Genomic DNA, 115,343 nt, shown 5'->3' with positions numbered 1-115,343 from the left:
TGGATTCTGGGAATCCTCGTTTGGGGATTGATTTTCCCGGGTTATAAACTCGCATTAAAAAAATAGAAATATGAAATTAGGCGCTTTTTCAATCAGCTTAAGTGTAAAAGATCTTCAGAAATCCAGAGACTTTTATGAGAAGCTTGGCTTTACAACAATGGCAGGAACTGCAGAACAGAATTACCTGATTATGAAAAACGGATCTACACTGATAGGGCTTTTTCAGGCTATGTTTGACGGAAACATGCTTACTTTCAATCCGGGATGGGATGAAAATGCACAGAATCTTGAATCTTTTGATGACGTGCGCGTAATTCAGAAAAAATTAAAAGAAAACGGAGTGGAAATAGGCAGGGAAGCTGATGAAACAACTTCAGGACCTGAACATATCTATCTGAAAGATCCGGACGGCAATATGATTCTTATAGACCAACACAGATAATAATTATAAAACACATGTATGATGAGAACACTTAAAAGATTTTTTTTATTTTTAACCACACTATTAATCATTTTATTAGTTTTGGCTGCTTTTATTCCAGGGGATTGCAAATACGAGAAATCAGTTTCTATTAATGCTCCGGTAGAGAAGGTATGGCAGAATACCAACACTTTAAAGGCAATGGATCAATGGAGTCCATGGAATGACCTTGATCCGGGTATGAAAAAAGACTGGACGGGAACAACGGGGCAGCCGGGAGAAAAAGTTTGCTGGGACAGTAAAAATAAAAATGCAGGAAAAGGCTGTCAGGAATTGAAAAAGTGGATGAGGCAGGTAAAAGAATAGATACGGAAATTAAATTTCTTACTCCTTATGAAAGTGAAGCAAACGCTTACGTAACAGTAGTTCCGGAAGGAAACGGAAGCAAAGCGACATGGGGATTTACCTCGCAGATCCCTTATCCGTTTACTTTGATAAAACTCTTTATGAATATGGAAAAATCCATAGGGAAAGATTACCAGAAAGGACTTTCAAGATTAAAAGCTTTATCTGAAAAACCTCAATAAAATACAACTAAACCTTAAAAAACAAAACAATTATGGCAACAGTAAACGTTTACCTGACATTCAACGGAAACTGCAGAGAAGCTTTCGATTTCTATAAATCGGTTTTCGGAGGAGAATATCCTTATATCGGAACATTTGGAGAAATGCCTCCAATGGAAGGAAAAGAAACCCCTGAAGAAGATAAAAACAAGATCATGCACGTTTCACTTCCGATCTCTAAAGAAACAATATTGATGGGAAGCGATACAGGAGGAGAATGGTCTTCTGATTTCAAGACTGGAAATAATTTCGCTATTTCCGTGAACGCAGAATCTAAAGAAGAAGCAGACAAATTATTTGCAGGTCTTTCTGCTGGAGGGAAGGTAACAATGCCAATGGCAGATACTTTCTGGGGAGCTTATTTCGGAATGTTTAGTGATCAATTCGGAATCAACTGGATGGTAAACTATGACGATCCTGCTAAAATGCAGCAGCATCCGTAAAACTGATTTTTGTATTCAAAATACTGAAAACCGACAGACACCTGTCGGTTTTTTTTAATATTTAAGCTGCTTGTAAGGCATTGTTTTCAATTCCTTTTAATGACTTTACAGCTTGCTGATTCTGTTGTGATAAGGTAAATTCCGTCCGGCAGTCCGGTAATATCAAACTTATTTTCACCTTCTACGGCTTCTGCAGATTGTACAAGTTTTCCGGACTGGTCATAGATTGAGACTTTGCCGTTTATTTTCAGAGTATCCATAAAGAAAACTCCGGAAGTCGGATTAGGATAAATATTCCCTTTGTCGTTCATCGTAGGTTCTGAAATTCCCAGCGTGGAAGTTTTTGACCAGGTAAATGCGTCGAGACACATATAGACATATCCTCCGGTTGATTGCAGCTGGATCTCATCAATTACAGTATTGCTGTTATTCTGATTATTCAGGGTGGAAAGGTCATCGGAGTAAATCCGTTGTGGACGCCTGTTGTTCCCATTGCGGCATTAAATGTTGTATTAAAACCGGAAGTCTTTGTGGTGGTAAACTTGGTGGCTCCTGCTAATTTCCCTGTGATTATAAGCGTTCCTGATGAGGTTGACTGATTTAAAGCCAAATTACTCAGGAATACCCAAAATGTTGATACCGTGAATGAAGAACTGCTTTTTATACTGAATGATGGAGAATTGATATTGGTGGTTCCTGTATTGTCGATGTAGACATTGTCATTCGCTGTTCCGTTCCAGCCGGTATTGGGATAATTGCCTTGTATTCTAAAAGTTCCGGACAGTGAAACGATATTGAATGTATATCCATTGCTGGTAAAATTGGTGCTGCCGCCAGATGAAGTTTCAAAAGTTACAGTGGTTGTCTGTGCACTTGTAGCTGCACCCTTGCTTAGAAAAACAAAGATTGCAAAAAAGATGATTTTTTTCATGATGCAGGTTTTTAAATATTTTACAGTAGATAACAAAAGGTTATCGTTATTGGCTTTTCCTGTAAAGGATACCACAAAGGAACATGGAAATGCAAAGTGATAACAGCGTATTAAATGCCAAATTGAAAAACGGGTAGAAATACGCAGTTTTGCTATTCGTTATTATTATAATTTTGAAAAAAAGAAATATTATGTTAGTTAATGTGAATTTATTTCACGCTATGGTTAGTTTTTTTTCATAACTTGTAATATACAGTTACAGTAACTTTATTCTAAACCTAATATATAATTTAAAACGAAAAAACGATGGAACTACCTACACATGCAGTCTTATTGGAAGATGCCAAAACATGGATCAGCAACTGGGAAAATACAAAAGGTATTGACGGAATATCTATCCGGGCCCACCTTATCCCGGCCAAAGATGTTCATGATATTTTCATTAACGACAAAGGGTTTGCGAGGTATCGGGGATATAATGCAATTACCAACGAAGGGGAATTTAAGTTTCTGCTGGTAGGGGTAGATGCAGATAATAATGATATTGTAGACTATGATAAAGGGTATTATGTATATGATATGACAACTCCTTGTCCAAGCGTATGCTCTGCCACAAAATGGTGGAACCTGTAACCTGAAAAACCGAAGATCATTGGATCATTGGATTGAAATATTGTCATTAATTGGAAAAGGCATTCTGCTGATTAATCTGGCAGTATACGGTATAGGCTTTTCCCGTTCCGGAAAAGCCTGTGCATTTTTTATCAGCTATCTGGCCTGGATATTACTATGCGAAATCGTTTTCTATGTATTGAACTCTCAGAAAATCAATAACCTGTTTTTCTCCCATTATTATCTGATAGGTCAGTTTGTGTTACTCGGGCTGTTCTTTCATGAGATTCTGACGGAAAAATACCAGAAGAAAACAGCACGTACTCTTTTGGTTACCATTCCCATAGTTCTCGTTATACAGTATATGATAGATCCGGAAAAATATTATGTTTTTAACCTATTTGAAATTTTTGTGACGTCTTATTCCATTATAATTCTGGCATTATTTCATTTATATAATATACTGGATACCGAAAAGAAATACAATTATATAAGTCTGGGACTTCTGCTGTATCTGATAAGCAGTACGGTTATATTTCTTTCCGGAAATCTGTATACGGTGATGAACAGGAAACTGCATAAGGAGATATGGGTATTAAATGTGGTCATGTTTATTGTGTACCAGATCTTTATTCTGACAGAATATCTTTCTTCCCGTAGAAAAAATGTGTAATTACTGTTATGATTTTACAAAATGAATGAGAATACAATTATTTCAACCATCGTTTATACCTTTCTGGCATTTACCCTACTGGCTGTTACGCTGATCATCTTTTATTATTTTTCAAATAAGAAAATAACAAGAAATCTGATTCAGAAAAAAGAGCTGGAGGTCAGATACGAGAAAGATCTTACCCATGCTATTATAAGCGCTCAGGAAAAAGAAAGGCTGCGGATTGCCCAGGATCTGCATGATGACATCAGCTCAAAATTAAGTGTGGTTTCTTTAAATATCCATCTCCTGGATTTTGATAATTTGTCAAGAGAAGAATACAATGATCTGAAAAATAAAATAATACATCTGGTCAATAAAACGGCTGAAAGTGCCAGACAGATCTCTCACGATCTGCTTCCGCCAATTTTGGAAAAATTCGGACTGCACGCTGCAATAGATGCCTTATGCTCGGAAATTAACCTGTCCAAAACCCTGCAGGTTACTTACTCCAGCAGTTTATATTTTGCAAAAGCAGAAGATGAAAAAAATTTACATATCTTTAGAATACTTCAGGAGCTCATTAACAATTCCATAAAACACGGTGAAAGCACTCATATTGATATAGAATTTTTGGGAAAAGACGGAAAAAACACCTGTATTTATAAAGATGACGGTAAAGGATTTAATCTTGATGAAAATACATTGAAAGGAGGATTAGGCTTACGAAATATCAGAAGCAGGGTAGAACTGATCAATGGAACACTGAAAATTGAAAGTAAAAGCAATAAAGGAATCGTTGTAGAATTTACATTTTAAATATTGATAAGATGGAAAAGGATATAATTCGTGTAATAACTGTAGACGATGAAGCACTGTTTCGACAAGGAATTGCATTATTGATACAGAGAGAAAAAGATATTGAACTGGTAAGCGATTTTACTAACGGGAAAGAGCTGCTTGATGAGCTTATAACCCTGGAAGAGCTGCCGGATATTATCCTGATGGATCTTAATATGCCTGAAATCAATGGAGTAGAGGCAACCAAGCAAATCCATATCAAATATCCTCAGATCAGGATTATTGCATTGACAAGCTATAATACAAAAGCGTTTATTGTCAATATGATACAGTCGGGAGCCTGTTCCTTTCTTAAAAAAAACTCAAGCCCCGCCGAATTGCTTACTGCCATCCGGGAAGTATACAGTAAAGGCTTCTTTTATAATAATGAAGTTATGGAAGCACTGCACCAAAATCTTACAGAACCCAAAAAGAAAGTTTCCAGTATTTTTGATGCCAGCCATATTTCCAAAAGAGAAAAAGAGGTATTGGAATTAATCTGTAAACAATACAACACTGCTGAAATTGCAGACCGGCTTTTTATAAGTTCAAGAACCGTTGAAGGACACCGTAACAGCCTTCTGCTGAAAACCGGAGCCAAAAATACTGCAGGATTGGTGGTGTATGCCATAGAAAGTAAAATTGCAGATATGAACTATTTAAAAGACCGCTTCGAATAAATATTCATACAGATGTTTTATTAAAAATTAAATGAAATTTATATTTTCTGATTAAATTAGCTTTTGTTTTGAAAAGCAGAACCCAAGGGTTTGTTTATGAAAAACAATAATTTACAGTAACAAACAGAAAATACAAAAGAATGAAATTTACCATTGAAAACATTAAAGCAGAACATCAGAAAGTAAAAAACGGTGCCGATTTTCCCCAATATATTCAGGCTATAAAAGCATTGGGAGCTTCTCATTACAAAGCATATGTCTCAGATGGAAATACCGAGTACTTTAATAATGAAAACCAATCTGTGCAAACAGGCCGCAAATATGACACTCTCCCCATTTCCAATACTTTAAACCTTGAAAATTTTAAAACAAAGCTAAGACTCCATCAACAAGGCGGAACAGATTACATGACTTTCTGTAAAGACTGTGCCGAAAACGGAATCAATGGCTGGACAATGGATCTGCATGCAATGACCTGTAATTACTTTGACCAAAGTGAAAGTTTTGTTCTGACAGAAAAGGTTCCAGGATAATCTTTTACGAGAAAACGGATGCAGACAATTGCATCCGTATTTCTTTATAGTGACTTATAAAATATTGTTTGCTGTTATTGATTTAAATTATTAATTTTGTTTAAAACGATAGATAATAGTAATTGATAAGCATGAAAAAGGGTTTTACGAAGTTGGCATTCACGGTATTAGGTTTGAGTTCTATTCTGACATTTGCTCAGAAAAATGATCCGGGAGCATGGTATATGTATTTTGGAAATAACAAGATCAGCAAGAAGCTGAACTGGCATAATGAGATCCAGTACCGTAATTTCAATGCGGTTGGAGACCTCGAGCAGTTACTTATCCGTACAGGCATCGGATATGATCTTACAGAAAATAATAACAATGTTTTATTGGGATATGGTTTCATTCTGAGCCAGCCTTATGTAAACGGTGAGAAAAAAGAGAATATTGAGCACAGAATTTTCCAGCAGTATATTACCAGGCAGAAATTCGGACGCTTTTACCTTCAGCACCGTTACCGTTTGGAAGAACGTTTTCTGGAAGATGACTTCAGAATGAGATTTCGTTACATGCTGGGAGTGAATATTCCGATTACTCAAAAGGAAATGCTGCCGAAAACCCTTTATGCATCAGTATACAACGAAATTTTTCTGCACTTCAACAGTCCGGTTTTCGACAGAAACAGAGTGTATGGAGCTTTAGGATATGTCATCAACAAAAATATGAGGATTGAAGCTGGTTATATGAATCAGATCCAGGAGAACAGAAACCGCGGACAGATTCAGATTGGGTTTTATAATAATATCCCATTTACGAAAAACTGATAATGCTGTTGCTGAATGCTCTGAGGAAAACCATTATTTGAAATACATCATAACATACACCATAAATAAATACTTATGCATTCAGGAAAAAGATTCGGAGCCCGGGAGTTCATTATCTGGACAAGAAGGAGCATTTATGCTCTGATTGTATTATCAGCCATCCCTACAGTCCTGTACTTTCTGGGCTGGAAGTTTCTCTCTGTTCCATGGCAGCCGATTGCCATCATGGGAACAGCGGTTGCCTTTATTGTTGGATTTAAAAACAATGCCAGCTACAGCAGACTTTGGGAAGCAAGACAGATCTATGGAGCCATTATCAATGACAGCCGCAGTTTTGGATATATCCTGAGAGATGCACTGTCTTCCAAAGATCAGAGTAAAGTAAAAGAAATGTTCCTGCGCCATTATGCATGGCTTACCGCCTTAAGATTTCAGCTTCGTGAACCGAGGGCATGGGAAAACATGGGGACCCATCAGTTTGATGAATATGCTAAAAAATATGACATTCCGGAAAGACTGTCCAAGCTGGATGAGGAATTGAAAAAATATCTTTCAGAATCTGAGCTTCAGTATATTTTAAGCAAAAAAAACAGAGCTACCCAACTGATGGCAAAACAGAGTAAAGCTTTGTCTGAAGCATATGAAAAAGGAGAACTGAATGATTTTCAGTGGACACAGATCAACCAGCAATTGATAAAATTCACCGATAATCAGGGAAAAGCTGAAAGAATTAAAAACTTTCCGTATCCCAGAAATTTCTCTTCCATCACCACTTATCTTTTACTTTTATTCATTGTTTTTGTACCTTTTGGATTATTAAAAGAATTTGACAAATTAGGGGAAGGAACAATGGTGGAAGGATGGACATTATGGTTTAATATACCGTTTTCTTTACTGGTAACATGGTGTTTCCATACATTAGACAATGTAGGTGAAGCCTCTGTCAACCCATTCGAAGGAAGTGCCAATGATGTTCCGATCACTCAGATCAGCCGCACCATAGAAATTGATATGAGAGATATGCTGGATGAATCTGACCTTCCGCCAGCTATCACTCCGAAGAATAATATTGTGCTTTAAATAAGCCTTTTTGTGATCTTAGATGTTGACCAATGATAGATTTCGAATATATGTAAACCTTATAGGTTTCTAAAACCTATAAGGTTTGGGCAATGATAAATATCTGATATCCCAAAATAAAAAAATAACACTTAAAAAACTGACTTAAAATGATTCACAGCTATGTTATAATATCTATTGCAGTACTGCTGTCTGTGATGATATTGGTAATGATCGGCCAGAAATTAAAAGTTGCCTACCCGATTTTCCTTGTCATTGCAGGATTGCTGATAAGCTTTGTGCCGGGAATGCCGCGTATTGAAATAGAACCTGATCTTGTTTTTCTTATTTTTCTGCCGCCTATTTTGTTTGAGGCAGCCTGGTTTACTTCATGGCAGGATTTTCATAAATGGAGAAAACAGATTTTTTCGATGGCTTTCGGATTGGTATTTTTAACCTCAATAGTGGTGGCCTATCTTTCGTCTTCCATTATTCCGGGGCTTACCGTAGCAATGGGATTTTTGCTTGGAGGGGTAAATTCACCGCCAGATGCAGTTGCAGCTACCTCGGTACTGAAGCATATGAAAATTCCTAAAAAAATTACCAATATTCTGGAAGGTGAGAGTTTGATCAATGATGCATCCAGTTTGATTGTCTTTAAATTTGCCCTGGCAGCTGTTATTTCAGGTCAGTTTATCTGGAGAGATGCCGTTCAGGATTTCTTTACCATGGCAATAGGAGGAATTGCTGTAGGAGTTGCCGTTGGCTTTTTATTTGGGGCATTGCTGAAGATTATTCCAACCAATTCCAATATAGATACCATTATTACCCTTATTGTACCTTACATCATGTATGTGGGGGCAGAGCATTTCCACTTTTCAGGAGTACTGGCAGTAGTTGCCGGAGGTTTGCTGATGTCTTATAATTCACATTGCTATTTAAGCCATACCTCAAGGATTCAGTCAGGGAATGTATGGAGCGTATTGATATTTCTGATGAACACCATCATCTTTATTCTGATTGGTCTTGAACTTCCTATTGTAGTGGAAGGAATGAAGGAATACACCATTTCAGAAGGTATTTTCTACAGTGTGGTAATTGGCGGAGCAATTATCGGGACAAGAATTCTCTACAGTTATGCATTGATGTATTTCCCAAGAGTCTGTTCCAAAGAATTAAGGATAAAAGTTCCCAAACCGGACTGGCGGGAACCCTTCATTATCAGTTTTGCAGCAATGAGAGGAGTGGTTTCACTGGCCGCAGCCTTGTCGATTCCCGCTTTTTTACCCAACGGAGAAGCATTCCCACACCGAAATATTATTTTATTTGTGACCTTTGTTATCATATTGATTACCCTGGTAGGACAAGGTTTATTGTTGAGTCCGATTCTGAAATTGTTGAATATTCAGGATGCCGGAAGTGAATTGCCAGAAGAAAAACAGGAAGTAATCCTTATGCGAAAACTGAAAGAAACAGCATTACACAAACTGGATAATGATTTTTCTGAACTGACCGTAACAAACAGCCTTGTACGCCATCAAAAGCACAAGCTGGAAAATGAAATGATGCTGATGGCAGACAAAGCACAATGTATGGCTTCTACAGGAGATTATGTATCGGCTATTAATGAAAATAAAGATGTCCTTCGACAGATCATTCAGGCACAGAGAAACGAACTGCACAGAATGAAACGTGAAAAGATATTTGATGATCACGTCATGAGAACCATTGAAATGCAGCTGGATTTTGATGAAGCGAAGATCACAGGTTTTTCACATGGGTAAATAAAAAGAAAAACCTTAGGTTTTCAGAACTTAAGTGTACTTCTCATGAGTGCAGACTTAAAGTTTAAACAATTAAGAGATAAAACTTTTGTGCCTTTTGTGGTTAAATATTACAGACAAAATGTTTACATTTAGACATATTAAATCATAATATGAGCACACCCATCACTGTTCAGTACACAATAAATGCGCCGGTTGAAACCATCTGGAAAGCATTGACCGATAAAAATGAAATGAAATCCTGGTATTTTGATATCCAGGATTTTGTATTGGAGACAGGAAAAGAATTTAATTTCTATGAACCCGGAGGCGCTAACAAATATCATCATCAGGGTGAAATTTTAGAAATAATATCCAATCAGAAATTAAAACATACATGGTCTTATCCTGATTTTTCAGATCAGAAAACAATAGTAACCTGGGAATTGCTGCCTGAAGACGGGCGGACATTGGTAAAGCTGACTCATGAAGGTATTGAAAACTTCAAAGGTTTAGGAGAAGGATTTTCAAGAGAAAATTTTACAGAAGGCTGGAACACCATTTTGGGCCAGAGTTTAAAGGAATATGTAGAAAAATAGACGATGATTATATTACAGCCCTTTACAATACATGATGCGCCACAGCTGATTTCAAAGATTGAAGATGAAAGGATGCTTCTTCAGTTTGCCGGTCCTGCATACCGGTTTCCACTTACCGAAGAACAGCTGGAAACCGATTTATATGATAAAAACAGGACCTTGTTTAAAATTAAAGATCAGCCCGGAAATACAATCGGGCACGCTCAGATTTTTTTAAAAGATAAAACATTCCTGCTGGGAAGAATTCTGATCTGGGATGAAAACAACAGGGGAAAAGGCTATGGAAAAAGAGTAATGCAGGAGCTTCTGAAGTATGGCTTCAGCCACTTTGATAAAGAAACAGCAGAACTCAATGTCTACGACTGGAATACCGGAGCTATTGAATGTTACAGGAAAGTGGGCTTTGCTTTTGATCCCGGTGTAAAAAGCGAAGCAAAGATTGATCAGGAAACATGGGTTTCCCTGAATATGAAAATCCACAGAAATACGTTTGAATTACAGGAATTATGACACAGTTTACAGCATTACGTCCTGTTTTATGGACCGGAAATCTTGATGAAACCATAGGTTTCTATATGCGTGTCCTCGGGTTTACCCTGATAGACAGGAATGATGAATGGCAATGGGCTTCCCTTCGTAAAGATGAAATATGTATTATGCTTTCCCAGCCTAATGAACATGAGGCCCAGACTCCAATAGGCTTTTCAGGTTCATTTTACTTCAGTGTAAATAAGGTGGATGACCTTTGGAACGACCTTAAAACAAAAGCCAGAGTCTGCTATGAGATTGAAACCTTTGAATGGGGAATGAGGGAATTTGCCATCTATGATAACAACGGTTATATAGTGCAATTTGGTGAAGCCGTAGATAATATTGGCAATACGGAATAAAATTTGCTATTTTTGGAGAAATATTTAGAAATTCAATGAAAAAAAATATAATAGCGGGTTTTGCAGCGATTTTATTATTGGCGTCTTGTAATAAGGATAAAGAGATTCTTAATACATTAAACACTTATAATACTTCAATGGAGACGAAAGGCTACCACTTTGGAGACAAGCTGGAGCTTCCGAAAGAGGTAACAGAAAATGCAGAAAGCGTAACGATCAGCTTTGGAGATAAAGAAACAGCGGACTTAACAATTGATCCTAAATTTTTTACATTAGGTGATAATGCCGTTACATTCAATATCAAAACAAAAGGAGGCGAAGTCCTGAATCAGGATGCCACCATCAATGTATTTGCAAAAAATCCTGAAAAAAATATTCCTTATCAGATTGTAGCCGAATATCCTCACGATCCTAAAAACTTTGTACAGGGTTTTCAGATTGAAGGAAATACCATCTATGAAAGTGATGGCCAGAACGGTTCTTCACAGATTTTAAAATATACATTGGGAACAACAACTCCGTTGGCTTCTACAAAACAGGCTCAGGAGGATTTCTCTGAGGGAAGTACCATTGTAGGTGACAAAGTATATCAGCTGACGTGGCAGAGTAAAAAAGGATATGTTTATGATAAAAGTTCTTTAAAACTGCTTTCGGAATTTGCCTATCCAAATGTATTGGGTGAAGGCTGGGGACTGACCTATGACGGAAAAAATCTTATTGCTTCTGACGGAAGTAAGCTTTTATATTTCCTTGATGCAAACGATCCTTCAAAACTGGTTAAATATATCGCTGTTGCAGGAAGTTCTCAGGCATATGATCAGCTGAACGAGCTGGAATTCCACAACGGATTTATCTATGCCAATGTATGGCAGAAACCTGTTATTTTAAAAATTAATCCTGCGAATGGAGAAGTCGTGGGAACTTTTGACTTTACGGAAATTGCCAAACAGAATACCAAAGGAAGTGATGACGTACTGAACGGAATTGCTTTTAAAGGTGATAATATGCTGGTAACGGGGAAGAACTGGTCAAAGATTTACGAAGTTCAGATCAAATAACCTGATTCTATTGATAAAAACAAAAATAACGTTCCTCCGGGAGCGTTATTTTCTTTTTAAGGCTGAAATTTTAGTACTTTTGGCAAATGATTAATATCTTCATGAAGCGAAACATCAATATTGGTTTTGCTGCAGTTCTGTTCTTAGTTTCTTGTAGTAACAAGGAAGAAATGCTTAATTCTCTTGCAGATTATAACAATGCAAAGGAAACAAAAGGGTATCATTTCGGAGATAAACTTGATCTTCCCAAAGAAGTGACAGAAAATGCGGAAAGTATAACCATCAGCTTTGGGGATAAAGAAACAAAAGATTTAAGAATTAATCCTCAATTTTTCACATGGGGAGATAATAAAGTAGTCTTTGTAATTAAAACTAATCGTGGTGAAACTTTAAACCAGGATGCCACGATTAATGTATTTACTAAAACTCCTGAGCAGAATATTCCCTATAAAATAGTTGCCGATTACCCTCATGATCCCAAAAACTTTATTGAAGGTTTTGTGGTAGAAGGAAATATGGTGTATGAAAGTGATGGAATGAACAATGCCTCACAATTGATAAAATATACTTTAGGATCATCCATTCCCAAAATTGTTGCCAGGCAGCCCGCTAAGATTTTCTCTGAAGGCTGTGCTATCATGGAAGATAAGGTATATCAACTGACGTATCGGAATAAAATCGGTTTTATTTATGAGAAAAATACGTTGAAAAAATTGTCCGAATTTCCATTGCCCGGTGTAATTGGAGAAGGTTGGGGACTGACGTATGACGGAAAAAACCTGATCGCTACGGATGGCTCAAAGAATCTTTATTTTCTGGATGTTAATAATCCTTCAAAAGTGGTAAGAACTTTAGCCGTTGGCGGGAGTTCTGAAATTTATAATCAGCTCAATGAACTTGAATATCACAATGGATTTATCTATGCTAATGTTTGGCATCAACCTGTCATTCTAAAAATTAATCCTGTAAATGGAGAAGTTATTGGAAAATTTGATTTTACACAATTGACCAAAGAAAATGATAAGGGAGATAGTGAGCATGTTTTAAACGGAATTGCTTTTAAAGGTGATAATATGCTGGTGACAGGTAAGAACTGGGAGAAAATTTATGAAGTCGCTTTTAAATAAGCTCATTATATCTTTTGTAGAGCCCTTTTCAGCAACAAGATGGTCTCGATTTTGATTAACAGTAAAGAAGATTCTATCAGACCTAATCATATTTTGGATAAAGTTATTTTTCAGTAAATTGACCCCCATTAAAAAAACAGAGTGAAGTTTTTAAACATACTATTTTTTTTCCTTTTCTGTACGGCTTCAGCACAGAATATAATTCCTTTAGATACTTTAAAACTTAGGGAGGCTAAAGATATGCTTGCCGATGACTATGGAAGTCTTTATATCTATAAAAACAAAGATTTCAGTTTTACCAAATATGATTCTTTGGGAAAACAGATCGGAAAGATGATGCTTACCGTGCCGTACAAAGTGCAGACGGTACAAAATCCTCTGAATGTACCGTTGTTTTCTGAAAACGCCCAGGAAATGAAATTTGTAGACCAGAATATGAATGAGATCCAAAGGTTGGATTTTAAGCAGAAATTTGGATTTATAAGAATGGCCTATGCCGAAGATTTGCAGCAGCTGTGGCTCCTGGATGACAGCACCAAACGTTTGATACAGTACAATTTCAGAAACGATACCACTATTAATTCTTATCCTTTTGACATCAGTTTTGAAGATCTGATGGATATGCTGGTCTATGAAAATAAGGTCTATATTTTAACAAGAAAGCAAATCATCATCTACAATCTGAAATTTGAAAAACTTTTCGAAGCCCCGTTGGAAAGCGGGAAAAGGTTTCGGAGAGAGAATGATATCATCCTGGTTGTTGCCGGCAACTTCATCTCGCAATATGTTCCTGAAAAAGGAATGATAACTATTTTTGAAGATCAGGAGGCACAAATTGTGGATAAAAACATGCTCTCTTATTTTGCAATCAAAGGGAACAAACTCTATCTTTACAGCTTTGAAAAAGTAAAGAAAGCCCAACAGCAAAAACAGCTCGAAGCTCAGCCGGAATCTCTGCAGCAGACTACAGAAAAACCAGTAGAAACTGAAGAAAAGCCTAATGAGAATACGGTAGAGAAGCCTTCAGACAATACCTTGCAAAAATTGATTGAAGACACTTCCAGCGTTCAGACTGAAGCAATCGAAAACTTATCAGCTAATCAGTAAATACAAGGAAAAAGAATATTATGCATATTGCAGTTACAGGAAACATCGGAGCAGGAAAAACAACTTTGACAACGATGCTTTCCAAGCATTACGGATGGGATGCACAATTTGAAGATGTAGATCATAACCCTTATCTGGAAGATTTTTATTCAGATATGAGCAAATGGAGTTTTGCACTGCAGGTATATTTCCTGGGAAGCAGATTCCGTCAGGTGAAAGAGATCAGAGAAAGTGGCAAAAATATTATTCAGGATCGTACCATTTATGAAGATGCCCATATTTTTGCAGAAAACCTGAATGATATGAATCTTCTTTCAGACAGGGATTTCAATAACTATTCATCAGTTTTTGATCTCATGAAATCTTTTGTGTCGGCCCCGGATCTGCTGATTTATTTAAAGTCAGATGTTCCCAACCTGGTTAAAAAAATCTACAAAAGAGGTCGTGAATATGAAGCATCCATCAGCATTGAATACCTTTCAAAGCTGAACCAGAAATACGAAAAATGGATCTCCAACTATACGGAAGGGAAACTTCTGATCGTAGAAGTGGATGATCTTGATTTTGTTGAGAAACCGGAAGATTTCGGATTTATTCTGGAGAAAATTGAAGCCGAACTTCACGGATTGTTTTAACATATTTTTATCAGAATATTAAGAGAGTCTCAGCATAATTCTTTTTAATTTTATATCAAGTTTAATTTTTGAATAATTGTCATGGTAGTTAAAGTTTTACATAACGGAAACTGTTCAAAGTCAAATGCCGTACTCGAATATCTTGACGAAAACGGCGTGCCTTTTGAGATCATTAATATTGTTGAAGATCCGTTAAGTATTCTTGAGATCAAAACCGTGCTCAAGAAGCTGAATCAGAGTGTTTTCCATATCATCCGTAAAACAGATAAACTCTATGTTGAAAACTATGCCGATAAAAATTATTCGGAAGAAGAATGGATAAAGATTCTTTCTGAAAATCCATCTCTGATACAAAGACCCATTCTGGTGAAAGGCTCAGTAGCAATGCTGGGAAGACCTATTGAAAATGTGAAATTCTTTATTGAAAAATAGATAATTAATAAATAAATATCCGTTCTGGTAAAGAACGGATATTTTATATTATGGAGTTTTGGTTTTCATTTTCCCAGAGCTGTTTACCGCATGATATAAGGCTTCCAGTTCTTTTGGAGGGCGGCCGGAATCAAAGCTTGAAGAAGTATATTCTTTTCCGTTGGAGATAATAATCATAGATGCTTCCATTGCCTGATCCGAATGTCTGCCTGATGTAGGGGCCTTAAGATCTGATATCCTCGATAAGTCAATGGTTTCAGCTAATTGGGAAACAGCTTTCCATTCAGCAGGAGATACTTGAGTATTAGTGATCTCTTCATTGATATTGGATTCTTTTGTGGAAGGGGTGAAAACAATGGTTCTGCTGAATCCTCTCGTCCTTTCTACTAACCGGATCTGTTCAATTTTTTGTTGCTGCACTGCAGAGGAAATATTTGCTGTGTTATTTTCGCTGTTATTTTTGTGAACACAGCTAGTGGCAGAGGTGGCTAAGATAATATTAAATAGGATCAGTTGGATATTCATATTTTGGATTTTATATTTTAAATAATAAAAAACCGCTTCATTGCTATAATGAAACGGCTTTTGTTTTACAATAGAATAACGCCTTCTATTTTTGCTACTTCTTTATAAATATTTACCACCTGATTGGCATCTAAAACAAATGCATTAATGTTGCAGGCTGTGTATTTTCCATTTTTGCTTTCGCGGTTTCCCAGTGTAAATTTAATACCATCAAAAACCCTGTAAATTTCAGTAAGTTTTGCCTGGTCTGTTGGGATAATAAATTTAAATAAATAATCCTCCGGAAAATCATGATGATCCTCCAGTTTCTCCCTCAAAGATTGATAAAAATCTTCAGGGCTTGCGTGTTGATTTCCTTGTAATATATCCATCTGCAATTCTTAATATAATATAAATATAACGAAATTTTTCCTATTTTCCAAATGGTCCCAGCAGAGACTTGGAGTTTTGATGCTCATAATCTTCGATGATATTGAATAATCCATTCACGAGCTGCTCAGAAGCAAGCTTGCTCAGTCCTCCTGAATTAACGGTGCTGTTGTTTCCGCCTAAAAGGCTGCCCAGAAAATTGCTTCCTGATAACGCTGTATTGATGGTTTTTACGATTCCATATTCATTCAGCTTTTCATCTACTTTAGGAGCGATAGCAGCAATAAGCTGCTGGGACGTTTTTTCCTTAAGGATCTGTGTAGCGGTAGTTCCCTGCATGATTCTTGTGACATCCTGGGCGTTCAGACTGTTTACAGCATCCTGTAAAATAGGTTTTGAAGTGTTAACAGTATAAGCCGCTGCCTGTGCAATATAATCTCTTTCTTTGGCTACCAGAGAAGGAGCAATCTTTTCCAGCGTGGAATTGATATCCCTTAACTCTTTTGGAAGGGCTTTATCTACCATATTGTTCTGCAGGAATGCTTCTTTGTTTCCGTAGATGCCCATTCCTTTATCAATACCATTGAGCAGAATTCTTTTTATAATGGAAAGCCCCATGTCGGATGTAGCCAATGATGTGCAGGATTGCACACCGGTGGTAATGACAGCCCCGGTCCCGATCATAAGAGCGGCTGCAATGATATATTTTTTCATTGATCTTTTATTATTTACTTTATAAGATGCTTTCTCAAAAACTGCACCAAAGGTAATTACTATTCTCAATTTAACAAAATATTAAATTGAGTACCTGATTTGGTGAATTTTTGTAATAATAATGGTAATCTGTTATTGGTAAAATGAAAAAATGTTGATGTTTATTTTAAATATATAATTATGAAATTGAAATATTGTTGGTTTTTATTTAATGAAATGTTATAATTTTTAAATGTTTAAGATAGTTTAACATTGTTCGATATTTTTTATATTTTTGGTTAATGTCTTTTTTTGAGATTTTAAATAACTCCACTATTTAGAGACAGATGAAATTTGAATTTATTTGAATAAAATTGAAACTATATGAAACAAAGTAATTTAAAGTATTCATGTCTCATTGCTGCTTTATACTTCGGTATGAACGTCAATGCTCAGACTGCTCCAAAAGATACTGCTGCCAAAGAGCAGAAGATCGAGGAAGTAGTTTTGATCGGATATGGATCTCAGAAAAAAGAAAACGTTACGGGAAGTATCGGAATGGTTTCTGCAAAGGATCTTGCTGATAAACCAAATGCTAACCCGGTAAGCTCTATACAGGGTAAACTTGCAGGGGTAAACATTACAAACACAGGTACACCCGGAGGTTCTCCACGTGTAGATATCAGAGGTGTTGGTTCATTAACCGGGAATACTGTTTTTATTGTAGATGGTATGATCACAACTGATATTTCTTTCCTTAATCCTCAGGATATTGAATCTATGAGTGTATTGAAAGATCCATCAAGTTTAGCTATTTTTGGAGCTCAGGCTGCCAATGGTGCCGTGATCATTAAGACTAAGACCGGAAAAGGGAAGCCTGTTTTTAACGTAAATTCATATTTAGGGATTAAAAAGGTGACCAATATTCCTAAAATGGTTAATTCGGATCAATACATTGAGCTATATAATGATAAGCTGATGAATGATAACGGGAATCTTACCGGGGCAATTTCCAGAGCTAATTTCCCAGCAGATACTAACTGGTATAATGAGATTTTCCGTACCAGTATCATCAATTCTAATGATTTTTCTGCAACCGGAAGCATAGGAAAGCTTAATTATTATGGTAGCGTAGGATATCTTCAGGATGAAGGTAACCTTGCAGCAGGCCAGGGGATCAATTCCGGAAGCGGTTTTAACAGATTTAATACAAAATTAAACCTTAGCTATAAAATTACAGATAATATTACCATTGGGGATAACTTCAGTTTTTCCAAAATGCGTACTGATGTAGCACAGAATCCGCTGCTAAATGCATATAATGCTCCTCCAATATTTTCTGTAATGAATCCTGCTACAGGAGATTATCAGTTTTTCAATGGATATTCTATACCTAATCCAAGAGCGAAACTGGATTTATACCGTTCTCAGGTTAGACAGGAAAGATTACTTAATAACATCTGGGGAGAACTAAAATTCCTGAAAGATTTTACTTTCAGAATCAGCTATTCTAGTGATAATTATAGCCCTAGCCAATATGAATATACGCCTACCCTTAATTATGTTCCTGTTTCCAGTCAGGTAGCATCCTCATTGGTTACAAGAAATTTTAGAAACAGAAATTACGTTTGGGATAATACAATTAACTGGAAGAAGAGTTTTGGTAATCATCATTTTGATATCCTTGCAGGTTTTTCCAGAACAAGAACTTCTTTGTCACAAGATTATTGGTCTGCAAAGAATGTTAACTACGACGGGACAAACGGTTCTTTAAATATTGCCAACGGTACAGACATTGTTCATGTGGAAGGTGTAGACAGGGATGATAATGTTATTTCCGGTGTTTTCCAGGATCAGCAGAGAATTGAATCTTTCTTTGGAAGAATTAATTATGATTATAAAGGAAAATATTTGGTAAATGCATCCATACGTAGAGATGCCAGTTCACAGATTAATGTTGACAGATCTAAAACCTTTCCGGCAATCAGCGCAGGTTGGGTAATCTCTAAAGAAGACTTTATGAGTGAGCAGAATGTTTTCAATTTATTAAAACTGAGAGCAAGTTACGGTGAATTAGGAAACCCTAATGTAGGAAGAGGATATACTGCCAACACAACTATTATAGGTGGTGGAGCATATTATGGAAATACAGGGTATCCTGCGCAGACTATTGATAAATTTATTGATCCAAATATTGGCTGGGAAACAACAACTGGTAAAGATGTAGGATTAGAAATGGCTTTATTCAGTAATAAGCTTAAAATTGATGCGGCTTACTATGATAAAGATTCTAAAAATGTAGTGTATGGTGTAAACCAGGGAACGGTATCCGGAGCAAGTAACTGGAACAATTTTGTAACGAATGCTTACTCTTTTAAAAATAAAGGTTTCGAAGTTTCTGTTAATTATAATACTAAACTCAGTGAAAATGTTACTTTTGGAATATATGGTAATTTCACGTCACTTAAAAACGAAATCACATCCGTATATGGTGGATCTTATTTAGAAACAGGAGCCAGTTTATTCGGGAATTCTATCGTTAGATTACAGAATGGTCAGCCAGTAGGTTCTTACTATGGATATCAGGTAGCAGGTGTTTTCCAGACCGATGCAGAAGCTGCTGGTTCAGGACAGCCGGGAGCAAAAGCAGGATGGTTCAAATTTGCAGATCAGGATGGTAACGGTATCATCGACTCCAGAGACAAAACCTTCTTAGGAAGCCCAATTCCTAAAGGAACTTACGGTTTTGGAGTTAATTTTAATGTCTATGATTTTGATATCGCAGTTGATTTCCAAGGGGTATTTGGGAACAAAATATACAACTACAACCGTGAACAGCGTTTTGGAAACGAAACATGGGATTTAGATATGTATAATAACAGATGGCATGGAGCAGGTACTTCTAATACCAATGCAATGATTACTTCTAACCAGTCTATTATTTTACCAAACAGCTTTTATGTAGAAGATGGCAGTTATATCAGATTAAGAAATGTTCAGATTGGGTATAACTTACCAAAAACATTTGCAAAAGCTCTTTCAATCACAAAATTAAGATTGTATGTAAGCGCACAGAACCCATGGACAAGCTTTAAATATCATGGTTTCTCTCCAGAGATTACAAATACCGATAGAGTACAGATGGGAATTGATAATAATATCTACCCAATCTCTGCCATTTATTCATTCGGTATGAACTTAACATTTTAATTAAAAAATCATGAAAAAAATCTTTTTAACAATCTCTTTGGTTTCACTAATGGTAAGTTGTAATAACGATTTTGTGGACATTAAAGATGAAGGGCAGACTAATGTAGCAGATTTCTTTACAACGCAGGATGATGCAATGCAGGCAACAAATGCTATTTACAGCTTTTTAAGAAGTTGGGAGAACTCAGGTTTCCCTGCTCAATATGTATTTGGAGTAACAGGTGATGATGTAGAAAAAGGGTCTAACCCTGGGGATGCTTCTTTTATTAATGCATATGATAACTTTACTTTTACCATAAGTGATGAAGGTGTAAGAGGATATTGGATCGGACAGTGGCAGGCAGTAAATAGAGCTAACCAGGTTATTACCAATGTTCCGAAAATAAATATGGATACCACACTTAGAAATAGATTGGTAGCTGAAGCCAGAATGCTGAGAGCTTATTTCTATTTTAATTTGGTAAGAATTTACGGAGGGGTTCCAATATATGACGGATTACCTGCAGACGGAAACTATTTGAAGGCCAGAAATTCTTCTGCGGAAGTTTACAGTTTTATTGTATCGGATCTCCTTGCTGCTTCTGAAGTATTACCGCAGACTTACGCTGCTGCTGATCGTGGAAGAGTAACAAAAGGTGCCGCTTTAGGATTACTTTCAAAAGTATATCTTTATATGAAAGATTACCAGAAAGCTTATGATACTTCTAACCAGGTTATTGGTATGGGGTATTCATTAGATCCGGATTTCAACCATTTGTTCAGACCCGCCGGAGAGTTTGGGTCAGAATCTGTTTTTGAAGTGAACTGCGATTGCGCTCCAGGATTTGGAGGCAGCCAGTATGCAGAGGTACAGGGTGTAAGAAACCAGTTTGGATGGGGCTTCTTTACACCTACTCAGGAACTGGAAAACGCATTTGAACCGGGAGATATCAGAAAAGAATTAAGTATTCTAAGAGAAGGAGAAACCACCCTTGAAGGAGATTTGATTAAGAAAGGAGACCCTCAGGCAGGTAATATGTGGAACCAAAAAGTGTATGTGCCATCATCTTTAAATAATAATGCATGCGGATACGGTTCTATTCAGAATATAAGAATTTTAAGATTTGCAGATATTCTATTAATTAATGCAGAAGCAGCCAATGAATTAGGAAATACGGCTGCTGCCATTGCTGGAATTAATAAAGTAAGAAACAGAGCTCAGCTTGGAAATACTACAGCTTCCAGTCAAGGGGCTCTTAGAACTGCAATCTGGCAGGAGAGAAGAGTGGAGCTGGCTATGGAAATGGATAGATTCCCGGATTTAGTGAGAACAGGGCAGGCTGCTACCTATTTAGGACCTAAAGGATTTAAAACAGGGAAAAATGAACTTTTCCCAATCCCTCTGGATGCCATGAATCAGAGTAACGGACTTTTCGTTCAAAACCCTGGCTATTAAAAATAAACCATAAACTTTAGAGGAGAATGAAAGTTCTCCTCTTCTTTTAGTTAGAAACCTATAAAAGAGATCTCATGAAAAGGAACGTATTATCAATGGCTATCACCGCTTTATTCTTTGTGTACTCCTGTAAAAATGCGCCCGTTGCCAGACAGGAAGCCGGGAAAACTGAAACCGTAAAAAGCAATATCACGGATGAACAACTGATGGATAGAGTACAGAAAGATGCCTTAAAGTATTTCTGGGACTATGCAGAACCCAACTCAATGTTAGGAAGAGAGCGCTACCATGAAGACGATATCTATCCGGATAATGATAAGCACGTGATTACTACAGGAGGCTCCGGATTCGGGCTGGCAACTATTCTGGTAGGGGTGGAAAGAGGATTTGTTCCAAGAAAAGAAGCCGTGAAAAGGCTTACCCATATCATGGATTTTCTTGCAAAGGCAGACCGGCACAAAGGTGCCTGGTCACATTGGATCAATGGAGAAACCGGAAAAACAGTTCCTTTTGGGAAAAAAGATAATGGTGGTGATCTTGTAGAAACCGCATTCCTTACTTCAGGAATACTGATGGTCCGTGAATACTTTAAAAACGGAAATACAGAGGAGAAAGCATTAGCCGCAAAATGTGATGAGCTATGGAAAGGAATCCAGTGGAACTGGTATACAAAAGGAGGGCAGAAAGTTCTTTACTGGCACTGGTCACCGGAATACCAATGGGAAATGAATTTTCCTCTTGAAGGCTATAATGAATGTCTGATCACGTATATTTTAGCCGCATCTTCGCCCACTTATTCCATTGATGCTGAGACCTATTATAAAGGCTGGACCAGAAATGGAACTTACCTTACAGACAAAACAAAATACGGGTTGCCCCTGTATGTAAAACACAACTATGCTGAAGAATATGGCGGCCCCCTTTTTTGGGCGCAATATTCATATATCGGGCTTGATCCGACCGGATTATCCGATAAACTTGTAAAAAACTACTTTGAAGTCAATAAAAATCAAACCCTTATTGACTATAAATACTGTGTTGAAAATCCTAAACAATGGAAAGGCTACGGACCCAACTATTGGGGGCTGACAGCCGGCTATACAAGAAATGAGGACGGAAGTACAGGGTACACCGCTCATATGCCAACAAATGATAACGGAGTAATCACTCCTACAGCTGCATTGAGCAGCTTTCCATACACCCCGAAAGAATCAATGGCCTTCCTGAGATTCATGTATACCCAGAAACCTGAATTCATAGGATCTGCAGGCCCTTATGATGCCACTTCTGTTCATTATAACAATTGGTTTACCCCAAGATATCTCGCAATAGATCAGGGAACGATAGCTCCAATGATTGAAAACTACAGATCAGGTTTCCTGTGGAAACTGTTTATGAATGCCCCGGAAATTCAGCAGGGACTGAAAAAGCTAAGTTTCCAATCAACCAAATATGGAATAAAATAATTCAATAGGAACGGATTATTATCCTGAGCATAGTCGAAGGGAGTCCGTTTAAATAAAAAAATCAAATCTGCTGGCTTTAGTCAAAACCTAAATAACGATATGAAATTAAAAATGAAATATATCCCTCTTTTATTGCTGCCGCTTTCATTACAGCTGAATGCGCAGGAGATAAAAGCGGAACTCAATAAAGAAATTAAAAGACAGGAAAAAATATCCTACATTCTGGATTATCCTCAAAATTCAAAAGGAAATGTGCCTTTGATTGTTTTTTTACACGGCTCAGGAGAACGGGGAACCAATCTTGACCTGGTAAAAGCACACAGTCCGTTTACCTACAAAAATCTGATCAAAGAACCGGTGGCTATTCTGGCACCCCAATGTCCGGAAGGAACATGGTGGGATACCATTACAGTGTATAATCTGATCAAAGAAATTCAGAAAAAATATAAGATTGATGCTTCACGCATTTATCTTACGGGACTTTCTATGGGAGGCTGGGGAACTTTGAAGCTAGCTATGGAACATCCGGAAATGTTTGCTGCTGTAGTTTCAGTCTGTGCTCCCACAGATCAGGTAATGACTGCCAATATTCATCAATTTAAAGATCTGAATATGAAAATATTTCACGGCGGAATGGATGATATTGTATTACCGGCCAATGCTTTTAATTTTTATCAGAAGCTGCATCCTGTAAACCCAACGGCAGAACTGGTAATTTTCCCGAATGACAATCATAATTCATGGGATTCTGCCTATTCAAACCCTGCTTTGTATGAATGGATGCTGTCTAAAAAGAAAGAAAAATAACCCCAAAATACACAATGATTGAAAAATAAACCCATCAAATTAAAGCAAAAAATATAAACAATAATTTAAGAAGATAGATTTATGAAAAAGTTAATTGTAATTGCCACTTTAGCGCTGGCCCCCGTATTTTCCGCTCAGGAAATGGTAACGAAGCCCGTTCAGTCTTATCAGACGGCTCAGTATCAGGCTAAAAAGAAAGCTTTTGTAGACAATCTTTTATCTAAAATGACATTGGATGAAAAGATCGGCCAGATGAACCTGCCGACTTCCGGAGATTTCACTACAGGACAGGCACAAAGTTCTGATATCGGAAAGAAAGTAGAGCAGGGCCTGGTAGGAGGACTATTCAATATAAAAGGAGCAGACAAGATTAAAGCTGTTCAGAAAGTGGCTGTAGAAAAAAGCCGTCTGAAAATTCCTATGATTTTCGGGATGGATGTTATCCATGGGTATGAAACTACTTTCCCGATTCCTCTAGGATTAGCCGCTTCATGGGATATGAATCTTATCCAGCAGTCTGCAAGAGTAGCCGCCAGGGAAGCCGCTTCTGACGGAATCAACTGGACTTTCTCTCCAATGGTGGATATTTCCCGTGAACCAAGATGGGGCAGGGTGTCGGAAGGTTCCGGTGAAGACCCTTATCTGGGAAGTGAAATTTCCAAAAATATGGTATATGGCTATCAGGGGAAAGACCTTGCTAATGGTACCAATATTTTAGCATGTGTAAAACATTTTGCGCTATATGGAGCGGGAGAATCCGGAAGAGATTACAATACCGTTGATATGAGCCACATAAGAATGTTCAACGAATATTTTCCTCCTTACAAAGCCGCTGTTGATGCAGGTGTAGCTTCTGTAATGGCTTCTTTCAATGAAGTGGATGGAGTACCTGCAACAGGAAACAGATGGCTTCAGACCGAAGTATTGAGAAACCAATGGAAGTTTAATGGATTTGTCGTAACAGACTATACCGGAATCAATGAAATGGTAGACCACGGTATGGGAGATCTTCAGCAGGTTTCGGCTTTGGCTTTAAAGGCCGGCGTTGATATGGATATGGTTGGAGAAGGCTTTTTAACAACATTAAAAAAATCTCTGGCAGAAGGAAAAGTGACCCAGGCTGAAATTGATATGGCCGCAAGAAGAATTCTTGAAGCAAAATACGACCTTGGCTTATTTGACAATCCATACAAGCACGGAGATGCAAAACTGGCAGCAAAAGAAGTATATAATATGGAAAACCGTAATATAGCAAGAAACACAGCTGCTCAATCCATGGTGTTATTGAAAAATGACAATCAGGTATTGCCATTAAAAAAATCAGGAACAGTGGCTGTCATTGGACCATTGGTGAATAACTCAATGAATATGGCCGGAACATGGAGTGTTGCTACCAAACATGCCTCTTCAGTTTCTTTGATGCAGGGACTACAGTCAAACTACGGAAAAGAAGTTAAGTTTTTATCTGCAAAAGGGGCCAATATCGATTATGATGCTAAGCTGGAAGAAATCTATGCTGCTCATGGTAAAAAAACAGACAGAGACAACCGCTCCAAGGAAGAATTGCTGAAAGAAGCTGTAGATATTGCCAACAAAGCTGATGTTATAGTTCTGGCTATCGGGGAATCTGCAGAAATGAGCGGAGAATCTTCTTCCAGAACAGAAATTACCATTCCTCAGTCTCAGGTTGACTTATTAAATGAATTGAAGAAAACCGGAAAGCCCATTGCAATGGTTCTTTTCACAGGCCGCCCATTAGCTTTAACCAATGTAAAAGACACTCCGGATTCTATTTTGAATGCATGGTTTGCAGGATCTGAAGCAGGAAATGCAATTGCAGATGTTCTTTTTGGAAAAGTAAACCCATCCGGAAAACTTCCAATGACTTTCCCAAGAAGCCTTGGACAGGTTCCGATCTATTATAATGCTAAAAATACAGGCCGTCCGCTGAGCCAGGATAAAGTAGATAAATGTACTTATGAAAGATTCCGTTCCAATTATATGGATGAATGTAATACGCCATTATATGCTTTCGGATACGGATTAAGCTATACAAAATTTAATTACTCTGATATGGCAGTTTCCAGTATTAACCCGAAAGGAAATCAGACTGTGCAGGCATCTGTTACAGTAACCAATACCGGGAATTATGACGGGGCTGAAGTTGTTCAGTTGTACATCAGAGATATGGTAGGAAGTATTACAAGACCTGTAAAAGAATTGAAAGGCTTCCAGAAAATATTTTTGAAAAAAGGAGAATCCAGAAAGGTAACTTTTAATATCACGCCGGAAGATCTTAAGTTCTACAATGGAGATTTGAAATACGACTGGGAATCAGGGGAATTTGACATCATGATCGGAACCAGCTCTGACAATGTTCAGCATTCAAAGATTAACTGGACGAAGTAATATAAGAAAGTGATTCCCGGAATTGCGTATTATCTCTTTTTTGGCACGATTTTTAATCATAGTTCGGTAATTATTATATACAAATCGATATGAAAAAAACAATTTTATTAAGCACAATGTTCCTGGGTTCTTTAGTATTTGCACAAAAAGGAATAATAAAAGGTGGAGACAGAGATGCACACGGATGTATTGGTTCAGCAGGATATACTTATTCTCAAATTAAGAAAGACTGTATAAGAACTTTTGAGCAGAAGATTAAACTGAAAGAAGTTGCTACTAATGGAGACTATATGGCAGCCGTTATTTTCAGCAAAAATATGAAAAAAGCTGAAGTTTTTGTGAAAGATGCCGAAGGAGGAAGTGTAATTCTTACAAGGTCCGGAAGAGCTAAAGCCTGGAAAAATGGCGGTTATGTATTGATTCCTTACAAAAAAAACGGATACCAGCTTAAAAAAGATAATATTGTGATCTATCAGTAAGATCAGATTTTAAAAATGAAGCCACTCGCAAGAGTGGTTTTTTTTGTACCTTAGAGATAAATTAATGTAATATCCTATTTTTGGGGTATTGTTAACCAATCAGAAAACAAATTTTACTATGAAAAAGACAATTTTATTCATTGCCATGTTCCTTGGCTCCTTATTTTTTGCACAAAAAAGTACTCCTGTTTTAGGAGGAGACAGAGATGTTCACGGTTGTATAGGCTCTGCAGGATATACCTATTCACAATTAAAAAATGATTGTATAAAAACATTCAATCAGAAAATAAAATTAAAAGAGGTGAATTCAGATAAAAGCTATACTTCCATGACAGCAGTTATCTTCAGTAAAAACATGAAAAAAGCTGAAATTTTTATTCCGGATGGAAATGCTAAAAGTATTATTCTGGACAAAGGAGAAAAAGAGAAAATCTGGAAAAGCGGATCTCACATTAAAGACAGTTATGTATTAACTCCCTACAAAAAGAGCTACCAGATCAAAAAAAATGATGTCGTAATTTATCAGTAAACCAAATTAAAAAATAGAAAGTCACTCGGAAGAGTGGCTTTTTTTTATGGATATAAACGGTATTAAATTATAAAAAAATTAATACGACATGTTTTGACGTTGTATGTAGATATTTTTGCATCAGAATAATACAGATTTTAATATAAATAAAGAGAATTAAACAATAAATAGTATGATTTACATTAGATCTCACGAAAGTGATTTTCGTGTCTTAAAAAATGTTAAATTCGCGAAGTTTTTTATAACTAATTACTAACTCAAAAACAACAATACGGGAATGAAAAAACTTTATCTCGGAGCGCTCACCTTAGGCGCTGTTCTGGGCACATCTGCCCAGGAAGTGGTATGGCAGAAAGACATCCAATCCTCTACCCAGGATTTCCTCAGCCAGGTCACCACAACCATCGATCAGCAGTATCTGATCACTGGAAGTTCTATACAGTCAGCAAGCGGGAAGCCGGGGGCTGGAAGTAAGCAAAACAACGGTTACGATTTTCACCTGGTCAAATTAAACCAGCAGGGAGAAGAAGTCTGGGAAAAATATTTCTCAGGGCAGAACCATGATTATTTATCAGCAACCGTTACCACCCAGGATGGCGGATTTCTTTTAGCCGGGACTTCTTATTCTGGAAAAGGATTGGATAAAAAAGAGGATTCCAAAGGAGGCTCAGACCTTTGGTTGATCAGGATCAATGAATTTGGGGATGAATTATGGCAGAAAACATTAGGCAGCTCTTCCGATGAAGAAGCCAGAGCTGTCATTCAAACTACCGATTTAGGATTCTTCGTTGTCGGTAATGTTCAAAACGCTGCAAAAGGATACGGCTCCAAAGATGTCCTCATTACCCGATTGGACAAAGACGGAAAAGAACTCTTCCAATTAATTTTAGGTGGAAAAGGGTTGGATGAAGTGGAAAAGATGATTCCAACGAAAGATGGCGGAGCGTTACTGGGAATGTATTCCAGGAGTTCTGAAGTAAAGGCAGGAAGCGGGAAGCTGGAGGCTGGAAGTAGTGTGAAGAACGACTCTTATTCCAAAGCCAGCAGTAACTTCGGTGAAGGCGATTATTGGATTGTGAAGCTGGATAAAAACGGAAAAGTAGAATGGGAAAAGAATTTTGGAGGTAAGGGTGATGATCATATCAGAACCCTGGCGTTAACTTCAAATGGCTTCATCATTGGTGGAGAATCCAGATCAGAAAGATCAGGCAATAAAACGGTTGGAATTGAAGAAGGAACAGACCTCTGGCTGATTTCTTTAAATGAAAAAGGTGATGAACAGTGGCAGAAATCTTACAACTTCAAGAACCGCGATATCCTGATGGGGATGAGTGTGATTCATTCAGCAGATGATAAATCTTCCAAAGGAATTCTATTAGGAGGTTATACTCAAGCCGAAGGAAGAATAGAAACCGATGATGAAACTTTCTGGATGCTATACCTTGATCCAAATGGCAACGAGCAGTGGAGAAAACACGTGAAAGGAGAATCCAGCAAGAAAGAAGAAAGACTTTCCGATTTAAAGCTGAACAGAGACGGTTCTATTATTCTGGCTGGAACCAGTGCAGAGGAGCTAGGTAAAGAAAACTGGAAGATTGTAAAGCTTGGAGATAAGCAGGTTGATCAGCTCATTGAAAAATACGATATCAAGATATATCCAAACCCTGTCTCTGATTATGCTTACGTAGAAATCGGTTTCGATTTTAAGGATGCAGATATTCTGTTGTATGATATGAGTGGAAGACAGCTTCAGAGCACAAAAACCAAAAACAGAGTCACTAAGATCAATACCCAGGCTTTGGTGCAGGGAGCTTATCTGGTGACTGTAAAAACGGATAACAATAAAACGGCGAATGCTAAATTGATTAAGAAGTAAACTTATGAAAAAGATTTTTATAATAGTAATTTTATTGTTTATATATAATATTGGATTTTCACAGATTTTCAAAAATCCTAATAATATATTTCCATATACTCCTGAAACGAGTAGTCTTTTAAAATATCATGAAACACCTGTTTCAAATTATACAGGCGTTCCTAATATTTCAATACCAATTTATACTGTAAAATCAGGAAGTATAGAGGTCCCAATTAATCTATCTTATCATGCGGGGGGAATACTAGTTTCCGAAATGGCAAGTACTGTAGGTTTAGGTTGGTCTATCAGTACTGTAGATCCAATCACGCGGAAAATTAATGGATTAGTTGATGAAAATGGTATAATGGAAAACAATTCGGATAATATAGAAGGATTTTTAAATAATAATATAGACTATCAACAAAATTTATTAAATCTAATTAGATATCCACAAAATAATCAACCACTTTCAGATCTTATGCCCGATGAATTTAATTTATCTTTAGATGGTTTTTCAGGAAGCTTTTTTTATAATCCAAAGAATAAGAAAATAGTTACATTTCCGATATCAGATTTAAAGGTTGATTATAATAAAAGCGGTTCACAAATAAAAAAAATTGATACAATTAACATTACTGCAACTAATGGTATTAAATATACATTTGGAGGTGATGGAACAGAGACTTTTTATAATACTGCTACACCGTCTAGTAATTTTTATGGTGCCAATGCATGGAAGATAAAGAGAATAAAAGGAATTGATAATAATGTTATTAATTTTTCTTACTTACCTCACAACATCATCAAAAGAACTATTGCACCACAGGCAAGGCTTTTCCCATATACACTTCATTTATCAGCACTTGCGTGTAGTCCTTCTTCAAATACAGGAATTAATCCTGTTGAAACTGATACTCAGTTTTCATCAATGGAATCACTTTTAGAAAGAATAGAAACTTCTGATGCTACAGTTAATTTTGTTTATTCTAATAGGTTAGATTTTAATGATTTAAAAAAACGTGATAAAATTATTGTTAAAAATAAAACAGGTCAAATAATTTCAGAAAAAAGATTTAATTATGGATATTTTGAAACTATTCCACAGGCTGCTGGGGTTTCAGATCCTACCGAGGATGTTACGAAAAGATTGAAGTTGTTATCTTATCAAGAGTGTGATAGGGATGGAAAATGTATAACAACTTCTTTTGAGTATTATGAAGAAAACAAAATGACACAGAGGAATTCTTATTCTTCCGACCACTGGGGGTACTATAATGGCAAATTAAATAATTATGGTTATCCTAACGTGCCAATTAAATATTATAAAATTATGGGTAATTCTGTTGTAACTGTTGACGGATTTACTAAAGATCTTCAATCTGATTTAATCAGGATAGCTAATAAGGATGTTGATCCTTTATATACTCAAACTTTTTCTTTAAAATCAATTACTTATCCCGAGGGAGGAAAGAATGAATATATTTACGAACCTAATACAGCCAGTTCATTATTATATCAACCAAGTGATGAACATTATTTTTTAAAAACAAAAAAAGTACTTAACAAGGGTGAATTATTTGTAATAAGTGGTAGCGTAGAAGGAGATAATATCAACTATTCTCAACCACCAACAACAATTGAAAACAATTATACTAAAACATTTGTAAGAGAAATTGATCTTTCAAATTACGATAAGCATCTCAATTTGAAAATTACAAGAACATCAACTTTTAAAGCATCAACTTTTTCAAATTCACTAGATAGCAGCTATTTATATGCATTATTTAGTATTTATTATTTTGAAAATGGAATTAAAAAATATTGGATATCAGATGTTCCACTAGATAGTGAAGTTACATTGGACTTTCACGAATATAATAGTCAAAATGTTCCGACCCAAAAGGTGTATGCGGAAATAAAACATATATATTGGGGAGGATTAAATTCCACTGGTAATATATCCAATTATATATATTTTTATTCTCAGGTAGGTTTTAGCTGGGAGGAGCCTGACCCCAATGCAATTGACACTCCCATCATTTTGGGTGGTGGAATACGCATCAAAGAAATCAAACAATATGATAATGATCAATACAAATATTCTACAAAATACTCCTATACAAAGAATGGAAATCCTCAGCTTTCAAGCGGAGTATTGTTTTATATTCCAATGTACACTAAAAATAACAGAGTAGGACGAATTACCTCTGGGAGTTGTAGTGGAACAGCAGGTGGTTATGTTGGAGTGGGAAAGTCTGTAGAAGATGCTATTGAACTTTCTGTAAATCCTGTTATTACTGGCATGAGAACACAAGGCAAAACAATTGGCTATACAAATGTTGAAGTAGTAAAAACAGATGCTAATAATAATCCAAAAGGAAGAGAAATATTCCAATATTATACAGAGCCACCATTACAGACAGGAGATAATTTTCTGGCTACCAATGAAAGTACTTCAGCAAAGTATGAATTTATGGAAAGTAGAGATTGGAGAAATGGACAACTGATAAAATATATAGCTTTTAAAAATGCAAGTGACACAATTAGAACAATTGAAAGAAATTTTTATATTTCAGGAGCTCCTGCTGCAATGGCAAACTATCTGTTGGATAGAAATGTGAAGATGATTTTATATAATTTAATTTCACCTATAGATTATGTTCCAGGAGGAATTACATTCAGAGATTACGGACCACCAATATCATTTGCTACTGATTTATATATTAATGGTGTTTATCCTTCATATATTGGTATGAATTCAAATACTAGTCCTGCTCCTTTCCCAATTTTCGTAAGACACAACGATGCATTTTTATTGAAAAAAGAGACAATAACCGATTATTTCGCTAATGGCCGTAAGAAATCAAAAACATCAGAATATCTTTATGAAGATGCATTATATCCAACAAAATTAACTTCCAAAAAAGATAGTTTTTCAGGAGAGGATGTTACCATTAATACCAGCTATAAATATTCTCCTGAAAAAGGAAATCAAAAATTAATTGCAGCCAATATAATTGGTATTCCTCTAGAAACCAAAACAACTCAAACTATCGGAGCTGCCACCAAAACAATTTCAAAGGTTGAAACCAAATATGATAATCCCTTGAACTTACTTCCCAGCTCTGTTGTGTCTACAGATTTACAAAACGTTGTTTCTACTGAAGTGACTTATGATCAATATGACAACAAGGGTAATTTGCAGCAGTACACTACCAAGGACGGCCTTTCCACAGTAATCATCTGGGGTTACAACCAGACCCAGCCCATTGCCAAAATAGAAGGAGCTAAATTATCAGATATCCAGCAGTCTTTAATTGATTCCATTGTTACAGCTTCCAATACAGATGCATCTGCTTCAGCTAATAATGATGAGGCTTCACTTTTATCTGTACTAAATACATTCAGAAATAGTTTGCCAAACCATCAGATCACAACATATACTTATGATCCATTAATTGGCGTTCGAAGTATTACGCCTCCATCGGGAATCAGGGAAGTATATATTTATGATTCAGCTAACAGGCTTAAGGAAATCAGAGAAAATAGCCAGACAGGCAACTTATTAAAAGAATTCAAATATAACTATAAACAATAAAAGCTTAAATTATGAAAAAAATACTATTCATTACAGGAATTTTAGCCGCTCAATTGTCTTTTGGACAGTTATATACATCTGCAGGTGTTGTTAACCAGACATCTACTCCTACATCTTCTAATGTAGGAATAGGAGTTGGCGATCCTCATTCTAATCTGGAAGTGGGTAACCAAAACGGAGGTAAGATAACAATTTCAACAGCAGGATGGAGTGGTACTTCTGCCAGTCCTAAATATCCCACATTAGAATTTGCCGGGTACTCTAATTCTCCTAAAGCAAGAATCACTGCTACTGAAGAAAGTGGAAATACGGGTGGATCAAAATTTTCTATTTTAGTTCATGATGCAACAAATATGATTGAAAGACTATCAATTCTCCAGAATGGATATGTTGGAATTGGGATAAGTACCCCCAAAGCAACATTAGATATTCAAAATAGGTTTTTAATATCAGAAAATGCACCTGTATCTGGTGCTGCCATTAGATCTTATGATACATACTGGTCCAGAGGATATGGATTTGTTGATACATCTGTTTCAAATAACATGGGACAATTTGGTGCGGTAGGACCTAAAGACAATATAGATTATTTTTATATAGGAAAAGATTATAATAATAATATTGTTAGTTTTTATCCTGCGGATAAAAAAACTGTTTTTTATGGTAATATGGCTTTATATGGTAAATTAGAATCCAAGGAGATCAAAGTAACGCTGACTCCAACTGCTGACTTCGTATTTGAAGAAAATTACAACCTTCCCAATCTGGAAGAGGTAGCCAAACATATTAAAGAGAAAAAGCACCTTCCTGAAATTGCTTCCGCAAAGGTGATGGAAAGAGAAGGCGTGAATGTAGGTGAATTTCAGATCAAATTATTACAGAAAATTGAAGAGCTAACCCTCTATGCTATTAAGCAGGAGAGACAGCTAAAAGACCAGCAGGAAAAAATACAGAAATTAGAAGGAGAAAATGTAGATCTTAAAAACGCTGTTTCTGAAATTAAGCAATTAAAAGAGCAGTTTCTTATAATGAAAGCTAGTGCAACCCATTAATTAAAGTAAATGTATAAAAAAATATTGATAAGCATTGGGTTGCTGTGGAGTCTTCATCATTTCGGACAGATGGTTTTAACCGCTCCTCCTGCTCCCAATACTGAAGTGGCAGACCCTCAGAGTATACGGATGCTCCCGGGATTCAGTTTCAGTTCTGTCAACGGAACTTTTCGCGCTTACATCGGAGGATCCTCATCAGGCAATGGAGAAACTTATACTCCTATCACTGTAAATTATTCGTCCAGTCTTCCAACGACGGAAAATTATATCTATACCAGACAATATCTGGTACCCACTTCGGTTTCTGACGGATCCCTTCAGCAGGTACAAAGCGTACAGTTTTTTGATGGCTTAGGAAGACCGAAACAGTCTGTAAGTATTAAATCCACTCCTGCAGGAAAAGATCTGGTAACCCATATTCCTTATGATGGATTTGGAAGACAGGTTGATAGCTGGCTACCGGTTCCTATGGCTTCATTAAGCGGTAATATTCAGGCCGGAGTAGAAGGAAGTGCTAACAGCTACTATCAGTCTAACGGCATTAATGATTCCTATCCCTTTACTCATAAAACGCTGGAAAATTCTCCCCTTGACAGAATTTTAAATCAGAAAAATCCGGGAACTGACTGGCAGAACAAACCTGTTGTTTTTGGATATGAAGCCAATGTGGCGGGTGAAGTTAAAAAATTCACCACCGTTACCGCATGGGTGGATGGAGCTACTTCCTCTCAGCTTGTATTATCCGGGACCTATGGTGACGCGCAGCTGTATAAAAATACAGTAACCGATGAGGATAATAATAAAACTGTAGAATTTAAAAATGGCAGAGGTCAGACACTTTTGGTAAGAAAGATTGTCAGTGCTTCAGAAAATGCAGATACGTATTATGTGTATAATGAATATGACCAGCTGGCATTTGTTATACCACCTTTAGCTTCCGCGGCAACAGCAGTTTCAGCTTCTGCACTGGAGCATCTTTGCTACCAGTATAAATACGATGGTAAAAATAGGCTTGTGGAAAAGAAACTTCCGGGAAAAGGCCTGGAACAAATGGTCTATAACAAAAAAGATCAGGTTATCCTTTATCGCGATACTGCTCTCAAAAATGGAATAGCGAATTTTTCAGCGGATCAGTCATGGATGTTCACAAAATATGACCGTTTCGGAAGGGTAGTGTATACAGGAATTACCAGAGATGCCAATCCAAGAAATACCATACAGAATACCATTGATAATCAACTTGCAGATACTTTTGAAACCCGTGGGGGAAGCTTTACGCTGAATGGAACCAGTATCGAATATGGAAGCGTGTCTTATCCTACAGCAGTTGATAAGCTTTTGACTGTCAATTATTATGATACCTATCCTCAGGGATCTCCTGCAATAACTACAGTCTTAGGACAGGAAGTATTACCTCAGACCACACAGAACTCAGAAGTGAGTACGAAAAGTCTTCCAACGGCTTCTTATACTAAGAATGTTGAAAATGATGGCTGGACAAAAGTTTATACCTATTATGATAAGAAAGGAAGGTCAATCGCAACGCATTCTTTGAACCATCTCGGAGGATACACGAAGACAGAGAATTTCCTGAAATTTTCAGGAGTACCGGAGTATAGCCTTATTGAACACAAAAGATCTGCAAATGATACCAAAGTAAATATCAAGGAAACTTTTGAATATGATCATCAGGAAAGATTAGTAAGACATTGGAACCAGGTAAACGGAGGCGCTCAGGAACTTCTTGCGGAAAACCTGTACAATGATCTGGGACAATTACAAACTAAAAATGTTGGAAATACTACAGGCAGTCCATTGCAGCGTGTAAAATATGCCTACAACATTAGAGGCTGGATGACAAAAGTGAATGATCCGGCCAATCTGCAGAATAAACTTTTTGCCTACGAATTGCGTTACAGCAACCCTAACAGCCAGTTTTCAGGTTCTGCAAGATATAATGGAAATATTTCCCAGATGTCATGGATTACCCAAAATGATGCGGTGCTGAGAAATTACTCCTATGAATATGATGCCCTTAACCGACTTAAAGAAGGACGTTTCTGGGATGCCATGAATTTGGAAAGAGGAGAATATCATGAGCAGTTGACTTATGACCTCAACGGAAACATAAAAACGCTTTTAAGAAGAGGAAGACAGCTTCCGGGATATACAGCACCAGAAGTAATGGACAATCTGGAATACCATTATGAAAACGGGGAACAAAGTAATAAGTTATCTTACCTTAAAGAAATCGGAACAGGAAATGCCATCAGTGGATATCCGTTAGCATCAGGAAGTACAGGAAGCACCATTACTTATGACGTCAATGGAAATATGACCACTCAATTGGATAAAGGAATTTCCTCCATCCAATATAATTATTTAAATTTACCGGGTAAGATTACCCAAAACTCAAAAATAACTGATTATACGTATAGAGCCGATGGGGTAAAGATTAGAAAGGTTTTTGGAACAGAAACAACCGATTATCTGGATGGCTTCCAGTATGTAAATTCTGCATTGAAATTTTTCCCAACAGCAGAAGGATATTTTAATGTTGAAACTGGAAAGTATGTATATAATTATACTGACCACCTTGGAAATGTTAGGTTAAGCTACACTAAAAATGGAGCAGGAACAGAGATCATTGAAGAGAGTAATTATTATCCGTTTGGATTGAAACATGAGGGGTATAATATATTAACAGGAAATCCAAGTTATAAGTACAAGTACAATGGAAAGGAACTTCAGGAAAGTGGAATGTATGATTATGGAGCAAGATTCTATATACCTGAGCTGGGAAGATGGGGAGTGACTGATCCTTTGAGCGAGTTACAATTTGCTTACAGTCCATATTCATATGTTTATGGAAACCCTATAAGGTTTAACGACCCCACTGGAATGATTGGAGAGGAAGATCCACCAAAGAAGGGTTCTACTCCTGATAATCCTATTGATATTGGCGAAATTAAGCTGACAAAAAATGTAAGTGATTCTAAGTTATCATTTATGGGAATCCAAAGTTTAAGTGCTTATCATGGTTCTCAGGATAGATTAGCTTTTGGTATCAGAAATAGTAAAGCTGCTCTTGCTACTGAGAAGTTTGAAAGAAACCTTGCATTTACAATGGGGACTTTCCTAATGGGTGGAAGTAATCTTGTGGCTTCTGCAGGGTGGGCTACTCTTGATGCAGTGGTTGATTATCAAGACCCTGAAGATCAGGAGGCTATTCAAGTTGTTCAATTAGCAGCAATTGGCTTGCAGTTAAAGCATGGAAATGTTAAAGCGTTGCAGAATTTCGCAAGTGAAGCCGAAGAAGTTGCAAAAAAATTGCCTGCTTTGGATGCGACAGGAAAAGTACATGGTGATTTACCAAAAGTTAAGGATCTTGTAAATTATTCGAAAGAAGATTTAAAGATATTACTCAAAGAACTAAAGCAAGGTGTTCAAAAGAGAATAGAGGTAACCTCCCAACTTGGTAGAGATAGACCTCATGGTCAAAGACAAGGAGCAGAACAAGATTTAATAAAATCAATAGAAAAATATTTAGGAAAATAAGGAATGAAATCATTAGCAGAATTACAAGATTTGTTGTTAGATGAAATTCAAAATAATTTGAATAAAGAAGTGGTTTTTGAAAATCACGATTACTATAATGAGTACACAGGATATATTTCAGTTTTATTGGCTTCAATTCTTGAAAATAGATTATTAAAAGATACTGATTGGAATTCTAATAGATGGATAGATGATTCTTTATTAACAAAACTAAAATTGTCTGATGGGAAATTATCTGTTTGGGGGATAATGATTTGGGGAATTAACAACTCAAATAAACAATGGACAGACCCATTCTATTTTGAAATTAAATTCAAAAAAGAAAATGAAAAATTTAATAATTATACTTTTCTTTTTGGTGATTTAGATAATCATGAAATTTCTTATGAAGATTTTGCAAATAATCGTAATTATTGGGATGTGGATTATTATGAAACAGACGATTGGAATCCTTCTGATAGAAATTGGAAATATATAATTGCAGAGTAATATAACCCCCTCGTGCCGCCCGATTGAATCCCTCGCTTCCGCACGATTGTATCGTGTGGCAGATAAAAGAATAAACGGGAGTGTCCTAAAAATCAGTAACACCTTCTAAGATTCGGATATTTATATACTCCTCCTGTATAGGGGTACGAATAAAATCAGCAAAAATTGAGGCTGTCCAAACTTTTCGGACAGCCTTTTTTATATGTATAAACTGGTTAATAATTATATTCCTCCATCCAATATAATTATCTAAATTTACAAGGAAAGATTACCCAAAACTCCAAGATAACAGATTATATTTACAGAGCAGACGGAGTGAAGGTAAGAAAGGTTTTCGGAACAGAAACAACCGATTATCTGGATGGTTTTCAGTATACCAATTCGATATTAAAGTTTTTCCCAACCGCAGAAGGGTATTTTAATGTTGAAACCGGAAAGTATGTATACAATTATACTGACCACCTTGGAAATGTTAGGTTAAGCTACACTAAAAATGGAGCAGGAACAGAGATCATTGAAGGGAGCAATTATTATCCGTTTGGATTGAAGCATGAGGGGTATAATGTATTGACGGGAAATCCGGCGTATAAATATAAGTACAATGGTAAGGAGCTTCAAGAAACAGGGATGTATGATTATGGAGCAAGGTTTTACATGCCCGATTTGGGTAGATGGGGAGTTGTAGATCCGTTGGCTGAGAAGATGACAAGATATAGTCCTTACAATTATGGATTTAATAATCCTATAAGGTTTATTGGTCCTGATGGAAGGCAAGGGACAGACTGGTTTTGGGACAGTAATAAAAAAACATTTACCTATGATGCTTCAATTACTTCTGCCGAACAATTTAATACTCTCAAAGATCAAGGTTTAGTCCAAGGAGAATATTTAGGAAAAGAGGGGGCAGTTTAATGTAACCTATGGAGACGAAACAATAGGCAAAGTTGCACTTTACAGCGATGGAGATTGGTTGAATATGTCTTCAGGAGATGCAAATAGTTTTGAATATCACGCTTCTGATGGACCTGAAAGTATGAAGGGACAATTTTTTACCAGTATAGAGTCTAGTAGAAACTGGGGCGTACAAATTTTAGACAAGCCTTTTACTGTAGGCGTAGGTGGAGAACTTACAGTGGGTGCAGGAGCAGGATTTGAACTTGGATACTTTAGTGGTAATTATGATAGTGGAGTTTATTTAAATCTCTATAAATCTGCGGGATTGAATGTAGGTGTTGGTGGAGCTTATAATGAATATACAACACAGAATGGATATGCTCCATTAACAACTGCTAATTTAAGTGGTAATTATTGGAATGTTTCTGGAGGAGTTGGTCCAATTTCTGGAAATTTATGGAGAGACAGCAAAAGATAGCGATGGACGAAATGTATCAATGGGTGGAGCGAGCGTTTCTTCTGGAATTTGGAACTTTTTGAAAAGACCTAAATTGTCCGCAGGAATCAGTGCACAAGCCGGAACAACGTATATTAACCCGAGTAAAAGAATTAGAGAAAGTGGTAAGTAAAGATTTAGGATTTAAAATACCAGGAATAATAGCCTTTTGTTTGTTTGTTATCGGTTACTTTTTTTACAAAGAATATCAGAAGAAACAACCAGAAATAATTCACCAAAATATTTTAAACAAAAGTTTTTCAGGTGTTGTGGATAGTACATTTACCGTTCACATGAATCATGGATTAACAACGATAATTTTCAAAAATAAAAAATCAATAAGTGGATTGCAACAGCATTATTATTATATGATAAAAAAAAATGATAGTATAGTAAAGCGTAAAGGCGAAGACAGTATTTATATTTATAGAAATGGAGAAGTAAAAACTTATAAATATTAGATATAGCAGAAGGATATTTTAATATTGAGATTAGAAGTTGTATTGATAATTATACTGCCCCAGCTATGCAAAGTCTCCAGACTTACATAAGATTAAAGAACTTATATTGTATATGGATACCCGTTATTTAATAGTAATAAACGATTTATTTTAGTGTAAAATATATAAAATGAATAAGTTATGTTTTTTTTATCCGAAAAATATGTATATTGGATCTACCAAATTAAAGCGTAATCCGAAAAGCATATAGAGTAGGAAAAAAATCAAAAAAATGTTACTATGAAAAACTTAAGAAAACTTTCAAAAAGAGAATTGAAAACTGTTCAGGGAGGTATCCCGATGTGCCTGCCAGGATATTTCTGGTGCTCATTTGTTAAAAAATGCATTCCTGTAGGAACAGAATGTGGACTTATTGATTAATTTAATTTAGGAAAAGAACGTGAATAAAAGGCTGTCTCAGAAATGGACAGCCTATTTTATGTCCTGCTTACCAATCGACTTAGGAATCAGGAGCGTTAAGAAATTTGAATGGAATCCGTTAAAAAATTTCCATTGTCTGAGCATGGGACTTGTTCAGAACCGAAGCAGAATCGGATGATCCATGCGGGTTTGGAAATTTTAGGAGTACATTCAAATTTTTAGCGGAGGATTCCCGTCTTGAACTTTTGCATACTTTTTGTTTCAAGACAAAAGTATAGATCAAAATCATATTAAATATTTCACAGATTATTTGTTTTAGTTCTTTAATCTGTTATTTTATTTATTGATGGTATTAGCCAGCAGCCATTTAAAAAGTAGTATGTTAGTCATTAATGCCCGACTTAGGAATCAGGAGCGTCAAGAAAATTTGAATGTAATCCGTTAAAAAATTTCCATTGTCTGAGCATGGGACTTGTTCAGAACCGAAGCAGAATCGGATGATCCATGCGAGTTTGGAAATTTTAGGAGTACCTTCAAATTTTTAGCGGATGATTCCCGTCTTGAACTTTTGTATACTTTTATTTCAAGACAAAAGTATAAATGAAAAATCATAATCTATTAAAAAATTCCACTGTCTGAGCATGGGACTTGTTCAGAACCGAAGCAGAACCGAATGATCCATGCGAGTTGGAAATTTTAGGAGTACATTCAAATTTTTAGCGGATGATTCCCGTCTTGAACTTTTGCATACTTTTGTTTCAAGACAAAAGTATAGATCAAAATCATATTAAATATTTCACAGATTATTTGTTTTAGTTCTTTTTAATCTGTTATTTTATTTATGGTATTAGCCAACAGCCATTTAAAAAGTAGTATGTTAGTCATTAATGCCCGACTTAGGAATCAGGAGCGTTAAGAAAATTTGAATGTAATCCGTTAAAAAATTTCCATTGTCTGAGCATGGGACTTGTTCAGAACCGAAGCAGAATCGGATGATCCATGCGAGTTTGGAAATTTTAGGAGTACCTTCAAATTTTTAGCGGATGATTCCCGTCTTGAACTTTTGTATACTTTTGTTTCAAGACAAAAGTATAAATGAAAAATCATAATCTATTAAAAAATTTCCACTGTCTGAGCATGGGACTTGTTCAGAACCGAAGCAGAATCGGATGATCCATGCGAGTTTGGAAATTTTAGGATTACCTTCAAATTTTTAGCGGAGGATTCCCGTCTTGAACTTTTGTATCCTTTTGTTTGACTACGTCGAATCTTCGATTTCAAGGCAAAAGGATAAATGAAAATCTTTTATTTGAATCAGAATATGGTTGAAAAATCATAAAAACAGGATTTTCATCTCTCACCGAAAAACCGTATTTTTGTACATCTAAAAAGTAAAAGAACGAATGAATTCCTACAAAAATCCATTGGAAGAGCGCTACTCCAGTGAAGAAATGTTATTTAACTTCTCACATAATAACAAATTCCAGAATTGGAGAAAGCTTTGGATAGCTCTTGCTGAAATCGAAAAAGACCTTGGACTTGAAATTACAGACGAGCAAATCGCTGAGTTAAAAGCTAATGCTGAAAATATCGATTATGAAAAAGCAGCAGAGTACGAAAAAAAATTCCGTCATGATGTAATGGCTCACGTTCACGCATATGGTGATGTGGCGCCTTCAGCAAAAGGAATTATCCACTTGGGAGCAACTTCAGCTTTTGTAGGAGACAATACAGACTTAATTCAGATCCGTGACGGACTTTTAATCTTAAAGAAAAAGTTGGTTAACGTAATGAAGAACCTGGCAGACTTTGCGATTCAGTACAAAGACCTTCCGACTTTAGGATTCACCCACTTCCAGCCTGCTCAGTTGACCACTGTTGGGAAAAGAGCAACACTTTGGTTACAGAGTCTGGTTCTTGACATTGAAGAACTGGATTTCTTCCTTGAAACACTTCGTTTCAGAGGAGTAAAAGGAACTACAGGAACTGCTGCAAGTTTCCTTGAACTTTTCAACGGTGATTATTCCAAAGTTAAACACTTAGATAAAGAACTTTCAAAAAGATTTGGCTTCGATAAAGTTTTCGGAGTTTCCGGACAGACTTACGACCGAAAAATAGATGCGAAAGTAGTGGCTTTATTAGGTAATATTGCACAATCTGCACATAAATTTACAAACGATTTACGTTTACTTCAGAACCTTAAGGAAATTGAAGAACCATTCGAGAAAAACCAGATCGGTTCATCTGCAATGGCATACAAACGTAACCCAATGAGAAGCGAAAGAATCGGGGCATTGGCAAAATATGTAATGTCTCTGACAACAAGTTCTGCAATGGTAGCTTCTACACAATGGTTTGAAAGAACATTGGATGACTCTGCCAACAAGAGATTAACAATTCCTCAGGCATTTTTAGCAGTGGATGCTATTCTATTGATCTGGAACAACATCCTGAACGGAATTGTAGTATATCCGAACAGAATCAACAAACATATAATGGAAGAACTTCCTTTCATGGCGACAGAATACATCATCATGGAAGAAGTAAAAGCTGGTGGTGACCGCCAGGAAATCCACGAAGTGATCAGAGTTCACTCTATGGAAGCTTCCAAGAAAGTGAAAGAAGAAGGAAAAGAAAACGACCTTATCGAAAGAATCCTGAATGATAACTCTTTAAAACTAGACAAATCAAAACTGAAAGAAGTTTTAGATCCTAAAAACTTTATTGGTTTCGCGCCTATCCAGACGGAGGAATTCATCAAAAATGAAGTGCAGCCGATTATAGACCAAAACAAAGACTTAATAGGATTGGAAGCTGATCTTAAAGTATAAAACAATATGCAGTCTTTTGGGCTGCATATTTTATTTCCCACTCCAATTATATGAAAAAACTGCTACTAGCCATTATATTAACACCAATCATTTCCTTTTCTCAGGAGACAAAAGATTTATATTATTTTAAATCCAAAGATTCTCTGGTGGGAGTAAAAGATAAAGCAGGAAAAATAATTGTTCCGGCGCAGTTCAAAATCTTTTCATTTCTAAAAGATGGAGATCCTGTACAAGGAGAAACCATTCTTTTTGATGGGGATAAAGAAGGTGAAAAACCGGAAAAAAATGCATGGGGATATGTGTATGACAAAAATGGAAAATTTCTGTACCAGCCTTTCCTTTATGATAATGGAGCAGATTATTTCTCCGAAGGCTTAAGAAGATTGGTTAAGAAGGGTAAAGTAGGATTTGCAGACCGTAACGGCAAAATTATTATTGAAGCTGAGCATGATTTTGCATCACCTTTTAATTATGGTTACGCAGCATTTTGTGACGGCTGTGATTGGGAAAAAACCAATGATGAGCACAGATCCATTGTCGGAGGAAAATGGGGTGTGATGAATACCCAAGGACAAACCGTTCAGCCGGTTGCAAAACAATCAGGTAATGAAGTTGAAATAGATGGAAAATACTATCCGAATCCGTTTCAATATAATGAAAAGGAGAAGAATATTCTTCAGTTCTTTGAAAAGCAGGAGAAAAAGCTTTCAGATCTTTATTATGTGAATTTTTACGATAAACTGTCTGAAAATGAAAAAAAACTGTTTTTTGAAATTGTAGAAAGACCAAAACAAAACTTTCCGTATTATCAGGTAAATACCTATAATTACAGAAAGAAGGACTTAGATATGCTGTACCGTTTCAAGTTCCTGGTTTCAGAAGATGGAAAAACAGTGTATACGATGGATGATTTTGATGAAAAAAAGATTCCTTTTGAAAACTGGCTGAAAGCAGAAATAAAAAGCGCAGAAGATTTTCAGAAAGAACATAAAGATAATCCGAATAAATTTATCAATAAATAAAATAAAATTGGAAATTCTACAGTTCGAATTTAAAGAAGGTATGACTTATTCCTTTAAATTTGTACAGAATAGTAATTGGAGAAAATATCTTTCAAAAATTTCCAATACAAAAGGATTTAAAGTATGAAATTTTAAATTCAGTAAAAGAAAAATAAATCTAATAGTAAAAAATCTGACATCTAATTTTTAATAATGTTACAGAATCAAAATCATCAACAATTAATGACCGATCTGAAGGAGCTGGTAGACAAGACGAAAAGTCAGGTTGCAGCTCAAGTAAACTCGGCAATGGTGGTTTTGTACTGGGAAATTGGCAAAAGAATAAATGCAGATGTTTTAAATAATAAAAGAGCAGAGTATGGCAAAGAAGTTATTGTACAGATCTCTCAACAACTTACGTTAGAATTTGGAAATTCATTTTCTGAAAAAAATATCCGAAAAATGATGCAGTTTGCATCTGTTTTTGATGACTTTGAAATTGTCGCATCAGCCATGCGACAATTATCATGGACCCATTTTTTACTTCTTATTCCTATTTCTCAAGATACTAAAAGAAACTTTTATCTTGAAGTTTGTAAAATTGAAAATTGGAGTGTTAGGGTATTAAGAGAAAAAATCAATTCTCTGCTTTTTGAACGAACAGCAATAAGTAAAAAGCCTGAAGAAATAATAGATAAAGAGCTGAAAAACTGGTCTGAAAATAATATTCTAAATCCTGATTTGGTTTTTAAGGATCCCTATTTTCTTGATTTTTTAGAATTGAAAGATACCTTTTCTGAAAAAGATTTAGAAGAAGCCATTATTGTGGAACTCCAAAAGTTCATTTCTGAGCTGGGAAGTGATTTTGCATTTCTTTCAAGACAAAAAAGAATCACAATAGAAAGTAGAAGGGGAGAACCCTCCCATTGGTTTAATCCTTTGTTCCGGGAAAAATTCCGAACATATAGAACTCATGAATCTGGAAGGAGATAATATAAAAGTAGCAGAATATTTACTTATCTTACCTTCAGAAAAAGTTTTGCTTGAAAAATTGCATCGTTCAATAGAGATAGCAAGAAATAAATTTGAAAATTAAAAATAAATCTAATATTAAAAATCTGACATCTAATGTCTAATAACAAAAGAATTTTCGTAGAAAAAAGAGGAATTTTCGATGTTGAAAGTCCAAAAATTTTTGATGAAGTAAAAGCGGTTGTTCCGGCCGTTCAAAGCGTAAAGGTATACAATGTGTACGATATTTTCAACTTGAATGACGGAGAATTCGAAAAAGTAGTAAACAATACATTTGTAGACCCTGTTACTGATATTTTACATACAGAAAACCCAGCAAAAACAATTCATTTCGGAATGGAATTTTTGCCTGGCCAGTATGATCAGAGAGCAGATTCTGCGCAGCAGTGTATCGCTTTACTGACAGAAAATGAAAAATCAAAAGTAAGAAGTGGAAAATTAATCGAATTTGAAGGAGTTTCTGAAGCGGATTTGGTTAAAATCAAAGACCTTCTGATCAACAAAGTAGAATCTCAGGAAAAAGACTTATCTATTCTGGATATTCCAGCTGATGAAACACCGTCAAAAGTAATCATCCACGAAAATTTTATCAATTTCAATGATGCGGAACTGGAGAATTTCTATAACAACCACGGTTTTGCATTAGGATTAGACGACTTGAAATTCATTCAGGAATACTTCAAAACTGAAGAGAGAAATCCTACGGAAACAGAATTAAAAGTATTAGACACGTATTGGAGCGACCATTGCCGTCACACCACTTTCGAAACACAGTTGTCAGACATTCAGTTTGAAGGTCAGTTCAAACACACATTGGAAACTATTTTCAATGATTATATCGAAAAAAGAAAATTCTTAGGCCGTGAGCTGAAGCCAATTTCCTTGATGGATCTTGCAACAGTATGCGGTAAATATTTCCATAAAACAGGAAGCCTGGATAATCTTGTCATTTCAGACGAGATTAATGCATGTACCATCCAGATCGAAGCAGAATACGACGGCAAAAAAGAACCCTGGTATTTATTATTCAAAAACGAAACACATAATCACCCAACAGAAATTGAACCTTTCGGAGGAGCATCCACTTGTTTGGGAGGGGCTATCAGAGACCCATTATCCGGAAGGTCTTTTGTATTCCAGGCCATGAGATTAACGGGTGCAGCAGACGTTTTAGAATCTGTTGACAAAACATTACCAGGAAAATTACCTCAGAAAACCATTACAAAGCAAGCTGCCAACGGATATTCATCTTATGGTAACCAGATCGGTCTTGCCACTACAATGGTTTCCGAAATCTATGACGAAGGCTACAAGGCCAAGAGAATGGAAGTAGGTTTCGTTACCGGAGCTGTTCCTGTAGACTGGGTAAGACGTGAGAAGCCTGAAAACGGTGATTCAATCATCATTTTAGGAGGAGCAACAGGCCGTGACGGAGTAGGAGGAGCAAGCGGAAGCTCAAAAGAGCAGGACGAAACTTCTATCCATACCATGAGTTCCGAAGTTCAGAAAGGAAATGCTGTAGAAGAGCGTAAAATCCAGAGATTATTCAGAAATCCTGAAATAACGAAGCTGATCAAAAAATCAAACGACTTCGGAGCAGGAGGAGTTTCTGTGGCAATTGGTGAAATTGCAGACTCTTTAGAAGTAAACCTTGATGTACTCCCGTTAAAATATGAAGGATTAAACGGAACCGAGCTGGCTATTTCTGAATCTCAGGAAAGAATGGCTGTGGTAGTAGATCCTCAGGATAAAGAAAAATTCATCAGATTCTGTGAAGCTGAAAACATTGTTGCCGTAGAAGTAGCAAAAGTAACAGATTCAGGAAGAATGCAGATGTTCTGGAAAGGAGACAAAATTGTAGACCTTTCAAGAGCGTTCTTAGATACCAACGGATGTTCAAAATCTCAGGAAGTGAAAATTACTCACCTTGAAGAAGTAAAAGAAGAAATAAAAGCTTTCACAGCAGAAAACTTCATAAACATCTTAAAAGATAAAAACGTGGCTTCTCAAAAAGGACTGCTTGAAATGTTCGACTCTTCAATTGGAGCCACTACAGTAGCAATGCCTTTAGGTGGAAAATACCAGCAGACCCTGATGGAAGGAAGTGTACAGACATTGCCAATTTTAGGAGCAAAAAATATTAAAACCGTTTCTCTGGCAAGCTGGGGATTCGATGCTGAAATCTCAAAACAAAACTCACTGTTAGGATCATCTTATGCTGTAGTAGAGAGTGTTGCGAAGATTGTAGCGATGGGAGGTGATTATAAAAATATCAGACTAAGCTTCCAGGAATATTTCGAGAAACTAGGACAAAATCCAGAAAAATGGGGTAAACCTTTGGCTTCACTTCTTGGAGCTTACGATGCACAGATCAATTTAGGTCTTGCTGCCATCGGAGGAAAAGATTCCATGAGTGGAACGTACCAGGATCTGAACGTACCGCCAACCCTGATTTCTTTTGCATGTGCCAACGGAGACAAAGAAAATATCATCTCTCCTGAATTGAAAAATGCAGGAAACAAACTGTATTTCTTCAATCATATCGCTCAGGAAAGCGGACTTCCGAACTATAATGCTTTAAAAGAAGTTTTTGAATTCATTTTTGAAAACATCAAAGCAGGAAAAATTGTTTCTGTGAAAACAGTGAAAGAAGGAGGTCTTGCAGTAGCTTTAGCAAAAATGAGCTTCGGAAACAGATTAGGAGCTGAGATCAATGCTGATGAAGCAGTTTTATTGGCTAAAAATATCGGTAGCTTAATCATTGAAGCAAAAGAAGAGTTAAGTTCGGCTGCTCTTCAGCTGATTGGAGAAGTAAAAGATTCAGGTATGGTAAAAATCAATGGTCTTGAATCAAACATTACAGACCTTGTAGCAGCCAATACCAATACATTCGAGAAGCTTTTCCCAACGGTAGAAAAAGAAAAGATTACGGTTGAAATTGATGCAAAACACAACTCTGTCAACCCAAGAAATATCATCATCAAAAAACACGGAATTGCACAGCCTAAAGTTTTCGCTCCGGTATTCCCGGGAACTAACTGTGAGTATGACACGCTGAATGCATTCCGGAAAGAAGGAGCTGTAGTAAGCAGCTTGCCTTTGATCAATATCAATCACCAGTTACTGGATGAAAGTATTGATGCATGGGTAGAAGAGATCAGAACATCTCAGATTCTGGCATTCTCAGGAGGTTTCTCTGCAGGTGATGAGCCGGATGGTTCTGCAAAATTCATTGTTAACGTTCTGAAAAACGAGAAAATGAAAAATGCAGTTCACGAATTATTAGACAGAGACGGGATGATCATCGGGATCTGTAACGGATTCCAGGCGCTTGTGAAATCAGGACTGCTGCCTTACGGAAGAATCAAAGATCTGGATGAAAACTCTCCAACGCTAGCGCACAACGCCATCAGAAGACACATCTCTCAGATGGTAACAGTACAGGTAGTGAATGACGAAAGCCCTTGGTTAAAAGGAATGAAAGGTCAAACTTTCACTATTCCGATTTCCCATGGAGAAGGACGTTTCATGGCTTCGGAAGAAGAAATCAAGAAATTGTATGAAAACGGACAGGTCGCTACCCAATACATTGATCTTGATGGAAACATTGCTCACGGAATGCCATTCAACCCAAATAACTCATTATTCGGAATCGAAGGCGTTACCAGTCTATGTGGAAAGATCTATGGAAGAATGGGACACCCGGAACGATTTGCTGAAGGTCTCATGAAAAATATACCAACCGCGAATTATCACAACATATTCAAAAACGGTGTTGAATACTTCAAATAACAATACAAGAAAAATGATCGTCATCCATGGCGGTCATTTTTCGTCTTTAGGTGGTTTCTACGAAGAAGCTTCCAGTGTCCTGATGAAAGATACAGACTGGAAAGTAGGAACATTGGATGGCTTTGATGATATTCTCTACGGAGGTTTCGGAGTGATTGAAGGCAAAGAAGAAATTGAAATGATCTGGAAAGAATCAGAAAAGTCAAAAGAAGACTTAGGCTATCAAGCCACCCGAGAATTTTATGAAAATAAAATCAGACAAGGGAAACCTTTCAACATAGAATTAATTCAACAGAAACTGGATAATTTGACAGAAGGAAAAGGACAGACGCTTTTTGATATTCTGGTAGAAATTATAGAATCACATGCCAATATTACACTAAGGTTAGAATGATAAGTAATGAGTAATGAGTAATGAGTGGAAATGTTGACATTTTCCAGCTAGCTTCATCAAATCAACCTGTTGATTCATTCTTTGCTTCCTGGAATAAATATGTTAACAATAAAATCTTTGCGTCAAAAAAACAAAATATACTATTTAACCATTAAGAATAATAAAGTTTTTAAGGAAAGCTAAGATTCATCAACGATGAATAAAGCAGCCTGCTTATTAATAGCTGTGCCATTATCTAAATAATTCTTCATTCCTTCAAAAATCTTAATGGTTCAAATAAGTTTATTCAACTAGGACACAAATTGGTCTATTGCTGAGTGAAACGCCTTTGCGAACGAAAATATAAAATTAATATAAACCCTTAGCGTCTTTTGCGTTAAAAACTAAGCGAATTGAAAGATACTAATAGTTTTTCTTACTATTTTTACTTCAACAAAACAGGAAACAATAAAGTTGAATGAAGAAAATTATTTACGGGCTGTTCTTCGGTGACAGCATTACCTACGGGGAATATGACGGCGTTTTTGGAGGCTGGGTGGATATTTTAAAAAGATATGCCTTGCAGCAATTTCACGAAGGAAATGGAGATGAGCTGATCTTATTCAATTTAGGAATCGGAGGAGAAACTACAGAAGGATTACTGAAAAGAATTCCTCACGAATTAAATGCAAGAAATTCCGCTGATGGAAATATCGTTTTTTTAAGTTACGGAGCCAATGATCTTGCGGTAAAAGATGGGGTACACATTGTAAACCCTGAAAAGTTTAAAAGCAATATTATAGAAGCTGTTGAGCATGCCAGACAATTTTCCAATGAGATTTATCTTGTAAGCATTCTCCCTCTCTCTCAAAAAATAGATGGAGTAGTGGTAAGCTCCGGGAAGTTAAGAACCAATGAAGAAGTTATTGTTTACAACCAGATTTTGAAAGAGCTGGCAGCCGAAAATTCGTTGAAATATATTGATTTTTATGCTGCGTTTTTAGAAGATAAAGAGATCCTGCTTTCTGCAGACGGTGTACATCCCAATGAAAAAGGCTACGGAATGATGGCCGAAATCGCAATCCCAATTATTGAAAAATATTTATAATGCCCAATTTATTTTCTTACGGAACCTTACAGAAAGAACAGGTTCAAATGGAAACCTTCGGAAGACTTTTACAAGGTGAAAAAGACGTCTTATCAGGCTACAAATTACATATGCTTGAAATTACTGACCCAGAAGTACTGCGGAAAAGTGGTCAGAAATACCATCCCGTACTTGAATTTTCTGGGAATGATGAAGATCAGGTAGAAGGTGTACTTTTTGATGTTACAGAAGCAGAAATTCTCCATGCAGATGAATACGAGGTAGATGATTATAAAAGAATTGAAACTGTTTTTAAGTCCGGAAAGAAAGGGTTTATTTATGTTGGGAAATAGTCATTGCGAGCAAAGCGAAGCAATCTCCAAAACTCTTTTTTAATTCAAAAGAAACGGCTATAATCCTGAGCTTAGTCGAAGGGAGTCCGTTTATTTAAAAATATCAACCTTCAAAATGGCCAAAACTTTAAAACTTCCTGACACACTGTTGTCGCAACCTGCTCTTATCTTTGTCATCAATAAAAAAATCAATCAATGAAGAACGTGAGAGTAGAACCTTTTAAGGTAATCGGTATTTCGGTAAGAACAACGAATGAAAATGGACAGGCAGCAAAAGATATCCCGTTATTATGGGAAAAAATGATCAATGAAGATATGCTTAATTCAATACCGGGTAAAATAGACAATACTATCTATTCCATCTACACGGACTACGAAAAAGACCATACAAAACCTTATACAACGGTTCTTGGATGTCAGGTAAACAATCTTGATAATATTCCGGAAGGGATGGTTGGTTATTCTTTTGATGGTGGGAATTATATAAAATTTACCACAAAAGGAGACATTTCAAAAGATTTGGTGATCAATGAATGGATAAAAATCTGGGAAATGGATTTGAACAGAACATTTACCGCCGATTTTGAAGTGTATGGAGAAAAAGCGCAAAATCCATTAGATGCAGAAATTGATATTTTCATCGCTGTGAAATAAGAAAAAAGTAAAAAATTCTTGACTTCACAACCTTTGAATTGAAGGGGTAAACATTCCCCTCCTCCGGAGGGGTGGCGAAAATTCAAAGAATTTTTGACGGGGTGGTCTAAACTTCCAGCTCCCAGCTTCTCTCTTCCAGCTCAGCTGAAAATATATTTCCAATACACCAGAATTCCCACAATCACCGAAGCAATGACTGTCAGTACTACAGCACCGGCAGCAATATCTTTGATAAAGCCAATTCTTTTGTCAAAATCGGGCTGGATGATATCACAGATCTTTTCAATAGCAGTATTGAAAATTTCGGCACTTAAGACCGCAAACGAAGCAATAAAAACCAATGCTGCATCCGTATAATTTAATTTGAAATAAAAAACAAGAAAGAGATTGACAAAGAATGCCAAAAGCTCAATCTGGAAATTTCTTTCCGTTTTTATCATCATAAAAACACCCCGGAAAGCATTGAGAAAACTTTTATGGATAGGAGGTTTTTGCATGATTTTCAAACTTTTTTCGCAAATATAGGTTTTGTATTTGATAAAAAAATGAATATCCGCAGAAATCAAAGCATAATATCAAGGTTCAAAACAGATTAAGGATCTTTGTTAAAAACTCCTCCATATTATTCTTTTCTTTGTTGTATCTATTTATTATATTTGTAGAAACTTATTTTATAAATCTATGAAATTTATTATTTCAAGTGGTGAACTGCAGAAGGCTTTGCAAACTGTAAGTGGCGTAATATCAAGCTCTCAATCGAGACCGATTTTAGAAAACTATCTTTTTGAATTAGACGGAAATAATGTTACCATTACAGCATCTGACGGCGAGACAACTCTTGTTACTTCCCTGGAAGTAAAGTCTGATGATACAGGTAAATTTGCTGTTCCTGCTAAAATTTTTCAGGATTTTATCAAGACCTATGGTGAACAGCCTCTGACATTTGTTGTAAAAGACAATGCCGAAGGTACGGGAAGCCAGCTTGAGATTTTAGATGAAAAAGATAATTTCGCAGTAGCATTAGACAATGCTGATGACTATCCTGAATTGCCGGAATTCGACGCTTCACAGAGTGTAACGATGCCTGCAGGAGTTTTGTCTGAAGCTTTGACAAACACACTATTTGCTACAAGTAACGATTCCCTCCGTCCGGTAATGACAGGAGTTCTTTTCCAGTTTGGAGAAAATGAAACCAATTTCGTTTCTACAGACTCCCACAGATTGGTGGTGTACAAAAGAGCAGACCTGATGAATGCCGAGCCGATGGAGTTTATCATGCCTAAAAAGCCTCTTAACATTTTCAAAAATATCCTGGCAAGTTCCAATGAAGACGTTACGATCGACTTCAATGAGAATATGGCTAAATTTACTTTTGGTAAGCATATCTGGATCTGTAGACTGATTGATGGTAAATATCCAAACTATACAGCGGTAATTCCAAAAGAAAATCCAAATGTATTGACCATCAACAGAAACCTGTTGCTGGGAGCAATCAAAAGAGCATCTATCATGTCCAACAAATCTACCAACCAGGTAAGATTCAAGCTTTCCGGAAATATTCTTCACCTTCATGCAGAAGATACTGAATATGCAAATAAAGCTGACATGCAGATTCCTTGTGATTACAATGGAGAAGATATCAATATCGGATTCAGTTCAAAATTCTTAACGGAAATGCTGACAATTTTAGGATCTGACGATATCACCATGAAAATGTCTCAGCCTAACAGACCAGGAATCATTGAACCTCTTGATGGTCTTGAAGAAAATGAAAATATCTTAATGTTGTCAATGCCGGTAATCGGGTTGTAATAGTAGCATAACAAATAATAGAAAGCCGGAATTTTCCGGCTTTTGTTTTTTAGTTGCAATGTAAATTATTACGAAAAAATAGGAAAAGCTTTTATCTTAGTACTTCGGAATGTAAAATTGCAGAAAAATATTTTTGATATAATGAAACACAAATTGCACAAATTTTTTCACGAATATCACAAGTAAGAAGTTATAAATAGTGTTATTTGTGAATCATTAGAGTCATTCGTGTTTAAATTAACTCATCATGAAGATAAAAAACGGGTTGCAGAATACACTTTGTATAAAAATCCTGAAGGAAAAGTGGTTCAGAAAAATATTGACTGGCATCAGGAAAACGGAACATATGCCTTTTCCTACGGCTTGGGTACTGTGATTGTTGCTATTGGAATTATGGTGCTATTGGGAATTTGGTTTCCTAAAATCGGAGCCGTTGGAGGAACTTTAACATTTTTAATGTCACTCGTTACCCTGTCATTTCTCATCACCACTCCGGAGGTTTATGTGCCTAATCTGGGTGGAGATTACTCTACACCTCAGTTTGGGTTTCCCTATCTGTCAGGAGCAGGACGTTTGGTCCTGAAAGACATTATCATGATGGCTGCAGGGCTGGTATTATTTTCCGATAGCCTGAAGAAAGCAGCGGGACCATCTGATGAATAGATTCCAAAATCAGAAAGCAGAAGGATTAACGAAATTTATTATCTTAAAATGGCTTCTAAATTTCGCTATTTCTCAAAAAAACACGACATTTGTAGCTCGAAAAATTACACCTGATTACAGTGTGGAATTTCAAATAACGTTTCAAAATAGAGCAGATGAATCCTTATAACTCATCTGACGAATTAAATAAGTAGATAGATTAACAAATGAAAATATCAAACAACTGGCTGAAGGACTTTGTAAAAACGGAATCAAAAACTGAAAGAATCGGTGAATTCCTTACAGATATAGGTCTTGAAGTTGAAGGGATAGATAAATTTGAAAGTGTAAGAGGCAGTCTGGAAGGTATTGTTGTAGGTAAAGTATTAACCTGCGAAAAACATCCTAATGCTGATAAGCTGAAGAAGACAACTGTAGACGTAGGAAACGGGAAAGTATTGAACATTGTTTGCGGAGCTCCCAATGTAGAAGCAGGGCAGACTGTTCCTGTGGCTGTTGTCGGAACTAAAATCTATGACAAAACCGGAAACTTTTTTGAAATTAAAGAAGCAAAAATCAGAGGTGAGGTTTCTCAGGGCATGATCTGTGCTGAGGATGAATTGGGTCTTAGCGAAGATCATGGAGGAATCATGGTGCTTGATGAAACCCAATATGAAGTTGGGAAAAACTTTGCTGACTATTTTGAACTTACCAATGACGAAGTGTTTGAAATCGGGTTAACGCCGAACAGAACAGATGCCATGTCTCACTATGGTGTTGCCAGAGATTTACACGCCTATCTTTCTACAAATCAGTTGAAGTCACAATTTAATAAAGTAGCTTCCGAAACGTTGAATAATGAAGGAACTCATGATTTCAAACTGGAAATTGAAGATGCAGAATTATGTCCGAGATATATAGGAGCCGTGATTGAAAACGTAAAAGTAGCAGAATCACCTTCCTGGTTAAAAGACAGATTAAAAGCAATCGGATTAAGCCCGATAAACAACGTTGTAGATATTACCAACTATATCCTTCACGGGTACGGACAGCCGCTTCACGCATTTGATGCAGATAAAATTGCTGATAAGAAAGTAAAAGTAGGCGTAGTAAAACCGGGAACAAAATTTACTACTTTAGATGGTGTGGAAAGAACATTGAATGGTTCTGAAATCATGATCAAAGACGGTAAAGACAACCCAATGTGTATTGCCGGCGTATTTGGTGGCGAAAACTCAGGCGTATCTGAAACAACGAAAACAATATTCCTTGAAAGTGCTTACTTCAACCCGATTGCGGTAAGAAAAGGAGCTAAAGCGCACAGCCTGAATACGGATGCTTCTTTCAGATTTGAAAGAGGGGTAGATCCGAACCTTACAAGAACTGCGATTACTCATGCTATTAAAATGATTCAGGAAATTGCTGAAGGTAAATTAGCAGGAGATTTACTGGAAGAATATCCTAAGAAAATAGAGGACAACTATGTGATCCTGAGATTCTCTAAAATAGAGCAGATTTTAGGAACAAAAATCCACAGAGAAAAAGTAAAGGAAATCTTAAAAGCCCTGGAAATTCAGGTTTTAAATGAAATACCTAACGGTTTTGAAATCTCTGTTCCTGCTTACAGAGCAGATGTAACAAGAGAAATTGATGTGATTGAGGAGATTTTAAGAATCTACGGATATAATAAGATTGATGCTCCACAGAAAATTTCATTTACTCCTGTTAAGCTGAGTGCTAATGATCAGGACGAACTGGAAAACAGCTGGGCAAGAACTTTACAAGGTCTTGGTTTCAATGAAGTAATGAACAATTCACTGACTTCTGTAAAAGATGAAACTGACGCGGTAAAACTGTTAAACCCTTTAAGCGGTGATCTGGCATTCATGAGAAAGTCTTTATTGGAAGGGCTTCTTCAGAATACAGTATACAATATCAACAGAAAGAATCAGGATATCAAATTCTTTGAATTAGGAAAAATTTATCACAAAAAAGATAAATACGAAGAAAGAAAACAATTGGCACTATTGGTTTCAGGAAGAGATGTTGCCGAAAACTGGCTTCAGTCAAAATCTGCCGTAAGTTTCTATAACCTTAAAGCATATGTAAAAGTTTTATTGGAAAGACTTGCTGTAGATTACAAAGAAGTTGCCTTGTCTGACGAAAGATTCTCTGATGCACTGGCATACGAGGCAGAAGGTAAAACTTTGGCTAGAATTGGAAAAGTAGCTCCTGCGTTGTTAAAAGACTTTGATATTGATCAGGAATGTTTCTATGCAGAAATTGAACTGGAATATGCTCAGGAATTACGTTCTAAAAATGAATTGAAATTCAAAGACATTCCGAAATTCAACAAAATCAGAAGAGACTTAGCTTTATTAATTGATAAAACGGTAAACTATCAGGATTTATATCAGACTGCTAATAAGAACAAATCTCCATTCATTAAGAACATCAATCTGTTCGACGTGTATGAAGGTAAAAATCTTCCTGAAGGTAAGAAGTCTTACGCAATGAGCTTTGAGCTGTTGAACGAAGAAAAAACCCTGGAAGAAAAAGAGATTACAGAAGTAATGGATTCTCTGATTAAAGCTTTCCAGAAAGAATTCAACGCTGAGTTGAGATCTTAATACTTGAAAATATATATATCACGATAACAAAAAGCGGACTTTAAAAAGCCCGTTTTTTGTTTTAGATAATGTCGCTTTTATTGTTATGTTTCGGTTATAAAGCCAAATGAATTTTTGTTGAGACAAAAACAGGCTTCCTTCGACTAAGCTCAGGATTATAGCCCGTTCCTATTGAATTTCCATTTGTGATATTTGTGAAAGTATTTGTGCTATTTGTATTTAAATGAAAATAGTGTTTCCCAACCTTATTAAAACTAAAAAAGGTATTTATTACGGAAATTAATCCCCGAAAAATATTCAAAATATCAAGTGTTAAAGAATAATAAAATTCGCTGCAGCCCGTTTAGATAATATAAATTCCGTAAATTTGGGTGAATTCAAAAAGAAAAAAATGAAAAATCTTTTTTTAAGTATATGTACAGCTGCAGTGTTGGCTTCATGTGGATCCATGACAAGCCCGTCTGCTTCTAAAGTGGGAAAAGCTCAGCCTGCTCTTGCCAATACAAAATGGACATTAGCTGAAAATGTAAAAGGTAAAATTCCGACATTGAATATTGAAGGAGAGAAAATCACCGGAAATGCCGGATGCAACAACTATTTCGGGACAGCAACCATAGATCCGTCTACAGGTGGTTTTACAGCGGGACAAATGGGTTCTACTAAAATGATGTGCAACAACATCGGAGTGGAGCAGAACTTTATGGATATGATGGGAAAAGCAAACAAATATGTGATTTCCGGAAATACTTTAGAATTGTATAAGGACAATCTTTTGTTACTGAAATTCACTAAATCAGAATAAAAAACAAAAGGAACTCAATTGAGTTCCTTTTTTATGTTTAGAGTGTTATTAATCTTCCTCTTCTTCGTCGTACTTAGCCAACTCTTCGTCGCACCATTTGAATGCTGCTTCAACTACCTTAGTAGCCTCGTCTGCCATCGTTTCTTCATCATCACCTTCAAGATCATCTAACCACTCAACTTCTTCTTCCTCAACGTTTAGGATAAATCTTGGGTATTCTGTATGAACTACGAATAGATCCTCTGGAAACTCCGAATTATCTGCTAATAAAAACTTTGGTAATTTCATTTTTTTAATGTTTTAACTTTCTCAAAGATAAATAAAATTATTGATTTAAGGTTACTTCAAAAACATTTTTGAAACTTTTTCAGCTTTTTTGCTTTCTGAATAATCGTAGAAGCCTTCACCTGATTTTACACCCAGTTTTCCTGCGGTTACCATATTTACCAATAGCGGATTCGGGGCATACTTTGGATTTTTGAATCCGTCATACATTACGTTCAGGATAGCAAGGCATACATCAAGACCAATAAAGTCTGCCAGCTGAAGCGGACCCATCGGATGGGCCATTCCCAATTTCATTACCGTATCAATTTCTTCTACACCTGCCACTCCGTTATAAAGCGTTTCGATAGATTCATTGATCATTGGCATTAAAATTCTGTTCGCTACGAAACCAGGATAGTCATTCACCTCTACAGGCACTTTCCCCAATGTTTTGCTCATTTCATAAACCGCATCAAAAGTCTCTTTTGAAGTAGAATATCCTTTAATGATTTCTACCAGTTTCATAATAGGAACCGGGTTCATGAAGTGCATACCGATTACCTTATCAGCCCTTTTCGTAGCTGCAGCAATTTTGGTGATAGAAATAGATGAAGTATTGGTTGCAAGGATACAATTTTCAGGAGCCAGCTCATCCATCTGACCGAAGATTTTCAGTTTAAGATCCAGGTTCTCTGTAGCTGCTTCAACAATAAGATCTGCAGCGCCTGCTGCATCATTCAATGCTGTAAAAGTAGTGATGTTTCCCAGCGTTTCAGCTTTTTGTTCCTCTGTAAGATTTCCTTTTGCAATGATTCTGTCAAGATTGGTAGTAATGGTTTTTACACCTCTGTCCAGAGCTTCCTGAGATACATCTACAAGATTTACTTTAAAACCGCTTTGTGCGAAAGTATGTGCAATACCATTCCCCATGGTTCCCGCTCCGATAACTACAATGTTTTTGATCATTTTTCCTTATTTTTTATAGATAGTTAAATTTTTCACCTCTTTAAGATCCGATTGTGAAACAACAGTAGCTGAATCAAAGGAAACAGTTCCGGTACTTTGATTTTTCTTATTGTTGTTCTGATTGGAAACAGTAGCCGTTAATCCTCTCACAAGACGCTTTTTTTGATTCTTTGTAAGAAAATCTGTGCCCACATATAAAGTATATTCGCCCTCTCTTCCCATCCCTTTTTGTATCAGGATTTCCAGGCTTCTTATCTGGCTTTTATTCTTAAATTCTTTCAGAAAGCTGATGACGGGTTTATCAGATGGCGGACCACAGCATACACTTCCATAGCTTATCTGTAAATAATTCTGATTCTTCTGTGAGTAAAAGAATGTGAATGCAAACAGAGCCGTTATTACTATTAATTTTTTCATGTTAAAAATCGCTTTAAAAATAAGCTTAAAATTTTATTTATTAAAATATTCCCAGACTTCCCTGGAAATATCTGAAATCATCCTGCAGTTGACGGCATCCGTTTCCATTGAATTACTGATAAATACAGCTAATGCATAGTGTTTTCCGTTCGGTAATGTAACGATCCCTATTTCATTTTCAGCACCCGTTAAACCGGCATTGTTCTTTCCGGAAGATCCCGTTTTTCTGGCCACAGGAGTGTTTTCTGGCAGCTGCTCTACCATTTTATTCAAGCCTGTAGAAGTAGACCACATCACTTTCAGCAGATAATCTGTAGATTTTTTGGAAAGTAATTTACTATCATAGAATCTTTTAAGGACATCAACCGCTGATTTTGTGGTGCTGTAATTTTCATACTGAGCATTCCAGTCTTTATGCATAGCTTCTTCATTGTATTTGATCTGAAAACCTTTTACACCCCTGGAATCCATGAATTTCTGGACAGCCTGAGTTCCTCCCAATAGCTTAAGGAGAATATCACAGCCGTTGTTATCACTTTTGGCAACTGTATATTCTATCACTTCACTTAGCGGAATTTCAATATTTCCTTCGGAATATTTATCGCGGAGCGGCGACCATGTATTCTCAAGCAGGTTTGATTTGTCCAGTTTAATTTTCTGATCCAGAGAAAGTTTTCCCTGATCTAGGGCATTAAGAACTGCTGCAGCAATGTGAAATTTAAAAACACTTTGCATGGGCAGTTTTTTGTCTGCATTTTTATCATATTTAAAACCATTTTCAAAACCTAAGACAGAAACTCCGGCTGTGGCTTTTTTGTTCTTTAGAATTGAGTTTATTTTTTGTTCTAATAAAGAGGTCTGCCCCAATGTAAATGCTGAAATCAGAAGAAAAAAGAATGCTGTTTTTTTCATAGTATGATCATTAAAAAAGCCCTCTTCCGAAGACCGGAAGAGAGCTGCAATTTAAGACAATTATTACTATTTTAATTCAAAATAATTCAGATTCGCACCATCACTTTCAAAGAAGATTCTGATCCTGTTTTCTCCTTTCTGAAGACTGATGTTTTTTGCTGAAACCGTTTTCCAGTTCTCCTTTCCCCCGCTGGATGGCAACGAAACATTTGCCAGAACTTTTCCGTTAGCTGTTTCAATTCTTATTCTAGAATCATTAGCCGCCGCATATCTGATGTCAAACGTATAGCTTTTATCTCCTTTTGACTGAACCGTATACTGAAGCCATTCCCCGGATTCTGTTTTCCCTACATAATACTGATTCGTGATCTTATCATTACATTTATAAATGTCCACTCCGTCATTTCTCATCTGCTGTCCGGAGTTCCATTCCGATCTCTTAGCGGGATCACTTACCCACAAATTAATAAAATCTTTATCCAGATAGGCAGCACCCATTCTTCCCAAATCATACTCTGAAGCAAATACCCTTCCCGGCACCTGATGATTTTTAAATGGCTTTGTTGAAGCATCCTTTGTCTGCCTGAACATCGCATCTATGACATCTTTTTTTACTTCCGTATTGCTCAGTTTATAATGGTCTGCAATCTGCATTAAAGCTTTCATCGCATACTCTTTCGAAGGTTTTTCACCCCCGTTTTTCCAATAATCCAATAGCTTTTCATACTCAGGAGTGGTCTTTACATTGGCAATCCCGGCGATGTTATCTATTTTTTTCATAGGCCAGAATGCATATCCGATATTATGTTTATCCAGAAGCTGAATAAGCTCAGTAAACCACACATTTGAATTTTCCCCAGTTTCGCCAAGCCAGATCGGGATATTGTGTTTTTCTCTGAGTTCCAGTGCAAATTTCAGGGTCTGATCATCATTGTAATTCCAGTACTTATGAAAGCTGAAAGCCATATTGCTGTCCCACAGAGCGGGAAGTCCGTTATAGTTATTTCCCCATCCGTTACCTTCAATGAAGATCATATGTTTTTTGTCGACCTCTCTGATGGCTGCTGTAATTTCTTTTTGAAGCTTCCAGAGCGGAGCATTGGACATTTCATCTGTACCATTCGGGTTTTTACCTGTGAAATTGATATTGGGTTCATTAATCAGGTCATAACCGCCAATCCATGGATTGTCTTTATATCTTTCAGCCAGTCTTTTCCACAGGGCCACCGTTTTCCTCTGATTCTCCTCATTTTCCCAAAGGGAAGGTTTAGATTTATCATTATCAGATATATTGGCATCATTTCCCTGTCCTCCCGGAGCTGCATGGAGGTCCAGAATCAGGTATATTTTGTTATCGGTACACCATTGAAGAAGTTCATCTGTCATTGTAAAGCCTTCTTCCAGCCATGTATCTTTTCCTTTTGAAGGCTCTTTTTCAATTGGCAGCGTATAAAGGTTATAATGCATTGGAAGCCTTATAGAATTGAATCCTGCTTTGGCTAAAAAGTCAATATCCTGTTTGGTGATTCCATTTTTAAGGTAAGCTTTGTAGAACTCATTCATTCCGTCTTCACCAATTAATTCTGCAATCTTTTCCTTAATCTTATACTGAGGCCCGGCAAAGTCAGCCGTTTTCAGCATATAACCTTCCTGAAGCATCCAGCCGCCAAGGCCAAGGCCTCTCAGCTGAATGTTTTCACCTTTCTCATTAACGATTTTTTGTCCTGAAGTCTTTAATAATTGTGATGTCCCAAATTGAGACAATAAAAATGCGGACAATAGAATAGCTCTTTTCATAGTAGTTTCAATGGTTTTAAATAATAGGAAAATGTCAGAAATGATAATGAATAACGGCAATACAAGATGAGTTTCCGTTCAACTCATTTATTGTGCCAGATATCCATAATAGATGTAAAATGAAATTTTTCAATATTATATTGAATTATTCTTCAAATATATTGTTTTTTTATTTTGAAAAGAGTTTTTTCTTGTTAAATCAGTAATTATTGATAAAAAGTTTTTATCTCATTATGTAAATTGTTAAAAAGCAAAGCGTGAATTGATTGGATAATTCTACAGCTTCATCAAATCGATTTTTAATCGATTAAACCTTTACTCACTCAATATAATTCGTAGCTGAAAATGAAACTTTGCGTTTATAATAAAAAATGCTATCTCATAATCCATTTATTCTAATTATAAGATAGCATTGTATGTATTGCTGCTTAAATAAGACTGCGTATTTTTAACTGATCAGTTTCATAATCTCTAAAGCCACTTTCAACGCTTCAGTTCCGTCTTCGAGAGAAACTTCTACATTTTTGTCGCCTGTAATGGCGTCTGCAAAAGAATTCAATTCGTCTAAAATAGCATTGTTAGGCTGAATATTTGGGTATTCAAACAAGATCTGGTTTTTTTCTCCCTCTGCATTTTCAATAATCATATCAAATGGGGTAGGGTTTTCAGGAGCATCCTGCATTCTAATCACTTCAGCTTTTTTCTCAAGGAAATCAACGGAAATGTAAGCGTCTTTCTGGAAGAACCTGCTTTTTCTCATCGCCTTCATAGAAATTCTGGAAGTCGTAAGATTGGCTACACATCCGTTTTCAAATTCTATTCTTGCATTGGCAATATCCGGAGTTTTGCTTACCACACAAACACCGCTTGCATGAATATTTTTCACTTTAGATTTGGCCATGCTCAACAGAATATCCAGGTCATGAATCATCAGGTCCAATACCACAGAAACATCTGTTCCCCGTGGATTAAATTCAGCCAATCTGTGAATTTCAATAAACATCGGATTGCTGATGTATTCCTTAGTGGCAATAAAAGCAGGGTTGTATCTTTCAACGTGTCCTACCTGTGCCTTGATTCCTTTTTCCTGGCACAAACGAAGGATTTCTTCTGCCTGCTCAAGAGTTTGGGTTACCGGCTTTTCAATAAAGAAATGAAGACCTTTTTCAATCGCTTTTAAAGCATAATCGTAGTGATAAATCGTTGGCGTAACAATATCCAGCATATCGATCTGTGCCAGCAAGTCATCAAAATTTTCAAAATATGTATATCCGAATTCGGCTTCTAATTTCTTTCCGTTTTCAACATCTTTATCATGAAAGCCTACAAATTCATATCGATCTGACTGATTAAGAAGTTTTAAATGTATTTTTCCCAAGTGTCCGGCACCTACCAAACCTGCTTTTAACATAGCTGTATTAAATTTTTGTAAAGATAAGAAAGAAGTTACATTGTAGAAGCAGTTTTTGCGGATAATTCTTTCCTCCAATTTATGAAATCTAATTTCTAATTTCTTACTTTTGTCAAATGCAGGATTCGTTTGTACATAAAGGAAAAAGAAAGATTTTAGTCGAATATCTTCGAAACAGAATTGGAATTTCAGATGAGAATGTACTTTCGGCTATGAGTGAAGTTCCAAGACACCTTTTTATCGAAAGTATTTTTGAAGATTTTGCCTATGAAGACCGGGCATTCCCTATTCTGGCTCAGCAGACCATTTCCCATCCCTCCACGGTAGCGGAACAGTCTGAACTGCTGAAGGTAAAACCTGGTGAAAAAATATTGGAAATAGGGACTGGCTGCGGATACCAGACCGCTGTTTTAATGGCAATGAAAGCTCATGTTTATACTATAGAAAGACAGAAAGACCTTTTTGATTTTTCCAAAAAGAAACTCAGAGAACTTCATTTGTTTCCTAAATTCCAGAGTTTCGGAGATGGTTTTGCCGGACTTCCTACTTTTGCTCCTTTTGATAAGATCATTGTTACCTGCGGAGCTTCCTCTTTACCGACAGAGCTTTTAAAACAGCTGAACATCGGAGGTATAATGGTGATTCCGTTAGGGCCTACTGACGAACAGGTTTTATACAGATTTACCAAAGTAGGGCCTACAGAATTTGAGAAAGAAGAATTCGGGGCTTATAAATTTGTTCCGATGCTTGGCAGTACCAATCAGTAATGTATCGGAAAATAATATACTTGGCAAGTACTGGCCTCAAACCAGCTCTTAGAAGCTTGTTTTTATCAATCATAAAGAGTTCTTCTCTTTAATCTGCTTTATCATACGGTTCTGAATTAAGAAAGAAAACCTTAATAAGATTTAATTTTTTTTAATACATTTTAAATCTTTTTCGGAATGAAAATTGGATTCATAAGAGAACCAATCACTAAAATCTTACTATTATGGACACGAACAGATTCAAGGCGTCACATGATTTTAGTAATCTTCAGAAAAACCTGCATAATAATCCAGGGTATAGTGTAGAAAGCTATTCCCAACAGGTAAAAGATTACATCAATGACATGAAAAGCAGGAATCAGGAAGCTACCAAACAGGGATTTATGTCGCAGGCTCAGAAATCGGCAAAAGAAGTTTGGACGGAAATTCAGGAAATGGCTTCTGAAGCCTGGGAAAAATACAAGGACGATTCAGATAATAAGAAATCATTTTAATATTAAAGTTCACGAACCTTACTTTTTGCGAGTGAGGTTTTTTATTTACAAGCATTAATCCATCACAATGAAAGTCTTTATTAATAAAAGAATTCCCGAAACAGGAATTAAAATGCTGGAAGAAGCCGGTCTGGAGATTATTTTACCGGAAAAAGAAAACCTTTCTTATGAAGAATGGCTGCATTACTGTAAAAATACCGATGTGGTCTTAAATATTGGTTCAGAATTTAAATATGACAAAAACTTTTTTGAAGCCTGCCCGAATGTTAAAGCCATTGCTTTGTATTCTGTAGGATTTGATCATGTAGACATTAAAGAAGCCAGCCGAAGACACATTCCGGTAGGGAATACTCCTGATGTATTGAGCAGAGCCACTTCAGATGTCGCTTTTTTACTGATGCAGTCTGTGGCGAGAAGAGCAAGCTATAATTTCCGGAAGGTGAAGGATGGAAATTGGGGTTCATTTGATCCTTTACATGCCCTGGGACAGGAGCTTTATGGAAAAACCCTCGGAATTTTTGGTTTAGGACGTATCGGGTTTGAAATGGCCGAGAAATCGAAGAAAGCTTTTGGAATGAATATTATTTATCACAACCGCCATCATAATGAAGAAGCAGAGCAGGAGCTGGGAGCCGCCTATGTTTCTTTTGAAGAGTTAATCAAAAACTCAGATGTTTTGAGTGTTCACGCTGCCTTTACTCCGGAACATACAGAACTGTTTAACTATCCACTGTTTGAGCAGATGAAACCGGATGCAATTTTCATCAACACGGCCAGAGGAGGTTTTCACAATCAAAAAGATCTCTATCAGGCATTGGTTGATGTCACCAATCCGGAACCCATGTCTCCTGACGATCCTATTTTGGAGCTTTCAAGTGTCTGCATTCTCCCGCATATCGGTTCTGCCACTGTTGAAGCCCGAAACGGAATGGCCAGACTGGCTGCGGGAAATATCATTGCTTTTTCAAAAAATGAAAAAATGCCGCATTGTGCCAATTCTGAAGTTTATTCTAACCATTCATCATAACTTGGAATTATTTTTGTTCTCAATCTATAAACCAAAAAATCTTACCTATTATGACACCAGAAGACAATATAAATGAACAAAACAGAAAGCTGGAACAGATGGATTATAATCCTAACGAAGATATATTCAAAAAAGAGAAACATATCCCGCTTGATGGAGATGGAATTCCTATCTTGGATGAAGACCCTGATGAAGATAAAATTGATAAAGGATTGGATATTCCCGGAACTGAGGATGATGATGACATGGAAGAGATAGGATCAGAGGACGAAGAAAATAACTACTGGAGCATCAGCGATAATGAAGATGACCATGAAGAGGAAAATGATGATGTTTTAACCTGATATTTTGCGATATACACCCAGCCTTACTGATTTTCAGTGAGGTTTTTTTATGTTGAAAAACGACTTCTTTTAGTAAAGGCAATTCCCCTCCTTTGGAGGGGTGGATTCAAAAAATTAAATAGTTTTTGAAGACGGGGTGGTTCCATAATGCAGCACAATAAAACCCTCCAACTCCTTCATCACCAAACTCAGATTATTCCTCACATCAAAATCACTAATCCTGAAAACCAACAGCCCTAATGATTCAAGATATTCCTCTCTTATCCCATCATAAACCTGCTTTTCATCATGGCTGGAACCATCTATTTCTATAATGAGTCCTAAAGTTTTCACATAAAAATCAACAATATAATTGCCAATAACCCTTTGTCTGTCAAAATCAATAGTATAAAATTTTTTTGCCCGAACTTTTTTCCAGAATAGTACTTCACCCAAGATCCGGGCTTTACGCTTTTCTTTTAATAATATTTTTAAATAGGGATTGTAGGGTAAGTTCTCAACGAAATTCCTGCGGATGGAAATTCCGTTGATGACGGTAAGGATTTCTTTCATGATTGTGTTTATTTTTAACCACCCCGTCTTCCAAAGTTATTAACTTTGAAATCCACCCCTCCAAAGGAGGGGAATTGAGGTGCGTCTTTTCAAATATAGTATTTAATATCTAATAGCAGCTGATTTACAGATTTCATAATTTTGCTTAAACCTTAAACCTTAAACCTTAAACCTTAAACCTTAAACCTTAAACCCTATAAGCCATTTTCATCCTTTCACTTGTCTATATTTCCTATTTTGAATATCTTTAAAACTTCAAACATTGTTTAAAACATAGACCTTTAAATAGCAATATGACATTTCAAGAACAGATACAGCAGGGGATTCCTGATCAGCTGCCACAACCAAAACCATACGAAACGAATATCAACCATGCTCCGAAGCGTAAAGAAATTTTAGGGGAAGAAGAGAAAAAACTGGCATTGAAGAATGCTTTACGTTATTTTGATCCTAAATTTCATGCAGACCTTATTCCTGAATTTAAGCAGGAACTGGAAGATTATGGAAGGATTTATATGTATCGTTTCCGTCCGGATTATGAGATGAAGGCGAGGCCTATCACAGACTATCCCGGAAAATCTGAGCAGGCGAAAGCCATTATGCTGATGATCCAGAATAACCTGGATTATGCCGTGGCACAGCACCCTCACGAATTGATTACTTACGGGGGTAACGGAGCGGTATTCTCCAACTGGGCGCAGTATCTGCTGACGATGAAATATCTGTCGGAAATGAGTGATGAGCAGACATTGGTGATGTATTCAGGACATCCGATGGGATTGTTCCCATCTCATAAAGATGCACCGAGAGTTGTCGTAACAAACGGTATGATGATCCCGAACTATTCCAAACCGGATGATTGGGAGAAATTCAATGCACTGGGCGTTACCCAGTACGGGCAGATGACGGCGGGAAGCTATATGTATATTGGCCCGCAGGGAATTGTTCACGGAACAACCATTACTGCGTTAAATGCTTTCAGAAAAATTAAAAAAGAACCGAAAGGAGGGCTTTTTGTAACTTCAGGATTAGGAGGTATGAGTGGTGCTCAGCCAAAAGCAGGAAATATTGCAGGCTGTGTAACCGTATGTGCAGAAGTGAATCCGAAAATCACTAAAATTCGTCACGATCAGAAGTGGGTGAATGAGATCCATGAAGATCTTGATGCATTGGTAAAAAGAGTAAGAGAAGCGCAGGCGAATAAAGAAACGGTATCTCTGGCTTATCTTGGAAATATTGTTGATGTCTGGGAGAAATTCGATCAGGAAGATGTAAGAATTGACATCGGGTCAGATCAGACTTCACTTCACAATCCTTGGGCGGGTGGCTACTATCCGGTAGGACAAAGTTTTGAAGAATCGAATACTATGATGGCTGAAAACCCTGAACTATTCAAAGAAAAAGTTCAGGAAACCTTGAGAAGACATGCAGCAGCCATCAACAAACATACAGCAAAAGGAACGTATTTCTTCGATTACGGAAATGCCTTCTTACTGGAAGCTTCCAGAGCAGGAGCGGATGTAATGGCAGAAAATCCTACATTAGGAAGAGAATTCAGATATCCGAGTTATGTACAGGATATTATGGGGCCTATGTGTTTTGATTATGGTTTCGGGCCGTTCCGATGGGTATGTACAAGCGGAAATCCGGAAGACCTTCAGAAAACGGATGATATTGCATGTGCAGTATTGGAAGAAATGATTAAAAACTCTCCTGAAGAGATCCAGCAGCAGATGAAAGACAACATCCAGTGGATCAAAGGAGCACAGGAAAATAAGCTGGTGGTAGGCTCGCAGGCGAGAATCCTTTATGCAGATGCGGAAGGAAGAATGAAAATTGCAGAAGCTTTCAACAAAGCCATTAAAAATGGAGAAATCGGACCCGTGGTATTGGGTAGAGACCATCATGATGTTTCAGGAACAGATTCTCCTTACAGAGAAACTTCCAACATCTATGACGGTTCAAGATTTACGGCAGACATGGCGATTCACAATGTGATTGGTGACAGTTTCCGCGGGGCTACCTGGGTTTCCATTCACAATGGTGGTGGAGTAGGCTGGGGAGAGGTAATCAACGGAGGTTTCGGAATGCTCCTTGATGGAAGCGATGATGCCGACAGAAGACTGAAGTCTATGCTTTTCTGGGATGTCAACAACGGAATCTCAAGAAGAAGCTGGGCAAGAAATGAAGGCGCTGTTTTCGCGATTAAAAGAGCCATGGAAGCAGAACCTAACCTGAAAGTAACACTTCCGAACCTTGTAGACGAAAATTTATTGTAATCCATGAAATTCAGCATTGGCAGCTATCAACAAAAAACTGTTTCACACCTGAACGTAGAGGATAGTGATCCTGTATGGGAGAAGTTTGCTGAGGTTGAATTTTCAAAAAAAATATTTACTGACAACAAAGCCTATCTTGTAGAAGATGGGCTTTGTTGTAAATACATCAATAGAACCTCAGATATTGATGCCAAATCTTTGCAGAATTTTATTTCCCCAATGATATTTTCCGTTAAAAAAGGGGCTCTGATGTCATTTAACAAGGGAAATTGTCATTTTGAATATAGATTAAAGATCTGCGAACCTAGTCATAAATATAGTAAAGAATCTCATGTATTACTCATAAGATTCTTTCTCCGTCGGAATTCAGAGAATTGATGCAATTGTTTTCCCACAGATGGCACGGATTTCCGCAGATTTTTTTATTGGAATGACCTTTAAAAATAAGCAGCGTTCAATTTTATCGGAGATAAAATCCTGGCGCCTTAAGACAGTTTATTTTAATAACAATTTGCGCCTCTGCGTTTTTTCCAACAAAACAACTACAATATAATAAAACTCAGTACGGGACTGAGTTTTATTTTTTTGAACCATTAAGGATATTGAAGTTTTGAAGGTAAGTGAAGGAAACATCAGGATATTTTTAAGCTATGCGCTCATCTTAATATTCTTAACTATTTAATTTTCCTTAAAGGTTTAATGTAATTTACTATTTCACAGCCGCAATAGCCGCTTCATAATTCGGTTCCTGCGAAATATCAGCTACCTGCTCTTCATAGATGATCTTTCCTGAAGGATCTATTATCACAACCGCTCTGCTCAGAAGACCTTTCATGGCAGAATCCACCAGTTCCACCCCATAGTTCCATCCAAAATCTGTACGGAAATCTGAAAGCATTACGACATTTTTAATTCCTTCTGCACCACAGAATCTTTTCTGGGCAAATGGTAAATCTTTAGAAATACAAAGTACAACTGTGTTTGGAAGGTTACCAGCCTCTTCATTGAAATGGTGTACCGATGCGGAGCATACTCCGGTGTCTACACTTGGAAAGATATTCAGAATAACATATTTCCCTTTATAGGAATCCAATGTTTGGTCATTCATATTCACATCGGTAAGGGTAAATTTAGGAGCCGGCTTATTCAGAGCCGGTAATTGGGCATACGTATGAACTTCCTTTCCTCCCATTAAAACAGTATTGATAGATTTAGATTTTTGAGCAAAGCCCGCTGCTGAAAAGAATAGCAGTGTGCCGAAAACTAATTTTGAAAACATGAAATTTTATTTTTCAGCTAAATTATTCTTTTTTCAGGAGCTAAGATTAATTTTAATTCAAATAGATCAAATCTATTATCAGATTATTTTTTCAAAACATTTTACCTCTACCTTTATATTATTGAAAAAAATGTTTCAGAATTGTCATCCTGAACGAAATGGAATATAGTGAAGAATCTCAATAGCGGATTATCATTAAGGTCCTTCCTTCGTCAGAAATCGAAGATTCGAGATAGTCAATGACAAAAGCCAAATTACCTGACTTTTGAGATAGTTTTAATTTTATTACAAAAAAATAGAAAAATTTATGAGTTCAGAAAATACAGCATCATTTCATCACATTTTTAAGAGTGAAAACGAAATTCCTGAAGAATATAAAGTGCCGGTGATTCATCAGCGAAATTATCTTTTGAATGGCGAACTGGTAGAATGGAACGGTGATGTCACCGAAATTTATTCCCCGGTATGCATTCCCACAGAAAACGGACTGGAAAGGAAGCTTCTGGGAAGCATTCCGAATATTGGCCCGAATGAAGCAATGGAAGTCCTTGAAGCTTGTGTAAAAGCCTATGATAATGGTCTTGGAGAATGGCCTACCATGTCTGTGGAAGGGCGTATCAAATGTATGCAGAAATTCGTGTACCTGATGATCCAGCAAAGAGACCTGATTATTAAGTTACTGATGTGGGAAATTGGAAAAACACTTGCTGATTCTACTAAAGAGTTTGACCGTACTGTAGATTATATCAACCAGACTATTGATGCCCTTAAAGATCTTGACAGAGAATCTTCCCGTTTCCAGCAGGCAGAAGGCACAATTGCACAGATCAGGAGAGCTCCGCTGGGCGTAGTTTTAAGTATGGGACCGTTCAATTATCCGCTGAATGAAATTTTTACCACATTGATTCCCGCTCTGATCATGGGAAATACCATTCTTTTTAAACTTCCAAAACACGGTGTGCTGGCCCATTATCCTTTATTAGAGGCCTTTAAAGAGGCTTTCCCTAAAGGAACAGTGAATACTTTATACGGAAAAGGATCAGAAATCATCACTCCGATCATGGAAAGCGGAAAAGTAAATGTCCTTGCTTTTATCGGGTCAAGTAAAGTAGCGAACGGACTGAAAAAACTCCATCCGAAAGTGAACCGTTTAAGAGCTATTCTCAGCCTTGATGCCAAAAATGCTGCAATCGTTACCAAAAACGCCAATCTGGATGTAGCGGTGAGCGAATGTATTTTAGGGGCGCTTTCTTTCAACGGACAGCGTTGTACGGCACTGAAGCTGATATTTGTTCAGAAAGAAGTAGCACTGGAATTCACAGAAAAACTAAGTGCAGCCGTTTCTGCCTTGAAGCCGGGGCTTCCATGGGAAAAAGATGTGAAAGTAACCCCGCTTCCGGAAGTTAATAAACCCCATTATTTAAAAGAATGTATTGATGATGCGCTGCAGAAAGGAGCCGTAGTTCTGAATAAGGATGGAGGCTATACGGATGAATCTTTTGTTTTTCCGGCAGTAGTGTATCCCGTAAATAGTGATATGAAACTGTACCATGAAGAGCAGTTTGGTCCTGTGATTCCTGTTGTTCCGTTTGAAGATATAGAAGAACCGATAGAGTACCAGGTGAATGCTTCCCACGGAATGCAGGTAAGTATTTTCAGTGAAGATCCGCATGAGGTAGCCAGACTGATTGATCCTTTCGTGAATCTTGTAAGCCGCGTCAATATCAACTGCCAGGCGCAGCGCGGACCGGATGTTTTTCCTTTTACAGGAAGAAAAGACAGTGCGGAAGGTACACTTTCTGTTTTTGATGCACTCCGTTCCTTCTCCATCAGGTCCCTGGTAGCCGCAAAACTGACGGATTCCAACAAAGAGTTACTGAATACCATTGTCAGAGAACATGATTCCAACTTTTTAAGTACAGATTATATCTTCTGATTCTGATATTATTTAACATTGAAAAGCTCAATACATGCGCTATTTTATCATTCATTTCTGACATATGTTCTTTTGATTATGATAAGAGCAGACGGAAATGGACTTCCCTGATAACGGATCATTTACAGAAGGCTTTACATAAACTGGATTTAGAAACCATTTGTCTTCTGTAAATTTTCTATCTTTAAAAAATTGAGCTGTTAAAAAAATATTAGATGGATGAGATTAAAAATCAAGTGTATTCAATAGAAGAATTTCTGGCACTGGTAAAGAATAAACAAGACCGGAAGGAATCTTATGATCCGGAATATAATTATGCGGTTTATTCCTCGATAGATGAATTTAAACCTGAAATGAAAGTTTTTATCGGAGACCCTTTGGATATTGGTGAGAATGACAATGAAATCTTACCTGATTTTGTTTTTCATAATAAACTGAATTATTTGTGTTCTGATGAAAATATTCAGGATGTGGTAGATCTTGCTTTCAGGCAGTGTGCGGATGTTACTTCCTCTCAGCTTATTAAAGCACTGAATCACTATCTTAAAAAAGATGATTTCCTGGATTTTAAATAATAATAATAATAATAAAATTTCATATTTAAATAAATAACCTGATAGGAAGATGTATCAGGTTATTCTATTTATATGATTTTCAATTAAATTGAAGATCTTTTGGATGAATTAAAAGATAAAAGTTTTCGGCGGGCTGAAAGCCCGCCGAAAACTTAAAAATTATTGTTCTTTATTTTCCTTTTCTTTTGCTATTTCCTTTTTTATCCAGTCCAGCTGGGGATCTTTTTTATCAATGATATCCTGCATGCTTTCAGTAATCGTCACATCAGGAACCACGCCTTTCCGGGAATCTGAAAAATTAATATTAGGCTGTACTAAAAGCAGTCCGATAGGGAATCTTATTTCAGAATTAGGAAGTTTCTGATACGAATAAAAGCCGGCAACGGTTCCGTCGTTGGCACCTCCTGTTTCTTCTCCCACCAATGTTGCTCTTTTATCATTCTTAAGTTTAGCGGTTAGAATGGAAGATGCTGAGAAGCTGCCCCCGTTGATCAGTACAAAAACTTTTCCTTGAAAGGCTTCCTTCTTGGGTTTTGTAGGCTTGTCAGCCTTCATTTTGTAGAACACTTTCCCGTCTTTTTTATAAGTACTGAAAGTCTGTGCAAAAAAGTAACTCGGATAGACAATACTTTTGAGAGCATATTCTAAAGGACTGCTTTTTCTGAAATAATTTGTGCGCAGAGGAGCATTCCGTGACGTTAATTGGGAAGGTTTGATAAGGGTAAACGGCGCTTCTGCTAAATAGGAATACAGGTTGTTGATTTCGTATAGGGAACCTCCGTAGTTATTTCGGACATCTATGATGAGGTATGAAGACTTTGCATCGTTGATCTTGGCAAACGTCTTTTTATAAAATTCATCTGAATAATCTCTTGAGAAGCTTTTTACCTGTATATAAGCAATGGCGCTGTCTTTATCAAGGAATTTGAAGCTCCTGTTATAAGAATTGCTGGAAGCTACATAATCATTCAGTTTTTTTTCCTGAGTCTTTTTCTGCATTTCCTTGTCCTTTTCAAGATCAGAGTCTGATTTTGTTTCTCTGGTTAAGGTATAAGTACGTTTTTCTCCCTGGTATAGGGTTTCAAGAGTGGCTTTGCTTTCAAAACCATTTTCTGCAGTATAAAAATTAAAAAACAGATCTTTCAAAAAATAGGGGTGGAAAGTGGTATTATCACCATCACTGCTGATCAGGTTTCTGTATTTTTTTATATAATCGGACACAGGAACATTGTTGATGGATAAAATTTCAGTTCCGGGCTGTATATGTTCAATAGAATCCCTGTTTTGAATAATATACATCTTATCTCCTGAGATATAATAATCAAAACGGCTGAACATTCCTTTCTGATGTTCCAGTCTTTTAATTTCCTTCTTGGTAAATTTCTTTCTTGGAATTCTCAGTGAAAGATGCCCTTCACGGATTCCGGCAATGACAGGCTGAAGTTTAAAATAAAACTGAAGAGGACTGAGGGGTTCGGTGATCGTCTGCTTAAGGCTGTCAAATTTACGGTCCAATTCCTTCTTGGGAATATACCAGTATAATTGAGGGTGCATCTGCTGTAATTTTGAATAGGCAAAATCTACATCCTCCTTAAGCTGCTCCGGTGGAATACATGCAGCCCGCTGTTCGTTGTGCTTTTTTATGGAAGCACATGACGAAACAATAACGAGAAGAAATATTACCGAATAATTTTTCAATGTATCTGAGTTTTTTAGGGTGCTAAAATAGAAAGTTTAAAATTAATCCTGACTTAAATGCATGATAAATTTTCTAAAATACATGATAAATTTAGTTAAAAAATAGAGTAAAGAGGAATATATTTTCATTTAAAAACAAAAGTCGATACATTTGATACTTATTTTGTACAGATGATTTATTGGATTATTACGACTGTGGCTGTTTTGACGGTTACCTTTTTTATAGTGATCAATATGAAGGCTTTTGGTGGCATACCCAAAGGGAAGAGGCTGAAGCGGATCAGGCAGTCAAAACTCTATAGGAAAAGACAGTTTCAGAATATCAGCCATACACCATCAATTACAGAAGGCTACAACATGTCAAAGGTGACCTATGATTTCTTTTTAGGAAAGAAACATCCGCTGTTGAAACCTGTGCACGCAATTCCCTCTCTTCATACTGATTTAAAAAATAGAGATAAAAGTCAGGATGTTTTTATCTGGCTGGGACATTCGTCTTACTATTTGCAGACCGATGGAGTTTCATTCCTGATTGATCCTGTATTGAGTTTATATGGATCTCCTTTTAAATATTTTAATAAAGCTTTCAGAGGAGCAGATATTTTTAAACCTGAAGATATTCCCAATATTGATTATCTGGTCATCACCCATGATCATTTTGACCATCTGGATTACCCTACGGTACAATCTATTAGAGATAGGACAGGAATGGCTATTATACCTCTGGGAGTAGGCGCGCATCTGGAAAGATGGGGCTATGCTGAGAATAAGCTTATTGAAGAAGAATGGGGAACAGAAGTTGGTCTGAAGAATGATATAAAAATTGGTTTTACTCCGGCCCGGCACTTTTCCGGCAGAAGGGTAAAACAGAATGATACGCTTTGGAGTTCTTATGTTCTGATTACACCTACAAAGAGAATCTTCCTTGGAGGAGACAGTGGCTATGACAGTCATTTCAAAACAATAGGTGAGCAATATGGTCCTTTTGACTATGCCATTCTTGAGAACGGGCAATATGGAGAGGCGTGGCGATACATCCATACATTACCCGAGGATGTTATTCAGGCTGCTGTGGATCTTAAAGCGGATCGTATTATTCCTGTACATGCTGCCAAATTTGCACTGGCACTTCATCCGTGGAACGAACCTTTACAAAAGATAACTGCTCTTGGGAAAGAAAAAGGACTGAACATCCTCACCCCGATGATCGGAGAGGTCGTAGATCTGAATCAGTCAGAACACCAATTTACAGCCTGGTGGGAAAGCTGATCAGGCATGCCAGATTTCTTTATATCTTGCTGGGTGATTCTCAAACTGCTGTCTTACAAAATCACATTCCGGGTCTACAAGCAAATCTTTTTCTTCTGCGTAACGCACCAGCTCATCCAGTAATAGTTTGGCGTATCCTTTTCCCTCACGCTCTTCGTCAAGTTTCGTATAATATACGATAAGCAGCCTTCCGTCAACCTCTATGGACATATAGCCTGCTTTTTGTCCGTCAATAAGTAGCTGCAATTCATCCTGATATGGAGATACCTGAAACTTTATATTTTCCATAATAATAAGATTTGGTTGATTTAAACAATTGGAGAAGCTTCCCGAAAAACATTCTCCCCAATAAAATTACGAAATTAAATCATATGAAATAATTGTTTTCGGAATCTTAACGAATTTTATAAAATAAATAAGATAAAAGATAAAGATAAAAGATAAAAGATAAAGATAAAAGATAAAAGATAAAAGATAAAAGATAAAAGATAAAAGATAAAAGATAAAAGATAAAAGATAAAAGATAAAAGATAAAAGATAAAAGATAAAAGATAAAAGATATTGCTGTTAAATATCTGAATTCAATAGAGGTGGGTTTTAGCCCGCCACACAATAAATAGCTTGTTCTGGGCTTTAGCCAAAACTTAAGAAAATATGCTCACAGACTTGTATTTTTAATTCATTGATGTTTAAAGGCTAATTTAATTTTGTCTAAGGAATTCATTGTTTCCGATGATGGGTTTACAATAAATTAACATTCAATAATTTTATCAAAACAAAGAAAATATTGCAAATATAATCAGATGTTTATGGTTTTTTTTAACAAATATTAGTATTTGTATTTAATAATTGGCACTTTAATTGAGCATATCATGATGTTTAATTTAAAGAGGAATGAAATGAAAAAGTTAATACTAACCGTATTTTTGATGGGCACATTTAGTTTGAGCTATGCGCAGTCAGATTATTACAATGATTACAGAAGGAGTATTTCGGATGTTAACTGGCAAAGAGTTGTTGCTGATCTGCTGCTTTCTACAACACAAGCCAATCAGATCTATGTACTGAATGACAGATATAGGGATTACGATACCTGGAACAGGGTGTATGTAGTAGAGCCGGGAAGATGGAGAAACGACCGTTACTCGGAGCTGGAAAGGATCATGGGCAGAGAAAAGTATATGATCTTTAAAAAGAAATATTATAAAGGTCAGAATCCTGTAATTGTTTATGGCAGAAACAAGAACGATTATAAAAAATACCGTAAACAGCAGGAAAAATATTATAAAAACCAGGAGAAATACTATAAAAAGCAGAATAAACATCATGGTCATGGTCATGATGATGATTGGGACTAAACTCAATATCAACTATATCACTTTTAAATGGCTGGCATCTTTTGTCAGCCATTTTATTTTTCAATCAGGGATTATTAATTTGTTTGAATTTTATAACTTTGATTTATGGAATCACATGAATCACTCAAAGGTTTTTATGAAAGGAACGCTCCCAATCTGGCATCACAATGTATCGGGGTCAGTACAATGGGACATTTCAATGTATTTTCAAGGGAATATTGTTCGCCACTGACTCCTTACAGCAGGAGAGATTATTATAAAATTTCACTGATCATAGGAAAGGGAAAAATTCATTACGCTGATAAATGGATCAAAGTAGACCGTCCTGCATTATTGTTTTCCAATCCTATTATTCCATATTCCTGGGAGGCTGATGATGAAGATCAGAAAGGTTGGTTTTGTCTGTTTACCGACCAGTTTCTGCATAATGGAAGCCGTATGGGGAACCTTCAGGATTCTCCCCTTTTCAGGATTGGCGGTACTCCGGTTTTCTTTGTAGATGAAGAACAGCAGAAAATACTTTCCGATATTTATATGAAGATGATGACGGAAATTCAGTCGGATTATATTCACAAATATGATATGCTGAGGGCCTACTTACATCTGATGATTCATGAAACGATGAGGATGCAGCCGGCAGAAAGCTTCGAGCCTTATCAGAATGCCTCACAGCGCGTGGCTTCCTTATTTATGGAACTTCTTGAAAGGCAATTCCCGATAGACAGTCCAGAAGCTTTTTTAAAGTTAAAAACACCGAATGACTATGCGCAGAGCCTTTCCATTCATGTGAATTCTTTAAACCGTTCCGTAAAAGAAATTACAGGGAAAACAACCAGCCAGCAGATTACGGGGAGAATTATTCAGGAAGCGAATGCCTTACTGAAACATACCGATTGGAATATTGCTGAAATTGCTTATGGATTAGGCTTTGAAGAACCCGCTTATTTTACCAATTACTTTAAAAAACAAACTGGAATTACTCCCAATGCCTTAAGAATGGATGTTGTTTGAATTTTATAATTCTTAGTTTGAATTCTATATCAAGGTTGGTTCCCGGATGTTCTAATTTTGTCTTGTTAAATTAAATCATACCTATCATGAAATTTAAAAAATTAGGAAACACAGAAGAACAGTTATCAGCAATCGGTCTTGGATGCATGGGAATGAGCTTTGCTTATGGTCCAGCAGATGAGCAGGAGAGTATCAATACCTTACACAGGGCATTAGACTTAGGTGTTAATTTCTGGGATACAGCAGATATGTATGCCAATGGGGAAAACGAAAAACTGATCTCTAAGGTTTTGGTGCCGAACAGGGATAAGATTTTTATTGCCACCAAATTCGGATTCAGGTTTAAAGATGGTAAAGCAAGCCACAGTGGGGCTCCCGGAACTTATTTTGACGGTTCTCCGGAATGGATCAGGCAAGCGGTAGATTTGAGCCTTCAAAGATTAAAAATAGATACAATTGACCTTTACTACGCTCATAGAGTAGATCCTAATGTTCCGGTAGAAGAAACCGTAGGAGCTATGGCAGAGCTGGTAAAAGCAGGAAAAGTGAAATATATCGGCTTGTCGGAAGCTTCAGCAGAATCAATCAGGAAAGCCCATAAAATTCATCCGATTACAGCCTTACAGTCAGAATATTCTATTTTGACCAGGGATATTGAAAAAGAAATTCTGCCAACCGTCAGAGGGCTGGGGATTTCTCTGGTACCTTATTCGCCGCTGGCAAGAGGCCTTTTTACCAATATTTATGATGCACAGAATCTTGGTGATGACGACTTCAGGAAATCATTGCCCCGTTATCAGCAGGAATATCTTGAAAATAATACCAAACTGGCCAACGAAATCAATGAGTTTGCAGCTTCCAAAGGAGTAAAAGGAACTCAGCTCGCATTAGCCTGGGTATTGAATCAGGGAGATGACATCATCCCGATTCCGGGTACCAAAAGAATCAAATATCTGGAAGAAAATATTGCAGCAGTTGATATTGAGCTCTCCCAATCTGATCTGGATACCATTGATGCCATTCTGAAAAAATACCCGAATGTAGGAGAAAGATATACTGAAGGTTCAATGAAACTGGTGAACAACTAAAAAATAGATATTTAAAAACTGAGTCCCTGAATAATAGCAGGAGCTCAGTTTTTTGTGTTTAGAAAGTAAGGAAGCTTTTCATAAAAGAAGAGAACCTTCATGAATATCAATACAATAACAACATCACAAATTAAAATATGAAGAGAAGAGAACTTTTAAAGGGCGGTTTGCTGGCGGGAACATTGAGCCTGATCCCTTTTTCCAATGCCTTTGCGGAAATTAAAACAAACGGTGAAAAACCGGGAGATGACTTATCCGGCTTTAAAAAGATAAAATTGGGAGATCTGGAATTGTTTATCCTTACGGATGGCTATATTCATGAAACCGATCTCAACTCATTCGCTCCAAGAGGCAATGGGTCTCAATTGAAAGCAATTCTTAAAGATAACTTCCGGCCGGATGATTATATTGATATGGCAATAAATATCATGTTGGTGAAAACCAAGAATAAGCTGATTTTATTAGACTCCGGAATGGGGATTTTTGCTGACGAAAGGACTGGGTTTTTGTTAAAAAACCTTCAAAAAGCCGGGTTTCAGGCAAAAGACATTACCGATATTTTTATCTCTCATGCCCATCCTGATCATATCGGAGGAGTTGTAGATAAACAAAATCAGCTTATTTTCCCCAATGCGAATATTTTTATCTCTAAGATAGAACATGATTTCTGGATGAAAGCCACAATCAAAGATTTCAGCAACAGTGCTTTGAAAAAACAGCCTGAATTTCTTAATCAGTTTATCCCTGCAGTCCAGAATATTCTGAAAACCATTCAGTCCAAATTGGAGTTTTATGATCTGGACAATACGTTGTATGATCATTTCAGTTTTCAGCTGGCCCCGGGACACACTCCTGGTTTAACGGTAACCACAATTTCTGCAGGAAATGAAAAGCTGGTATATATCGGAGATCTGATTCATTCTGATGTCATTCTTTTCCCGCATCCTGACTGGGGATTTTCAGGCGATACAGATCTGGATATCGCTGCTGCTTCAAGAAAAAAACTCCTTCAGCAATTAGCAGATACTAAAGCCAGGGCATTTGCTTCACATTTACCATGGCCGGGATTAGGCTTTACTAAGAAAAAAGCGGCCGCATTTGAATGGATTCCGGAAGTTTTTATGAATTAGGTGACAGAGGCAGATGTTAGATAACAGGTAGCAAGTGATAGCTGTAGCGATTAAGGACTTTGGATCGTTGTACCTAATCAATGAATAGATGCCCGGCATTCCCCTCCTCTGGAGGGGTGGCAAAAATTCAAAGAATTTTTGACGGGGTGGTTAACTAAACAGGATAATCGTCCTATACATAAAACCATCCATAGAAGCGGGCTTTAGTCCGCTTTCACAATCAACGTTTATCATTCGGTTTTAACCAAAACTTATTGAGCATATATATAACTAACAGATCTTCCCAGAAAATAGGAAGATCTGTTTTATAACAAGAATGTGAGTTTATTAATATTACGCTTCTCCAAATGCCATTTCAGGAGAATAAAGCTTTCTGAACGTGACATAAGTTATCGTAAGTACAGAAAAAGCGACTATGGCATCAATTGTAGATGGGAAGCCAAGTACTGCAATTTTTGAAAAGAAAGCAAAGAGGATATCAAAGAACATTCCTGCAAACACCCATTCTTTCAGTCTTAGTAACCTGTTGGGAAGGAGGAGAACCAGAACGCCTGAAATTTTGAAGACACCTAAGATATAAATAAAATGAGAGGGATAGCCAAGTTGCTGTGTGATGTCCCACACAACCGGATTTTTTGTCAGTTCAAAGAAACCGCTGGCTCCAAACCATAATGACATAAAAATAGCGCCGGTCCAATAGATGATTGTTGTTGTTTTTGTTTTCATTGTTGTCTTATTTTAGTTATTTATTATGTAAAAGTTATTTGAAATTTGTTTTTGCCGATCCTGAGATTTCGCCGGTTTTTGAATTCTGAATAAAGGCTATAACTTCCCAGTTTTCAACAGAAAATCCTTCAGGAAGTTTGAATGTTGTGGTTCCTTCCTGTTGTTTATTCGGTGAGATTTGGTTTTGCTTGTGAACAATCTGCCAGTGATGCAGATGACGCCCTTCATTTTCACCTTTTCCTACCTGAGTGGAGGAATGTTTTTCAACGAGATTAATAAGAAGTGTGTTCTTAGGATCAGATGATGAGGTTTTATATTGAACATCAATTTTATCCTGAGAGACGTTTGCCGATAATTCTATATTGCTTTTTTTAGAAACAAGCAAGGCTTCCTGAATGGCATTTTTAATGGTATTTTCATCAGAACCTACAAATTCCGTTTTCCCGTTGATTACCAATTGTGGGGTATAAACCTGCGAATTCAATATACGGCTGTACTGCTGCTGCCGCTGTGAATTCTCAGCAGTGCTGAATCTGTCTTTCCATCCAAGGCGGTTCCAGTAATCAACGTGGTAGGAGAGAAGATAAACCGGCTCATCTTTGTATTCCTTTTCAATTTTTCCCATCAGTTCATCTGCGGGAGGACAGCTTGAGCAGCCTTCTGAAGTAAAAAGTTCCAAAACTGCAAAGCCATTGTTTTCAACAGCAGGATGCCTTGCTGTCTTTTGATCTTTATTTTGATGAATAAATGCTGAAGTAGCAAATAACAACGCAGTGAAAGCGCTTACTGTGATTAAGTTTTTTAGTATCATTTCTTTTAATTTGATTCAAAAGTAGATACTCCGGAGAGGCAAAAGAATGTAAAAAAGGGTTAAGCGGACAAATTAAGAGGTGAACCCGGAAATTGTGTGGGGAAGTATATTTTGATAGAAGTAAGGAGGTTGGAAGCTGGAAGTTTTTGGCGTGTGAAAAGAAATGGAACTTATATTTTTAATATTGAAATATCAGCAGGGAAGTTTAAGGGATTAAAAAAAGATCAAATAACAACAAGAAAAACCCTGATCATATCGATCAGGGCTATAATTTATTTAAATAAGACTTTTATAGATTATAATGCCTTCAAGTACTTCCAGCACCCAGCCTCCAGCTTCCTTTCTCCTCTACCTATCCTCAAGCCATGTGAAAAAACTATGGGTTTTCTCTTTATTGATAAGAAGCTTTTCAGGAGTTTCAATCGTGAGTTTTACCAGTATCTTGCGTTGAAAATAATGTTCCATTTCCTTAATAGCTTTGAAGTTGACCAGATATTGTCTGTTGACTCTGAAGAATTGTTTGTCAGAAACCTGTTCTGCCACCTGTCCCAGAGGTTGGGTAAGAGGAAACTGCTCCCTGGCAAACGTTACCAGATGGGTGATTTCATTATGGATGTAAAAATAGGCAATGTCTTCAGTAAGGATCGTTGTATACTTTTGATTTTTAAAAACCAGGAAACTGCTTTTCCCAGTTGGCTGATTGATTTTCTGTATAATAGATTCCAGATCCGGCAGCTCATTTTTCTGAAAGAATTTTTTCAGTTCATCCACCTTTCTCAGAGCTTCAGCAATATCTTCCCTGGAAAATGGTTTTAAAACATAATCCACACCCTTGGTCTTAAAAGCATCCAGCATATACTGATCAAAGGCAGTACAGAAAACCACCGGACAAGTGATCTCCACCGATTTGAAAATCTCAAAGGAAAGCCCATCCGAAAGATGGATATCCATAAAGATAAGATCAGGTTTGTTCCCCTTTAAACCTTCAATGCTTGTTTCAATACTGTCATAAACACCCAGGATCCTGGAGTCCGGTTTTAAGTCTGATAGTAAATTCTGCAGGGATTTTGCCGCCCTGAATTCATCCTCAATAATGATTATATTCATGGATTAATGGTAGTTTTATCTGAAAAATTTTTTCGTCTGAGTTAATATTGATATCCTTTTCCAGCAAGTGCTTGTAGCGCATTTTAATATTGTCAAGCCCTACTCCCAATGAGTCTTCAGTGTTCATTTTCCGCTGTATAGGATTTTCAATCACAATCTGATCGTTGGAATTATAGATTTTAATGTGTAAAGGTTTACTTTGTGAAACAATATTATGTTTAATGCAGTTCTCTACCAGAAGCTGAAGTGTGAAGGGCGGAATAAGTGTTGCACCAATTTCCTTTTCAAGCTGATTCGTAAACATGATTCCTTCACCAAAACGCGCTTTCTGAAGGAAAAGATAAGCATCTACTATTTTCATTTCTTCCCGGACACTGATAAGGTCCAGCTTTCTGCTTTCCAGCGTAAACCTGTAAAAATCTGAAAGCTTTACAATAAAATCAACCGTTTCCTCATCATGCGTTTCTGCCATTAATTTTAGCGTATTCAAACTGTTGAAAAGAAAATGTGGATTGATCTGCTGCTTCAACAATTCATACTGTGCTCCCAGATTGTCGCTTTTTACCTTTTCAAGCTCAAGCTGTATCTGCTGGCCCGTATAATTGTTCTGAAGCAGGGTAAGAAACATATAGCATACCAGGTTGATTAGAATTCCCCTTACTTCTACCATCAGCATCACGGGGCCAAAATTGATATGGGAAAGAATCAGCTGCTGAATCCATGCCAGCCCAAACATGATCACCATCCCGAAAGCCAGTACCACCATCAGTCTTGAGTAAGAGATATGCTGTCTGCGCTTTCCTGTACGGTTCAGCATATAAATATTGATATACCACATAATCACAGAAAATGCAGCTGTAATGGCTGAGTTTACCACCGCTTCTCTCCAGTTGAATTGGTGGGAAGCCAGCTGAGGGACAGAGGATAAAACGCCCAGGAAAACAGAGCTTATCCAGATAATGGCTGGTGAGATTTTTATTTTTTGCTGTTGCATGAAATCTGCTGATTTGAAAAGGTTAAATTAATGCTTTTTATTGAAAATAGTATGATAAATAGTGAATGGTAACTTTTGTCAATTCATAGTTTACATTTATTATTACATTGTCAATTTACAATTCATCAAAAGCCGAAATTACTTTTTTATTATGGTCTGTTTACAGGGCGGTAGGTCATGAAATACTGTATTCTTTCTTCTTTATCAGACGGACTGTTTTTCGGCAGGCCATTTTTAAGATCATAAGATACATTTCCGAAATGATCGGCTTGAACGGTTTCGATACTTACCAATTCTCCGGTAATTGTTCCGCCGGTATACTGAGGATTGTCATGATATCGCCAGGTCACCAGTTTCATCACAGCACCAGCTTCAGGAGTCTTACTTTCCCCGGATAAAGATTCCAGAGCCTTTTCATTTCCGTATAAAGCAGACATAGTCTCTTTCTTAGGATTTAAAGAATTGGAAATAAATGTAAGATTTCCCGGGTCAAAAACAACCCTTAAAAGCCCATTATTTGTATCATTATTTTCTTTGCTGCAGGCGGTAAGAGAAACCAGGCTTACCCATAAGATCAGGATTGTATTTTTCATTTTTTCTGTAAATTTTGAATTAATCTTTGAGTATTTACTTTCATCGGAACATCAAACAGATAGCCTGTTTTTTCTGCTAATTGTCTGTGGCAGGCAATACAGGATTCTTTGGCGAAGGATGCGGTCTTTCCGGTTGCGTGTAGATCATCTCCGGAGAATTTTGCAAATCCCCAGCCTTCAGTATCTTTATATTGCCTGGAATCTTTTACCATGAACTGTGCATTGATAAATTTTCCGGGTCTGATTTCTCCGTTAGGCAATTCCTGTTGTTTCCATACGGATTTTACCACCACGCTTCCGTCCGGCCACGGGTGAAAGTTTTCTGTTTCCACAGCTTTTACCGCAATATCATTTCCATAGATGACACGGATGGATTTATCAAACAGCGTACTCATACTGATTACTTTCCAGTTTTTGAAATCATCAGTATATTGAACTCCATTAGGAGAAACCGGGAATTTTGTTGGTGCCGGATTGGATATGATAGATGTAGATGGGGTTGTTTCAGCCTTTTTTTGTGCCGGTGAACTTACTGAGGATAATGAAAGTGTATATTTTTTTATCGTTTCAATGTCTTTTTCTGTAACCTTAGCCGAAGGATGCAGCAGAGTGTATTCATGAAGAGGCATTTTTCCGCTTTGCATCATATTCAGAATAGCGTACATTTTTCCCTGATGTTCTGCTGGAGATAATTTTTCCCATTCTGAGAAGTTCAGGACTTCTCTCGCTCTTTTGATGTCTTTATTCACAGCCCAGGAAACCGGAGCAATTTTATCATACCAGCTTAGATGCTGCTGATTGGAATGGCAGTTGAAACATGAGTTTTCAAGAATACTGATCACTTCCTTTGGTGCTTCAATTTTTCCTGTTACCGGTTTCCCTTCCAAAGGTTTGCTGAATAGCTGCAGCCCTCCGAAGATTCCTAATATAGCCAGAAATAGTATGGCGATGGGATTTCTTATTTTCTTTACGGTATCCATAATGAGTATTGTTTTTATTTTCTGGATCAAAAGTAGCCGGCAAGCAGATACTTTGAAACGGAAAACTGGCTGATCCGGACAAATCAAAAGGTGAATCCGGAATTTTTTACCCTGAAAATACACAAGAAAAATCCCGGTAATTTTTTACCGGGACTTGATGAAAACTAATTTTATAAGGTAATTCCGCCATCTATTACAATTTCAGTACCGGTGATAAATCCTGAAAGCTGATCATCAGACAAATAGGTAACCAGTTTCGCGACTTCTTCAGCAGTTCCCATTTTCTTCAATGGAATCTGATCTACAAGCTGGCTGTTGATATTCTTCAATGTCTCTTCATCCAGCCCGGCCTTACTCATGATTTCAGTATTTATAGGACCGGGACTTATCATATTCACTCTGATTTTTCTTGGCGCTAATTCTGCTGCCGCTGTTTTTGCAATGGAGTTTAACGCGGCTTTGCTTGCCTGATAAGCTGAACTGTTAGGCTTATAGGTAGAAGCCACAATAGATGATAAAAATATGACGGAAGCGCCATCATTCAGCAAAGGAATGAATTTGCTTAATGTGAAATAAGCTCCTCTGAAATTGATGTTCATCACCTGATCAAAATTTTCGATATCCATACTCTCAATAGGTGTAAGGCTTCCGGTAATGCCTGCATTGATAAACAGGATATCTGCTTTGCCAAATTGTTTCTCTACTTCTTTCTTCAGCAGATCAATATCATCAATATTAGCCTGATCTGCAATAAATGGAATGGCACCAAGTTCCTGAGCCGCTTTTTCCACGGCATCTTTTCGTCTTCCGGTGATAATGACGGTTGCCCCTTCTGAAATAAGTTCTTTTGCTGCAGCGAATCCGATTCCGCTGTTTCCTCCCGTTACGACGGCAAGTTTGTTACTGAATTTTTTCATTGTAAATTTTTTGACAAAGTTATTTCAAAATGGTATACTTTTGTAACCAGTATCACAGAGTATACCAGTATCATTCATGATATCACTTAACTTTGCAATTATGGAAAGAGATCAGAACGAAGAGCTAAGAGCTTTACAGGATACCCTTTATTTTATCGGCGGAAAATGGAGAATTCCTGTGATTAATTCAATTTGTAACGGAAACAGACGCTTCAGGGAAATTGAACGGAGTATTCCTGGAATTACTACCAGAATGCTTTCCAAAGAACTGAAAGATATGGAACTGAACAAACTGGTAAAACGTACCGTTTACCCGGAAACTCCTGTTTTAATAGAATACGAGCCTACAGAATACTGCCGAACCTTTGGAAATATTATCCAGGAAATGATCAACTGGGGTAGGGAGCATAGAAGAGTGATTGTGGTAGATAGAAAATAATACCAATAAAAAACCCCTCACGAAGGAGAGGTTTATAATTATTTGTCAAAAATTTCGATCATTATATTGTCAGGAATTATTCCCGAATAATCATAAGACTGAACGTTGAGTTGAGTAACTGAACTTACACAGACTACCTTATTATTGTAGCTAAACACTTTATAAGGATATCTCTTTGTATTGATTGTCTTGGTTTTTGTGTAAGAATTGATGTTATAAAGCTCAATGGTCTTACTTGTAGTTCCTGCAATAATACTGTTACTATCAAAATCAAAACTTGAAAGCTTGGAATTTCCGGAAGGTAGATCATTCTGATAAATCATTTGCGAATTATAGACAGAACCTGAACTTGCCGTAATGATTCTTCCATCAGGAAATGCTTCAAATATCCTGTAATTAAGAGGGTGGTCTCCATGATAAGTATCGTCCTGATGACTCATGTAATTACCATTAAGATCAAAATTATAAAGATCCATATCTACAGGTGAAATATTCTGTGTTATGGTATATAATTGTACCGAAGTCCCTACAGCTTTTCTCATCCTTCCACTATTATAATAAAGCTGAGGCGATTGAGAAATTATAGCTTTTGTAGCCCTACTTGCTGATTTAATCACACTGTAACTACTATTATTATTTGAAGAACCGTAAAGTATACCATTATGATAAACTGTACTGATGAGTGGCATTCCGAAACTCACCTGAGCTTTCAATGTCAGGTCATTTCCATCATAAATATCTACCCAACCATCATTTCTGGGAACATATAATTCTACACTTCCATTATAGGTTCCAATATCAGAGTAGCCTAAAGTTGCATTTGTGCTGATCTGATGGGTAACAGAGTTTGTATTCACATCATAAATAGCAATTTTCCCATCCGTATCTAACAGGTATAGCTTTCCGGAGTTTTTATCAAATTGGGCATCAAAAGTTTTAAGATCAATCAATTTAATCTCAGGTCTTTCAATTTTTATAATGTTACTTTTAACCTCTTCACCATTAGCCTTAATACCAATAACCTGATATTCTACATAAGGGTTAAATGGTACGGCTGAAGTAAATGTAAACTGATTCGGATAGCTATTACCAATTTCGGATTGTATCCCATTTTGAGAATCACTTCTTACAATTTTATAATGATTATAAGTGGCATCTCCGCTGAGTGTCCATTTTAAGCTTACCGTTTCAGTGGTATCACTGTAAGTTGAAGTTAAATTGATCTTATTTTCAATAACAGGAGGTGTTACTGTGACCACCTCCGTAATATCATCGTTTGAACTGCTACATGAAAATAATGATAAATAAGCAAATAATAGGGTTATAGTTTTTTTCATAAATTTTAGATTCCGTCAATAATTTCATTTAAAACAGTGCTTGGTCTCATGGCTGCATATGTTTTATATGTATCAGTTTTGTAATACCCTTCAATGTTCTGAGGCTTACCCTGAGCACCAATTAATTCAGCATTGATTACTTCTTCGTTTTCCTGCATTGCCTGTGCCACCGGAGCAAACTGAGCAGCCAATTCACCATCAGCAGTCTGGTTAGCTAACGCTTCAGCCCAGTACATTGCCAAATAGAAGTGAGAACCTCTGTTGTCGATCTGACCTACTTTTCTTGCAGGAGATTTATCTGTAGCTAAGAATTTAGCATTAGCTTCATCCAATGCATCAGCTAAAACCTGAGATTTTGTATTTCCCTGAGTTTGTGCAAGGTGTTCTAAAGAAGCCTGAAGTGCCAGGAATTCACCCAGAGAATCCCATCTTAAATATCCTTCTTCCAGGAACTGCTCAACGTGTTTTGGAGCAGAACCGCCGGCACCTGTTTCAAATAAGCCACCACCGTTCATCAATGGAACGATAGAAAGCATTTTTGCAGAAGTACCAAGCTCAAGGATCGGGAAAAGGTCTGTTAGATAATCCCTCAATACGTTTCCAGAAACGGAGATTGTATCTTTACCTTCTCTTGCTCTCTTAAGCGTTTCAGTCATGGCATCTTTTACATCAAGGATTCTGATGTCAAGACCTGTTGTATCGTGATCCGCAAGATATTTTTCTACTTTTTTGATGATTTCTCTGTCGTGAGCTCTTCCTTTATCCAGCCAGAAAATTGCTGGTGTATCAGATAATCTTGATCTGTTTACCGCTAATTTTACCCAGTCCTGGATAGGAGCATCTTTGGTCTGACACATTCTGAAGATATCATCTTTTTCTACTTTCTGAGAAAGAAGAACATTTCCGGCCTCATCCTGAACTTCTACAGTTCCGTCAGCCGTTAACTGGAATGTTTTATCGTGAGAACCATATTCTTCAGCTTTTTGAGCCATTAAACCTACGTTCGGAACAGAGCCCATTGTTGTAGGGTCTAATTTTCCGTGCGCTTTCATATCGTCAATTACAGACTGATAGAAACCTGCGTAAGAACGGTCCGGAATGATACAAACGGTATCTTCTTCGTTTCCGTCTTTGTTCCACATTTTACCGCCGCCTCTTACAAGAGCCGCCATAGATGCGTCAACAATGATGTCAGAAGGCACGTGGAAGTTGGTAATTCCTTTGTCAGAATTTACCATGGCCACTCTAGGTCCGTTTGCCAAAGCCGTTTCAATATCAGCTTTGATTTCAGCTTCCTGAGCATTTCCTTTGATTTTATCGAAAAGATCAGCAAGACCGTTATTTGGATTGATATCTAAAGACTTGAATGTCTCAGCATATTTGGTAAATACTTCTTTGAAGAAAGTCTCAACAATAGCTCCGAAAATAATCGGGTCAGAGATTTTCATCATGGTTGCCTTAAGGTGGGCAGAAAGAAGTACATTTTTTTTCTTAGCTTCCTCAATAGCCTCCTGAACGAACACTTTTAAAGCGTTTAAGTTCATTACAGAAGAATCGATTACTTCACCAGCCTGAAGACCTGCAAAGTCTTTTAATACAGACTCAGAACCATCATTTCCTTTGAATACGATTCTGTATTTTGTAGCATTTTCTAATGTTGTAGAAGTTTCTGTACCGTAGAAATCACCATTGTTCATGTGAGCTACGTCAGTTTTGCTGTCAGATACCCAGTCACCCATTCTGTGAGGGTTTGCTTTTGCATAGTTTTTAACAGCTTTTGGAGCACGTCTGTCAGAGTTTCCTTCTCTTAATACAGGGTTTACAGCACTTCCTAATACTTTGGCATATTTAGCTTTGATTGCTTTTTCTTCGTCATTTTTAGGCTCTGCAGGATAATTTGGAACTGCAAAACCTTTCCCTTGAAGTTCAGCAATAGCGGCATCCAGTTGAGGTACAGAAGCAGAAATGTTTGGTAACTTGATGATATTAGCGTCAGGCTGTGTTGCCAATTCCCCCAATTCGGCCAAAGCGTCACCGATTTTCTGATCGTCTTTTAAAAACTCAGGAAAGTTGGCTAAAATTCTTCCTGCCAAAGAAATATCCGGAACAGCGATTTCGATACCTGCTGATTTGGTAAATGCTTTTACAATAGGTAAAAACGAATGAGTAGCCAGCATTGGAGCTTCATCAGTAAGTGTGTAATAGATTTTTGATTTTTCTGACATTATACTGTTATTTTTTATTTGAAATTTTAAGTCCCACAAATTTAGTAAATATCATTGTTTTATTTAAGATATTTCCATAAAAAAAAAGAAGCTTTTGACTCTTTGTATTTCTATCGGTGTAATTTATGTTCCCGTTACACTTCCATTTATTTTAAAAACAATTCTATAATTTTCAGGTATTGATTTTTTTGCTCTGGAAAACTTGTTTTTTTCAGACAGCCTATATAGAAAAATATTTATATGAAAAACTGATTATCAGAGGTAAGACTTTTATTTTCACTTTAAGATTAATTTAACCATAATAAGACAGGAAAAATTTTCTTTTTTGATTAAATTTGAAAAACTAAAAAAATAAAATTATGTCAACGACAATCACTTTAAAAGGAAACGAAGTACACACAATAGGAACATTACCGGCGGTAGGAACGACTGTAAAAGATTTTGCCCTGGTAGATACTGGATTAAATGTGAAAACACTTGAAACTTTTGCCGGAAAGAAAAAAGTATTCAATATTTTCCCAAGCATTGATACCCCTACCTGTGCTGCATCTTCCAGAAAATTCAATGAAGAAGCTTCAAAGCTTGACAATACGGTTATCATCAATGTTTCAAAAGACCTTCCATTCGCATTGGGAAGATTCTGTGCGGCAGAAGGATTGAATAATGTAGAAACACTTTCAGATTTCAGAAGCAGCTTCGGAGATGACTATGAAGTGACTATCACAGATTCACCAATGAAAGGATTATTGAGCCGCGCAGTAATTGTTACAGATGAAAACAACAAAGTAGTATATACGGAGCAGGTTCCGGAAATTGCTAACGAACCTAATTATGATGCTGCTCTTGCCGCATTGAAATAATAAAATAATTTTTGTAGAAAAAGCCTTGTGAATAATTTTGCAAGGCTTTTAATGAAAAATAATTTCAAAATGGTTAAAAGAATTGTAGCTAACATCAAAACAGATGATCTGTCTAAGGCAGATCTTTTTTATCACGATATTCTTGAAATGGATGTTCTGATGGATCATGGCTGGATTAAAACCTTGGGTAATGAGGAAGAAGCCAAAGTTCAGATCAGTTTTGCCACACAAGGAGGGAATGATACTGAAGTCCCGGATCTTTCTATTGAAGTGGATAATGTAGATGAAGTATATGATAAAATGAAGAATGCAGGTTTCGAAATCACATATAAGCTCACTGATGAAAACTGGGGAGTCCGGAGGTTTTTTGTTAAAGATCCATTTCAAAAGCTGATCAATATACTGTCTCATCTGTAAAATTACAATGAAAGTATGATCCGGATCATCAAGAATTAAGCTGAATAAACCTACCTTTACATTTTTAAAATAGAATGAAACGTTCAGGAACAGCAGATTTACCCCTTCACTATGGCAAAGTACCGCCATGGCTGTATGAACGTATGTCTGTTCTGGGACTCTCCATTATTGAAGTCATTCTCATGGATTATGGTAAAGATGAAGTATTGCGGCGATTGGCAGATCCGTTCTGGTTTCAGAGTTTCGGTGCGGTAATGGGAATGGACTGGCATTCTTCAGGAATTACCACTTCTGTTATGGGAGCACTGAAACGTTCCATTAATCCCAATTCACAGTCTCTGGGACTTTATATATGTGGGGGGAAAGGGAAGCTTTCCCGCGAAACTCCATCAGAACTGATCAGAATTGCAGATAAGACAGGCCTCAACGGAACAAATCTGGTGAGAGCCAGCAAACTTTCTGCAAAAGTAGATAATACGGCCATTCAGGATGGTTATCAGTTATATCTGCACAATTTTATTCTTTCAGATAATGGAAACTGGAGTGTCATTCAGCAGGGTATGCATGAGTCTGACGGAACAGCAAGACGCTATCACTGGCATTCCGAAAATATCACCTCATTTGTAGAAAAACCTCACACAGGAATCAATGGCGTTTCAAGAGGAAGAATTCTTAACCTTACTGATACTGAGGCTTCAGAAAACAGGAAAGGAATTTTAGATATTTCCCATACCGATTCAGCAGAAGTGATGAAGGATTTTGCCAGGCTGATTCTTCCTGCCCATCATGATGTTCAGGCTTCTGACGTAGATCTGAAACGTCTGGGAGCACTTCTTTATGTTACCCGCGAGCAGCAGCCTCAGAATTTTGAAGATTTGCTCATGCTCGAAGGAGTAGGGCCAAGAACCATGCAGTCGCTGGCTTTGGTAAGTGAAGTGATTCACGGGGCACCGTCAAGATTTGCAGATCCGGCAAGGTTTTCCTTTGCTCATGGAGGTAAAGACGGACATCCTTTTCCTGTTCCTACCCATACTTATGATGAAAGTATCAGCATTATCAGGAAAGGAATTGAAAAATCCAGACTGGGTAATTCTGATAAATTGAATTCTTTAAATAAACTTCATCAGATCGTTGCAAAGGCCGAAAAAGATTTTACACCGGATTTTGATATTCAGCAGGTGATTGAAGAAGAAAGACAAAATTCCTGGCGTTTTGGCGGGAAAACTGTTTTTGGTGATGCCCAGAAACCCAGTCCTCCAAAACCCATACAGCTTTCCTTATTTTAAAATTGTATTTCTTTTAAAAGTTTACGGTTACTATCATCGGCAAATAGTCATTCCCATCCTTTGGAGGGGTGGCGAAAATTCAAAAGAATTTTTGACGGGGTGGTCAGAGACAGCATGTTTTAAATGACTGTTTAATAATTATTGTTATTTAAATACATTTTATTTCAACGGAGTATGTGTCTTTTTTATAAAGATATTATATTCTTTGTTTAATATTTTTTGCTTTTAATTCAATTAAAAATTTTATTTTTAAAGACTTAAAAAAATGACACCAATGACCAATAAATCCTTAGAAATCTGCTATGATTTTCCATTCTTTCTCCATGAGGAACTTGACGAAATATGTAAGGCTCATGAGAAAACATCTTTCCAGAAAGGTGATTTTATTCTTGAAGAAGGAAAAACAGCAAATGAATATTATATTCTCGATAGCGGGCTGGCACGTTCCTATGTGAATGACTTCAACGGGAACGAAGTAACAACCCATTTTTTCACAGAGAATGAAGTGATTATTGAGGTGTTGTCAATGTTTCAAAGAATACCGTCTCAGGAAAATATTGTTTGTATCACAGACTGTGAATGCTGGAAACTGGACTATGATACTTTCCAGGAATTGTTCCATAAAATCCCAAATCTCAGGGAATGGGGAAGATCATGGATGTCCCAGGAGCTTTTTGCCTACAAACAAAGGTCTGTAGAAATGTTCACCCTTTCTGCCACCAAAAGATATCTTAATCTGCTGGAGCAGAAATCTAAGGTCATACAATTGGCACCCCTGAAGCAGATCGCCTCCTATCTGGGAGTTACAGACACTTCTTTGAGCCGTATCCGTAAAGAAATCGTTTCCCATCCCAGGAAAATTTAAATCTTGCCCTATGACAAGTTGATTTTCATTGTAGCTTGGTAATTTTGAATTACAGTTTAACACTAAATTACAAAAAATGAAAGTCAATCAAATTTATGTAAACCTTCCGGTGAAAGATGTACAGAAAACAAAAGAATTCTGGACTAAGTTAGGTTTCCCGGTTAATGAAAAGTTCTCTGATGAAAAAGCAGCCTGTGTTGTTTTGAATGATACCATCTATGTGATGTTTCTGCAGGAAGATTATTTTATGACCTTCACCAATAAACCCGTTGCCAAAGAGAATACCAGTCAGGTTCTTGTTGCGGTGGGCTTAAACAGCCGTGAAGAAGTAGATACAATAGTCAACACTGCTGTAGAAAACGGAGCATGGCAGCATGAAGAACCTCAGGATTACGGATGGATGTATCAGAACTCTTTCTGGGATCCGGACGGACATGGCTGGAATATCACCTTTGCTGATCTGTCTCAGATGCCGGCAGAATAATGTAAATCCAGGTTAAATCTTGTCCTATGGCAAGCACATTCTTACCATATCCTGGTAATTTTGAATAACAATCGCCACTAAAATTTACAAAATGAACATTACCGATATTTACGTCAATTTACCCGTAAAAAACGTTCAAAAAACCAGAGAATTCTGGACGAAGCTAGGCTTTTCTATCAATGAGCAGTTTTCAGATGATAAAGCAATATGTGTGGTTATGAAAGAAAACCATATCTATGCGATGTTTCTCAGAGAAGATTTTTTTCAAACCTTTACCAACAGGCCTTTTGCCAAAGGTGACACTACGCAGGTTCTGCTGGCCATCGGGGTAAACAGCCGGGATGAAGTAGATCAGATGGTAAAAACAGCCATTGAAAACGGAGGTTCAAAATATAGTGAACCCGTAGATTACGGATGGATGTACCAAAGCAGTTTTGCAGATATCAATGGCCATCAGTGGGAAGTCATGCACGGCGATGCTTCTCAGATTCCGGCAGAATAATTCTTTAAACATCACAAAATATACATCAAATGGAAACACAATCAAACGATATAGAAATCATAAAAACTCAGGTAGTCAGCAGCTATCAGGTGATTTCTTTGAATATCAACGGTATTACCCACGAAGAATCTATGATTTTCCCTAATGGCGAAGCCAACTGTATGAACTGGATTCTGGGACATTTAATCTACATCAGAAACTTTTTTCTAAATGTTTTAGGAGAAGAATCCGTCTGGGACATCGAAAAATTTTCCTTCTACAACAGAGGAGAAATTGCTTTGGATCACAAAGATGAATTGATCAGCTTTGAAGATTTACAATCATATCTGAAACAATCTCAGGACAAGCTGGAAGCAAAGCTCAACACTCTCGACAGCTTTAAACCTGAAATGATTAAAGATATCTCAACCCTGAGCCTTCATGAAATTTACCACAGCGGACAGCTGGGCTATCTCCGCAGAATTTTAGGAAAACCAGGCGCCATAAAATAATGACGGTTTTTAACACAATTTTGCAGATCATATAATATAATCAGGCGCAAAATCTAAGAGAATTATCTCTAATAAAAGTTTAGATTCCGTGCTTTGCTCGGAATGACAAACTAGCTGATGAAATCTTCCATATTATTTTTAAAAGAGTACAATTTTATCGAAGATAAAATCCTCGCGCCTTAAAAACGTATAGTTTAAAAATACTTAGCGCCCCTTTGTGTTTCTCTAACATTCTAATTTCTAACTTCTAATCTCTAATTAAAAATGGACACACCAAAATCAAAAAAAATGGAAGTCATTATTCCGGCTTACAGAATGCATTCCCAAAGCTTTATGAATGTTTTGGAAGGCATTTCGGAAGAAGATGCTTTGAAAAGAATTGAAAATAAAACCAACCATATTGTATGGATGGCAGGAAACTTTGTTAACATGCGTTATGGTTTAGGCTTTGTGCTTGGAATACAAGAGGAAGATCCCTACAACGATGTGTTTTTCCAGGGAAAAGCACTGGATGAAAGCTTTAAATATCCAAATTTAGCTGAATTAAAGGAAAACTTTCATAAAATTTCCCCTAAAGTATTCCAAAGACTTCATGAAGTAACTGATGAAGAGCTGGATGAGATATTTGAAATAGGAATGAACATCCCTTTCATTAAAGAAACGAAGCTCAATTTTGTGGGAATGTGTATCGGCCGTGAAGATTATCTCTGCGGACAGATTGGCCTGATGCGCAGAATTCTGAATTATCCGGGAATGAAATATGATGTGGACGAAAATCTTAAGTACTGATAATGAATCCAGTAGAAAAAGGCTATAAAAAAGTCAACGGAATACAATTGTATTATGAAATCTATGGATCAGGAAAGCCTTTGGTTCTGATTCATGGGGGTGGCTCTTCTATTCTCTATGATTTTAAAGAAGTCATTGCAAGACTGGAGAACAAATTCCAGCTGATAGGAATAGATCTGCAAAACCATGGACGCAGTGAACACCGCGACATTCCTGAAACATTTGAACAGGATGCTGATGATGTAGCTGCACTTTTAGCAGAGCTTAACATCGGGAAAGCTTCATTCTGGGGATTCAGTAACGGTGGAAGTACAGTGATGCAGATTGCCCATTGTCATCCCGGAATTGTTGAAAAATTAATTGTAGCCTCAGCATTTTATAAAAGAAGCGGAATGATAGACGGCTTTTTTGAGGGAATGCAGGAAGCAGCTTTTGAGTCAATGCCGGAACCCTTTAAAATTAATTTCTTACAGCTCAATCCGGATTTTTCAAAACTGGAAAACCTTTTTGACAAAGACTGCAAAAGAATGCAGACGTTTGAAGACTGGGATGATGAGGTGCTGGCTTCCATACAGGCGCCCACATTATTCATCAGTGGAGATCAGGATGTAATGAAGCCGGAGCATACTGCCGCAATGTGGCGTCTGGTGAAAGACTCGCGGCTGATAATACTTCCGGCAACTCACGGTATTTATATGATGCCTGATTTTGACGGAAGTATTGATGCAAACTTAATTGACTTTACCGTCAGAGAAGTAGAAAAATTTTTACACCATTAAGAATTTCAATAGTAAGCTGGTAGTTTTAGACTGAAACAGTACCTGCTATTCATATTAACTTAATTAATTCTTAATGGATCAACAGCAGAACTTATATCTTAATAACAATAATTTTAAAATTAAAAATCATGGCTAAATTAAATCCGTATCTAAATTTTGATGGGACCGCTGAAGAAGCATTCAACTTTTATAAAAAAGTGTTCGGCGGGGAATTCGTTGGAGAAATTCACAAAATGGGAAATGCTCCCGGTACTGAAAACCTTTCAGAAGAAGAAAAAAACAGAGTAATGCACATCGCGCTGCCTATTGGCAATGACCTTTTAATGGCATCTGATATTGTACCGGGGTTTGGGCAGACTCTTACCGTAGGAAATAATAATTACGTTTCTATTTTCCCGGATTCGAGAAGTGAGGCAGACCGTATTTTTAAAGAACTTTCCGATGGCGGAAATGTGGAAATGCCGATTGAAGATCAGTTCTGGGGAGATTATTTCGGATGCTTCCAGGATAAATACGGTGTTCATTGGATGGTGAACTATAATGATGAATATGCAAAATAATCTTATATTTAACTGATGATAAAAAAGAGGTGCCCATTTTTTGGGCAGCTCTTTATCTAAATTTAAAAAAATAGAACTATGGATCCAATTAAAATAGACATTACAATTTTAGCACCGGTTGAAAAGGTTTGGAATTATTTCAATGAGCCAAAGCATATCACGAAATGGAATTTCGCCCACGAAAGCTGGCACTGTCCTAGTTCTGAAAATAATCTGAAGGTAGGAGGCAGATTCAAAAACAGAATGGAAGCTAAAGACAAAAGCTTCGGATTCGATTTTGAAGGGGTATATGACGAAATAGTTCCTTATGAGGTGATCAAATATCACCTGGAGGACGGGCGTAAAGTAGAAGTTATTTTCGATAAAATAGATGAAAATACAACGAAAGTGATTGAAATTTTCGATCCGGAAAAACAAAATTCTGTGGAAATGCAACGGGATGGCTGGTATGCTATTCTGAACAATTTCCACAAATATGTTGAGAATCATTAACAATATTTTTTGTAGCCATGATCAATTTAGTTATCATGTCAAAGAGTTTAAATTCCATGTATGCTTTTAATTATGACTCTAAAGAAGAGTTTCTTCATGGAGTTATTGCAATACCTGCAAGAAGAGCATTAGAAAAAGAAAAAATAAATTCTTTGGAAAAACTTTCAGATTATTCCGAAAAAGAAATCATGCAGCTTCATGGTTTTGGGAAAAATGCTATGTTGAAACTGAAGAATTATATGAAAGAAAACCAGGTCTGCTTTAAAGAAGCATAGTATGTATCTGCTCTTATGAGAAGCCTGAAAGGAATGGATGAAAAGTAGGACTTTCCATTCTTATAGAGCAAAATTACAAGAATTGCCGCGTAAGCTTGATCTGTAAAAAAATAATCATTTCTCTTTTAAATTTAAATTATGAATAACGATATTTTCCCATGTCTCTGGTATGACGGAGACGCCAAACAGTCTGCCGAATTTTACTGTAAGGTATTTGGAGGCGAAATCACAGCAGATACTCCTGTGGTAATGAATATTGATTTGTTTGGGCAAAGACTGATGCTTCTGAATGGAGGTCCGCAGTTCAAAAAAAATGCTTCCATATCTTTCATGGTGATCTGTGAAACAGAAGATGAAGTTCAGAAATACTGGGACCAGTTGCTGGATGGAGGTATAGCCCTGATGGAGCTGGGCTCTTACTCATGGAGTCCGAAGTACGGATGGGTACGGGATAAATATGGAGTGACATGGCAGCTGTTTTTAGGAGAAAAAGCAGGCGATCAGAAAATCATTCCGACTTTAATGTTTATCCATGAGAATAATGGGAAAGCGAAAGAAGCAATGGAGCTGTATACGAAGACTTTCCCCAATTCAAACATAGGAAATATATTGTCCTATGGAGCAGGAAGCGAAGGTCACGATAGTCCTGAGCCTGCAGAAAATGTTCAGCATGCCCATTTTGTAATTGATAATTACACCTTGTTCTGTATGGATAATTCTTACGATCATCAGTTTGATTTTAATGAAGGGATTTCATTGGTGGTGATGACTGATGACCAGCAGCAGACCGATAAATACTGGAACGCCCTGACTGCAGACGGAGGAAGAGAAAGTATGTGTGGCTGGCTGAAAGATAAATATGGACTGAGCTGGCAGATTGTCCCTAAAAGACTCATCCAGTTAATGAATGATTCCGATCAGGAAAAAGCCTATAAAGTGGTTCAGGCAATGATGAAAATGCAGAAAATTATCATCCGGGATTTGGAGGATGCTTATAATTCTTAAATATTTTCGGCGTATTGTTTGATGTGATTTAGAAAAAAGATTTGCATATGAAAACACAGAACAAATCAGCATCTAAGTCAAAAGTCCCTAAAGAAGGACTGTTTCCGGAAATTATACGGAACGATTATCAGGGAAGCCGGAAGCTGCAGGGTAAAAAAGCGGTTATTTCCGGGGGTGACAGCGGTATAGGACAGGCTGTAGCCGTTCATTTCGCCAGAGAAGGGGCAGATGTCGCCATTATCTATAAAGAAAGTGACGATGATGCCAGAGAAACCAAAAATCTGGTTGAAAAAGAAGGGCAGAAGTGTCTTCTGATCAAGGGCGACCTTACCCGGAAGGCTTTCAGAACCCAATGTGCGGAAAAGATTAAAACAGAGTGGAAGAATCTTGATATTCTTGTTAATAATGCAGGAATTCATACCTCAGAAAACAGTCTGGAAAAAATTTCTGATGAACAGATTCAGGAAACATTTGATACCAATATCATTTCTATGATTTCTTTCACCAGAAATTTTCTTCCGCTGATGGGAAAAGGAGGACGAATCATCTGCACAACCTCTGTTACCGCTTACCGTGGAAGTGATCATTTGATAGATTATGCCGCTACAAAAGGGGCTGTTCTGTCTTTTATCCGTTCACTGGCTGATAACCTTGCTGAAAAAGGAATTCTGGTTAACGGAATTGCACCCGGACCTATATGGACTCCGCTTGTGAAGGAAGCTTTTGATGATCTTTCCAAATTTGGAAAAGATACTCCGCTGAAGCGGGCAGGGCAGCCTTCTGAAGTGGCACCAGCCTATGTTTTTCTCGCTTCAGAAGATGCAAGTTATATCACAGGAGAAATAATCCACATTAACGGAGGCGATTTTGTCGGAGGATAGAATGAGAAGTTAGAAGCTAGAAGTTAGAAGTTAGAAGTTAGAAGTTAGAAGCGGCCACAGAATAACGCTCTTACTCTCCAACTCTCCAACTCTCCAACTTTCAAACTCTCAAACTTTCTCCCCTCCAACCCATTACCCACCACCTAATACCTAAAATATATGGAAAAATTATCATATGAAATAGAAATCAATGCCGAACCTGAAAAAGTATGGAGTGTACTTTGGGGTGACATTACCTACAGGCAATGGACAACGGCATTTACAGACGGCTCTTTTTATGAGGGAACGCTCGAAGAGAATAATATCATTAAATTTCTTGATCCTAAGAACAACGGGATGTACAGCAGAGTAGAAAAGATGATTCCTAACGAAGAAATAAAATTTCTGCACCTGGGAGAAATTTACGAAGGTATTGAAGTTCCTCAGGACTGGGGAGAAGCAACAGAAGCTTATTTTCTTGAGGAAAATGAAGAAGGAACACGGCTGAAAACTGAAATTCAGACTCCGGCAGAATTTAAAGAATTTTTTGAAGAGAAATTTCCAAAGGCAATGTCAATTGTCAAACATCTTTCAGAAAATCAGCTTTAAACAATTAAGTTTGAAATTTACCTGAAGGTAATTAATCACCAAATCAACTGTAAAAAAAATTAAAATGGAAACCTTATCATACGAAACCGTAATTGATGCACCATTGCAGAAAGTCTGGGACATTCTCTGGAGTCCTGAAACGTATAGTGAATGGACAAAGTATTTCGGTGCAGGATCTGTCATGAAATCCGACTGGAAAGTGGGTGGAAAAACCTATTTTCTTAATGCAAAAGGAGAAGGAATGGTTTCAACCATAGATAGCATGGATGAGCCTAATCAGATTGTTTTCAAACACCTGGGAATGGTAGATGAAAATGGCAATGAAGATACCCAAAGTAAGGAAGTAATGGAATGGAACGGCAGTTTCGAGAAATATTTTCTGATAGATTTTGGGGGAAAAACAAAACTTCACGCAGAAGTTCAGGTCGAAAAGCAATGGCAGGATCACATGAACACAGGCTTTACAAAAGGACTCATGGTTGTAAAAAGCCTTGCCGAAGGGGTAAGCCTTGGCGCAGTGTAAAGAAATTTTAAAGTTCAAGGTTTAAAGTTTAACGTTTAGAATTGCTGCCTCAATCCTAATCCCTAAAACCTGCTGCCTAATATCTACCACCTATAAATGAAATTACTCATCATACTTTTTGCAACATTTATTCTGGCTTTGCTGGGGACTTTTTGGGTTCAGGGGAAGCCGGATTTTATATTTTCAGGAAACCTGGGAATGGCTGTCTTTATCATATTTACAGGTTTTTCCCATTTTAAATTTCAGAAAGGAATGGCTATGATGATCCCGGAGTTTATTCCTGCCAGAATGTTTTGGGTATATTGTACAGGAGTTCTGGAAATTGCAGCGGGAATCGGGCTTATGATTCCGGCTGCCCGTGAACTCACCGCAATTTTGCTCATTATTTTTTATGTCTTGGTTTTTATAGCCAATATCAACTCAGCCAGGAAAAAGATCAATATTTTTAAAGCCGATTACACCGGTCCGGGAATGAAATACCTTTACACCCAAAGGATTCCCATGCAGGTTATTCTGATCGTTTGGACGTGGTATTTCGGTATTTATTTACACTAAATAAAAGACAGTCGGTAAGGCTGTCTTTTATTAATCATATTTTTTTGCATTAATTGATTAAATACTGTAACGTTTATGGGTATAATGTGTCTTATTATATAAATGCATTTATTTTTTATTGTCTAAAACGTAAATGCTTATATAACTTTAACCTTAAAACAAAAGTTATGAACATAAATCACAAAATTTTCGGTACAACCATTATTGTACTATCTACTATGATGACCAACGCACAAAGCTCTGCTGCCAAACTGCCGGGAGATCCTACCTTGCCATCCTCCAGGGCCAATCTTGAAAAGCTTATTTCTTATGATAAAGGAAACTTTACATATAAAGTTGAAGATTACTTTGCAAGACCAAAAGCTTCAGTATTTAAAATTTCTCCTGATGGGAAATACCTTTCCTATAAAGAAAAAGATCAGGACAAAAAGAATTATGTTTACGTAAAAGATCTGGCTACAGGAAAAATTACCAAAGCCATTGTGGAAAAAGATGATCTGATCAAAGCCTATGGCTGGCTGAATAAAAAACGCCTTTTCTATACGCAGGACAGAGGCGGAAATGAAAATATTCATTTGTATGCTACAGATACAGATGGTGGAAACCAGAAAGATTTAACACCATTTGACGGAGTAAAAGTACAGGCAATTATTCCTGTAAAAGACACTGACTTCGTTGTGGTTACCATGAATAAAAACAACAAACAGATCTTTGAACCTTTCAAGATCAATTTTGTTACCGGGGAAATGACCCAGCTGTATGAAAATAAAGATGTAAACAGTCCTATTGATGACTATCTTTTTGACAAGGATGGAAACCTGAGAGGGTATAGCGTTCTTGAGAACGGATTGACGACAAAAACCTATTATAAAGACCTTCAGACCGGAAAATTTAACTTGATTAAATCTGCAGACTGGTCTGATACTTTCAGTATCATTGAATTTAATGAAAATTCTAAAAATAAAGATGAAGCGTATGTCGTAACAAATCTGGATAGCGATAAAGCGAGGATTGTACTCTATGATCTGAAGAAAAATGCCGTGATCAAAGAAATTTATTCTAATCCCGTGTATGATGTAAGCTCAATAAGCACTGCCGGAAAAAACAGAAATTATGAGCTTGATTTTATCAGCTATGAAGGCGTGAAAGGAGAAACCGTTCCGGTAAGTAAATTCTATAAAGGAATAGAGGATAAGCTAAAATCTCAGTTTGGAAGTAAACAATTTGGAATTGTTTCTTCCGATGATAATAATGATAAACTGCTGGTGGTGGTAGGAAGTGATAAGCTGTATGGAACCTATTATGAATACGATACCAAAACCAAACAGACCAAGCTACTTTACAACCTGATGCCTCAGCTGAAGGAGGAAGATATGGCCGAAATGAGACCTATCGAATTTAAAAGCAGAGACGGATTAACAGTACATGGCTATATTACCCTGCCTAAAGCCGCGCTGGAAGGCAAAAAAGTCCCTTTGATTGTCAATCCTCACGGAGGTCCTCAGGGAATAAGAGACAGCTGGGGATTCAATCCGGAAACACAGTTGTTTGCCAGCAGAGGATATGCAACGCTTCAGGTGAATTTCAGAATTTCCGGAGGCTATGGAAAATCCTTCCAGAAAGCAGGCTACAAACAGATCGGAAGAAAAGCGATGGATGATGTGGAAGACGGAGTGAAATATGCTGTTGAACAGGGATGGGCAGATAAAGATAAAGTAGCTATTTACGGAGGAAGCCATGGCGGATATGCTACTCTGATGGGACTTATCAAAACTCCGGACCTGTATACCTGCGGGGTAGATTATGTAGGCGTCTCCAACATCTTTACTTTCTTTGATTCTTTCCCGGAATACTGGAAACCTTATAAAGAAATGGTAAAGCAGATCTGGTATGACCTTGATAACCCTGAAGAAGCTAAAATTGCTAAAGAAGTTTCTCCGGTTTATCAGATTGATAAGATTAAGAAACCGTTATTTGTTATCCAGGGAGCAAATGATCCCAGGGTTAACATCAATGAGTCTGATCAGATTGTAAAAGCGATGCGTGCCAAAGGATTTGAAGTTCCTTATCTGGTAAAATATGATGAAGGACACGGATTTGGAAAAGAACCGAACAGAATTGAGCTTTACAAATCAATGTTAGGATTCTTTGCAGAAAATTTTAATAAATAAACTATTAATTAAATAATATTTGAACGGAGGACTTAGGTCTTCCGTTTTTTTATGACAAAGTCATTGCGAACAGAGCGAAGCAATCTCAATATAATGTATAAGTCTAATAAATGGAGTTGGAAAAGCGCAAAGTCGCTAAGATTTTACAAGCGGTGGCTTTAAGGCGCAAAGATTTATCTCCGATAACATTGTATAGTTCTAAAGATTTTATGGATATTTCAACAGCAAGTTTGTCATTCCGGACAAAGCGAGGAATCCAGGCTTGTTGAAAATAGCTCTTCCTGTTAATTATACAGGTATTGATAAAAAATGTTTAATAACCCTTGATTTACACTGATCTACAAGAAAATAAAAAGAATCTCACTTGCTGAAAATCTTTGATTTTCTTGCGCCTTACAATTATACATAATAATGATAAAAACTTGCGCCCCTGCGTTTTCCAACAAAAATATTGTTTTACAATTTTATCATTTATCATTTATCAATTATCAATTATCATTTATCACTCATCAACTTAGCCCCGATAGGAGCGGTTACCCCGGAGCATGAGTGGGAGGTTGGAGGGGTTGGGCTTGTGGGATGGTTTGGCGTGAGGAGTATGAGCGGATAGCGGGAAAAAGCTTCAAAAAAAATGCATAAGTTGCTGAAAATTCATGGAATAAAAACGTTGATGGATAAAAGAAAAACCGGATTGTAAGAAAAATATTTTAAATTTATTAAAGTAAAACCAAAAGGCCAGCCGTCATAGCAATATGGAGGTTGTCGAAAAAATAACAATGCCACAGAAAGAGAAAGAAAGCATCATCTCACAGACCGTTTCCAACTACGGAGGAAAGCTGATGTCCTATATTCGTCCGAAAGTGAAAAATACGGAGGATGCGGAAGATATTCTGCAGGAAGTGTGGTATCAGTTCAGTAGCCTTACGAATCTTTCTGAGATCGTAAACGTTGGAGGCTGGCTGTACAGGGTGACGGCGAATAAAATCACTGACCGTTACCGCAAAAAGAAAACAGAAAATCTTGAAGATTTCGTATATGAAGATGAAGACGGCAGTTTTTCTATCAAGGATATTCTTTTGCTGGATGAAAGCGCCGGCCCTGAAGTGAAGATGTTTCAGGATGAGATCTGGAAAAAACTGTTTGAAGCACTTGATGAACTTCCCGAAAAACAAAGGCTGGTCTATGTAGAAAATGAACTGAACGACAAAACCCTCCAGGAGATCGCCGATGAACAGGGAGAGAACATTAAAACCATCATCAGCAGAAAAAACTATGCTGTGAAGCACCTGAGAAACAGATTGAGAAAATTATACGAAGATTTAAAAAGTTAGAAAAAGAAATTATGAATTATAAACACAAAAAGGGTTGGATGTTTTTATTGTTATGCCCGCCATTAATTTTAGCAGCCGTTACATGGATTGTAATGATGCTTTGGAACTGCCTTCTGCCGGAGATTTTAGGAGCGAAAACCATTACTTTCTGGCAGGCAATGGGAATACTGATCTTAAGTAAAATTCTTTTCGGAGGTTTCCATTTTGGTAAAGGAATGAGAGATTTCAAAGAAAGAAAAATGAGAGAGAAAATGGAAAGCCTGTCCCCGGAAGAGAGAGAAAAATTCAAAGAAGTATGGAGAAACAAATGCTCGGGAGGGTTCTTCAACAGAAAAAACGAATAATTTTAAATTATAAAGAAGTAGTAAAGTAAAATTAAAATTCATTCGTCTCTATAAAAAACAAGAAGTAGTAAAATTTAAAATTTTGAAAAAATGAAAAATTCAGCATTAAAAGGAGCTCTGGGAGCATTAGCCGTTGTGGGTGTAGCCTTAATTGCTAAAAAAGCAATACAAAGAAAGAGATTTATCAAAGGTATTTTTGATGAATACGGAATTAAAGAAAAGTCACCTTTCGGACTGGCAGATAAGATCAGGGAAATGAATGACGAAGACTATCAGGAACTAAAAGGAAAATTCAAAAAAGAATTTAGTTCGAGATGCTGCAAAAAGGATAATACCTGCGAAGCATAATCCGTAAAGACTAAATTGAAATTGTTTAATTCCGGCGCGGGAAGCAGAGCTTCCCGCGCCGGAATTTTTATTTAAAAACAGATATAATCTGAAAAGACTTATATTTTTTTCAGACTGAGATTCCTTGCTTCACCTGGAATGACAAAAGGACTGTTGAACTCATTCAATTCGTAGCATTTGTTGAGAAGTACAATTTTATCGGAGATAAAATCCTTGCGCCTTAAAAATATACAGTTTGCTGTGAAAAAACTTAGCGTTTTTGCGTTTTTCAACCAATGATTACGGTTATATTGAGATTGCTTCATCTTCGATTCGCAATACTTTTAAATTCTTTTTTCTATCAAAATTTTACCGTAAACATCAGACGCAAAGAAAAATAAATCCTTATTTTTGTATTTCTCAATGAAAGATTACTACTATTTTCTCGGTATATCGCAGGATGCTTCAGAAGAAGACGTCAAAAAAGCCTATCGAAAACTGTCTTTAAAATACCATCCCGATAAAAATGGCAACGACGATTTTTTTGCTGACCGCTTCCGTGAGATTCAGGAGGCTTATGAGACATTAAGTGATCCGGCGAGAAGACGTACATATGATCAGAATCTGGAAAGTCATCAGCGAAGTTTCAGGTATAATATTCCGCCAGCAATCAAAACTTTTACGGCGAATAAAATTCATGCGAAAAAAGGAGAGGAGATTATCATCAACTGGCAGACAAGTAATGCCGATGTGGTAAAGGTATTGCCTTTCGGATTGGAAAAACCGTATGGAGAGAGAATCTTTAAGATCACAGAATTTAAAGACGGGAAATTCCAGCTTTTGCTTCATGCAACAAATTCTCTTTTGCACAAAACGGTAGTTCAGGGAATTACCATTACAGAAGTTTTTGAGAACGATGCTGAAAAGTTCAAAAACTCGGTGGAAGAAATGTTTAAGCCGCAGCCCAGAACACGAATTAACAAATCCGGTCAGCCTAAGATAATGATGCTGATCTGGGGAATTGTTATTTTAGCGATTGCAGTATATATGCTGATCAAAAACTTTAGCTAGTTTATGCCATTTTCTTTCTTCCCGGGCATTTTTTACATCTTTTTCCCTTCTTGAATTTTTTACAACACGATTTCTTTTCACAGAACATCTCTTCGTTATTGAACGAGTAAGGTGCCAAAGGCGGTACTTTAAACGGAACTATCATATTCATGCTGCAAATATATTAATTTAGAATAAATATAATTAATAAAATTTTATAAAATTCTTAAAACCTGATGTATAGCAGCAGGAGTTTGCTTTTGCACGAATTAACAGGCTTACATTCATACCGGCCAACTCTTCCCTTCACCATATATCATAGGATAAATATACATTATGAATAAAATTCACTTTTATAGATTTTTTTAAGATGAGTTTTGATAATAAAAAGGAAATGTGATTGAATTGTTACATTGTGTTAATGAATTTTACAATGTTTAATTATATAGGAATTAATGGGTTTTACTATATATTATGTATGGAATAATGGTTATTGTTGCAGGAATTAAAGTAAACGTTGTTATAGGCTTGTAAAAAATCAAATTGTAAGAAAAGTCACAAATACTGGTGTGAATTATCACCTGAATCCTCCTCTTGTACAATCGTCCAAAAAATTGTAATTTTACCCATCTTTTTACAAACAAAATCTAATAAATAAAAATGAATACAGAACAGTTTGTGAGCCGCCACATTTCTCTTAATGAAGCCGATAAACAGGCGATGTTGGAAAAACTTGGCGTTTCTAGTATTGAAGAGTTAATTTCTCAGACTATCCCTTCTTCTATCCGTTTAGAGAAAGATCTTGAGATCTCGGAACCGCTTTCTGAATATGAAATGCTGAACCACTCAAAAGAATTGGCGTCAAAAAATACAGATTATACAAGTTATATCGGATTTGGATACCACAATACACTTTTACCTTCAGCAATCCAGAGAAATATTTTTGAAAACCCTAGCTGGTATACGGCGTATACTCCATATCAGGCAGAAATTGCACAGGGAAGACTTGAAGCTCTTCTTAATTTCCAGACTGTAGTATGTGATCTTACAGGTTTTGCGTTAGCCAATGCATCTTTATTGGACGAATCCACTGCTGCAGCTGAAGCGATGCACATGTTCTTTAACAACAGAACGAAAGACCAGAAAAAAGCAGGAGCCAATAAGTTCTTTATCTCAGATCTTGTACTTCCTCAAACAGTTTCTGTATTAAAAACAAAAGCTGAAGGACTAGAAATAGAAATCGTATTGGGAGATCATAAGACACATCAGTTTGATGGTTCTTATTACGGAGTTTTATTACAATATCCTGGTAAAAACGGAATCGTTCTGGATTATACAGAAGATATCGTTGAATATAAAAAGCTTGATCTTCAGGTAGCTGTTGCTTGTGATCCTATGGCTTTGGTGAAACTAAAATCTCCTGCAGAAATGGGGGCTGACTGTGCGGTAGGAACAACACAGAGATTTGGTATTCCATTAGGGTACGGAGGTCCTCACGCAGCTTTCTTTGCTTGTAGAGAGGATTATAAAAGAGATATCCCGGGAAGAATTATCGGGGTTTCCCAGGATATGTACGGAAGACGTGCACTAAGAATGGCGTTACAGACAAGAGAGCAGCACATCAAAAGAGAGAGAGCTACTTCAAACATCTGTACAGCTCAGGTTCTTTTGGCAGTAATGGCAGGAATGTATGCTGTTTATCACGGTCCGAAAGGATTAAATTATATCGCTGATCAGATCCACTTTAAAGCAAACGCTTTGAAAAACGGCCTTAAAGCATTAGGATATCAGGTGGTAGAAGAGCCAATCTTCGATACTGTAAAAATCACGATGCCTGAAGAGGAGAAAGCAAGATTAGTAAGATTAATGCTTGATCACAGGCTAAACCTTAACTATTTCACAGAAGGTGTAGTAAGCATTGCGATCAACGAAAGTACAACATTAGAGAAATTAAACGATCTGATGGCTTCTTTCGCTCAGTTTAAAGACAAGCAGACTTTCAAATTAGAAATAAAAGAAGGATACAGCATTCCTGAAGAAAATCTTAGAAAAGACGAAATTCTTACAGAAGCAGTATTCAACAAATACCATACGGAAACAGAACTGATGCGTTACATCAAGCGTCTTGAGAGAAAAGACTTATCATTGACTCACTCAATGATTTCTTTAGGATCTTGTACAATGAAACTGAACGCAGCAACGCAGATGTTACCGCTTTCATGGGAAAACTGGGGAGCTGTTCACCCGTTTGTACCTGTTAATCAGGCTGAAGGATATCAGGAAATGATCCGTGAATTAGAGAAAGACTTAGCAGAAATTACAGGTTTTGCAGGAACTTCTCTTCAGCCAAACTCTGGTGCTCAGGGAGAATACGCAGGGTTGATGGTGATCAGAGAATACCATATCTCAAGAGGAGACCACCACAGAAATGTAGTATTGATTCCTCAGTCTGCACACGGAACAAACCCGGCTTCTGCTGCAATGGCAGGAATGAAAATCGTAGTCGTGAAAAACCTTGAGAACGGGGAAATCGACTTCGAAGATCTTAAAGCTAAAACAGAACTTCATTCAGCAAACTTATCTGCTGTAATGATTACTTATCCTTCAACGTACGGATTCTTTGATGCCAATATTAAAGAAATTACCAACCTTATCCACGAGCACGGAGGACAAGTATATATGGATGGTGCGAACATGAACGCTCAGGTAGGATTTACAAGTCCCGGAAACATCGGAGCTGATGTTTGCCACCTTAACCTTCACAAAACTTTCGCCATTCCTCACGGAGGTGGAGGCCCTGGAGTAGGTCCGATCTGTGTTGCTAAACACTTAGTGCCTTTCCTTCCTTCTAACGCGAATATCAGAATTGGCTCTAAAGATGCTATCGAAGGTATTTCTGCAGCACCATACGGTTCAGGACTGATCCTTAATATTTCTTATTCTTATATTAAAATGTTAGGAACTGAAGGTCTTAAAAAGGCTACAGGACATGCGATCATGAATGCTAATTACCTGAAAGAAATTTTAGCAGAGCATTTCCCGATTTTATATTCCAACGAAAACGGAAGAGTAGCGCACGAATGTATCGTAGACTTCCGTCAGTTCAAATCTTTAGGAATTGAAGTGGCTGATGTGGCGAAGAGATTGATGGATTATGGTTTCCATGCTCCTACCGTTTCTTTCCCGGTTGCAGGGACATTGATGATTGAGCCTACAGAATCTGAAAGCAAGTCTGAAATTGACCGTTTTGCAGAAGCATTGATCTCTATCAAAAAAGAAATTGATGAAATTGCCAACGGAGAAGCAGATGCAACCAACAACGTATTGAAAAACGCTCCTCACACAGAACAATTGGTAATCTCTGATTCATGGGATAAACCATACAGCAGAGAAAAGGCAGCGTATCCGTTAGAGTGGGTAAGAGACCACAAATTTTTCGCTTCTGTATCAAGAGTAGACGAAGCATACGGAGACAGAAACTTGGTATGTACCTGTGAGCCGATTGAAGCTTATATGTAATCTTAGTTTTTAAATATAACAAACCCTCTCAGTGATGAGAGGGATTTTTGTTTTGTCATTGCGAGCAAAGCGAAGCAATCTCAAAGCTCGAATATCTTATTTTTCATTAATCATTTCTTCTAATCCGGACATCATAGTATCCTTTTATAAGGAGCAATTTTTTCTTCGTGAATTTTAAGAATATTTTCTACAGGATTAAGACAGTTGTCTAAAGAAAATGAGTTGACTATTTTTGTATGAAATTCTTTTTTAATACAACAAAGAATCACCTCCCAAAAATTGAGAGGTGCTTAATGTTTATATCCTGATTTTATTATCTTCTTTTAAAACTGTACGCAATCAGAATGGCGACACCCATAGTAAGTACGGTGATCATTGAAATAGCTTCAAGTGAAATTCCACTTTTCATCTGTGTGTTTTCTTTTTCACATGAGAAAAAGAATAATACTGTCATGAATAGACAGACCGATAGTAATTTTTTATCCATAAAAATGCATTTGTTTGATTATTAAATATTTACAGCAAAAATTATACCGGATTTGTAGAGTTTAAAAACGTAGTGTTTTAGGGATTCTTGATTACTTTCGTTACCAACAAATAAATGGGAGAGTGGGATTATGAAAGGTAATTCAGCTTATGGGCAATTTCTTCAATTAAACCCTGGCTTCCAAAATAAGAGAATAAATGATTGATTACAAGTCCGAAAACAGGAAGTAATTTCCCAAAGAAACCTTCAAAATAAATCATCGTAATGATAAAAAATACAAGGGCGAATAGATGTAATTTCCATAACCTTACTTTATAAGTCAGTATCTTAGTGTTTTCATTATAAATAAATACTCCATCATCAATTAAAGATAAGTAATCACTATTGCTTCTCGCTCTGGGAAAACCTTCATCGAAAGAAACAAATCCAGGTCCGTAAAGAATGTTTTGAACCTTTTTCTCTCTTAACAGATCACGGACTGTGTATATGACCTCGTCAGAGGTTTTATCTTTAACGATTTCTCTCTCAAAAGTATAAGTAAACGGGAACATATTATTATGCTTTATTGTTCGTTTTTCCTTCATCCCAATAATAGCTGTCCGGATAGATTCTCGCTCCAAAAACGGCGGTTCCCACCCGTACAATCGTAGCGCCTTCTTCAATAGCGGTTTCCAGGTCCCCGCTCATACCCATAGAAAGCTCTTTCATTTCTACGGTGGGAATATTTTCACGGATGATCTCCTGCTGAAGATTTTTCAGGATTTTAAAGCACGTTCTTACTTTCTCCGTTTCTGCACTGAACAGCCCGATAGTCATCAACCCTTTTATTTTTAATGTAGAGTAGTTGGAAATCTTTCGGATAAGCTCAATAGCTTCATCGGGATCAGCTCCAAATTTGCTTTCTTCATTGGAAGTATTTACCTGAATCAAAACTTCTATTGTTTTGTCTTCGGCTAAAAGCCTTTGGTGAAGTTTTTCAGCCAGTTCAAGACGATCCAGAGACTGAACGCAGGTGACATCATATTTCAGGATATCTTTGATTTTGTTGGTCTGAAGATGTCCTATAAAATGGTTTTCATGAGGAATATCTTTTAAATCATCATACTTCTCCTTCAGTTCCTGCACTTTATTTTCTGCAATTAAGGTCTGCCCATGCTCCAGCGCGATTTTAATTCGGTCTGCAGAAACTGTTTTGGTGGCCAGTAATAATTTAACCTCATCACTATTTCTGCCGGATTGTTCACAGGCCGTTTTTATCCGGTTATTGATGATGGTGAGATTGTGGAGAATATCTTCTTTCATGATGAGATGGTTTCTTTAGCTTCCAGTTTTTTGATTAAAGCAGCTTTTACGGCCGTTAAGGCATAATCTTTAGCCTCAGCAAAGGAAATAGAGTACTTTCTCTCTACGGTTCTCATATCTTCTGGAAACTGAGCCAGCAGCTGATCATAGAATGTATCCAGGATGTTGGCAGCAGGCATTTCATAATTGATCTTCAGCTGGAAACGTCTTAGCAGGGCTGTATCAATAATTTCAGGATGATTGGTGGCACAGATTAAAAGCGCATTCTCAGGATAATAATCAATCAATTGAATCAAGGTATTCACCAGTCTTCTCATTTCCCCCACATCTTTGTCGTCACTTCCTCTGGCTTTCCCGATCTGATCCAGCTCATCCAGAAAAAGTACAGATCTTTCCCTCGCAGCTTTATCAAAGACCATTTTAATATTCTGGGAGGTTTCCCCGATGCGCGACGAAACAATATTGCTGAGATTTAAAATAATGATGTTCTTTCCCAGCGTATTGGCAATTGCCTTGGCAGTCATTGTTTTTCCACATCCTGAGCTGCCCTGAAGTAAAATTTTATGATTCACCGGAAGACCATACTCCTGCAGTTCTTTTACATAAGTATGCTCCTTGATAAGCTGTACAAGCTGCTCCCTGTTGTTTATATTGAGAAATACCTCGTTAAGGGTTACCTGTTCTTTATCTTGAATAATAAGGTTGTACAGATTCATGATGATTAAATGATGATTGACTAAGCAAAGATAAAGCTTTATTGAATGTCAAAAGAATCCTGAATAATAATAAACATCTGGTCCAGCGTAAATGAATAATAAATGATGGCCGAGAATCTGCGCTACAAACAATGTATAACAACAAGAAAAAATATCCCAAACAATCTGTGAAAATTGTAAAACCTATGAACAATGAACCCTTTGATAAAAAAGAAAAGCCGGACTTGCGGCTGGCTTTTCTCATTTGGATATTAAAATTTGTTATGAAACTAAGATCTTTCTGTTTATGTTTTTGGGCCCTTTTACCCGATGGTAAAAGAGCAATCCGATCTCTCAGACTAAAAACATAAAACAATATAATTAGTATAGATATTCTATAGGCTTGCTTTATTTTGAAATTAGTTTCTTTCTCTTCTTACTGTCATGAAATATGAAGTGATTACGACTAAACCTGTTACGATACCGATATAAGTTACCATTTTGTATTATTTTTAATTATTTGTATTATTTTTATCAATCTTTCAATTGCAATATTACTACTTTCAAATCATGTGCCAAAGTAAAATATTATGATGTTTATCAGTGTATTACGAGGTTTTATGTTCGTTGATTCGTGAAATTTGTTTACGTTAAATTAATATATTATTGAGAATTTATTAACGGTTTTATTGTTCTATATGTAAAATTTTGTGAAAACGTTAATCGTTTATCGGCTTCTATATCGGAGTTGATAAAACAAATAAAAAATAATGCTTGGCATAATATTGTTTTAAAGTGTATTTTTTGCTGCAGATTTTTTCACCTGAGATAAAGCCTTATGTTAATGAAATTTATTTTTGGCTGCGATTTTTATGATGGAATTTTTGTCAGTTGTCTCATTCCATGGCATAGAAAAATAGGTATTTGGTGTCACAACTGAAAAATAAAACCTGATGACGCATTTTTCAGATCCATGAAACATTATGAAGAAAAGAGAGGGTTAACAATAACGAGGCTGTCTCAGAAATGTCATTCTAAGTAAAATGCAGTGCAGTTAAGAATCTCGTATAATTGCTCGGTAATAAGGAGCTTTTTCTGTGCTTCTTCATTAGGCGCTAAAATACAAGAAACCAGAAATTGTCTTTTATAATAGAACTTCGTTTTTTGAATTACCCCAACGCTTTTGCTATTTTTGTACAAAGAATAAATTTATGGGACGCAGTTATATTTTTCTTGCTTTGGCAATTATCTTTGAAATTATTGCTACTACTTTTTTAAAAAAATCCGAGGAGTTCTCCAAATTATGGCCATCTGTAGTAACCGTTATCGGATATGCCTGCGCTTTTTATTTTCTGAGCCTCACCCTGCGTCAGATTCCTGTAGGAATTACCTATGCCATATGGTCCGGAGTAGGTATTGTTTTTATAACCATGATCGGAATTATTGCATTCAAGCAGGTTCCGGATCTGCCTGCCATTATTGGAATGGCTCTGATTGTAACAGGAGTGATTATTATCAATGTATTTTCAAAAATGGGAACCCACTAAGAATATATTCATGGCTACAATATTAACAGGATAATGGAGTAGCTCAGGAATTCAATAGCGATGGGCCGTTTAAATAAATAAAAATCCTTCAACGGCTTTAGCCAAAATTTAAAATCCTCATTATTAATAAAGTTTCTGATCCTTTTCACAAAAGAAGCTCCTTCTTTTTCCAACACCGGTTTGTTTCTTTATCAGCTTCTGGCCACATACCGGACATACAGATTTGGTATGAACCAACCAATGTTTTTTCAAAACAAATTCTCTTTTCCATTTCAGAAAATCAAAACTGTAGTTTCTGGCTTCAGCAATAAGCTCTTTTCTTTTTTTAGCAGGAAGATTACCTAACAAACTTTCAGGCTGCACTCCGATTCTGAAAAGAACTTCATTTTTAATAATATTCCCGACTCCCGAAAAAATATCCTGGTTCATCAATGCGTCACAGACCATCATTTCCGGATTGGATTTTAATTTCTCTTCGGCTTTCTTAGAATTCCACTGATCACTCATTATATCAGCTTCCCAATCAATGGCAGCAAGAAATTCAAGAGGTACGGATTTTACGGAGCAAGTGTAGAAATAAATGCTTCCGGTAGAAAAAAATAATACTAAACGTAAACTTTTATCCGGCTTCGTTTGCTCATTAATACTATAAGAGCCAAACATTAATAAATGAATCCGGATGGCTGCCTTTTCAAAAACAAGGTAAGTCTGCTTTCCAAAAGTACGGATTTCGAGAAGGGTCTGCCCAATAAAAGAATCTTTCTCAAACTTGGCATTTCCTGCAATTTCTGTGACCTGCTGCCCCGCAAATGGCTGCAGGTTTTCTTTCATTAATATAATGGATGGACCTTCAGGCATAACGTTGATTTTGAGATAAAGATTCAAATAGTATTCCATAACCGGATACACCTGGAGCTTTATCTCAAAACAAATCAGTAAATAAGCTGTACAAACGGTCAGGTCAGTTTCTGTCCCACAAAGCGGATTACAGAACCTGTTCCATTGTGGAATACTCCTTCTTTAAGTTCGATTTCTGTCTCTGCTAGTTCAATACTGTGATAGTCCGGAAAATCAGCCCTGATTTCTTCAACAGAGAATAAAGATTCAAGATCCTTTGGTCCGCCTACCTTTTCATTCCTTGCAATATATTCAAGGTGATTTTTACTGAACGCTTCAAAAATAATAAACCCTCCCTTACGAAGATATTGATTCAGCATCTGATGGATTGAAGACTTTATGGCTGCCGGAAAATGAGCGTATACAAGAGCGATGGCGTCAAACTGTTCTTCTTTATAATTCAAAGCAGATAGTTCTCCCACCTGATAATCAATCGTCATTCCTTGCTGCTCAGCCAGCTGCAATGCTTTGTTTCTGCCATTTGCACTGATATCGAATGCCGAAACCTGCCAGCCTTGTGTTGCTGCGAAAACGGCATTGCGGCCTTCGCCTTCTGCAGGAAACAGGATTTTTCCGGGTGTCAGCCGGGTTAGCTGTTCTCTCAGGTAATTATTGGGCGCTGTTCCATACGCAAACTCTTC

The 115,343-nt window shown here is 36.9% G+C and carries 115 protein-coding genes and 2 pseudogenes (2 of these 117 running past the window's edge); 87 read left to right on the top strand and 30 right to left on the bottom strand.

The genetic code is table 11. The features are described from left to right. The 5 genes in view from ACP3T3_RS06470 to ACP3T3_RS06450 are tightly spaced (at most 32 nt apart) and all read left to right on the top strand, a layout consistent with a single transcriptional unit that may run on beyond the window. Positions 1–66 carry the final stretch of a hypothetical protein gene (locus ACP3T3_RS06470; RefSeq protein WP_426479090.1) on the top strand. 330 nt of this gene lie to the left of the window's left edge, so the window shows 66 of its 396 coding nt (coding positions 331–396); the start codon falls outside the window, past its left edge; the stop codon is at positions 64–66. A gap of 4 nt (positions 67–70) precedes the next feature. Further along, entirely contained in the window at positions 71–442 is a 372-nt protein-coding gene (locus ACP3T3_RS06465; RefSeq protein ID WP_426479089.1) for a VOC family protein, read from the top strand. An 18-nt stretch (positions 443–460) separates the two neighbouring features. Then, the gene (locus tag ACP3T3_RS06460) at positions 461–787 is read left to right on the top strand and encodes a hypothetical protein (protein ID WP_426479088.1); all 327 of its coding nucleotides are present in this window, start codon (positions 461–463) and stop codon (positions 785–787) included. Continuing rightward, positions 763–1,008, top strand: a complete 246-nt coding sequence (locus ACP3T3_RS06455; RefSeq protein ID WP_426479087.1) for a hypothetical protein — start codon at positions 763–765, stop codon at positions 1,006–1,008. The genes ACP3T3_RS06460 and ACP3T3_RS06455 overlap by 25 nt, the downstream gene beginning before the upstream one ends. A gap of 32 nt (positions 1,009–1,040) precedes the next feature. Then, the gene (locus tag ACP3T3_RS06450) at positions 1,041–1,490 is read left to right on the top strand and encodes a VOC family protein (RefSeq protein WP_426479086.1); all 450 of its coding nucleotides are present in this window, start codon (positions 1,041–1,043) and stop codon (positions 1,488–1,490) included. Between the two features lie 86 nt (positions 1,491–1,576). Here the strand turns inward: ACP3T3_RS06450 and ACP3T3_RS06445 are convergent, their stop codons facing one another. Next, positions 1,577–1,861, bottom strand: a complete 285-nt coding sequence (locus ACP3T3_RS06445) for a T9SS type A sorting domain-containing protein (protein ID WP_426479085.1) — start codon at positions 1,859–1,861, stop codon at positions 1,577–1,579. A gap of 68 nt (positions 1,862–1,929) precedes the next feature. Continuing rightward, positions 1,930–2,421, bottom strand: coding sequence for a hypothetical protein (locus ACP3T3_RS06440; RefSeq protein ID WP_426479084.1), 492 nt, complete (start codon positions 2,419–2,421; stop codon positions 1,930–1,932). A 306-nt stretch (positions 2,422–2,727) separates the two neighbouring features. Between ACP3T3_RS06440 and ACP3T3_RS06435 the strand changes: the two genes are divergently transcribed. The 16 genes from ACP3T3_RS06435 (at position 2,728) to ACP3T3_RS06360 (ending at position 15,217) form a co-directional block, all read left to right on the top strand. Beyond that, positions 2,728–3,054 (top strand): hypothetical protein, encoded by a 327-nt coding sequence (locus ACP3T3_RS06435; RefSeq protein WP_426479083.1) that lies wholly within the window; start codon positions 2,728–2,730, stop codon positions 3,052–3,054. 19 nt (positions 3,055–3,073) lie between these two features. Next, positions 3,074–3,706, top strand: coding sequence for a hypothetical protein (locus ACP3T3_RS06430; RefSeq protein ID WP_426479082.1), 633 nt, complete (start codon positions 3,074–3,076; stop codon positions 3,704–3,706). A gap of 21 nt (positions 3,707–3,727) precedes the next feature. Then, entirely contained in the window at positions 3,728–4,504 is a 777-nt protein-coding gene (locus ACP3T3_RS06425; RefSeq protein ID WP_426479081.1) for a sensor histidine kinase, read from the top strand. A gap of 11 nt (positions 4,505–4,515) precedes the next feature. After that, on the top strand, positions 4,516–5,205 hold the full coding sequence (locus ACP3T3_RS06420; RefSeq protein ID WP_426479080.1) for a response regulator: 690 nt from the start codon (positions 4,516–4,518) through the stop codon (positions 5,203–5,205). Between the two features lie 140 nt (positions 5,206–5,345). Further along, the gene (locus ACP3T3_RS06415) at positions 5,346–5,738 is read left to right on the top strand and encodes a DUF1398 domain-containing protein (protein WP_426479079.1); all 393 of its coding nucleotides are present in this window, start codon (positions 5,346–5,348) and stop codon (positions 5,736–5,738) included. Between the two features lie 131 nt (positions 5,739–5,869). Next, complete coding sequence (locus ACP3T3_RS06410) at positions 5,870–6,547, top strand: DUF2490 domain-containing protein (protein WP_426479078.1); 678 nt, start codon at positions 5,870–5,872, stop codon at positions 6,545–6,547. Positions 6,548–6,622: 75 nt separating this feature from the next. Further along, entirely contained in the window at positions 6,623–7,627 is a 1,005-nt protein-coding gene (locus tag ACP3T3_RS06405; protein ID WP_426479077.1) for a bestrophin family protein, read from the top strand. 149 nt (positions 7,628–7,776) lie between these two features. Then, the gene (locus ACP3T3_RS06400; RefSeq protein ID WP_426479076.1) at positions 7,777–9,390 is read left to right on the top strand and encodes a Na+/H+ antiporter; all 1,614 of its coding nucleotides are present in this window, start codon (positions 7,777–7,779) and stop codon (positions 9,388–9,390) included. Positions 9,391–9,542: 152 nt separating this feature from the next. Further along, the gene (locus tag ACP3T3_RS06395) at positions 9,543–9,968 is read left to right on the top strand and encodes an SRPBCC family protein (RefSeq protein WP_426479075.1); all 426 of its coding nucleotides are present in this window, start codon (positions 9,543–9,545) and stop codon (positions 9,966–9,968) included. A 3-nt stretch (positions 9,969–9,971) separates the two neighbouring features. Continuing rightward, complete coding sequence (locus ACP3T3_RS06390) at positions 9,972–10,478, top strand: GNAT family N-acetyltransferase (protein ID WP_426479074.1); 507 nt, start codon at positions 9,972–9,974, stop codon at positions 10,476–10,478. After that, on the top strand, positions 10,475–10,858 hold the full coding sequence (locus tag ACP3T3_RS06385) for a VOC family protein (protein WP_426479073.1): 384 nt from the start codon (positions 10,475–10,477) through the stop codon (positions 10,856–10,858). Before ACP3T3_RS06390 ends, ACP3T3_RS06385 begins: the two co-directional genes overlap by 4 nt. 35 nt (positions 10,859–10,893) lie before the next feature. Continuing rightward, entirely contained in the window at positions 10,894–11,916 is a 1,023-nt protein-coding gene (locus ACP3T3_RS06380; RefSeq protein ID WP_426479072.1) for a glutaminyl-peptide cyclotransferase, read from the top strand. 101 nt (positions 11,917–12,017) lie between these two features. Then, the gene (locus ACP3T3_RS06375; protein ID WP_426479071.1) at positions 12,018–13,043 is read left to right on the top strand and encodes a glutaminyl-peptide cyclotransferase; all 1,026 of its coding nucleotides are present in this window, start codon (positions 12,018–12,020) and stop codon (positions 13,041–13,043) included. 141 nt (positions 13,044–13,184) lie between these two features. Further along, on the top strand, positions 13,185–14,150 hold the full coding sequence (locus ACP3T3_RS06370; RefSeq protein WP_426479070.1) for a hypothetical protein: 966 nt from the start codon (positions 13,185–13,187) through the stop codon (positions 14,148–14,150). A gap of 20 nt (positions 14,151–14,170) precedes the next feature. Next, positions 14,171–14,785 carry a deoxynucleoside kinase gene (locus tag ACP3T3_RS06365; RefSeq protein ID WP_002977952.1) on the top strand — a complete coding sequence of 205 codons (615 nt, stop codon included), beginning with the start codon at positions 14,171–14,173 and terminating at the stop codon, positions 14,783–14,785. An 81-nt stretch (positions 14,786–14,866) separates the two neighbouring features. Next, a complete protein-coding gene (locus ACP3T3_RS06360) occupies positions 14,867–15,217 on the top strand; it encodes an ArsC/Spx/MgsR family protein (RefSeq protein WP_426479069.1) in 351 nt (116 codons plus the stop codon). A 48-nt stretch (positions 15,218–15,265) separates the two neighbouring features. On the opposite strand, the gene ACP3T3_RS06355 is transcribed toward ACP3T3_RS06360, so the two are convergent. The 3 genes from ACP3T3_RS06355 to ACP3T3_RS06345 all read right to left on the bottom strand — a co-directional run bounded on the left by ACP3T3_RS06355 (position 15,266) and on the right by ACP3T3_RS06345 (position 16,825). Next, positions 15,266–15,742 carry a hypothetical protein gene (locus ACP3T3_RS06355; RefSeq protein WP_426479068.1) on the bottom strand — a complete coding sequence of 159 codons (477 nt, stop codon included), beginning with the start codon at positions 15,740–15,742 and terminating at the stop codon, positions 15,266–15,268. Between the two features lie 65 nt (positions 15,743–15,807). Further along, positions 15,808–16,113, bottom strand: a complete 306-nt coding sequence (locus ACP3T3_RS06350) for a DUF493 family protein (protein ID WP_047433612.1) — start codon at positions 16,111–16,113, stop codon at positions 15,808–15,810. A 40-nt stretch (positions 16,114–16,153) separates the two neighbouring features. Then, on the bottom strand, positions 16,154–16,825 hold the full coding sequence (locus tag ACP3T3_RS06345) for a DUF4197 family protein (RefSeq protein WP_426479067.1): 672 nt from the start codon (positions 16,823–16,825) through the stop codon (positions 16,154–16,156). A gap of 363 nt (positions 16,826–17,188) precedes the next feature. Between ACP3T3_RS06345 and ACP3T3_RS06340 the strand changes: the two genes are divergently transcribed. From ACP3T3_RS06340 to ACP3T3_RS06225, 24 genes and pseudogenes are all read left to right on the top strand, one after another. Further along, a complete protein-coding gene (locus ACP3T3_RS06340; protein ID WP_426479066.1) occupies positions 17,189–20,014 on the top strand; it encodes a SusC/RagA family TonB-linked outer membrane protein in 2,826 nt (941 codons plus the stop codon). A 10-nt stretch (positions 20,015–20,024) separates the two neighbouring features. Beyond that, the gene (locus tag ACP3T3_RS06335) at positions 20,025–21,449 is read left to right on the top strand and encodes a RagB/SusD family nutrient uptake outer membrane protein (protein WP_426479065.1); all 1,425 of its coding nucleotides are present in this window, start codon (positions 20,025–20,027) and stop codon (positions 21,447–21,449) included. Positions 21,450–21,523: 74 nt separating this feature from the next. Further along, a complete protein-coding gene (locus ACP3T3_RS06330; RefSeq protein ID WP_426479064.1) occupies positions 21,524–22,915 on the top strand; it encodes a glucoamylase family protein in 1,392 nt (463 codons plus the stop codon). A gap of 111 nt (positions 22,916–23,026) precedes the next feature. Next, positions 23,027–23,722 carry a prolyl oligopeptidase family serine peptidase gene (locus ACP3T3_RS06325; protein ID WP_426479063.1) on the top strand — a complete coding sequence of 232 codons (696 nt, stop codon included), beginning with the start codon at positions 23,027–23,029 and terminating at the stop codon, positions 23,720–23,722. A gap of 81 nt (positions 23,723–23,803) precedes the next feature. Next, the gene (gene bglX / locus ACP3T3_RS06320) at positions 23,804–26,131 is read left to right on the top strand and encodes a beta-glucosidase BglX (RefSeq protein ID WP_426479062.1); all 2,328 of its coding nucleotides are present in this window, start codon (positions 23,804–23,806) and stop codon (positions 26,129–26,131) included. 89 nt (positions 26,132–26,220) lie between these two features. Beyond that, positions 26,221–26,610, top strand: a complete 390-nt coding sequence (locus ACP3T3_RS06315; protein ID WP_426479061.1) for a hypothetical protein — start codon at positions 26,221–26,223, stop codon at positions 26,608–26,610. Positions 26,611–26,728: 118 nt separating this feature from the next. After that, positions 26,729–27,139, top strand: coding sequence for a hypothetical protein (locus ACP3T3_RS06310; protein WP_426479060.1), 411 nt, complete (start codon positions 26,729–26,731; stop codon positions 27,137–27,139). Positions 27,140–27,416: 277 nt separating this feature from the next. Then, positions 27,417–29,015, top strand: coding sequence for a T9SS type A sorting domain-containing protein (locus tag ACP3T3_RS06305; RefSeq protein WP_426479059.1), 1,599 nt, complete (start codon positions 27,417–27,419; stop codon positions 29,013–29,015). Positions 29,016–29,019: 4 nt separating this feature from the next. Beyond that, positions 29,020–32,595, top strand: coding sequence for a hypothetical protein (locus tag ACP3T3_RS06300; protein WP_426479058.1), 3,576 nt, complete (start codon positions 29,020–29,022; stop codon positions 32,593–32,595). Between the two features lie 11 nt (positions 32,596–32,606). Further along, positions 32,607–33,647 (top strand): hypothetical protein, encoded by a 1,041-nt coding sequence (locus tag ACP3T3_RS06295; protein WP_426479057.1) that lies wholly within the window; start codon positions 32,607–32,609, stop codon positions 33,645–33,647. A gap of 9 nt (positions 33,648–33,656) precedes the next feature. Then, positions 33,657–37,205, top strand: a complete 3,549-nt coding sequence (locus ACP3T3_RS06290; protein ID WP_426479056.1) for a DUF6443 domain-containing protein — start codon at positions 33,657–33,659, stop codon at positions 37,203–37,205. A gap of 3 nt (positions 37,206–37,208) precedes the next feature. After that, entirely contained in the window at positions 37,209–37,694 is a 486-nt protein-coding gene (locus ACP3T3_RS06285; RefSeq protein ID WP_426479055.1) for a hypothetical protein, read from the top strand. A 228-nt stretch (positions 37,695–37,922) separates the two neighbouring features. Next, a pseudogene (locus ACP3T3_RS06280) lies at positions 37,923–38,483 on the top strand (RHS repeat-associated core domain-containing protein); the annotation flags it as partial. A gap of 187 nt (positions 38,484–38,670) precedes the next feature. Continuing rightward, on the top strand, positions 38,671–39,066 hold the full coding sequence (locus tag ACP3T3_RS06275) for a hypothetical protein (protein ID WP_426479054.1): 396 nt from the start codon (positions 38,671–38,673) through the stop codon (positions 39,064–39,066). Between the two features lie 89 nt (positions 39,067–39,155). Next, a complete protein-coding gene (locus ACP3T3_RS06270) occupies positions 39,156–39,545 on the top strand; it encodes a hypothetical protein (RefSeq protein WP_426479053.1) in 390 nt (129 codons plus the stop codon). 279 nt (positions 39,546–39,824) lie between these two features. Beyond that, a complete protein-coding gene (locus ACP3T3_RS06265; RefSeq protein ID WP_426479052.1) occupies positions 39,825–39,965 on the top strand; it encodes a bacteriocin-like protein in 141 nt (46 codons plus the stop codon). A 1,403-nt stretch (positions 39,966–41,368) separates the two neighbouring features. Further along, a complete protein-coding gene (purB, locus tag ACP3T3_RS06260) occupies positions 41,369–42,796 on the top strand; it encodes an adenylosuccinate lyase (RefSeq protein WP_002977968.1) in 1,428 nt (475 codons plus the stop codon). Between the two features lie 50 nt (positions 42,797–42,846). Continuing rightward, positions 42,847–43,818, top strand: a complete 972-nt coding sequence (locus tag ACP3T3_RS06255) for a WG repeat-containing protein (protein WP_426479051.1) — start codon at positions 42,847–42,849, stop codon at positions 43,816–43,818. A 192-nt stretch (positions 43,819–44,010) separates the two neighbouring features. After that, on the top strand, positions 44,011–44,790 hold the full coding sequence (locus ACP3T3_RS06250) for a PDDEXK nuclease domain-containing protein (RefSeq protein WP_426479050.1): 780 nt from the start codon (positions 44,011–44,013) through the stop codon (positions 44,788–44,790). A gap of 135 nt (positions 44,791–44,925) precedes the next feature. Next, positions 44,926–48,621 (top strand): phosphoribosylformylglycinamidine synthase, encoded by a 3,696-nt coding sequence (locus ACP3T3_RS06245; protein WP_426479049.1) that lies wholly within the window; start codon positions 44,926–44,928, stop codon positions 48,619–48,621. Continuing rightward, positions 48,602–49,015: a ribonuclease inhibitor gene (locus ACP3T3_RS06240; protein ID WP_426479048.1), complete on the top strand. Its 414-nt coding sequence runs from the start codon at positions 48,602–48,604 to the stop codon at positions 49,013–49,015. The genes ACP3T3_RS06245 and ACP3T3_RS06240 overlap by 20 nt, the downstream gene beginning before the upstream one ends. 457 nt (positions 49,016–49,472) lie before the next feature. Next, positions 49,473–50,102, top strand: a complete 630-nt coding sequence (locus tag ACP3T3_RS06235; RefSeq protein ID WP_426479047.1) for an SGNH/GDSL hydrolase family protein — start codon at positions 49,473–49,475, stop codon at positions 50,100–50,102. Then, positions 50,102–50,434, top strand: a complete 333-nt coding sequence (locus ACP3T3_RS06230; RefSeq protein WP_426479046.1) for a gamma-glutamylcyclotransferase family protein — start codon at positions 50,102–50,104, stop codon at positions 50,432–50,434. The genes ACP3T3_RS06235 and ACP3T3_RS06230 overlap by 1 nt, the downstream gene beginning before the upstream one ends. Before the next feature lie 195 nt (positions 50,435–50,629). After that, positions 50,630–51,088: a GyrI-like domain-containing protein gene (locus tag ACP3T3_RS06225; protein WP_426479045.1), complete on the top strand. Its 459-nt coding sequence runs from the start codon at positions 50,630–50,632 to the stop codon at positions 51,086–51,088. Between the two features lie 140 nt (positions 51,089–51,228). On the opposite strand, the gene ACP3T3_RS06220 is transcribed toward ACP3T3_RS06225, so the two are convergent. Further along, positions 51,229–51,585 (bottom strand): diacylglycerol kinase family protein, encoded by a 357-nt coding sequence (locus tag ACP3T3_RS06220; protein WP_426479044.1) that lies wholly within the window; start codon positions 51,583–51,585, stop codon positions 51,229–51,231. 184 nt (positions 51,586–51,769) lie between these two features. Between ACP3T3_RS06220 and dnaN the strand changes: the two genes are divergently transcribed. From dnaN to ACP3T3_RS06200, 4 genes and pseudogenes are all read left to right on the top strand, one after another. Next, positions 51,770–52,900 carry a DNA polymerase III subunit beta gene (gene dnaN / locus ACP3T3_RS06215; protein ID WP_034699704.1) on the top strand — a complete coding sequence of 377 codons (1,131 nt, stop codon included), beginning with the start codon at positions 51,770–51,772 and terminating at the stop codon, positions 52,898–52,900. Between the two features lie 249 nt (positions 52,901–53,149). Then, positions 53,150–53,563, top strand: a pseudogene (locus ACP3T3_RS06210) (YkgB family protein); the annotation flags it as partial. A 206-nt stretch (positions 53,564–53,769) separates the two neighbouring features. Further along, positions 53,770–56,172 (top strand): phenylalanine--tRNA ligase subunit beta, encoded by a 2,403-nt coding sequence (pheT, locus tag ACP3T3_RS06205; RefSeq protein WP_426479043.1) that lies wholly within the window; start codon positions 53,770–53,772, stop codon positions 56,170–56,172. Positions 56,173–56,563: 391 nt separating this feature from the next. Next, a complete protein-coding gene (locus ACP3T3_RS06200; RefSeq protein WP_426479042.1) occupies positions 56,564–56,974 on the top strand; it encodes an META domain-containing protein in 411 nt (136 codons plus the stop codon). 48 nt (positions 56,975–57,022) lie between these two features. On the opposite strand, the gene ACP3T3_RS06195 is transcribed toward ACP3T3_RS06200, so the two are convergent. The 6 genes from ACP3T3_RS06195 to ACP3T3_RS06170 form a co-directional block, all read right to left on the bottom strand. Beyond that, a complete protein-coding gene (locus tag ACP3T3_RS06195) occupies positions 57,023–57,262 on the bottom strand; it encodes a hypothetical protein (protein WP_002977986.1) in 240 nt (79 codons plus the stop codon). A 51-nt stretch (positions 57,263–57,313) separates the two neighbouring features. Then, positions 57,314–58,204 (bottom strand): 3-hydroxybutyryl-CoA dehydrogenase, encoded by an 891-nt coding sequence (locus tag ACP3T3_RS06190; protein ID WP_426479948.1) that lies wholly within the window; start codon positions 58,202–58,204, stop codon positions 57,314–57,316. A gap of 9 nt (positions 58,205–58,213) precedes the next feature. Continuing rightward, positions 58,214–58,624: a hypothetical protein gene (locus tag ACP3T3_RS06185; RefSeq protein ID WP_426479041.1), complete on the bottom strand. Its 411-nt coding sequence runs from the start codon at positions 58,622–58,624 to the stop codon at positions 58,214–58,216. Between the two features lie 33 nt (positions 58,625–58,657). Then, positions 58,658–59,536, bottom strand: a complete 879-nt coding sequence (bla-A, locus tag ACP3T3_RS06180; RefSeq protein ID WP_426479040.1) for a CGA/CIA family class A beta-lactamase — start codon at positions 59,534–59,536, stop codon at positions 58,658–58,660. 66 nt (positions 59,537–59,602) lie between these two features. Then, positions 59,603–61,333, bottom strand: a complete 1,731-nt coding sequence (locus tag ACP3T3_RS06175; protein WP_426479039.1) for a cellulase family glycosylhydrolase — start codon at positions 61,331–61,333, stop codon at positions 59,603–59,605. Positions 61,334–61,781: 448 nt separating this feature from the next. Beyond that, positions 61,782–62,744, bottom strand: coding sequence for a Gfo/Idh/MocA family protein (locus ACP3T3_RS06170; protein WP_426479038.1), 963 nt, complete (start codon positions 62,742–62,744; stop codon positions 61,782–61,784). A gap of 116 nt (positions 62,745–62,860) precedes the next feature. Here ACP3T3_RS06170 and ACP3T3_RS06165 point away from each other — a divergent pair, with 116 nt between their 5' ends. The 4 genes from ACP3T3_RS06165 (at position 62,861) to ACP3T3_RS06150 (ending at position 65,376) form a co-directional block, all read left to right on the top strand. After that, positions 62,861–63,511, top strand: coding sequence for a protein-L-isoaspartate(D-aspartate) O-methyltransferase (locus tag ACP3T3_RS06165; protein WP_426479037.1), 651 nt, complete (start codon positions 62,861–62,863; stop codon positions 63,509–63,511). A 224-nt stretch (positions 63,512–63,735) separates the two neighbouring features. Beyond that, entirely contained in the window at positions 63,736–64,005 is a 270-nt protein-coding gene (locus ACP3T3_RS06160; RefSeq protein WP_426479036.1) for a prevent-host-death protein, read from the top strand. Between the two features lie 67 nt (positions 64,006–64,072). Next, positions 64,073–65,032 carry a 2-hydroxyacid dehydrogenase gene (locus ACP3T3_RS06155; RefSeq protein ID WP_426479035.1) on the top strand — a complete coding sequence of 320 codons (960 nt, stop codon included), beginning with the start codon at positions 64,073–64,075 and terminating at the stop codon, positions 65,030–65,032. Positions 65,033–65,082: 50 nt separating this feature from the next. Then, a complete protein-coding gene (locus ACP3T3_RS06150) occupies positions 65,083–65,376 on the top strand; it encodes a hypothetical protein (protein WP_426479034.1) in 294 nt (97 codons plus the stop codon). 114 nt (positions 65,377–65,490) lie between these two features. On the opposite strand, the gene ACP3T3_RS06145 is transcribed toward ACP3T3_RS06150, so the two are convergent. Then, complete coding sequence (locus ACP3T3_RS06145; protein ID WP_426479033.1) at positions 65,491–65,928, bottom strand: endonuclease domain-containing protein; 438 nt, start codon at positions 65,926–65,928, stop codon at positions 65,491–65,493. Positions 65,929–66,221: 293 nt separating this feature from the next. On the opposite strand from ACP3T3_RS06145, the gene ACP3T3_RS06140 reads away from it, so the two are divergent. Then, positions 66,222–68,207, top strand: a complete 1,986-nt coding sequence (locus tag ACP3T3_RS06140; RefSeq protein WP_426479032.1) for a urocanate hydratase — start codon at positions 66,222–66,224, stop codon at positions 68,205–68,207. A 3-nt stretch (positions 68,208–68,210) separates the two neighbouring features. After that, on the top strand, positions 68,211–68,585 hold the full coding sequence (locus ACP3T3_RS06135; protein ID WP_426479031.1) for a hypothetical protein: 375 nt from the start codon (positions 68,211–68,213) through the stop codon (positions 68,583–68,585). A 331-nt stretch (positions 68,586–68,916) separates the two neighbouring features. Here the strand turns inward: ACP3T3_RS06135 and tpx (ACP3T3_RS06130) are convergent, their stop codons facing one another. After that, on the bottom strand, positions 68,917–69,486 hold the full coding sequence (tpx, locus tag ACP3T3_RS06130; RefSeq protein ID WP_426479030.1) for a thiol peroxidase: 570 nt from the start codon (positions 69,484–69,486) through the stop codon (positions 68,917–68,919). A 307-nt stretch (positions 69,487–69,793) separates the two neighbouring features. Here tpx (ACP3T3_RS06130) and ACP3T3_RS06125 point away from each other — a divergent pair, with 307 nt between their 5' ends. Next, positions 69,794–71,422 (top strand): NADP-dependent glyceraldehyde-3-phosphate dehydrogenase, encoded by a 1,629-nt coding sequence (locus ACP3T3_RS06125; protein WP_426479029.1) that lies wholly within the window; start codon positions 69,794–69,796, stop codon positions 71,420–71,422. 215 nt (positions 71,423–71,637) lie between these two features. Beyond that, entirely contained in the window at positions 71,638–71,997 is a 360-nt protein-coding gene (locus tag ACP3T3_RS06120) for a DUF7716 domain-containing protein (protein ID WP_426479028.1), read from the top strand. Positions 71,998–72,156: 159 nt separating this feature from the next. Here the strand turns inward: ACP3T3_RS06120 and ACP3T3_RS06115 are convergent, their stop codons facing one another. Next, positions 72,157–73,695, bottom strand: a complete 1,539-nt coding sequence (locus ACP3T3_RS06115; RefSeq protein WP_426479027.1) for a S41 family peptidase — start codon at positions 73,693–73,695, stop codon at positions 72,157–72,159. 171 nt (positions 73,696–73,866) lie between these two features. Between ACP3T3_RS06115 and ACP3T3_RS06110 the strand changes: the two genes are divergently transcribed. Continuing rightward, positions 73,867–74,964: an MBL fold metallo-hydrolase gene (locus ACP3T3_RS06110; protein ID WP_426479026.1), complete on the top strand. Its 1,098-nt coding sequence runs from the start codon at positions 73,867–73,869 to the stop codon at positions 74,962–74,964. On the opposite strand, the gene ACP3T3_RS06105 is transcribed toward ACP3T3_RS06110, so the two are convergent. Next, positions 74,965–75,252, bottom strand: coding sequence for a GNAT family N-acetyltransferase (locus ACP3T3_RS06105; protein WP_426479025.1), 288 nt, complete (start codon positions 75,250–75,252; stop codon positions 74,965–74,967). A gap of 611 nt (positions 75,253–75,863) precedes the next feature. Between ACP3T3_RS06105 and ACP3T3_RS06100 the strand changes: the two genes are divergently transcribed. The 4 genes from ACP3T3_RS06100 to ACP3T3_RS06085 all read left to right on the top strand — a co-directional run bounded on the left by ACP3T3_RS06100 (position 75,864) and on the right by ACP3T3_RS06085 (position 79,551). Further along, positions 75,864–76,322 carry a hypothetical protein gene (locus ACP3T3_RS06100; protein WP_426479024.1) on the top strand — a complete coding sequence of 153 codons (459 nt, stop codon included), beginning with the start codon at positions 75,864–75,866 and terminating at the stop codon, positions 76,320–76,322. A gap of 105 nt (positions 76,323–76,427) precedes the next feature. Next, on the top strand, positions 76,428–77,333 hold the full coding sequence (locus tag ACP3T3_RS06095) for a helix-turn-helix domain-containing protein (RefSeq protein WP_426479023.1): 906 nt from the start codon (positions 76,428–76,430) through the stop codon (positions 77,331–77,333). 86 nt (positions 77,334–77,419) lie between these two features. Further along, the gene (locus tag ACP3T3_RS06090; protein ID WP_426479022.1) at positions 77,420–78,421 is read left to right on the top strand and encodes an aldo/keto reductase; all 1,002 of its coding nucleotides are present in this window, start codon (positions 77,420–77,422) and stop codon (positions 78,419–78,421) included. 137 nt (positions 78,422–78,558) lie between these two features. Continuing rightward, positions 78,559–79,551, top strand: coding sequence for an MBL fold metallo-hydrolase (locus tag ACP3T3_RS06085; protein WP_426479021.1), 993 nt, complete (start codon positions 78,559–78,561; stop codon positions 79,549–79,551). A gap of 333 nt (positions 79,552–79,884) precedes the next feature. On the opposite strand, the gene ACP3T3_RS06080 is transcribed toward ACP3T3_RS06085, so the two are convergent. From ACP3T3_RS06080 to ACP3T3_RS06050, 7 genes are all read right to left on the bottom strand, one after another. Further along, positions 79,885–80,277 (bottom strand): DoxX family protein, encoded by a 393-nt coding sequence (locus tag ACP3T3_RS06080; RefSeq protein ID WP_426479020.1) that lies wholly within the window; start codon positions 80,275–80,277, stop codon positions 79,885–79,887. A gap of 34 nt (positions 80,278–80,311) precedes the next feature. Continuing rightward, the gene (locus tag ACP3T3_RS06075) at positions 80,312–81,088 is read right to left on the bottom strand and encodes a DUF1223 domain-containing protein (RefSeq protein ID WP_426479019.1); all 777 of its coding nucleotides are present in this window, start codon (positions 81,086–81,088) and stop codon (positions 80,312–80,314) included. Positions 81,089–81,436: 348 nt separating this feature from the next. Next, complete coding sequence (locus ACP3T3_RS06070) at positions 81,437–82,195, bottom strand: LytR/AlgR family response regulator transcription factor (RefSeq protein WP_426479018.1); 759 nt, start codon at positions 82,193–82,195, stop codon at positions 81,437–81,439. Continuing rightward, positions 82,176–83,189 (bottom strand): sensor histidine kinase, encoded by a 1,014-nt coding sequence (locus ACP3T3_RS06065; protein WP_426479017.1) that lies wholly within the window; start codon positions 83,187–83,189, stop codon positions 82,176–82,178. The genes ACP3T3_RS06070 and ACP3T3_RS06065 overlap by 20 nt, the downstream gene beginning before the upstream one ends. A gap of 149 nt (positions 83,190–83,338) precedes the next feature. Beyond that, on the bottom strand, positions 83,339–83,782 hold the full coding sequence (locus tag ACP3T3_RS06060) for a hypothetical protein (RefSeq protein ID WP_426479016.1): 444 nt from the start codon (positions 83,780–83,782) through the stop codon (positions 83,339–83,341). Beyond that, positions 83,779–84,762 (bottom strand): heme-binding domain-containing protein, encoded by a 984-nt coding sequence (locus ACP3T3_RS06055; protein ID WP_426479015.1) that lies wholly within the window; start codon positions 84,760–84,762, stop codon positions 83,779–83,781. Before ACP3T3_RS06055 ends, ACP3T3_RS06060 begins: the two co-directional genes overlap by 4 nt. 170 nt (positions 84,763–84,932) lie before the next feature. Next, entirely contained in the window at positions 84,933–85,679 is a 747-nt protein-coding gene (locus tag ACP3T3_RS06050; RefSeq protein WP_426479014.1) for an SDR family oxidoreductase, read from the bottom strand. A gap of 100 nt (positions 85,680–85,779) precedes the next feature. On the opposite strand from ACP3T3_RS06050, the gene ACP3T3_RS06045 reads away from it, so the two are divergent. Beyond that, on the top strand, positions 85,780–86,118 hold the full coding sequence (locus ACP3T3_RS06045) for a winged helix-turn-helix transcriptional regulator (protein ID WP_426479013.1): 339 nt from the start codon (positions 85,780–85,782) through the stop codon (positions 86,116–86,118). A 38-nt stretch (positions 86,119–86,156) separates the two neighbouring features. Here ACP3T3_RS06045 and ACP3T3_RS06040 read toward each other — a convergent pair whose 3' ends face one another. Together ACP3T3_RS06040 and ACP3T3_RS06035 are read right to left on the bottom strand one after the other, a co-directional pair. Beyond that, positions 86,157–87,455 (bottom strand): hypothetical protein, encoded by a 1,299-nt coding sequence (locus ACP3T3_RS06040; RefSeq protein WP_426479012.1) that lies wholly within the window; start codon positions 87,453–87,455, stop codon positions 86,157–86,159. Between the two features lie 5 nt (positions 87,456–87,460). After that, complete coding sequence (locus ACP3T3_RS06035) at positions 87,461–89,680, bottom strand: NADP-dependent isocitrate dehydrogenase (RefSeq protein WP_426479011.1); 2,220 nt, start codon at positions 89,678–89,680, stop codon at positions 87,461–87,463. Positions 89,681–90,039: 359 nt separating this feature from the next. On the opposite strand from ACP3T3_RS06035, the gene tpx (ACP3T3_RS06030) reads away from it, so the two are divergent. The 23 genes from tpx (ACP3T3_RS06030) to gcvP all read left to right on the top strand — a co-directional run bounded on the left by tpx (ACP3T3_RS06030) (position 90,040) and on the right by gcvP (position 109,774). Continuing rightward, a complete protein-coding gene (gene tpx, locus ACP3T3_RS06030; protein WP_426479010.1) occupies positions 90,040–90,540 on the top strand; it encodes a thiol peroxidase in 501 nt (166 codons plus the stop codon). Between the two features lie 69 nt (positions 90,541–90,609). Then, a complete protein-coding gene (locus tag ACP3T3_RS06025) occupies positions 90,610–90,957 on the top strand; it encodes a VOC family protein (protein ID WP_426479009.1) in 348 nt (115 codons plus the stop codon). A gap of 74 nt (positions 90,958–91,031) precedes the next feature. Continuing rightward, positions 91,032–92,243, top strand: a complete 1,212-nt coding sequence (locus ACP3T3_RS06020) for a DUF763 domain-containing protein (RefSeq protein WP_426479008.1) — start codon at positions 91,032–91,034, stop codon at positions 92,241–92,243. Between the two features lie 274 nt (positions 92,244–92,517). Further along, positions 92,518–93,108, top strand: a complete 591-nt coding sequence (locus tag ACP3T3_RS06015) for a Crp/Fnr family transcriptional regulator (protein ID WP_426479007.1) — start codon at positions 92,518–92,520, stop codon at positions 93,106–93,108. A 76-nt stretch (positions 93,109–93,184) separates the two neighbouring features. After that, the gene (locus ACP3T3_RS06010) at positions 93,185–93,592 is read left to right on the top strand and encodes a VOC family protein (RefSeq protein ID WP_426479006.1); all 408 of its coding nucleotides are present in this window, start codon (positions 93,185–93,187) and stop codon (positions 93,590–93,592) included. A 91-nt stretch (positions 93,593–93,683) separates the two neighbouring features. Next, complete coding sequence (locus ACP3T3_RS06005; RefSeq protein WP_426479005.1) at positions 93,684–94,094, top strand: VOC family protein; 411 nt, start codon at positions 93,684–93,686, stop codon at positions 94,092–94,094. 29 nt (positions 94,095–94,123) lie between these two features. Beyond that, a complete protein-coding gene (locus ACP3T3_RS06000; RefSeq protein ID WP_426479004.1) occupies positions 94,124–94,585 on the top strand; it encodes a hypothetical protein in 462 nt (153 codons plus the stop codon). Positions 94,586–94,849: 264 nt separating this feature from the next. Next, positions 94,850–95,374 carry a DinB family protein gene (locus ACP3T3_RS05995; protein ID WP_426479003.1) on the top strand — a complete coding sequence of 175 codons (525 nt, stop codon included), beginning with the start codon at positions 94,850–94,852 and terminating at the stop codon, positions 95,372–95,374. A gap of 2 nt (positions 95,375–95,376) precedes the next feature. Next, complete coding sequence (locus tag ACP3T3_RS05990; RefSeq protein ID WP_426479002.1) at positions 95,377–96,153, top strand: alpha/beta fold hydrolase; 777 nt, start codon at positions 95,377–95,379, stop codon at positions 96,151–96,153. A gap of 128 nt (positions 96,154–96,281) precedes the next feature. Further along, a complete protein-coding gene (locus ACP3T3_RS05985) occupies positions 96,282–96,713 on the top strand; it encodes a VOC family protein (protein WP_426479001.1) in 432 nt (143 codons plus the stop codon). A gap of 78 nt (positions 96,714–96,791) precedes the next feature. Further along, the gene (locus tag ACP3T3_RS05980) at positions 96,792–97,205 is read left to right on the top strand and encodes an SRPBCC family protein (protein ID WP_426479000.1); all 414 of its coding nucleotides are present in this window, start codon (positions 96,792–96,794) and stop codon (positions 97,203–97,205) included. A gap of 35 nt (positions 97,206–97,240) precedes the next feature. Beyond that, entirely contained in the window at positions 97,241–97,480 is a 240-nt protein-coding gene (locus ACP3T3_RS05975) for a hypothetical protein (protein WP_426478999.1), read from the top strand. 138 nt (positions 97,481–97,618) lie between these two features. Continuing rightward, positions 97,619–98,485 (top strand): VOC family protein, encoded by an 867-nt coding sequence (locus ACP3T3_RS05970; protein ID WP_426478998.1) that lies wholly within the window; start codon positions 97,619–97,621, stop codon positions 98,483–98,485. 47 nt (positions 98,486–98,532) lie between these two features. Then, the gene (locus ACP3T3_RS05965) at positions 98,533–99,366 is read left to right on the top strand and encodes an SDR family oxidoreductase (RefSeq protein WP_426478997.1); all 834 of its coding nucleotides are present in this window, start codon (positions 98,533–98,535) and stop codon (positions 99,364–99,366) included. Between the two features lie 159 nt (positions 99,367–99,525). After that, positions 99,526–99,954, top strand: coding sequence for an SRPBCC domain-containing protein (locus ACP3T3_RS05960; protein WP_426478996.1), 429 nt, complete (start codon positions 99,526–99,528; stop codon positions 99,952–99,954). A 64-nt stretch (positions 99,955–100,018) separates the two neighbouring features. Further along, positions 100,019–100,477: an SRPBCC family protein gene (locus ACP3T3_RS05955; RefSeq protein WP_426478995.1), complete on the top strand. Its 459-nt coding sequence runs from the start codon at positions 100,019–100,021 to the stop codon at positions 100,475–100,477. 96 nt (positions 100,478–100,573) lie between these two features. Beyond that, complete coding sequence (locus ACP3T3_RS05950) at positions 100,574–101,032, top strand: DoxX family protein (RefSeq protein WP_426478994.1); 459 nt, start codon at positions 100,574–100,576, stop codon at positions 101,030–101,032. Positions 101,033–101,199: 167 nt separating this feature from the next. Then, the gene (locus ACP3T3_RS05945) at positions 101,200–103,203 is read left to right on the top strand and encodes a prolyl oligopeptidase family serine peptidase (RefSeq protein WP_426478993.1); all 2,004 of its coding nucleotides are present in this window, start codon (positions 101,200–101,202) and stop codon (positions 103,201–103,203) included. Positions 103,204–103,979: 776 nt separating this feature from the next. After that, entirely contained in the window at positions 103,980–104,534 is a 555-nt protein-coding gene (locus ACP3T3_RS05940) for an RNA polymerase sigma factor (RefSeq protein ID WP_426478992.1), read from the top strand. An 11-nt stretch (positions 104,535–104,545) separates the two neighbouring features. Further along, positions 104,546–104,878 carry a hypothetical protein gene (locus tag ACP3T3_RS05935; RefSeq protein ID WP_426478991.1) on the top strand — a complete coding sequence of 111 codons (333 nt, stop codon included), beginning with the start codon at positions 104,546–104,548 and terminating at the stop codon, positions 104,876–104,878. Between the two features lie 90 nt (positions 104,879–104,968). Beyond that, positions 104,969–105,226 (top strand): hypothetical protein, encoded by a 258-nt coding sequence (locus ACP3T3_RS05930; RefSeq protein WP_309513329.1) that lies wholly within the window; start codon positions 104,969–104,971, stop codon positions 105,224–105,226. A gap of 402 nt (positions 105,227–105,628) precedes the next feature. After that, positions 105,629–106,276 carry a J domain-containing protein gene (locus tag ACP3T3_RS05925; protein ID WP_426478990.1) on the top strand — a complete coding sequence of 216 codons (648 nt, stop codon included), beginning with the start codon at positions 105,629–105,631 and terminating at the stop codon, positions 106,274–106,276. 639 nt (positions 106,277–106,915) lie between these two features. Beyond that, the gene (gcvP, locus tag ACP3T3_RS05920; protein ID WP_426478989.1) at positions 106,916–109,774 is read left to right on the top strand and encodes an aminomethyl-transferring glycine dehydrogenase; all 2,859 of its coding nucleotides are present in this window, start codon (positions 106,916–106,918) and stop codon (positions 109,772–109,774) included. Between the two features lie 615 nt (positions 109,775–110,389). Here the strand turns inward: gcvP and ACP3T3_RS05915 are convergent. Genes ACP3T3_RS05915 through ACP3T3_RS05905 form a run of 3 tightly spaced genes read right to left on the bottom strand, consistent with a single transcriptional unit; the run spans position 110,390 to position 112,279 of the window. After that, on the bottom strand, positions 110,390–110,812 hold the full coding sequence (locus ACP3T3_RS05915) for a hypothetical protein (RefSeq protein ID WP_426478988.1): 423 nt from the start codon (positions 110,810–110,812) through the stop codon (positions 110,390–110,392). Positions 110,813–110,816: 4 nt separating this feature from the next. Continuing rightward, positions 110,817–111,563: a YggS family pyridoxal phosphate-dependent enzyme gene (locus ACP3T3_RS05910; RefSeq protein WP_426478987.1), complete on the bottom strand. Its 747-nt coding sequence runs from the start codon at positions 111,561–111,563 to the stop codon at positions 110,817–110,819. Then, positions 111,560–112,279 carry an AAA family ATPase gene (locus ACP3T3_RS05905; protein ID WP_426478986.1) on the bottom strand — a complete coding sequence of 240 codons (720 nt, stop codon included), beginning with the start codon at positions 112,277–112,279 and terminating at the stop codon, positions 111,560–111,562. The genes ACP3T3_RS05910 and ACP3T3_RS05905 overlap by 4 nt, the downstream gene beginning before the upstream one ends. A 1,190-nt stretch (positions 112,280–113,469) precedes the next feature. Here ACP3T3_RS05905 and ACP3T3_RS05900 point away from each other — a divergent pair. Further along, complete coding sequence (locus tag ACP3T3_RS05900; protein ID WP_426478985.1) at positions 113,470–113,805, top strand: DMT family transporter; 336 nt, start codon at positions 113,470–113,472, stop codon at positions 113,803–113,805. A 123-nt stretch (positions 113,806–113,928) separates the two neighbouring features. On the opposite strand, the gene ACP3T3_RS05895 is transcribed toward ACP3T3_RS05900, so the two are convergent. Both ACP3T3_RS05895 and ACP3T3_RS05890 read right to left on the bottom strand, forming a co-directional pair. Then, complete coding sequence (locus ACP3T3_RS05895; RefSeq protein ID WP_426478984.1) at positions 113,929–114,663, bottom strand: DNA-formamidopyrimidine glycosylase family protein; 735 nt, start codon at positions 114,661–114,663, stop codon at positions 113,929–113,931. 98 nt (positions 114,664–114,761) lie between these two features. Beyond that, positions 114,762–115,343, bottom strand: partial view of a class I SAM-dependent methyltransferase gene (locus tag ACP3T3_RS05890; RefSeq protein WP_426478983.1) — the 3' portion only. The gene runs 48 nt beyond the window's last position; only the last 582 of its 630 coding nucleotides appear in the window; its start codon lies beyond the right edge, outside the window; the stop codon is at positions 114,762–114,764.

Source organism: Chryseobacterium sp. CBSDS_008, from assembly GCF_049959325.1.
Taxonomy (GTDB): domain Bacteria; phylum Bacteroidota; class Bacteroidia; order Flavobacteriales; family Weeksellaceae; genus Chryseobacterium.
This window is presented reverse-complemented; position numbering and strand designations above follow the sequence as displayed.

Coding starts and splice junctions, on each gene's coding strand:
- ACP3T3_RS06010 (WP_426479006.1), top strand. CDS start 93,185: ATGAAAGTCAATCAAATTTATGTAAACCTTCCGGTGAAAGATGTACAG.
- ACP3T3_RS06395 (WP_426479075.1), top strand. CDS start 9,543: ATGAGCACACCCATCACTGTTCAGTACACAATAAATGCGCCGGTTGAA.
- ACP3T3_RS06400 (WP_426479076.1), top strand. CDS start 7,777: ATGATTCACAGCTATGTTATAATATCTATTGCAGTACTGCTGTCTGTG.
- ACP3T3_RS06255 (WP_426479051.1), top strand. CDS start 42,847: ATGAAAAAACTGCTACTAGCCATTATATTAACACCAATCATTTCCTTT.
- ACP3T3_RS06020 (WP_426479008.1), top strand. CDS start 91,032: ATGAAACGTTCAGGAACAGCAGATTTACCCCTTCACTATGGCAAAGTA.
- ACP3T3_RS06345 (WP_426479067.1), bottom strand. CDS start 16,825: ATGAAAAAATATATCATTGCAGCCGCTCTTATGATCGGGACCGGGGCT.
- ACP3T3_RS06385 (WP_426479073.1), top strand. CDS start 10,475: ATGACACAGTTTACAGCATTACGTCCTGTTTTATGGACCGGAAATCTT.
- ACP3T3_RS06065 (WP_426479017.1), bottom strand. CDS start 83,189: ATGCAACAGCAAAAAATAAAAATCTCACCAGCCATTATCTGGATAAGC.
- ACP3T3_RS06220 (WP_426479044.1), bottom strand. CDS start 51,585: ATGCAAAAACCTCCTATCCATAAAAGTTTTCTCAATGCTTTCCGGGGT.
- ACP3T3_RS05900 (WP_426478985.1), top strand. CDS start 113,470: ATGGGACGCAGTTATATTTTTCTTGCTTTGGCAATTATCTTTGAAATT.
- ACP3T3_RS05990 (WP_426479002.1), top strand. CDS start 95,377: ATGAATCCAGTAGAAAAAGGCTATAAAAAAGTCAACGGAATACAATTG.
- pheT (WP_426479043.1), top strand. CDS start 53,770: ATGAAAATATCAAACAACTGGCTGAAGGACTTTGTAAAAACGGAATCA.
- ACP3T3_RS06005 (WP_426479005.1), top strand. CDS start 93,684: ATGAACATTACCGATATTTACGTCAATTTACCCGTAAAAAACGTTCAA.
- gcvP (WP_426478989.1), top strand. CDS start 106,916: ATGAATACAGAACAGTTTGTGAGCCGCCACATTTCTCTTAATGAAGCC.
- ACP3T3_RS05910 (WP_426478987.1), bottom strand. CDS start 111,563: ATGAAAGAAGATATTCTCCACAATCTCACCATCATCAATAACCGGATA.
- ACP3T3_RS06195 (WP_002977986.1), bottom strand. CDS start 57,262: ATGAAATTACCAAAGTTTTTATTAGCAGATAATTCGGAGTTTCCAGAG.
- ACP3T3_RS06170 (WP_426479038.1), bottom strand. CDS start 62,744: ATGTTAAAAGCAGGTTTGGTAGGTGCCGGACACTTGGGAAAAATACAT.
- ACP3T3_RS06300 (WP_426479058.1), top strand. CDS start 29,020: ATGAAAAAGATTTTTATAATAGTAATTTTATTGTTTATATATAATATT.
- ACP3T3_RS05925 (WP_426478990.1), top strand. CDS start 105,629: ATGAAAGATTACTACTATTTTCTCGGTATATCGCAGGATGCTTCAGAA.
- ACP3T3_RS06095 (WP_426479023.1), top strand. CDS start 76,428: ATGGAATCACATGAATCACTCAAAGGTTTTTATGAAAGGAACGCTCCC.
- ACP3T3_RS06390 (WP_426479074.1), top strand. CDS start 9,972: ATGATTATATTACAGCCCTTTACAATACATGATGCGCCACAGCTGATT.
- ACP3T3_RS06085 (WP_426479021.1), top strand. CDS start 78,559: ATGAAGAGAAGAGAACTTTTAAAGGGCGGTTTGCTGGCGGGAACATTG.
- ACP3T3_RS05965 (WP_426478997.1), top strand. CDS start 98,533: ATGAAAACACAGAACAAATCAGCATCTAAGTCAAAAGTCCCTAAAGAA.
- ACP3T3_RS05980 (WP_426479000.1), top strand. CDS start 96,792: ATGGATCCAATTAAAATAGACATTACAATTTTAGCACCGGTTGAAAAG.
- ACP3T3_RS06360 (WP_426479069.1), top strand. CDS start 14,867: ATGGTAGTTAAAGTTTTACATAACGGAAACTGTTCAAAGTCAAATGCC.
- ACP3T3_RS06285 (WP_426479055.1), top strand. CDS start 37,209: ATGAAATCATTAGCAGAATTACAAGATTTGTTGTTAGATGAAATTCAA.
- ACP3T3_RS06290 (WP_426479056.1), top strand. CDS start 33,657: ATGTATAAAAAAATATTGATAAGCATTGGGTTGCTGTGGAGTCTTCAT.
- ACP3T3_RS06295 (WP_426479057.1), top strand. CDS start 32,607: ATGAAAAAAATACTATTCATTACAGGAATTTTAGCCGCTCAATTGTCT.
- ACP3T3_RS06235 (WP_426479047.1), top strand. CDS start 49,473: ATGAAGAAAATTATTTACGGGCTGTTCTTCGGTGACAGCATTACCTAC.
- tpx (WP_426479030.1), bottom strand. CDS start 69,486: ATGTTTTCAAAATTAGTTTTCGGCACACTGCTATTCTTTTCAGCAGCG.
- ACP3T3_RS06075 (WP_426479019.1), bottom strand. CDS start 81,088: ATGATACTAAAAAACTTAATCACAGTAAGCGCTTTCACTGCGTTGTTA.
- ACP3T3_RS06325 (WP_426479063.1), top strand. CDS start 23,027: ATGAAATATATCCCTCTTTTATTGCTGCCGCTTTCATTACAGCTGAAT.
- ACP3T3_RS06415 (WP_426479079.1), top strand. CDS start 5,346: ATGAAATTTACCATTGAAAACATTAAAGCAGAACATCAGAAAGTAAAA.
- ACP3T3_RS05960 (WP_426478996.1), top strand. CDS start 99,526: ATGGAAAAATTATCATATGAAATAGAAATCAATGCCGAACCTGAAAAA.
- ACP3T3_RS05895 (WP_426478984.1), bottom strand. CDS start 114,663: ATGCCTGAAGGTCCATCCATTATATTAATGAAAGAAAACCTGCAGCCA.
- ACP3T3_RS06250 (WP_426479050.1), top strand. CDS start 44,011: ATGTTACAGAATCAAAATCATCAACAATTAATGACCGATCTGAAGGAG.
- bla-A (WP_426479040.1), bottom strand. CDS start 59,536: ATGAAAAAAACAGCATTCTTTTTTCTTCTGATTTCAGCATTTACATTG.
- ACP3T3_RS05995 (WP_426479003.1), top strand. CDS start 94,850: ATGGACACACCAAAATCAAAAAAAATGGAAGTCATTATTCCGGCTTAC.
- ACP3T3_RS06245 (WP_426479049.1), top strand. CDS start 44,926: ATGTCTAATAACAAAAGAATTTTCGTAGAAAAAAGAGGAATTTTCGAT.
- ACP3T3_RS05950 (WP_426478994.1), top strand. CDS start 100,574: ATGAAATTACTCATCATACTTTTTGCAACATTTATTCTGGCTTTGCTG.
- ACP3T3_RS06230 (WP_426479046.1), top strand. CDS start 50,102: ATGCCCAATTTATTTTCTTACGGAACCTTACAGAAAGAACAGGTTCAA.
- ACP3T3_RS06445 (WP_426479085.1), bottom strand. CDS start 1,861: ATGTGTCTCGACGCATTTACCTGGTCAAAAACTTCCACGCTGGGAATT.
- ACP3T3_RS06200 (WP_426479042.1), top strand. CDS start 56,564: ATGAAAAATCTTTTTTTAAGTATATGTACAGCTGCAGTGTTGGCTTCA.
- ACP3T3_RS05935 (WP_426478991.1), top strand. CDS start 104,546: ATGAATTATAAACACAAAAAGGGTTGGATGTTTTTATTGTTATGCCCG.
- ACP3T3_RS05940 (WP_426478992.1), top strand. CDS start 103,980: ATGCCACAGAAAGAGAAAGAAAGCATCATCTCACAGACCGTTTCCAAC.
- ACP3T3_RS06025 (WP_426479009.1), top strand. CDS start 90,610: ATGGTTAAAAGAATTGTAGCTAACATCAAAACAGATGATCTGTCTAAG.
- ACP3T3_RS05915 (WP_426478988.1), bottom strand. CDS start 110,812: ATGTTCCCGTTTACTTATACTTTTGAGAGAGAAATCGTTAAAGATAAA.
- ACP3T3_RS06465 (WP_426479089.1), top strand. CDS start 71: ATGAAATTAGGCGCTTTTTCAATCAGCTTAAGTGTAAAAGATCTTCAG.
- ACP3T3_RS06375 (WP_426479071.1), top strand. CDS start 12,018: ATGAAGCGAAACATCAATATTGGTTTTGCTGCAGTTCTGTTCTTAGTT.
- ACP3T3_RS06425 (WP_426479081.1), top strand. CDS start 3,728: ATGAATGAGAATACAATTATTTCAACCATCGTTTATACCTTTCTGGCA.
- ACP3T3_RS06050 (WP_426479014.1), bottom strand. CDS start 85,679: ATGAAAAAATTCAGTAACAAACTTGCCGTCGTAACGGGAGGAAACAGC.
- ACP3T3_RS06225 (WP_426479045.1), top strand. CDS start 50,630: ATGAAGAACGTGAGAGTAGAACCTTTTAAGGTAATCGGTATTTCGGTA.
- ACP3T3_RS06265 (WP_426479052.1), top strand. CDS start 39,825: ATGAAAAACTTAAGAAAACTTTCAAAAAGAGAATTGAAAACTGTTCAG.
- ACP3T3_RS06350 (WP_047433612.1), bottom strand. CDS start 16,113: ATGGATATATTACAAGGAAATCAACACGCAAGCCCTGAAGATTTTTAT.
- ACP3T3_RS06330 (WP_426479064.1), top strand. CDS start 21,524: ATGAAAAGGAACGTATTATCAATGGCTATCACCGCTTTATTCTTTGTG.
- ACP3T3_RS06080 (WP_426479020.1), bottom strand. CDS start 80,277: ATGAAAACAAAAACAACAACAATCATCTATTGGACCGGCGCTATTTTT.
- ACP3T3_RS06055 (WP_426479015.1), bottom strand. CDS start 84,762: ATGGATACCGTAAAGAAAATAAGAAATCCCATCGCCATACTATTTCTG.
- ACP3T3_RS05905 (WP_426478986.1), bottom strand. CDS start 112,279: ATGAATCTGTACAACCTTATTATTCAAGATAAAGAACAGGTAACCCTT.
- ACP3T3_RS06045 (WP_426479013.1), top strand. CDS start 85,780: ATGGAAAGAGATCAGAACGAAGAGCTAAGAGCTTTACAGGATACCCTT.
- ACP3T3_RS06355 (WP_426479068.1), bottom strand. CDS start 15,742: ATGAATATCCAACTGATCCTATTTAATATTATCTTAGCCACCTCTGCC.
- ACP3T3_RS06110 (WP_426479026.1), top strand. CDS start 73,867: ATGATTTATTGGATTATTACGACTGTGGCTGTTTTGACGGTTACCTTT.
- ACP3T3_RS06460 (WP_426479088.1), top strand. CDS start 461: ATGATGAGAACACTTAAAAGATTTTTTTTATTTTTAACCACACTATTA.
- bglX (WP_426479062.1), top strand. CDS start 23,804: ATGAAAAAGTTAATTGTAATTGCCACTTTAGCGCTGGCCCCCGTATTT.
- ACP3T3_RS06145 (WP_426479033.1), bottom strand. CDS start 65,928: ATGAAAGAAATCCTTACCGTCATCAACGGAATTTCCATCCGCAGGAAT.
- ACP3T3_RS06135 (WP_426479031.1), top strand. CDS start 68,211: ATGAAATTCAGCATTGGCAGCTATCAACAAAAAACTGTTTCACACCTG.
- ACP3T3_RS05985 (WP_426479001.1), top strand. CDS start 96,282: ATGGCTAAATTAAATCCGTATCTAAATTTTGATGGGACCGCTGAAGAA.
- ACP3T3_RS06000 (WP_426479004.1), top strand. CDS start 94,124: ATGGAAACACAATCAAACGATATAGAAATCATAAAAACTCAGGTAGTC.
- ACP3T3_RS05930 (WP_309513329.1), top strand. CDS start 104,969: ATGAAAAATTCAGCATTAAAAGGAGCTCTGGGAGCATTAGCCGTTGTG.
- ACP3T3_RS05955 (WP_426478995.1), top strand. CDS start 100,019: ATGGAAACCTTATCATACGAAACCGTAATTGATGCACCATTGCAGAAA.
- purB (WP_002977968.1), top strand. CDS start 41,369: ATGAATTCCTACAAAAATCCATTGGAAGAGCGCTACTCCAGTGAAGAA.
- ACP3T3_RS06100 (WP_426479024.1), top strand. CDS start 75,864: ATGAAAAAGTTAATACTAACCGTATTTTTGATGGGCACATTTAGTTTG.
- tpx (WP_426479010.1), top strand. CDS start 90,040: ATGTCAACGACAATCACTTTAAAAGGAAACGAAGTACACACAATAGGA.
- ACP3T3_RS06335 (WP_426479065.1), top strand. CDS start 20,025: ATGAAAAAAATCTTTTTAACAATCTCTTTGGTTTCACTAATGGTAAGT.
- ACP3T3_RS06125 (WP_426479029.1), top strand. CDS start 69,794: ATGAGTTCAGAAAATACAGCATCATTTCATCACATTTTTAAGAGTGAA.
- ACP3T3_RS06440 (WP_426479084.1), bottom strand. CDS start 2,421: ATGAAAAAAATCATCTTTTTTGCAATCTTTGTTTTTCTAAGCAAGGGT.
- ACP3T3_RS06090 (WP_426479022.1), top strand. CDS start 77,420: ATGAAATTTAAAAAATTAGGAAACACAGAAGAACAGTTATCAGCAATC.
- ACP3T3_RS05945 (WP_426478993.1), top strand. CDS start 101,200: ATGAACATAAATCACAAAATTTTCGGTACAACCATTATTGTACTATCT.
- ACP3T3_RS06015 (WP_426479007.1), top strand. CDS start 92,518: ATGACCAATAAATCCTTAGAAATCTGCTATGATTTTCCATTCTTTCTC.
- ACP3T3_RS06450 (WP_426479086.1), top strand. CDS start 1,041: ATGGCAACAGTAAACGTTTACCTGACATTCAACGGAAACTGCAGAGAA.
- ACP3T3_RS06040 (WP_426479012.1), bottom strand. CDS start 87,455: ATGAAAAAAACTATAACCCTATTATTTGCTTATTTATCATTATTTTCA.
- ACP3T3_RS06105 (WP_426479025.1), bottom strand. CDS start 75,252: ATGGAAAATATAAAGTTTCAGGTATCTCCATATCAGGATGAATTGCAG.
- ACP3T3_RS06340 (WP_426479066.1), top strand. CDS start 17,189: ATGAAACAAAGTAATTTAAAGTATTCATGTCTCATTGCTGCTTTATAC.
- ACP3T3_RS05975 (WP_426478999.1), top strand. CDS start 97,241: ATGTCAAAGAGTTTAAATTCCATGTATGCTTTTAATTATGACTCTAAA.
- ACP3T3_RS06185 (WP_426479041.1), bottom strand. CDS start 58,624: ATGAAAAAATTAATAGTAATAACGGCTCTGTTTGCATTCACATTCTTT.
- dnaN (WP_034699704.1), top strand. CDS start 51,770: ATGAAATTTATTATTTCAAGTGGTGAACTGCAGAAGGCTTTGCAAACT.
- ACP3T3_RS06405 (WP_426479077.1), top strand. CDS start 6,623: ATGCATTCAGGAAAAAGATTCGGAGCCCGGGAGTTCATTATCTGGACA.
- ACP3T3_RS06365 (WP_002977952.1), top strand. CDS start 14,171: ATGCATATTGCAGTTACAGGAAACATCGGAGCAGGAAAAACAACTTTG.
- ACP3T3_RS06175 (WP_426479039.1), bottom strand. CDS start 61,333: ATGAAAAGAGCTATTCTATTGTCCGCATTTTTATTGTCTCAATTTGGG.
- ACP3T3_RS06165 (WP_426479037.1), top strand. CDS start 62,861: ATGCAGGATTCGTTTGTACATAAAGGAAAAAGAAAGATTTTAGTCGAA.
- ACP3T3_RS06060 (WP_426479016.1), bottom strand. CDS start 83,782: ATGAAAAATACAATCCTGATCTTATGGGTAAGCCTGGTTTCTCTTACC.
- ACP3T3_RS06410 (WP_426479078.1), top strand. CDS start 5,870: ATGAAAAAGGGTTTTACGAAGTTGGCATTCACGGTATTAGGTTTGAGT.
- ACP3T3_RS06380 (WP_426479072.1), top strand. CDS start 10,894: ATGAAAAAAAATATAATAGCGGGTTTTGCAGCGATTTTATTATTGGCG.
- ACP3T3_RS05970 (WP_426478998.1), top strand. CDS start 97,619: ATGAATAACGATATTTTCCCATGTCTCTGGTATGACGGAGACGCCAAA.
- ACP3T3_RS06070 (WP_426479018.1), bottom strand. CDS start 82,195: ATGAATATAATCATTATTGAGGATGAATTCAGGGCGGCAAAATCCCTG.
- ACP3T3_RS06120 (WP_426479028.1), top strand. CDS start 71,638: ATGGATGAGATTAAAAATCAAGTGTATTCAATAGAAGAATTTCTGGCA.
- ACP3T3_RS06155 (WP_426479035.1), top strand. CDS start 64,073: ATGAAAGTCTTTATTAATAAAAGAATTCCCGAAACAGGAATTAAAATG.
- ACP3T3_RS06150 (WP_426479034.1), top strand. CDS start 65,083: ATGACACCAGAAGACAATATAAATGAACAAAACAGAAAGCTGGAACAG.
- ACP3T3_RS06420 (WP_426479080.1), top strand. CDS start 4,516: ATGGAAAAGGATATAATTCGTGTAATAACTGTAGACGATGAAGCACTG.
- ACP3T3_RS06435 (WP_426479083.1), top strand. CDS start 2,728: ATGGAACTACCTACACATGCAGTCTTATTGGAAGATGCCAAAACATGG.
- ACP3T3_RS06275 (WP_426479054.1), top strand. CDS start 38,671: ATGTCTTCAGGAGATGCAAATAGTTTTGAATATCACGCTTCTGATGGA.
- ACP3T3_RS06310 (WP_426479060.1), top strand. CDS start 26,729: ATGAAAAAGACAATTTTATTCATTGCCATGTTCCTTGGCTCCTTATTT.
- ACP3T3_RS06140 (WP_426479032.1), top strand. CDS start 66,222: ATGACATTTCAAGAACAGATACAGCAGGGGATTCCTGATCAGCTGCCA.
- ACP3T3_RS06160 (WP_426479036.1), top strand. CDS start 63,736: ATGGACACGAACAGATTCAAGGCGTCACATGATTTTAGTAATCTTCAG.
- ACP3T3_RS06315 (WP_426479061.1), top strand. CDS start 26,221: ATGAAAAAAACAATTTTATTAAGCACAATGTTCCTGGGTTCTTTAGTA.
- ACP3T3_RS06035 (WP_426479011.1), bottom strand. CDS start 89,680: ATGTCAGAAAAATCAAAAATCTATTACACACTTACTGATGAAGCTCCA.
- ACP3T3_RS06305 (WP_426479059.1), top strand. CDS start 27,417: ATGAAAAAACTTTATCTCGGAGCGCTCACCTTAGGCGCTGTTCTGGGC.